Here is a 112578-nt window from a genome sequence, read left to right on the forward strand (position 1 = left end):
TGTACTCGTTCCAGCGCAGGATATAGCGAAAATCGCCGATGCCGGAGGCGGCAAGCGTTTTGATGGGGCCCGCGGAGACGGCGTTGACGCGGATATTGGACCCACCCAGATCGACGGCGAGATAGCGCACGCTGGCCTCGAGCGCCGCCTTGGCCACACCCATGACGTTGTAGTGCGGCATCACCTTCTCGGCGCCGTAGTAGGTCATGGTGAGAATGGAGCCGCCGTCGGCCATCAAAGGCTCGGCGCGCTTGGCCACCGCCGTCAGCGAATAGACCGAGATATCCATCGTGCGCAGAAAGTTGTCGCGCGTCGTCTCGACATAGCGCCCCGTCAGTTCGTCCTTGTCCGAGAAGGCAACGGCATGGACGAGGAAGTCCAGCTTGCCCCAGCGCTTTTCGACCTCGGCGAACACCGCGTCGACGGTGTCAAGTTCGGTGACGTCGCAGTGACCGACGACGATGGCGCCCAGTTCGGCTGCCAGCGGCTCGACACGCTTCTTCAGCGCTTCGCCCTGATAGGTCAGGGCCAGTTCGGCCCCTTCGCTCGCGCAGGCTTTGGCGATGCCCCAGGCGATCGAGCGATTGTTGGCCACACCGAGCACAAGCCCGCGCTTACCGGCCATCAGGCCGTTACCACCTGCCATAGTGACGATTCTCCGAACTTGTTACGGCGAAAGCCCTATCGCACAGCGGCGGCGAAGCATCAAGTTGGCAGGCGGGGATGCAGGGGAAAAGGAGAACACTGCTACCCTACGGCTCTGTTCCCTATTCCCCGTTTCCGCCTACTCACTCTCCACGTTCTTCTTAAACAACTTCTCCAGCGCCGCATCACCTCCTTCGGGCAGCATGATGCGCACATGCGTATAGAGATCGCCGTTGCCGCCGCTCTTCAAAGGCAGGCCTCTCCCCTTAAGCCTGAGCGTACGGTCGGAACTCGACCAGGCGGGCACGGTGACGGCCACCTTGCCGGTCGGCGTCTCCACCGCCACTTTGGCGCCAAGCACGGCGTCACGCAGGCTCACTGGGAGGTCGGCATGCAGATCACGTCCCTCCACGCGATAGCGCTTGTGCGGGCGCAGTTTCAGCTTCACAAGCGCATCGCCGCGTTCGCCGAAGGGTGTCTCTGCTCCCTGGCCCTTGAGGCGGATCGTCTGTCCGTCCTCGACATAGCGCGGCAGCTTCACGGCAATACGCCGGTCGTCGGGGAAGACCGCCATCACCTTGGCGGCGGTCGCCACCTCCTCAACGCTGACTGAAAGCGTGACGTTCAGGTCGCCCAGCCCTTCGGGACGCGTGGCACGGCGCGCGCCTTGCGAGCCGCCCTGCGAAAAAGCCTGACCGAAGATCTCGCTGAAGATGTCGGCGCCGCTGAAAGGTTCGCTGTCCATGCCGCTCGTACGAAACTCGAAGTGGGTGCGGCCTGGCCCGCCGCCGGCACGCCGGAAGCCGGCGAAAGGATCGCCGTGGGCACCGCCCTCGAAACCGTGGAAGCGCGGCTTGCCGCTGGCGTCGATCTCGCCGTTGTCGAAGGCTTGCCGCGTCTTTTCGTTGCCGAGGATTTCGTAGGCCTGGCCGATTTCGGCAAAACGCTCCTTCGCCTGCGGATCATCCGGCCGCTGGTCGGGATGGTACTTCTTGGCCAGGCGGCGATAGGCCGCCTTGATTTCCTTCGCCGGCGCACCCTTCTGCACGCCCAGCACGTCGTAGGGGTTTTTCATCGTCAGCCTTGCCCAAGGAACGGCGGGAAAGCCGTCAACCGGGTGTTTTGCATAGGTTTTCGGTCGCGCCCGTTATATGCGCATTGGCGGGGCGGAATTCCAGTATCCGGCGGCGGAAACAGCTACAGCATCGCGAAGTCGCGCAAGTGCAGGAAACCCGCCGCATTCTCGCAAGCAAGCCCGCGATAGAGGTTAACGCCATCAAAGCTTTGCCGCGTCGTGGTGAAGGCAACACAGCCGGGCCCATCTGCTTCCTGCCTACTCATGGCTGTGATCCTGCCGCGTGCGCCGCTTTCCGAATTCTCCCATTCCTTGCCCACCGCATTCATCACGTCACGCGCCAGAACGGCGAGAATGAGCTTGGTATCCGCCCCTTCGCCAAACGCGGAAACAGCCGGCACGGAAGCGGTGGTGAAGTTTCGATCGGACCATTGGTCGGCGTCCTGCGCGCTTGCCGCGCAGCCGTGCACCCACGCCGCGAGGGCGAAGAGAGGTATCGCCTTCCTCAGAAGGCGCAGTACCAAACGGGCTTTGCTATCTGCCCCTTGCATCGACCCCCGCAATCGGCATGCTCCTCAAAACAGCATCAGTGAGCAGGACGATGGTTACGATTGCCTTAAACGAGAGCGATTTCACCGAAAGCGGCGACCCCTACCGCCTGTTCGGTGAATGGCTGGCGGATGCCGAGGGTTCGGAACCGAACGACCCCAACGCCACGGCACTGGCGACTGTGGACGCGGACGGCATGCCCAATGTGCGCATGGTGCTGCTCAAGGGTTTCGACGAGCGCGGCTTCGTGTTCTACACGAACTGCGAAAGCATCAAGGGGCGGGAAATTCTCTCCTCGATGAAGGCCGCCATGTGCTTCCATTGGAAAAGCCTGCGCCGACAGGTACGCGTGCGCGGTCCGGTGGAGCAGGTCAGCGCGGAGGAGGCGGACGCCTATTTCGCCTCGCGTCCGCGCGGCAGCCGAATCGGCGCCTGGGCCTCGAAACAGTCGCGGCCGCTGGAAAGCCGCTTTGCACTGGAAAAGGCGGTGGCGGAACACACGGCCAAGTTCGCCATCGGCGCGATCCCTCGCCCGGACTACTGGTCGGGCCTGCGGATAATACCCGACAGCATCGAGTTCTGGCACGACCGGCCTTTCCGGTTGCATGACCGGATCGTCTTCACACGCACGGACAGGGGTTGGACAAAAACTCGGCTCTACCCTTGAGCGCCCGAGCTTATATTCCGCTGCGGGAACACCCGCCGATGCCTCCCGTTGGACGATTGCAGACAACGAGGAGCCCGAGCATGACGCACCATGTTCACTTTCACGGCTTACCGGCAAGGAAAGCATCACTGCGGGCGGTGGCTGTCGGTGGCTTCGCACTCGGCGCGCTTGCCATCGGCGCCCTGGCAATCGGCCGGCTCATCATCGCCAAGGCGCGGATCCGGTCGCTGCGGGTCGACGAATTGACGGTCGGCAAGCTGCATGTCGACCGGCAGACGGACGGGAATGCCGGCCGGAGGAGTGCTGAGGGTCCCTAGCCCGCCTTCTTCTTCTCCAGGAAAGCCACGAAGGCCGCCCTCGCCTCGGCGGACGTCAGCCGCGCGCAGAAATGGTCCGCCTCCTCCCGTATCCGTGCCAGGAGCGGCTCGCGCGGACCGCGCAGGAGATCGCGCGTGATCCGCAGCGCTTCCGGCGGCTTCCGGGCGATCGCTTCGGCGGCAGCGAGAATCGCCTTTTCCAGTTCTTCCTCGCCGACCACCTCGTGGATAAGGCCGGCCGCCTTGGCGCGCTCGGCGGGAAGGCTCTCGCCGAGGGCGAGCAGCGCAAAAGCCTGCTGATGGCCGAGGATGGCGGGCGCAAGCAGGCTGGAGCCTGCTTCGGGAACGAGCCCCAAATCGACGAAGGGCGTGCGGAACTCGGTACGCGGCGTGGCGAAGGTCAGGTCGCAATGTAGGTGGAGCGTTGTGCCGATCCCGACAGCGATGCCATCAGCGCCGGAGACGACGGGCTTTCCGGAGGTGGCAAGCGCGAACAGGAAATCGAACACCTCCGTCCCGCCCTCGCCTCCTTGAGCGACGGCGAGAAAGTCGGCGAGGTCATTGCCGGCGGAGAAGGCGCCGGGCACACCGAGGAAGACATGGCAGCGCACCGCATCGTCCCCGTCGCCCTCGGCAAGGGCGGCCGTCATGGCCGCATACATGGCGCGGGTGATGGCGTTCTTCTTCTCCGGCCGGTTGAGGCGGATGATCTGCACCGCATCGCGGCGCTCAACGAGGATGTGGTCGGTCACGTTCAGCCCTCCTCCAGTTCACCGGCAGCGGCAAGAAGGCTGTCGGCGCCTTCGACCACCGTGCGCTTCAGCGCCGCTGTTTCGGCCAAGTGGTTTTCCGCGAGATAGCGGCTAAGGCGCGCCTGCGCGGCACTCTTTGCCGAGACTGCGCCTCGCGCCACCATGGTAGCACCGGCAGCGAGCGCGAAAAGGCGCAGATAAGGAGTGGCGCCATACAAGGCGGCCTCTGCCTGTTCTTCATCCAGAAGGCGCAGAAGGTGCTCCGTCGCTTCCTCCAGATCGTCCAGCGCTGCACCGAGATATTCGCCGGTATCCCCCAGTTCCGGCATGTTGGCACCACGCACTGTCTCGGCGTCCTGCCGGAGCTCGGCGATGAAGCCGCGCACATGCGCGCCGTTCCCCTGCGGCAGCTTGCGCGCGACAAGATCGATGGCCTGGATGCCGTTTGTACCCTCGTAGATCGGGGCAATGCGCGCGTCGCGCAAAAGTGCGGCCGCGCCGGTCTCCTCGATATAGCCCATGCCGCCATGCACCTGCAGGCCGAGCGAGGCGACCTCGACGCCGACATCGGTCGGGAAGGCTTTGGCGAGCGGTGTGAGCAGGTTCGCGCGCTGCTGCCAATGGACGACTTCCTCCCCGCCGGTGAGACGGGCCATGTCGATCGCATGGGCACAGGAATAGGCGATGGCGCGGGCGGCCTGGGTCATCGCCTTCATCGTCAAAAGCGTGCGCTTGATGTCCGGGTGCTCGACGATTGGACTCATCTCGCTGCCCGTTGTGTTCGGCACCCGTCCCTGCCGCCGCTCGCGCGCATAGGCGAGTGCCTTCTGATAGGCGGCCTCGGCCACCGCCACGCCCTGCATGCCGACGGCAAGGCGGGCGTTGTTCATCATGGTGAACATGCAGGCGAGCCCGCGGTTCTCCTCGCCGACCAGCCAGCCGACTGCGCCCGGCGTGGCGCCAAACTTGCCGTCGCCGTATATCATCGTGCAGGTGGGCGAGCCGTGGATGCCGAGCTTATGCTCGATCGAGGCGCAGAAGACGTCGTTGTGCGGGCCGAGCGAGCCGTCGTCGCCCATAAGAAACTTCGGCACCAGGAAGAGCGAGATGCCCTTGGTACCGGCCGGCGCGTCTGGCAGGCGCGCCAATACGAGGTGGACGATGTTGTCGGTGAAGTCCTGCTCGCCGTAGGTGATGAAGATCTTTTGGCCGAAGATGCGGTAGGTGCCGTCAGCTGCGCGTTCGGCACGCGTCTTGAGGGCGCCGAGGTCGGAGCCTGCCTGTGGCTCCGTGAGGTTCATGGTGCCCATCCACTCGCCCGTGACGAGCTTCTCCATATAAGCCTTCTTCAGATCCTCGCTTGCGTGCTTTTCCAGCGCATCGATGGCGCCCATGGTGAGCGTCGGGCCGATGGCGAAGGCCATGGAGCCGGAATTCCACATCTCCAATGCCGCGACGGCGAGCATCATGGGCAGGCCCTGCCCGCCCCAGTGCTCAGGGGCGGCCAGCGCGTTCCATCCGCCTTGGCGCCACTTGCGGTAAAGCTCCGGCCAGCCGGGAGGCGTGATCACCTTACCGTCTTTCAGTTGCGCACCCTTCTCGTCCCCGACGCGGGCCAGCGGTGCGATCTCCTCGCTCGCGAAACGGCCGGCCTCGGCAAGAATAGCCTCGACGAGATCGGGCGAAAGGTCACCCGTGAGCCCCTCGTCCAGCATCTTCTTGAGCCCGGCGACATGGGTGAGCATGTGGCCGATCTCCTCCACGGGTGCGCGATACATGGCTTGCCTCCTCAATACCCGGCACTTCGGGCGAGCCTAGCCGCGCCCTGCCCGTGCGGCCAGCCCTGCCCTGCATGGATCGATAATTTCTTTTTACGTAAACGTCAAATCAGTCATCTTGAGCCGCCGACAACCAAGCGGTACGACATGCTGAATCGCTGTTCCCGAGGAGGCGCTCATGCTCGCACGGCCTGAAAGATATCAATGCATCGAGTGCGGCAAGGCCATGGGAACGCCGGATTTCGCCTACCACCATGGGCGCATCGAGTACGGCCCCGCCTATTGGTGTGACCGCGGCATCCTCTGCTCGACCCAGTGCTCGCTCGCCCATCACCAAAAACGCCAGGCAGAAGGCACATCGCCGCACCGGCCGGTGCCGAACCCGTTCGAGGAAGAGTAACTGTTTTAGACGCCCGCCGCCTCGCGCTTGACGGCGCGCCAGCCGATGTCGCGGCGGCAGAAGCCTTGCGGCCAGTCGATACGGTCGACGGCGCGGTATGCCGCCTCGCGCGCCGCCGTGACATTTGCGCCCAGCCCCGTAACGTTCAGCACACGCCCGCCATTGGCGACAAACACGCCATCGCGAAGTGCCGTGCCGGCGTGGAATATCTCCACGCCTTCCTCGCCTGCCGCTTCGATACCATTGATCGCGCTGCCCTTCTTGGGGGCGGCGGGATAACCTTCGGCCGCAAGCACCACGGTCAACGCCGCCTCCTCGCGCCAGCGCGCCGACATGTGCGCGAGCTGACCGTCGGCGGCGCCTTTCATGAGTGCCAGGAGATCGTCCTTCAGGCGGGGCATTAGCACCTGGCACTCGGGATCGCCAAAGCGGACATTATATTCGATGAGGCTAGGGCCGTCGGGGGTGATCATCAGCCCCGCGTAGAGTACACCGGTGAACGGAGCGCCCATCTCCGCCATCCCTTTGAGCGTCGGCTCGATGATCTCGCGCATGCAGCGCTCGACCATCGCCTCGGTCATCACGGGTGCCGGCGAATAGGCGCCCATGCCGCCCGTGTTCAGGCCGGTATCGCCTTCGCCCACGCGCTTGTGGTCCTGCGCGGTGCCGAAGGGAAGCGCAATCTTGCCGTCGCACAGGCAGAAGAAGCTCGCCTCCTCCCCTTCCAGGAATTCCTCGATCACCACCTCCGCGCCCGAGGCGCCGAAGAGGCCGGAAAAGCAGTCGTCGATGGCCGCATAGGCCTCGTCCTCGCTCATGGCGATCACCACGCCCTTGCCGGCGGCAAGACCGTCGGCCTTGACGACGATGGGCGCGCCGACGTTGCGCACATAGTCCTTGGCGTGCACGGCGTCGGCAAAGCGGGCATAGGCGGCGGTGGGAATGCCGTAGCGGCTGCACAGGTCCTTAGTGAAGCCCTTGGAGCCCTCCAGGCGTGCTGCTTCCGCCGTCGGCCCGAAGACGGCTATGCCGGCTTCGATCAGTTCGTCGGCCAATCCCGCCACCAGCGGCGCTTCGGGACCCACCACCACAAGATCGATCGCCTGGCCGCGACAGAACTCGACCACCGCCCCATGATCCTTCTCGCTGAGCGCTACGCACTCGGCGTGCCGTGCGATGCCGGGATTTCCAGGGGCCGCATAAAGCTTCTCCAGCATGGGCGAGGTGGCGATCTTCCAGGCCAGCGCGTGTTCGCGACCGCCCGAACCGATGAGGAGAACCTTCATGTCGCCCAAAGCCCTGCTTCAATCCACTCTGCCGGCAACGGGCTATGGCCGAAACGGCCAAAGGTCAAGCGCACGCCGGCCATGTCCAGAAAGAAGTGAATGCTGGCCGGGCTTTATACGCCAATCATCATGCCAATCACTACAGGCACCTTGACGGCGCGCCCGCACCTTGCCACTCCACGAAAACGCAGCGACGAAAGGCAAGGGCATGGACATCATCCAGTCACGGCAGGCTCGGGGTCGGGTGGCCGACGCGCCGTCGGGCCATTGGGCCTACCGGCTGCTGCCTCGCGCGGCATGGCCTTACGCGCAGCTTGCGCGGTGGGACAGGCCGATCGGCTGGAAGCTTCTCCTGTGGCCATGCTGGTGGTCGCTCGCTATGGCGGCGAGTGCGGGGGCCGAGCCGGGAGCACCGCTCCTGAGCGTTCTGCCGTCGCCCTGGTTTCTGGTGCTCTTCCTGGTCGGCGCCGTCGCCATGCGGGGGGCTGGCTGCACGTACAACGATCTGGTTGACCAGGACATCGACGAGGCGGTCGAGCGCACACGTTCGCGGCCTCTCCCCTCCGGCCAGGTGTCGCGGCGCCAGGCCTGGGCCTTCCTCGTCGCGCAGGCGCTTGTCGGCCTTCTCGTGCTCGTGCAGTTCAACGGCTTCGCCATCCTGCTCGGCTGCGCATCACTCCTGGTGGTAGCGATCTACCCGTTCGCAAAAAGATTCACGGACTGGCCGCAACTCTTTCTGGGCCTTGCCTTTTCCTGGGGCGCCCTGCTCGGCTGGGCGACGCATTTCGGCAGCCTGTCTCTGGCGCCTTTCCTGCTCTACTGCGGCTCCATCCTGTGGGTGATCGGCTATGACACGATCTATGCTCACCAGGACAAGGAGGACGATGCGATTGTCGGCGTGCGCTCCACTGCGCGGCTCTTTGGAGAAAAGACGAAACCGTGGCTCGTCGGCCTCTACGGCATGGCGCTTCTCTTCTTTGCCGTCGCCTTCGCCAACGCCGCCGTCCCCATGCCGGCGCTGGCCGGCCTTGTGGCCGCGGGTGCGCATATGGCACGGCAGGTGCGGACGCTCGACATCGACGACCCCGACCAGTGCCTGGCGCTCTTCCATTCCAACTCGGTGGTCGGCTGGCTGATCTTTCTCGGCCTCCTGGGCGGCGGCGTGTGGGCGACGGTCAGTCCGTACTTCTAGTCCCGCGCGATAATCTCGTCGCCATCGACCACCAGACGCAAACCGAGCGCACCCCGTCTGCGGCGGGCGAGGAAGCGCGGACGGCGCTGACGCACGACGCGGCCCTTGCGGCGCTCCTTCGGCGGCTCGGCCTTCACTTGGCCGATGGACTCCTCCAACGTGCGGGCGACGCCGTCGGCCTCCACCAGCAGCATGGGCAGGCGGTAGGCGTCGGCCCAAGCGCGCCAGTCGGCGGCCACGTCGTCGAGATCGCCTGCGACCAGCAGCGGAACCGACAGCATCGGGTCACGGTGGAGGAGCTCCAGGGTCACCGTCACCAGGCCGTCCTCTTCCTCGATTGCCCGCGCGGCAACGCCGCGAAAAGCATTGGGCGGTAGGGCGAAGGTGACGGGAAGCTGGCTCTTGTCGAGCAACCGGCGCATGCGTACGCCGCGCTTCGTGATGGTGAATGTCACCTCCCCGAAATCGTCCTGGGTTGCGTAGCTGACCGCCTGGGGTAGGCGGAACGGGTCGAGCCGCATCTGGCGGCCCGCCCATACCGGCTTGAGACCACTCGCCATTCTTACTTGCCTTCCTGTTACTCCTGAGAGCCCGTTTTCCGGTTCTCTCCGGGCCGCTTTTGCGGCCTCTTATGGAGAAGGAGACTAGCGTGTGGGTCTTACCTACGGCCTTAGAAAGTCGGTTAAATTTTGCTGACTTGCCAGTTGGTTAGCACTTTGCGACCAGGTGAAAGGCGCCGGAAAGGTGTGTCTATGAAGAGTAAATCCAGCGCGCATACCGCTTAAATCACTTTTCCCGGGTTCATGATCCCCGCCGGATCAAACGCTGCCTTCACCCGCCGCATCAGGTCTGTCGCTACCGTGGGCTGGGTGGCGATCAGCTCTTCCCGCTTCATCCGCCCGATACCATGCTCGGCGGAGAACGAGCCATGCAGTTCGCGCACCACGGCATGCACCGCATCGTTCATGGAGCGGTAGTGCGCAAGATATTCCGCGCGGTCCATGCCCACCGGCTGAGACACGTTATAGTGCAGGTTACCGTCGCCCATATGGCCGAAACAGACGACACGGCTTCCCGGCAGCACCTCTTGAACCGCCTCGCCCGCCCTTTGGATGAATTCAGGAATAGCGGCGACGGGTACGGAGATATCGTGCTTGATCGAGCCGCCTTCCGGCCTCTGTGCTTCCGACATCGCTTCGCGCAGGTGGCGAAGAGCGAGCGCCTGCGTCTCGTTCTGGGCGATCACGGCGTCGGCCACATGCCCGGCCTCGAAACCTTCCGCCAGCACCTCTTCCATCAGAGAGCGCGCATCCTCCGCAGAGCGGCCGGAGGATATTTCCAGCATCACATGCCAAGGGTGCTCGCCGGCAAGCGGCGGCTGCACGCCGGGGATGTGCTTCAGCACGAAGTCAAGCGGTGTCCGTTCCATCAGCTCGAAAGCGGTGAGCGCGGTGCCTGCCCTGTCGTTGGCGGCCCCGAAAAGGGCAAGGGCTGCGACTGGCGAGCCGACGCCGGCCCAGGCAAGCTCGCGCCCCTTCGGCTTGGGAAAGAGCTTCAGCACGGCCGCGGTGATGATGCCGAGCGTGCCCTCGGCGCCGATGAACAGGTTTTTCAGGTCGTAGCCGGTATTGTCCTTCTTCAGCTTCCTGAGATCGTCCAGCACCTCGCCCGTCGGCAGCACCACCTCCAGCCCCAGGCACAGGTCGCGCGCTGTGCCGTAGGCGAGCGCGCCGATACCGCCGGCGTTCGACGACAGGTTGCCGCCGACCTGGCAGGAGCCCTGCGAGGCGAGCGACAGCGGAAACAGCCGGTCATTGACATCCGCCGCCTCCTGAAGGGTCTGCAGGACGACACCGGCCTCGACAACGGCCGTGTTGGAGGAAAGGTCGATCTCGCGGATGCGGTTCAGGCGGGAGAGCGAGAGCACCACCTCGCGCCCTGTTGCGTCCGGCATCTGCCCGCCCACCAGCCCGGTGTTGCCGCCCTGCGGAACGATGGGCGTTCCGGTCTCCGTGGCGAGCTTTAAAATGCGGCTTACCTCTTCGGTGCTGCCCGGCTTGAGCACCAGCGACGTCAAGCCCCCGAATAGGCCGCGCGGCTCCTCGATGTGGGGCGCGATATCCTGCGGGGCTGTCAGCGCATGGTGCTTTCCGACGATTGCGACGAAGCGGTCGACAAGGCCGGGATCAAGGCTCGCCGGGGTTTCATCCATTGCAGGCAACGCTAGTGCTCCTCGTCCTGGCTGTCACGCGGGGCGGCCGCCCGCATCAGCCGGTCGTTGATGGCCTCGCCAAGGCCCGTCAAAGGCACTGGCTCGACGGCAATTGTCACCGCGCCCCCCGCATCGAGCCGCGAAAGGTGGGAAAAGAGGTTGGCGGCCGCCTCGCGCAGATCACCGGAAGGAGACAGGTTCATCACCTCAGCAGCCGTCTCCGCCCCCTTCGCCCTTGCCGGGCCGAAAGCCAGCAGCGCCTCGCCGGGCATCACCTCGGCCACGTTGAGCCGCATGCGGGCGTGGGGCGCATAGTGCGAGGCGAGCATCCCAGGCGCCTCGATGCCCTTCGCCCCGCGCGAAAGCGGCACCTGTACCACCCCCTCGATCTCCTCTGCGGCGATCCCCCCGGGGCGCAGCAGCGTCAGGCCCTCGTCCGTCACCTTGAGAATGGTCGATTCCAGACCCACCGGGGTCGGACCGCCGTCGACAATCAAGGGGATGCGGTTGCCGAGGGCGGCGTTTACGGCCTCCGCCGTAGTGCCGCTGACGCGGCCGGAGATGTTGGCGCTGGGGGCGGCGAGCGGGCGGCCGAGACGGGCGATGACATCGCGACCGAAGCCCCTTGGGTAACGCAGCGCAATCGTATCGAGACCGGCCGTCACCAGCGGGTGGATGCCGGATCCCTGCCGATGCGGCAGCACCAGGGTGAGCGGGCCCGGCCAGAAGGCCTCGGCCAAGCGTGCTGCCAGCGGCGGGAAAACCGCAATGCCCTCGGCCATCTGCCGGTCGGCCACATGGGCGATCAGGGGGTTGAAGCGCGGCCGACCCTTGGCCTCGAAGATGCGCGCCACGGCCTCGCCATTGGTCGCATCGGCGGCCAGCCCGTAGACGGTCTCCGTAGGGATCGCCACCAATTCGCCAGCGTCCAGCAGGCGACAGGCAGCTTCCAATGCTTGGTCTTGCCGCAGGATCTCGGCCAAGGCATGCGTCTCCAAATTCTCCGGCTGGTGCCTATCCCTTTGGCGCTTGCGGGACAAGAGTAGCCTGTTGTCGGCACGGCGTCCGTTAGAATGCCACCCATTCGATCACCGGTTTCTTAATCCGCCGATGCTACCTTTCCGTGTGAAAGCGGGCGCAGTGCGAGGGGGATTATCGCAATGAAGTTACTTGCAATCGGGCCGTTCGTGGCCGTTGCCGTTCTGGCGGCCAGTCACGCCGACGCTTCCTCCATTGTCGAGCTCAAGGCGATGGATGTAGAAGCCATGGCCGCTGAGGCGGTACCGGGCGAGGCGCCTGTCGCCCTCAGTGCTTCCGTTTCAGTCATCGGCGAACCGGCGGTGACCTTCGAGAGCACGTCTGCGGTCGAGCAAAGGGACAGTCGCCGTTTCGACCCCGACCCTCTGGTCATCCGCGGCGGCCTTGTGGGTGATCCCTTCGTGCGCGCCACGCCCACGCAACCGACGCCCACCCCACCGCGGCAGGCGAGCGCGCCTGCGGCCGCCGCACCAGCGACGGCCGCTCCCCTGCCACAGACTTTCAGCAGACCTCAATAAGGCGGCTTGACGGCTCTGTCCTTCCGGCGCAACGTCCGCCTGTTCGATCAGTCGAGGGGGCGGGCGATGCTCACATTCATGAAAATCCTGCATCTGTTCGGCCTCATGCTGGGCGCCGGCGGCGGCCTGGGAAGCATGATGGTGGGCATCCAGGCAAAGCGCGCAGGGGGACCACCTCCGCCCGCGCTCCTTGCGCTCAGAAAGAATTTCGCGCTGGCCGCCCTGATCGGCGTCCTGCTCCTGTGGGCGACGGGCCTGTGGATGTGGCTGGTCGACTATGGCGGCGCCTGGCTCGGCACCGCCTTCGCGGTGAAGATCGCCGCCGCCGTCCTCATCCTCGCCATCCTGGTCGCCGCCCGTATCGCCATGGCGCGTACAGCACCGGGCAGCCCGCCGCCGGCCTTCATCCAGCGGCTGGGGCCAGTCTCCGGCCTCTTGTCCTATATCGCCGTGGCGCTGGCGGTGATCGTCTTTACCTGACCTTAACCGGCGATCTTTGAGAAGTCGGCCACTTGGGCTGTCGTCTGGCGGATACGGTTCAGAAGTGCCAGGCGATTGGCGCGAACTGAATCATTCTCGACATTTACGAGAATCTCTTCAAAAAATGAGTCAACCGGTCCGCGAAGCGCGGCCAGCGCCTTCATGGCGGCGGAAAAGTCTTGTTTCTGAATCGCTTCGCCGGCTTTCTTCTCAGCCTGATTCACGGCGTCGAAAAGTCGAATCTCGGCGCCTTCTTTTAGGAGCGCGGGATCGACGGCCTCGGCAATCCGCGTCCCCTTCTTCTCCTCGATGTCGACAATGCTCGCCGCCCGGTTGGTGCCGGCGAGGAGGTTCTTGCCGTCCTCGGTGTCGAGGAGTTCGGACAGCGCCTCGACGCGGCGGACTATGAGGAGGAGGTCATCGTTGTGCGCCTCGCCGGCGTCGCCGCCGCTTGCCAGCACGGCGTCGATGAGGTCATAGCGGGCGCCCTGATCGCGGAGGTAGACTTTCAGGCGGTCGTGGAAGAAGGAGAGGAGCGAGAATGCGATTGCGCGCGCGGGATTATAGGCAAACGTGCTCTCATCGAAATCCGTAGCAGCCAATAGGCTCGCCTCCGCATCGGCGGAAGCACCGCCTGATCGAACGATCTCCTCAGGTAGCGTCACTATTGGCTGCTCTACCGCCGCTATGAGAGAGAGGCTTATTTCATTCTCCACCAAAATCCGGATCACCCCCAGCGCCGCCCTTCTCAGCGCGTAAGGATCCTTGCTCCCCGTCGGCTTCTCATCAATCGCCCAGAAACCCACCAGCATGTCGAGCTTGTCGGCCAGCGCCGCGGCCACCGACACCGGGTCGGTCGGCACGACATCACTCGGCCCCAGCGGCTTGTAGTGCTCCTCCAGCGCCGCCGCCACGGAAGCATGCTCCTCCTGCAGCTCGGCGTATTTCCGCCCCATCGCCCCCTGCAGCTCGGGAAACTCCCCCACCACCTCCGTCGTGAGATCGGCCTTGGCGAGCACCGCCGCGCGATCCGCCAGATCGGGGTCGGCGCCGACCACTGGCGCTAGTTCGCGCGCCAGCCGCCGGATGCGCTCCACGCGCTCACCCTGCGTGCCGAGCTTGGCGTGGAAGGTGACGTTCAGGTGGTCGAGCCGCGCCATGCGCTGGTCGAGCGGCTTGTCGAGGTCGAGGCCGAACTTTTCCGCCGACTCGTTCAGGGCGGCGAGGTCCGGCAGGTCGGCCTGGTCCGTCTTCCAGAAATAGAACGCGTCGGAGAGCCGGGCGCGCACCACCTTGCCGTTGCCGTAGGCGATCTCCCTGCCGCCGTCCCTTGCCTCGATATTGGCGGTGATGACGAAGCGGTTGGAAAGCGTCCCCGCCTCCCCTTGAGGCCGGGTGACGAAGCACTTCTGGTTGGCGCGGATCGTCAGGCGGACGACCTCGGGCGGGATCGCCAGATAGTCCTCCTCGAACGAGCCCATCAGCACCACCGGCCATTCGACGAGGCCGGCCACCTCCTCCAGTAGGCCCTCGTCCTCCACCAGATCCAGCCCGTTGGCAAAGGCCAGGTTCCTGGCGTCGTCGAGGATCATGCGCTTGCGGCGTTCGGGGTCGAGCACGACCTTGGCCTTCTCCAGGCTCGCCACATAGTCGTCGAAGCGGCGCACAGTGATCGCCTCGGGCGCATGGAAGCGGTGGCCGTAGGTGACGTTGCTAGAGCGGATGCCGTCGACCTCGAAATCGACCACCACCGGCTCCTCCGTCTCCGGGCCAAAGGTGCACAGGATCGATTGCAGGGGGCGCACCCAGCGAAGCGAGCCGGGATTCTTCGAGGCAGTTCCCCAGCGCATGGATTTCGGCCACGGGAAGTCGCGGATGATGCCCGGCATCATCTCGGCGACGATCTCTTCGGCAGCCCTTCCCTTCTTCTCGATCACGGCGACATAGAAATCGCCCTTCTTCGGGTCCGACTGCACCTTGGCCTGTTCGACCGAAGAAAGACCGGCCGCCCGGAAAAAGCCCTCGATCGCCTTTTCCGGCGCATCGACGCGCGGCCCCTTGCGCTCCTCGCGCACATCCTTGGAGCGGACGGTGACGCCGCGAATGTCGAGCGTGAGCCGCCGGGGCGTCCAATACTCCTGGCAACCCTCATAGGTCAGCCCCGCCTCGACGAGACCGTCGGTGACCAGCTTCCTCAGGTCGCCCGCCGCCTTGCGCTGCATGCGGGCGGGGATTTCTTCCGAGCGAAGTTCAAGAAGCAGGTCGGGCATGGATCAATTCTTTCGTGAGGGTCCGGCGCGGCAATAGCAACTCCTCTCCGCCCTGTCACCTTTTTGGATCGCAATCCGATACGTGACAACGCAAACGGCTGCGTCCGCGAGGGGATGCGATTGGGGGCTGGTCATCCCAACCCCCGTCATCCCGGCCGAGCGAAGTGAGGGCCGGGTCCCATTCCGTGACGTTGACGTTCCGGAATGGGTCCCGGACAGCCTCCGCTGTCGCTCCGGCTTCCGGGATGACGGCGGTTTGGACGACCAGCCCCCAATCGCATCCCGCTCCAGACATAAAAAATTTCACCGCCATGTCGGAGCGGCGGGTACATGCCCGTCCTCGGGACGAAATCCCCGATGAACCAAGTAAGCGCGCTGAAGCGGCGGTCGCTTCAGACAAGGGAGTCTTGCGCGCCGAACCGCGGCTTAACGGTAGCTTAACGGCGCCGCCACGCCCGGTTCAGCCGCCATGTGCACAATGGGGAAAGGATGAACGTTCCGGTCGGCCAGGAGGAAGACGAGGCCGGGGGTTCGGGAGAAGGAAAGGGACGATGAAAGCCGCTTCGACGCTCATTCAGGTCTTCGCACTCAGCGCCTGCCTCGCCGTGCAGGCCTCGTCGAGCGGCGAACTCAAAATGGCCGGCGTGCGCCGCGCGATCCAGACCATCGCGGCAACCGGAGCTTCCGTACAGCTCATGCTGCCGGCCGAAGCGATGGCCGCCGACGACAGCGCCGCCTTCGCCGGCTGACCCTCAGGCCGCGTCCGCCAATCCGCCCGCTTGCGTCTTCAGGAATGCCTCGCCGCAGGCCTTCGCCAGGTCGCGCACGCGCAGGATGTAGCTCTGCCGCTCGGTCACCGAGATGACACCGCGCGCGTCCATGAGATTGAAGACATGGGAGGCCTTGATGCACTGGTCGTAGGCGGGGAAGACCATCCTGTGCAGCGCGGAATTGTCGGTGGAGGACGGCGCGCCCGCCGCCAGCAGCGCCCGGCATTCCTTCTCCGCATCCTCGAAATGGCGGAAGAGCATGGAGGTGTCGGCGTATTCGAAATTATGCCGCGAGTATTCCTGCTCGGCCTGCAGGAAGACCTCGCCATACGTCACCTTGTCCGGGCCTTCCAGCCCGTTGAAGTTGAGGTCGTAGACGTTGTCGACACCCTGCACATACATGGCGAGCCGCTCCAGTCCATAGGTAAGCTCGCCCGACACCGGCGCGCACTCGATGCCGCACACCTGCTGGAAATAGGTGAACTGCGAGACCTCCATGCCGTCGCACCAGCATTCCCAACCGAGCCCCCAGGAGCCGGTCGTCGGGTTCTCCCAGTCGTCCTCCACGAAGCGGATGTCGTGGGTGAGCGGGTCGAGGCCGATGGCGGCAAGCGAGCCGAGATAAAGCTCCTGGAGATTGGGCGGGTTGGGCTTCAGGATCACCTGGTACTGGTAGTAGTGCTGCAGTCGGTTGGGATTCTCGCCGTAGCGACCGTCCTTGGGCCGGCGCGAGGGCTGCACATAGGCGGCGTTCCACGGCCGCGGTCCCAACGCACGCAGCGTAGTGGCCGGATGCAGCGTGCCCGCACCCACCTCCATGTCATAGGGCTGCAGGATAATGCAGCCGCGCTCCGCCCAATAGTTGTGAAGCGTCAGGATCAGCCCCTGGAACGAGCGGGCGGGATGCATGTGCGGCAAGGGGTGGGCGGTCACGCGGTCGTCTCCGGAGGCTCGGGCGCGCTTCGTCCTATTGCGCGTGGGTGTGGGCGTCAAGCGGGGGTGGAGTGGCGCCTGGCGCTGTCTTCCACGCCACTGCGCCACGATGACTGCCTTTCGTCCTATTCCCCCGTCGGCAGTTTCAGCTCTTGACCTGCGCCGACACGGTCTGGGTCGCCTCGCAGGAAGGGGTTCAATTCGAGGATATCGTGATAGCGGTTCCCGTCGCCCAGTTCGTCCACGGCGATGGACCATAGCGTCTGTCCCGGCTTCACCGTGTAGGTCCGCGTTGCGGCCGCATCCGTCTGCGCCTCCAGTTCTCCGGCAGCACCGTCATTCACCACGTTGCGCGCCGTGCCGGCGGCATCGGCGAGCTTCTCGCCCTCCTCGGGCGGGAGGCCTTCGGACAGCTTCTTTTCAACCTCGGCCACAAGTTCGGGCTCGGGATCGAGGTTGAGCGCATGCGACCACTGATAACGCGCCTCCAGCCTGCGGCCGACGCGCCAGTATGCGTCGCCCAGATGGTCGTTGAGCACCGCATCGTCCGGACGCAGGGAAACGGCACGCTCCAGCTGTTCAACCGCCTTGTCGTACTCGCCCAGCCGGTAATGCGCCCAGCCAAGCGAATCGACGATGTAGCCGTCGCTCGGGCGCAGCTCGACGGCGCGGCGGATAAGGTCCATCGCCTCCTCCAGGTGCATGTTCATATCGACCCAGGAATAGCCGAGATAGTTCATGACCTGAGGATGGTCCGGGTAAAGCTCCAGCGCCGTTTTGAAGTTTGGCTCGGCCTTGGACCACTCCTTGAGCCGCTCATTGGCGATGCCGCGCTGGTAGAAGATGTTCCAATGCTGGCGCTCCGGCTCCTCGATCTGCGCCACGGCGCGGTCGTAAAGATCGGCGGCGGAGCGGTAGTCCTTCTGCGCGGCATAGACCCCGCCGAGCGCGAGATAGGCGCGCATATCGGAAGGATCGGCGCCCAGAACCTTCTTTAGATGATCGATGGCCTCGTCGTTGCGATCGAGATCGGCGAGGTTCAGGCCGATCTGGAACTCGGCGGTGCGCGCCCACGGCGAGCTTTCGTCGATTTGCTCATAGAAGGCGATGGCCCGCTCTGGCTCCTGCTGCCTTTCGGCAACCTGCGCGAGCTGCAGGAGGATGGCGTCGTTTCCAGGCCGCAGCGCCTGCGCGAAACGAAGATAGAGCCGAACAAAGGCATCGCCGCCGCCGCTGGAAAGCTCGGTGGCGATGTTGAGCAGGATTTCCGAGGCTCCCTCGGCGGGTGCCGCCACCGGCGGGACGAGTTTTTCGCCGACCGTCAGCCGCTCGCGCAGCACGGGAACGGAGGCGACGGCGCCGCCCAGTTCCTCCGTCCGGCCGAGCACCTCTCTCGCTTTCTCGGCCTCGCCGAGTTGCGACAGATGGGCAGCATAGGCCTCGCCCAGGCGGCCAAGCGTCTCGGGCGCCACGGAGCGCGGCGCTATCCCAGCGAACAGCTCCTCGAAGGCCTCCGTGGCTTGCGTTTCCCGGCCGCCCTGGCTCAACATCAGCGCCCGCTGGTAGTTCTTGAACAAACCGTACCAGCTCGGCCCTTCGAGACCATCCAGATGGTCGAGCGCGCCGTCCAGGTTACCCTGCCCTGCAATGGCCCAAGCGGTCATGATACCGGTGATCAGCCGATCGAGGTCGGACTCAACCACGATCTTCAACCAACGCTCGGCCGCGCCGAAATCGCCTTTGCGAAGAGCGTCCACGGCAAGCGTCAGCCGCGAGAAGCGCTCCACCTCCGGTTCGGACTGCAGTCTCTCGGCGTGAGGCAGCGCCTCGTCCAGCCGGCCCTGCGAGACGAGCGCCAGGAGCAGGCTCTGTTGCAGCGATACATTGTCCGGGTCGTAGGAGAGCGCGCGTTCGTAGTATGTGGCAGCGCTTTCCAGGTCGTCGTCGGCTTCCGCCGCCCTGCCGGCGAGATAGGCGCCGGAGAAGGAATGCGTGGGCACGGTCTCGACCGAATTCGCCGTCTCCTTGGCGAATCCCGCATCGAGCGAGAACGCCATGAACGCCGCCAGTGCCGCGGTCGCTTTCAATCCTGTTTTCATTCGCCGCATTTGTCCCTTATGTCCGGCCGTATGCGTTGCAGCGCCCGCAACGCTGGAAAGGCTGTGCCCTATGGCAAGAGCATGGCCTTTTTGCGATGACGCTTCAACGTATAATGGTCATTTTTCGGCCGGTCGCTGATCACGTCACCCGGCTGATGCAGAAATCGATGACGTCGAAGAGCGCCGCTTTCTGCGGCGTTGCCTTCAAGGGCGCCAGCGCGTCGCGGGCGATCTCGCCGAAATGACGGGCCCGGCCGATCGTATCGCCGATGGCACCGTGCTTGTTCATCAGCCCGATGGCCTTTTCGAGCGCAGCGTCGTCGCACTCGTTCTCCTCGATGGCGCATTTCCAGAAGCCGCGCTCCTCTTCGGAGCCGCGGCGGTAACTCAGGATCACCGGCAGGGTCACCTTGCCCTCACGGAAATCATCGCCGATGTTCTTGCCGAGGTCGCTGCTGTTGCCGCCGTAGTCTAGCGCGTCGTCGACGAGCTGGAAGGCGAGCCCCAGATTGGCACCGAAGGAGCGGAGCGCTGCGCGGTCGTTGCGCGATGCCTCGGCGATGACAGGGCCAACCTCGGCGGCGGCGGAAAAGAGCGCGGCGGTCTTGGCCTTGATGACGGCCAGATACTCGTCTTCCGTCGTCTCCAGGTTTTTGGCCACGCCAAGCTGCATAACTTCGCCTTCGGCGATGACGGAGGCAGCGGCGGAAAGAATGTCGAGCGCGTCCAGCGAGCCGACGTCGACCATCATGCGGAAGGCCTGGCCGAGCAGGAAGTCGCCGACCAGAACGCTCGCCTGGTTGCCCCAGATCATGCGCGCCGTCTTGCGGCCGCGCCGCATATCGCTCTCGTCCACGACGTCATCGTGGAGCAGCGTGGCCGTATGCATGAACTCCACACTGGTGGCGAGCTTCACGTGGCCCTCGCCCGCGTAACCGAACATCTGCGCTGCGGCCAGCGTCACCATGGGGCGGAGGCGCTTTCCTCCGGAGGAGATCAAGTGGCGGGCAAGCTCAGGGATCAATTCCACGTCCGAACCCGCCTTGGAGAGGATGAGTTCGTTGACGCGCCCCATATCGTCCTTAGTCAGGTCGATCAGACCATCGATCGAAGCCGCACTGCGCTTGCCGCCTTCGAGATTCACTACGACGCCCACCGGGAGTTCCTCCATTCCATGATTTCCGGGCAGCCGCCCGGTCCGGACTTTATGGCCGCAATCGCCCTTGCCGCAAGCGGCGAATTGGCACGCAAGGCGGGTTAGGACAACCGCTCGGCATTTACAAGCGCCGGTTGACCTGCCAACGTCGCTGCCATGATCGAGCTCATCCGCACCAACGACGCCGTCACCATCTCCTTCGTCGAGAGCCTGCTGCGTGACGCCGGTATTGACTATCTGGTCGCCGACCAGAACATGAGCATCATGGAAGGCTCCCTCGGAGTGCTACCGCGCCGTGTGCTCGTCGACACGGAAGAGGCGGAAGCAGCGCGGCGACTTCTGGCCGATGCCGGCGTGATGGACGGCGACGCCGGCTGAGCCGATGCCCGAAGCGATGGCCTTCACCACCGACGCCTTCCACCGCGGCCGCTTCCATCTCGTTCAACCCGCGGGCAAGGGGCACCGCGCCGGCCTCGACGCCATGCTTCTCGCCGGTGCGGTGCCGGAAGGCTTCAGCGGGCTCCTCGCCGATCTCGGCGCCGGCGCCGGGGCGGCGGGCTTTGCCGTCGCCGCGCGTTGCCCGCAGGCGCGCGTCGTGCTGGTGGAGCGTGCGGCGGAGATGGCTGCCTGCGCCCGCGAGAGCCTCGCGTTGCCTGAGAACGAAGCGCTGGCGTCCCGGATTACCATTGTTGAGGCCGATGTGGAGTTGTCTGGCCGGGAGCGGCAGAGCGTAGGGCTCACCGATCGATCCTTCGACTTCGTCGTCATGAACCCGCCCTTCAACGCGGCGCACGACAGGGCGACGCCGGATACGCTCAAACGGCAGGCCCATGTGATGGAGGACGGCCTATTCGAGCGCTGGCTGAGGACGGCAGCCGCCATCGCGAAACCCGGCGCGGGGCTGGCGATCATCGCCCGTCCTGGTTCGATCGCCGAAATCCTCTCCGCCCTCGCCGGCCGCTTCGGCAGCGCAGAAGTTCTGCCCATCCACCCGCGCCCGCAGGTCGAGGCGATCCGCATCGTCGTCAGGGCGCGCAAGGGCGCGCGGGGAGGCCTGCGCCTTCAGCCGCCGCTCATCCTCCATGGAGAGGGCAATGGCTTTACGCGACGCGCCGAGATGGTGATCAACGGCCGGGCAACCCTTTTGGGCGTTTGACGTTCATTCAGGCGGGCGCCATTGCGCAGCGCCGGCAAATGCCTACATGACAACGGACCCGAGGCACTGGAGACCCTGCCATTGAAACAGCCGCTGTCGCGCCTTCTGCCGAAATCGCTTCGTTCCGACATCACCACCATCCCCGTCGTCAGGCTGCAAGGCACCATAATGGCCAGCGGCAGCCCGTTGCGGCAGCACCTCTCTCTCTCGTCCACCGCCGGTATTATCGAGAAGGCGTTTTCCTACTCGGCGCCGGCGGTAGCGATCGCGATTAACTCCCCCGGCGGCTCGCCGGTGCAGTCGCGCCTCATCTACAAGCGCATCCGCGATCTGGCCGAGGAGAAGAAGCGGAAGGTATTCGTCTTCGTCGAGGACGTGGCGGCCTCCGGCGGCTATATGATCGCGCTCGCCGGCGACGAAATCATCGCCGACCCTTCGTCCATCGTCGGCTCCATCGGCGTGGTGTCGGCCGGCTTCGGGTTCCAGGAGATGATCGGCAAGATCGGCATTGAGCGGCGCATGCACACATCTGGCCGCAACAAGGCCATCCTCGACCCCTTCCAGCCGGAAAAGAAGCAGGACGTGGAGCACCTCAAAACGATCCAGGAAGAGCTGCACCAGGCATTCATCGCAATGGTGAAGGAGCGGCGTGGCGCCAGGCTAGCAGACGACGAGGATCTTTTTACCGGCCTGTTCTGGAGCGGGGAACGCGGGAAGGCGCTCGGCCTCGTGGATGTGCTGGGCGACATGCGTTCCTATCTGAGGAGCCGCTATGGCGACAAGACCCGGCTCAAGCTGGTGAGCCACCCGCGCGGCCTGTTCGGGCGCCGGCTGACACTTTTCGGCACTGCAACGCGCGGCATCGACATCGCCGCTGCGGCCACGGATGGGCTCCTGCAAGCGGCCGAGGAGCAGGCGCTGTGGCGCCGCTACGGGCTTTAAGCCCTTCCTTTTGCACCTTTCGGCAAACGGGCCTATCATGGAATGACCGCCAGGGAGGCAACACACATGCCGCAACTGATCTTCTTCTCCCTCATCGCCCTCGTGGCCTACTACGGCTACCGGGCCTTCGTCCGCGAGACCGAGCGGGTGACACAACGGGCGGAACGCGCCCGCAGGGAAGCCGCAACGGGGAGCATGGGCACGCTCGTCAAGGACCCGGAGACGGGCGAATACCGGCTGGCGAAAGACTGAGACCCACCTTCATGCCGACAAGACTGGAGCGCGCGGCACCGGCGAAGGTCAATCTGGCGCTCCATGTCACCGGACGCCGCGCCGACGGCTATCATCTCCTGGAAAGCCTCGTCGTCTTCACCCGCTACGGCGACCAGTTGCACGCCGCGCCGGCGGAGCATGATACCTTCTCCCTCGCAGGCCCCTATGGTGCGCAGGTGCCGCGCGACGCGGACAACCTCGTGCTGCGCGCCCGCGACCTGCTGCGCCGGCATTTCGGGGTGGATAAACCCGTGGCGCTGACGCTGGAGAAGAACCTGCCGGTCGCTTCGGGCATCGGCGGCGGATCGAGTGATGCGGCCGCCACGCTTCATCTGCTCGCCCGCCACTGGCACGTTAAGGCCGGACACCGTGACCTCGCAAAGATCGCCCTAGCGCTCGGTGCTGATGTGCCCATGTGCCTGGCGGCCCGGCCGCTGCTGGCGCACGGCATCGGGGAGGCGCTGGAGCCTGTCCGCCGCCTGCCGGCTCTGCCGCTCCTCCTCGTCAATCCCGGGCAGATGCTCGCCACGCCGGATGTCTTCGCCGCGCTCGAAAGGCGCGAAAATCCTCCCCTTCCGCCCTTCCAAGGTGGCGGCGGTGTTGCCGAGATCGTGCGCTGGCTCAATTCTGCACGTAACGACCTGGAGGCCCCGGCGCTAATGCTCATGCCGGAGATCGGCATTGCATTGAAGGCACTTCGGTCGGAGGGTGCGCTTATTGTCCGCATGTCCGGCTCGGGTGCCACCTGCTTCGGCATCTTCGAGACCGAGGGACAGGCGCAGGCGGCCGAAAAGGCCATTGGCAGCCGCCGCCCCGAATGGTTCGTTCAGGCGACGATCACCACCGCGTCCGTGGAGGCAATCCACAATGGCTGACCGCAGCTTCATCCCAGTACGTTTCGCCGTGCTCACGGTCTCCGACAGCCGGACACTCGACGACGATAAATCCGGCGATACACTCGCCGAGCGCATTGAGGCCGCTGGCCATCAGCTTATCGACCGCGCCATCGCCCCTGACGAGATCAAGCGCATCCGCGACATCGTTAGCGCCTGGTGCGCCGACAGCGGCATAGACGCCGTTATTAGCACCGGCGGCACGGGCTTCACCGGCCGTGACGTGACGCCGGAGGCGCTGGAGCCACTGTTCGACAAGCGCATGGACGGATTCTCGCACCTCTTCCACCGCGCCTCCTTCGATAAAATCGGCACCTCCACTATACAATCGCGCGCCACGGCAGGCCTCGTCGATCAGACCTTCGTCTTCGTGCTGCCCGGCTCGCCCGGCGCCTGCCGCGACGCCTGGGACCATATCCTGAAGGACCAGTTCGACTACCGGCACATGCCCTGCAACTTCGTCGAGATCATGCCGCGCCTCGACGAGCACTTGCAGCGTGGCGGCGGCCGACCTCCAGGCTTCTCCACGGATCCGTAGAAAGTTCTTGATTTGTTCTCTTTCCTTGAATAGGAATAGATTCATCGAGAATGATCGCCGAATCGTGGAGGTACAGAGCCATGGACCAGATTGCACGGGCAGATCTTGCCGCCTCGAAGGGCGGCGGCGTGGCGATGGCCAATGCGATGATCGAGGAAGCAGGCCTGCGCATCGGCGAGGACCGCCGCCGCGGACGCGCTGCCGGCATCAATCCCACCGGCCGCTTCGAACCGCTCACGCGGCACGTCTTTGATGACGGGTGGGAGACCCTGGAGGACCTGCCGCCTTTCAAGACGGAAGTGCAGGTAGAGAAGCCGCGCACCATCATCACCCGCAACACCTCGCCCGACATATCCTTCGACCGTTCAATCAATCCCTATCGCGGCTGCGAGCACGGTTGCGTCTACTGCTTCGCACGGCCGACGCACAGCTACATGGGCATGTCGCCGGGGCTCGATTTCGAATCACGGCTGTTCGCTAAGCCGGATGCCGCGAGATTGCTGGAAAGGGAGCTTTCAAAGCCCGGCTACGAGCCGCGTACCATCGCCATCGGCACCAATACCGACCCCTACCAGCCGGTCGAGAAGAAGTGGCGCATCATGCGCGAGATTCTCGAGGTCCTGGAGGCGCATGGGCACCCCGTGGGCATCGTCACCAAGTCGGCGTTGGTCACCCGCGATATAGACATCCTGTCGCGCATGGCCGAGCGCGGACTTGCCAAGGTGGCGCTTTCGGTGACGACGCTTGACCGCAAGCTCGCGCGCACCATGGAGCCGAGAGCGGCTACGCCGCCGCGCCGGCTGGAAGCGATGCGCAGCTTGAGCGATGCCGGCATTCCCGTTTCGGTGATGATCGGCCCGGTGATCCCCGGCATGAACGATAGCGAGATGGAGCGCATTCTGGAATCGGCCTACGCGGCCGGTGCGCGCGAGGCAGGCTACATAATCCTGCGCCTGCCGCTCGAGGTGAGCCCGATATTCAAGGACTGGCTGCTGCGCCACTACCCGGACCGCTATCGCCATGTCATGTCGCTCGTCCGTTCGATGCGCGGCGGCAAGGATTATGATGCCGAATGGGGCAAACGCATGAAGGGAACCGGGCCCTATGCCTGGCAGATCGGTCGCCGCTTCGAGATCGCGGCCAAGCGCATCGGTCTCAACGTCCAGCGGCGCAAGCTGCGTACGGATTTATTCAAACCGCTCAACGGCCAGGGGGAACAACTCGTGCTTCTTTGAGTTTGCGTGCAGACGGCTCGTAGCCCCTGCGCCTTTCACGTCTTTCCGTCGCGAGCCCGTCCCCCGGCCCGACGGTGCCTTCCCGGTTTTCTCCGCCCCCTGACCGGGAAAGGCTTGCGGAGAATCGGAAGCGATGCGAGCATCGCCGACAATGGCTCCTTCGCATTCCGATTCTCCGCTTCTCTTCGATATCCCGGTGCGCCCCGACTTCGTGCTGGAGGCAGGCATCATGCGCGACGGTCATGCGCCGGTGGCGGGTCTCGACGAGGCAGGGCGCGGGCCGCTGGCCGGTCCAGTGGTAGCGGCGGCCGTGGTGCTTGACCCCGAGCGCATCCCGGACGGTCTCGACGATTCCAAGCGCCTTTTGCCGGAAGCGCGCGAAGGCCTGTTCCTCGACATCTTCGAGGCAGCGCTTTCCGTTTCCGTCGCCTCGCTGTGCGCCAACTCCATCGACGGATCGAATATCCTCAAGGCGAGCCTCGAGGCCATGCGCCGTGCGCTGGACGGCCTGTGCGTGCGCCCGGCCTATGCGCTTGCCGACGGGCGCGACGTGCCGCCGGGTCTCGCCTGCCCCTGTCGCGCCGTCGTCAAGGGCGACCAGCGTTCGCAGTCCATCGCCGCGGCATCCATCGTCGCCAAGGTCGTCCGCGACCGCATGATGGTGCGCACGGGCGCGCTGGTGCCGCACTACGGATTCGACAGCCACGTCGGTTACGCCACGCCGCACCACCGCTCAGCCATCGCGGAGCATGGGCCCATCGCGCGCCTTCACCGCATGAGCTTCTCGCCCTTCAAACCGGTCGCGGCCTGAAGCCTCTCAGAGAGGCGATACGCCGAAGAGCACCCGGTGCAGCCAGCCGACGAAGACGACATAGACAATCAGTCCGCCGACCACCGCAATCACGTCATTCCTCAATGAAGGTGCCTTGGACGATGCGGGTCCTCGCGGTCGCTGCGTCACCGAAGCCCAGTCGGCACCCGCCCAAAGGGCAATGCCTCCGAAAAGAAACAGGTCGGCCAGCGTGCCATTGGCGAGAAGATGCGCTGCTCCCCAGAGCATGGTCGCTATGAGCATGGGATGCCCGATCGTGGTCTTGATGTGACCCGGAGCATAGGCCGCGATGAGGAGCGGAAAGACCGGCAACATCAAGAGTAGCGTAACGTGCCGCAGCGCTGGAGGCGTCGCGTAGAGAACGGTCGGGTCCTGTCGCGCCAGGCCATACCCCCAAACGATCAGCGCCAGGCCGAGAATGGAGGCCACAGTGTAAGGCAGCATCCAGGCGCCCTTGCCGCGGGTCGCCAGAACATTCTCTCGCAGATGCGGAGCCACTATGAGAAGCGAGTGAGTGCCCAGGAACAGCAGAAGACCGAGGATAAGGACCAGCATGCGAACTTCCTTTTGCCATTGCGCTCGGCCCAGTTTCCCACTTGCGCAGATGCAGGCGGGACCCGGTGCCTCACTTGCACCACTTACATTTGTTATATAGTCTAACTAACGTTATTAGCATTTTCCTGTCAACACGCCCCATGAACAGACAAACCGACACCGCAAAACCCACGATGAGCCGGAGGAAAAAGCTCCGCGAGGCCACGCTGGTGGAAATCCGGACAATTGCGCGCAAGCTGCTCGTCAACAAGGGGAGCACTGCAGTCACCGTCAACGCCGTCGCCCGCAGGATGGGGATGAGCGGTCCGGCCCTTTACCGCTATTACTCCAGCCAGGCCGAACTGATTGAGGCGCTCAGGGCGGACTTCTATCGCGAACTGATCGCCAAGATGCGCTCCGCCGGTGAAAGCCGCGCCGGCACGGCCGGTTGCCGCCTTTTGGCCATCTGCCGTGCCTTGCGCGGCTGGGCGGTTGCGCATCCGGCCGAGTTTCGCTGGCTGTTCGCCAGCCCTGCGCCCCCGATGGGCGAGCGGCGGTGCGATCCATCCGCGAGCGGGACCGGCCAAGCCTTCGGGCTGGTATTCCTGGAGCAGGTGGTGGAAATATGGGAGACGCAGCGCTTCCCCATCCCCAGCCTGGAGGACATGGACCCCGCGATCGCCGACCAGCTTCGCGCCTATTCGGAAAGGATCGACGGGCGCCTGCCGCCCGAGGCGGCCTATGTCTTCCTCGCCTGCTGGATGCGGCTCTACGGCCTTCTGTGCATGGAGGTGCTCAACCAGATCAGCTTCGCCTATAGCGATATGGAGCCGGTCTTCGAGGAATGCTTGCAGGAACTGTGCGGGCTCCTGGATATTGCTTATGAGGGACCAAGGTCCTGACGAGATGGTGACGGGGGTCGGTGCCGCCCCTATCAACAAACAAAAATGCCGCCAGAGGCCGGCGGCATTCGGTGATCCTTGAGGACGGGCAGCCGTTAATTCAGCTTCGACTTCACTTCCTTCAGTGAATTATCGAACAGCGCCCCGCTCACCTTGCCGTCCACCTTGTCGGCCAGGATGCTGCTCGCCGCAGCGACCGCCACATCGACAGCGCGAGCACGCACCTCGTTCACAGCATCCTGCTCGGCCTGAGCGATCTTCTGCTCGGCCAGCGCTGTGCGACGGGTGACGTACTCCTCCGTCTTCGTCTTCGCCTCGGCGACGATGATCTTCGCCTCGCGCTTGGCGGCGGCGACCATCTCCTCCGCCTCCTGCTCGGCTTCCTTGCGCTTGCGCTGATACTCGGCCAGAAGCTGCTGGGCCTCCTCACGCAGGGCGCGCGCGCCGTCGAGTTCGTTCTTGATGCGCTCGGCCCGCTTGTCGAGCGTGCCGTTCAGCATCGCCGGCACCTTCAGATAGGCGAGAAGGGCGAGGAAGATGATGAGGGCGATCAGTGCCCAGAATGTCGCGTCCATGGCCTTCTCCTACTACCGTGCGGCCTTGACGGCGGCGGCAAGCGCCTTTTTGTCCACCTTGCCGCCGACAAGCTCGCCGACGATAGCGCCGGCGGTCTCTTCGGCAATAACGCCGACATCGGCAAGGGCTGTGGCCTTGATGTCGGCGATGCGGCCTTCGGCCTCCTTCAGCTTGGCGTCGAGCACTTCTTCCACCTTGCGACGTTCGGCCTCGGCTTCCGCTTTGGCACTATCGCGCGCTTCCTGGGCGATGCCGCCCGCCTTCTTGCGGGCCTCCGCCAGTTCCTGCTCGTAGGCAGCCACTGCCTCATCCGCCTCGTCCTTCATGCGCGCTGCTTCATCAAGATCCTGGGCGATGCGGTCACGCCGCACCTCCAAGATGCCGGCGATGCGCGGCAGTGCCACCCGCTTCAGGAACAGGTAGAACAGGCCGAAGGTGATCGCCAGCCACAGAAGCTGCGAAGGATAGGTCTCAGTGTTGAACGGCGGGAAGTCCCCGCCGCCTTGGGCAGCGCCTTCCACGGTGTGGGCTTCGTCCAATGCAGGCGGTGCCTCCTGCGCGAATCCCGGTGTCACAAACATACGCTTCCCCTGTTCACATCAGCCGGCCACGCATCCCGCGGCCGGCATTGTCCGTGATGCCGCGCTCTTAGGTGAAGAGCAGGAGGAGGGCGACAAGCAGCGAGAAGATGCCGAGAGCCTCGGTCACGGCGAAGCCGAAGATGAGGCGGCCGAACTGGCCGTCGGCGGCCGACGGGTTGCGCAGGGCGCCCGCCAGGTAGTTACCGAAAATGTGACCGAGGCCGATGCCGGCGCCGCCCATGCCGAGGCAGGCGATGCCCGCGCCGATTGCCTTCGCTGCTTCTACTTCCATCTTGCAACTCCTTGTGGATCGTAGCTTTTTTTCAAATTGCCTGGATTGTGGCGGAGAGACCCGCCGATGAGGCTTCCTAGTGGCCGGGGTGCAGTGCGTCGTTCAAGTACATGCAGGTCAGGACCGCAAAGACATATGCCTGCAGGAACGCCACCAGAAACTCGAGACCGGTCAAGGCCACCGTCATGGCGAGCGGCAGCACGGCGCCCGCGGCACCTGCAACACCGAGCGCCCCAAGCGAGGTGACGAAACCGGCAAAGACCTTGAGCGTGATGTGGCCGGCCAACATATTGGCGAACAGACGCACGGACAGGCTGACAGGCCGGGAAAGGAAAGACACCACCTCGATCGCCACCACCAGCGGCATCAGCACACCGGGCACGCCGTCGGGCACGAACAGCTTCAGGAAGCCGAGCCCGTGTTTCCAGAACCCATAGACCAGCACAGTGCCTATGACGAGGATAGCCAGCGCGAAGGTGACGATGATGTGACTGGTGACGGTGAAGAAGTAGGGGAACATGCCCAACAGGTTGGCCACCAGCACGAACATGAACAGCGAGAAGACGAAGGGGAAGAACCGCATCCCGTGGCTGCCCGCCGCATCACGCAGCATCGACGCGATGAACTCGTAAGCCATCTCGGAGATGGACTGCAGCCGGCCGGGAACCAGGCCGCGGCTCGACGTCGTCAGGAAGAGAAAGGCGCCGGCGCCGGCCACCGTGGCGACCATGAAGGCGGAGGCGTTGGTGAAGGAAAAGTCGAGCCCGCCGATTTCGATCGGAATCCATTTCGAGATCTGAAACTGATGGATCGGGTCTGTGGCCACTGTGAGCCCCTCGCTTTCACGCAGCGGCCAAGCGCCGCTTTCCTTCCTTAAAGATCGTCGTTGCCCTTCTTCGGCGCCTTCGATCCAAACTCGGCAATTTGCCCCGCGGAACGCAGGACATTGAGAATGCCTGCTCCGAACCCTAGGAGCAGGAAAACGATCAACCCCCAAGGCGACGTGCCGGCCATCCGGTCGATGAACCAGCCCAGCGCCGCACCGACCAAGACGCCGGCAATGAACTCGCTGGAGAGTTTCAGCGCATTCGCGAAATCGCTCTTACCGCCCCTCTCCGCGCCTTCGCCACCATCCGGCTTTCCCGGTCGTCTGGCTGCCAGCGCCGCCTCAAGGTCGCGCCGGCGTCCATCCAGATCGCCCGGCTTTTCCCGTTTGGCCACCGCAACCTCCGCACCGGCTACCGGTCAGCTTCCGTCGCCTCAAAGTCGCGCGCAACATAGAGAGCGGCCCGGCGCCCGTCAAGCCGCGCGACATCGACTCCAACAGGGCATTTTCTATAGAAATAACAATGAATTAGTTGGGTGCGACAAAGCGCCTTCGGCGGTGCACACTCTTCGCCCGGCGGAATCGGGCGCTTTTGCGCCTCGAGCCCGGTCCACGGGCAGGCTCAGTTCCAGCCGCCACCATAGGTGCGGTAGAAGATGTGCTGGCCGATCTTCTTCATGCGCTCCATGGCTGAGGCCCAGCGCGGGCGCACATAAGTGGCGTGGTAGTGGGTGGAGGATCCCACCTCGTCCAACCAGATCTTGCCGGCGGTGACGGCCATCCCCACCTGCTCGGCGGTCTCGAAATGGCCGGGGCTTTTCACGCGATCGCGGATACCGTCGCAAGCGAAAGAGAACTGGCAGCGGTTGCGCCACTTCTCGTTTTGGTAGACCACGCCGCAGATGGAGTGCGGATAGGCGGGATTGCGCACGCGATTGAGGATAACCTGCGCAACCGCCGCCTGCCCCTCCACCGGCTCGCCGCGCGCCTCGAAATAGATGCCGGCGGCAAGGCACTGCTGCTCGCGCTCGGAAAAGACGGTGGCGGGAAGCGTCTGGCGCGCCCACGGATGATCGCTCGGCGGCACCGGCGGGACGAAGCGCCCATCGTTCTCGTCGCGCAAGATACTGGCAAATGGCGAAGCCTTCGCATAGTCGGGCTCGGGCGGGGCATAGGCGGTGGCCAGGATGTCCGCCTTGTCGTTGTTCACGAGGCTGGCGATCATGGGCGGCAGCGCGGGTTCGGCCGGCTTGCCGTGCTTTAGGTGAAAGGCGGTGGCGATCCGCTCCTCCTGGCCCTCAATCTCCGGCATTACGAAAGCCATCAAGATGTCGCTCGCCTGCGGGGGAGCCATAAGCACGGCGCTCGTTTTCTTGAAGATGGAGCCGGCGTTGAAGAGCTTGGGCGGGGCCATGGGCAGAGTCTTGACCACACGCCCTTCTTTGCCGGCGCGGTTGATACGCTCTTCATCCGGCGTGGCTGCAGTCTTGCCTTTGGTGCGGAAGGCGACCTCGCCGATACCGGGAGCGGCAAGCCCGGCGCCGGAGATCGCGCCAAGCTTGGCATCGGCGCTGGCAAACGGCATCTCCGCCTCGTGCACGGAACCGGCCACCGAACGCTCGATGACGGCAGCCCAGCGGCTAGCGCCTTCCTGGTTGGTGATCAGGCTCGTCATATCCTGATAGGCGGCAACGGTCGGAAAGCCGATCCATAGGCCGAAGCCCATCAGCAAGGGAGAAAGAAGAGAACGATTCCGGCCGAAAAACCCATGCAGCCGCTCTACACCCGAAGCAAGCACCCGACCCCTCACTGAAAACGCATACAACGCCAACTGCGGGGCAAGCTAGTTCATTAACCTTGACCACCCGTTAACGATCGAAACGAAATTGTATCCACCCACCTAGGCACAGGCGGTGGAGCCACCGAGATCCGAGGCGGCGGCGGGGCCCCGAAACCGCGGCGCCTCGATAACTTGATACCACGACCGTATCGTGTGGGGTATGTTGGCGCTGTCCGCGGAAACGGGAGGAGAAAGATGATGGATGCCAGCACGCTGCGCGCCCTTCAGGCACCGATCAAAGAGCGCTACAAGTCCGATCCGCAGGCCGCCCGCATCACGCTGCGCGCGAGCGGCACGCTTGATGAGCAGAATGTTGCCTGCAAGGTGGAGACCGGACGGGCACTCGCCGTTGCCGGCCTGCACCCGGCGACCGGTGGAACAGGCCTTGAATTGTGCTCCGGCGACATGCTTCTAGAGGCGCTGGTGGCGTGCGCGGGCGTGACCATAAAAGCGGTGGCGACCGCACTAGAAATCCCGCTTCACTCCGCCGCCGTGTCGGCGGAAGGCGATCTGGACTTCCGCGGCACACTTGGTGTTGCCAAGGATGCGCCCGTAGGCTTTGCGCAGATACGCCTCAGCTTCGACGTCGAAACCGATGCGCCGCAGGAGAAGCTCGATCAGCTCCTCAAGCTCACCGAGCGCTATTGCGTGGTCTACCAGACCATCCGAAGCGGCCCGCCGGTGGAGGTGAGGCTGCAGCGTGCAAACAACGCCAGCGCTTAACCCCGCCGGCGCTTGGCGCGCCCCGCATAGGGATTCTCCGACGTGCGGAGCGCAATGCGGATGGGCACGCCGAAGATGTCGAAGGTCTCGCGCAGGCCGTTGACGAGGTAGCGCACATAGGCTTGCGGCATGGCTTCCGGCCGCGAGCAGGACAGCGCGAAGCCAGGCGGCCGTGTCTTGATCTGCGACATATACTTCACCTTCAGCCGGCGCCCGGCGACGGCAGGAGGCGGGTGCCGCGCGGTGGCCGCTTCCAGCCAGCGGTTGAGCGGACCGGTGGGCACACGCCGGTTCCACACCGCGTGGGTGGCGAGGGCGGCCTCCATCATCTTGTCGAGGCCGCGGCCGGTCTCCGCGGACACAGGTATCGCCCTCAGCCCACGCGCCTGCGGCAACAAGCGTTCCGTCTTCTCGCGCAGCTCGGCCAGCGTCTGCTCGCGATCTTCGATCAGGTCCCACTTATTGAAGACGACGACGGGCGCACGGCCCTCGCGGATGACGAGGTCGGCAATCTGCAGGTCCTGCTTGTCGAAGGGCATGGTCGCATCGAAAACGATAATCACCACTTCGGCAAAGCGGATAGCGCGCAGCGTCTCGGCCACCGACAGCTTTTCAAGCTTTGCCTGCACGCGCGCCTTGCGCCGCATGCCGGCGGTGTCGAACAGCTTGATGCTGCGTCCGCGCCAGCGCCATTCGACGGAGATGGAATCGCGCGTGATCCCCGCCTCCGGCCCGGTCAGCATGCGCTCCTCACCGATCAGCGCATTGATCAGAGTCGACTTGCCGGCATTGGGCCTGCCGATCACGGCGATGCGGACGGGCTTGTCGGGATCGTAGGCAGGCTCCTCCGCATCCGCATCGACGTCATCGCCTGCCAGCGCCCCTTCGGCAGGGACTTCCTTCGTCTCCGTCTCTTCCGCCATCTCACCGGCCACAGCAGCAATGGCGTCGCGCAGCTCCACCATGCCGTTCCCATGTTCGGAGGAGACGGCGACGGGTTCCCCCAGCCCCAGGCTCCATGCGTCGAACACACCGGCCTCGGCACCGCGTACGTCCGTCTTGTTGGCAACCAGCACAACCGGCTTGCCCTTGCGACGCACGATCTCGGCGAAGGTCTGGTCGTCGGGCACCAGCCCGGCCTTTGCATCGATCATGAAGATGACGAGATCGGCCTCGTCGATGGCAATCTCCGTCTGCGTGCGCATGCGCGCTTCCAACGTGGGAGCGGCGGCATCTTCCAGCCCCGCCGTGTCGATGACGTCGAAACGAAGATTCTGCAGGCGGGCCGGATGCACGCGCCGATCTCGCGTCACGCCGGGCGTGTCGTCGACGAGCGCAATCCTGCGTCCCACCAGCCTGTTGAAGAGGGTCGACTTGCCGACATTCGGCCGGCCGACAATGGCGACCTTGAATGCCATCGCTATTAACCGGGCTTGCCGGAGCCGGCGATCAGATCGGACATCATCTCCGCCCGCTGGCGCGCACCGGCCGGAGCCTGCGGATCGTCGATTATCTGCCCGTACAGGGCAAGCGCATTTTCCCGGTCGCCCTCTTTCCATGCGGCAAGGGCAAGGGTCTCGCGGGCGGTGTGGCGCATGGCATTACCCTCGGCCGTCAGAGGTTCTACGCGGGTGGCGACATCGGTATAGCTGCCGTGGTCGACAAGCAGGAGGGCGGCGCGCAGGCGCGCCATATCACGGATGGCGGCGGGCACCGAATTGTCGCCGGCGACGGCATCGTATTTGGCGACCGCCTCTTCCGGCTTGCCATCGTCGGCCAGCGTCGCCGCCGCGCGCAGGCGCGCCAGCACCGGATATGAGCCGTAGCCAGAGGTCTCGATCTCCTCCAGGGCGGCGAGCGCCTCGTCCGTTTTGCCCTCGTCGGCCAACTCCAGCGCGCGAGCGAAAGCGTCGCCCGCTTGGTTGGCGCGCGACGTCGACCAGTATTCGTAGCCCACATAGGCGGCCGTCGCGAGAATAATGAGGCCCACGGCGGCGATCGCCATTGTCCCATAGCGCCGCCATAGCGCCTTGAGCTGGTCTTGGCGAAGCTCTTCGTTGACCTCGCGGATGAAGCTGTCGTCTGACATAAAAAACCTGTTCACGGCCGAGCGGAGCCCGGATTACTTTTCTGCCCGCGTTTTAGCGGAAATTCGCGCGCATGGAAGGGGGTTGGCAGAAAGAGACGATTGCGGCCAAAAAGCCGCATGCCTAAGATGACGCGATGACGATCGAACCCAACATGGCGCGGCGGCGGCTTGCCGAAAAACGCACCGAACTCGAAGAGCTTTCCCGCCTCTCCGAAGAGACCCGCAAGCCCGTGGAACTCGACCAGCAGTGGAGAGGAAATCCCAGACCGGCGGCTGCAGATCGACCCGATGGCCGAGCGCTGCGTAGGGTGCGCAGGCGGCCGGTAGACGCTTGCGCCCTTCCCGTTCTTCAAACCTGTGCATACCTCATCGCGCGTCTACACCGCGCCATAATTTCTCCCTACCCGGCACACGGGGTTGTTCTTTCATGGCTGTTGCATGTCGTTCCTGTTGCGTCTTGGTGCATTCGCACTTCTCTTGCTTCCCTTCCCTGTCCATGCCGGCCCGCGGCCGCAGTATGTGATCGTCTCCTTCGACGGCGCGTCCTTCATCGAACAATGGGAGCGCAGCCGCCAACTGGGGGAGCGGACAGGCGCGCGCTTCACTTACTTCTTATCCTGCGTCTATCTTCTCTCGCCCGAGACGCGCGACGTCTATCAGGGGCCTGGCATGGCGGCGGGCACGTCCAATGTCGGTAACGGCGCATCGAAAGAGGACGTGCGCCGGCGGCTTATGCAGATCTGGCAAGCACACGGGGAAGGCCACGAGATCGCCAGCCATGGCTGCGGCCATTTCGACGGCGGCAAATGGAGCGCTTCCGATTGGAAACAGGAGTTCGGCCAGTTCCGCACCGTCCTGCGCGAGGCCTGGGAAATCAACGGCCTCGAAGGCAAGCCGATAGGCTGGCACCACTTCGCGGACCGCGAGATTGTCGGCTTCCGCGCGCCCTATCTGGCGACCGGTCCCGGCCTTTTCAAGGCGCTGGCCGAGGAGGGCTTCCGCTACGATGCCAGCACCGTATCGCGCGGCCCGGTGGCACCGGCGGCCAAGGGTGGGGTGACGCACTTCTCTTTACCGCTGATACCCGAAGGCCCGGCCGAAAAGCGCATCATCGCCATGGACTACAATCTCTATGTGCGCCATTCCGGCGGGCTGGAGCGGCCGAGCCAGGCACAGGCTTTCGAGGAGCGCGCCTATCGCGCCTTTAAGGCCGCGTTCGAAAAGGAATATGCAGGGGAGCGCACGCCGCTGCAGATCGGCTTCCACTTCACTCTGATGAACGACGGCGCCTATTGGCGCGCACTGGAGCGCTTCGCCGAGGCCGTCTGCGCCAAACCGTCGGTGCGCTGCGTCAGCTATCGCCAATATCTCGACGAGACCGCGCCGGCCTCGGCCGCGCTGCGCCGCAGCATCGACGGCTGAGGCGGCCGGCGGCCTCACGCCGCCGGCTGGTCCTCCGGCGTCACGCCGGCCTGCTCGCGCTCCATGTAGTGCCGGTCGATGTCGGGCAGCGGCTCGCCCCTGAGTGTGGCCTCGAAGGCCTTTAGGCGCTTGTAGATCGACATCAGCTCGACGATCGTGGTCCAGGAATTCACTAGATATTGGAAGGAGCCCTCGACGCGGCTGAAGGCGCGGATGATCTGCTGCATGACGCCCAGTGTTATGGCGCCGCCGACGATGGAAGGGCCGAGTGCGATATAAGGCACCAGATTGCCGATCTGCAGATAGAAGATGCGCACCAGGTTGAAATACATGTAGTTGAGGTAGAGGCGGAAATAGTTCCGGCGCACGTTGTCGAACAGTTCGCGCACGGTGGGCGGGTCGGCACGGTCGGCATGGTCTTCGCCGTAAACAAGCTCCTTACGGTAGGCAGCCTCCACCCGCTGGTTGCGAAACTCCAGGCCCGGCAGGCGGAGGCCCGCCACCGCCACCAACGCTGTGCCCAACACCGACCATAGGATCGCTACGAAGACGAGCCCCTGGCTGACCTCGCCGATGATCGGCAGTTCCGTCACATGCGCCGACAATCCCCACAGAAGCGGCAGGAACGCGATCAGCGTCATCAGCGAGTCGACCAGACTGATGCCCAGGCTCTCGGTGATCGAGGCAAAGCGCATGGTGTCTTCCTGCACGCGCTGAGCTGCGCCCTCGATATGGCGCAGCTTCTGCCACTGCGCCATGTAGTAGGCGTTCATCGCCGTGCGCCAGCGGAAGATGAAGTGGCTGACGAAGAAGCGGAACAGCGTGCCGAAGAACACGTAGACCAACGCGATGCGCAGAAAGGCCGCGATCTGCCAGTAAAATTCGCTTGCTTCCACCTCGCCGGGCGAGCCGAGCGCGAGCTGCACCATATCGTAGAACGTGCCGAACCACTCATTGATCATCACGTCGAGCTGGACGAGAAACCAGTTGACGAAGAGGATGAGGGCAGAACCGGCGACCGACCAACGCGCCCAGGTGTGCGGGGAGAACCACATCCAGCCGCCGACGAAGATGCCGATGACGGCAACGAAATATTGATAGAACCAGAATTCCGTGGCCGACGACGCCGCTTCGGCGGCAGCGGCACGCGCCGCCTCCGCCTCGGGCCCCAGCGCCTCGGGATAACCGAAACCGAAAAAGTCACCGAGGCTCAGCGACGGTCCAAGCCCCTTTGCCAGCCCGTACCATAGGAGAATGCAAAAGAGGCTCCAAAGAATGAAGCTGGCGAAGAACAGACGTGGTCGGGGGAAGAAGGAGACGAACATGATGCATTCCTGGGTGCGGGCCCTTCGTGCAGGCCCTGAAAGCGGGGCATAGAACAAGCCCGGGCCCCGCAAGCCTTATCTATCGCGCCGCATCTGAAGCAATCCGGCGCGCCGCACATTACGAGTGCGCACAACACACCACAACATACGATTCTGTAACGTTATGGGGACGAACCATATCCCAATATGAGAAGGGCCCGCCGGTTGCGGCGGGCCCTTCGTCTACCGGATGACCGGTCCTGTCGGATTTTCCCTCAGCGCTCTTCCGTCGCCAGTGCTCGCCAAGTGGCGTAAAGCATGAGCACCAGCAGGATGGCGAAGGGGAAGCCGGTGGCGATGGCACCGGCCTGCAGTGCCGCCAGCCCTCCGCCGAGAAGCAAGACGATCGCCACCAGCCCTTCGAAGGTGGCCCAGAAGACGCGCTGCGCCACCGGTGCGTCGATCTTGCCGCCGGCGGTGATGGTGTCGATCACCAGCGAACCGGAATCAGATGAGGTGACGAAGAAGACGATCACCAGGATGATGCCGATCAGCGAGGAGATGGCAGCCAACGGCAGGTCGGCCAGCATGGCGAACAGCGAAAGCTCCGGCACATAATCAACCACCGTCTGCTGCACGCCTGTGTAGCCCTCTGTCAGGAACTGGTTCATCGCCGTGCCGCCGAAAGTCGTCATCCACAGAATGGACACCAGCGTCGGGATGATGAGCACGCAGGTAATGAACTCGCGCACCGTGCGGCCCTTGGAGACGCGGGCAATGAACATGCCGACGAAGGGCGACCAGGATATCCACCAGGCCCAGTAGAAAGTGGTCCAGCCGTGCACGAAATCCGTATCGTCGCGGCCGATCCAGTTGGAAAGCGCGGGCAGGTTCTTCACATAGATCCAGGTGTTGTTGAAGAAGCCGGTGATGATCGCCAACGTCGGCCCGAGCAGGATAACGAAGAACAGGAGCGTGATGGCCAGCACCATGTTGATTTCCGACAGCCGCTTGACGCCTGCATCGAGCCCCGCCACGACCGACACCAGCGCTACCGCCGTTATCCCCATGATCAGGAGTACCGTATTGGTATCGCTCACCTCCACGCCATAAAGCTCGTTGAGACCGGCCATGGCCTGCGATGCGCCCAGGCCCAGCGAGGTTGCGAGGCCGAACAGGGTGGCGAACACCGCCATGGTGTCGATGACATGGCCTATCCAGCCGCGCACGCTCTCGCCGAAGATGGGATAGAAGGCGGAGCGGATGGAAAGGGGCAGGCCCTTGTTATAGGCGGCCAGCGACAGCGACAGCGCCAGCACGGCATAGATCGCCCAGGGATGCAGGCCCCAGTGGAAGATAGTGGCCGCCATGGCCATCTCGCGCGCTTGCTCCACGGCGCCCGGCACCACCTCGCCGTCGACAATCGGCGGTGCCACGCCAAGTGGCGGGTTGTTGAAGTGATACATCGGCTCCAGCACGCCGAAGAACATCAACCCGATGCCCATGCCGGCGGCGAAAAGCATGGCGAACCAGCCGGCATAAGAATATTCGGCCACGGCGTCCTTGCCACCCAGGCGCACCTTGCCGAACGGCGTGAACACCACCACGAGGCAGAAAATGACGAACAGGTTGGCCGAGATCATGAAGACCCAGTCAAAGGTCGAGGTGAGCCAGGTGCGCAGCCCCCCGAGTATCGGGCCGGCGCTCTCGCGGAAAATCAACGTGACGATGACGAACGCGACGATGACGACGGCAGAAACGAAGAAGACGGGATTGTGGACATCCAAGCCCATGATCCGGACATTGTCCTGCCCCGGCGCAAGACCGGGTTCCTCCTGGACGGGCGTATCAGCCATTTTTAGCTCCATTTTTGTCCGGCGCAGGCAAGAAAAGGCCCCCATGGCCCACGCGCCGGAACATTCCTCCGCACAACGAGCCTGTAGAAAAACAGCCGTGCAAAATGGTCTCTTTGCGACCCCAACCGTGCGGAATGAGACGAAAGTCCAACAATTCAGGCGGAAAATGAACCCCCCGGCGGCGAAAATGTGACGAAATCGGCGCGTTTCCAGAAGATTCTCGCCCCGTAGGCGCATGACGCTTGACGTGTGGAGTGCGACAGGAAAGCATCTACAACGTTCATAGCCGGAACATTTTGCCGCAGGGCGCATTATGTCCGGTGCAACGTTATGTTGGAGAGTCGTATGAGAAAGCTCATTCTTTTGGTGCCGTTCTTGGTCGCCGCCGCAGCGTGTACGCCCACTGAGCAGGGTGCGGCGATCGGCGGTCTGGGCGGCGCAGCAGTTGGCGCGGCGGTAGCCGGTAACGAGGTCGAAGGGGCGGTCGTCGGCGGTGCGGCCGGCGCTATTGCCGGCGCGCTCATCGGACGGGCAGCCGAAGGCCGCAACCAGTGCATCTACCGCGACGAGTACGGCCGTCGCTATACCGCAGCGTGCCCGAGGGGCTACTGAGCCTTCTGCGGTCGCGGTGAGCGATCGACGAGACCAAGCGAATGGGCCGAAGCATTGCTTCGGCCCATTCCTGTTTGCGCCATCGGATGGAGCGCTGGCGCGGGGAGGAACTCTTTCGCTTATGCCACCTGCCGTTTCGCCTCTCCGCGTGCCCATTCGGGCAGCATGTCGCCATGGGCGGCGATCAGGTCGTCGGTGAGACTCCATATCTGTTCAAGATCGAGTTCGGCAGCCGCGTGCGGGTCCATCATCGCCGCGTGATAGATATGTTCGCGGCTCTCCTTCATGAGCGCGGCCACCGTCAGTTCCTGCACGTTGATGTTGGTGCGCATCAGCGCCGTGAGTTGGGGCGGCAGGGAGCCGACCGCCGTCGGCTGGATCCCGTTGGCATCCACCAGACATGGCACCTCCACCGCACAGCCCTCAGGCAGTGACGTGATATAGCCCTTATTGGCAACGTTGCCGTAGATGACGGAAGGCTCGCCGGTCCACACCGAGTTCATGATCGAGGAGGCATATTCGTGGCTCTCCTCCACCTCGATGCGCTCGGCCTTGCGGTATGCGTCGGCCTGCTTCTTCCAGCGCTCGATCTGCTCCACGCAGCGCTTTGGATACTCGTCGAGGGGGATGCCGAATTTCTCGATGAGGTCCGGCCGGTCGCGCTTGATGAACCAGGGCACATACTCAGCGAAGTGCTCGGAGCTCTCGGTGACGAAGTAGCCGAGCCTGGTCATCATCTCGTAGCGCACCTTGTTGGGGCAGCGCGGATTCCAGTGGCTGGGCTTCGGGAAACGCCCCTCACGATAGCCCTTGAGAAGCTCGGGATAGAGGTCCTTGTAGCTCCCGTCCGGCTGCCTGTGCTCGAAGTTGAGATAGAAGGCCATGTGGTTGATGCCGGCGGCGCGGTAGCGGATCTCCTCCACCGGGATGCCGAGATCGCGGGCAAGCTCCCATGCCGTACCCTGCACGGAGTGGCACAGCCCCACCTGCCGTATCTGCGGGTATTTTTCGGCAATCGCCCAGGTGTTGATGGCCATCGGGTTCACATACTGCAGGAGGATCGCCTCCGGGCACACCTCCATCATGTCCGCGCAGACGTTCCATAGGTGTGGTACGGTCCTGATGGCCCGCATGATGCCGCCCACGCCCAGCGTGTCGGCGATGGTCTGGCGCAGGCCATATTTCTTCGGCACCTCGAAGTCGATCACCGTCGAGGGCTCGTAGCCGCCCACCTGGAAGGCGACGATGACGAAGTCCGCGCCATCGAGCGCAGCGCGCCGGTCCGTATAGGTCTCCACCGTCGCCGGGACGCCGAGCGTCGCCACCAGCTTGCCCGCGACGACCGCGCTTTCCTCAAGCCGCTCGGGATTGACGTCCATCAGCGCGACCGTGGCGCCGGCAAGCGCCGGACGCTGCAGCACGTCGCCGATGATGTTCTTCATGAACACTGTCGATCCGGCGCCGATGAAGGCAATTCTTGGCTCTGCCATTCTGCTTCTCCGAAGTTCAAGCGGCAATTTCGAACGCGGCACGGACGAGCCGCTCCGTATAGTCGGTCTTGGGGTTGGATAGCACCTCCTCCACCGGGCCTTCTTCGACGATCCTGCCGAACTGCATCACCATCACCCGATGACACAGCGCACGCACCACCTTCAGGTCGTGCGAGATGAAGAGATAGGAGAGGCCCTTCTCGTCCTGCAGCTTGCGCAACAGGTCGATGATCTGCGCCTGCACCGACAAATCGAGCGCCGAGGTCGGTTCGTCGAGCAGGATGAATTCCGGTTCCAGAGCGATAGCCCGGGCGATGGCGATACGCTGGCGCTGACCGCCGGAGAACTCGTGCGGAAAACGGTTGAGGATGGTATCCGGCAGCCCGGCGTCGACGAGCGCCTGGCGCACGCGGTCCACCCGCTCGCGCGTATTGGCGCCGATGCCGTTGACGATCAGCCCCTCTTCAATGATCTGCCTGACCGACATGCGCGGGTTGAGCGAGGCGAAGGGGTCCTGGAACACCACCTGCATGCGCGAGCGCAGCGGCTGCATGCCCTTGCGGTCCCTGCCGTGGATCGCATCGCCATTGAAAAAGATCTCGCCGCCCTGGTTGTCGATCAGCCGGATGAGGGCTTGGCCGAAGGTGGTCTTGCCCGAGCCGCTTTCGCCGACGAGGCCGAGCGTCTCATGGCGCTTCAAGCCCAGGTCGAGGTTATCGACGGCCACCAGGTCGAAATAGTCGGGCTTGAACATGCCGCCGCGCCTGAGCTTGAACGTGACGTTGACCTCCCGGCCCTCCAGCACGATGGGCTCACCTCCGCCGAGTGGCTTTGCCGAGCCCTTGGGTTCGGCGCCCATGAGACGTTGGGTGTAGGGGTGCTGCGGTTTGCGGAACAGCGCCTCGGTCTCGTTGTGCTCCTGAACGACGCCGTTCTGCATCACATAGACATATTCGGAGAACTGGCGGACGATGGTCAGGTCGTGGGTGATCAAAATCACCGCCATCCCGTATTTGTCCTTCAGCTCTTTGATGAGATTCAGGATCTGCGCCTGCACCGTCACGTCGAGCGCGGTCGTCGGCTCATCGGCGATGAGGATGTCCGGCCGGTTGGCGAGCGCCATGGCGATCATCACGCGCTGCCGCTGTCCTCCGGAAAGCTGGTGCGGATACTGCCTCAGCCGCGCCTCGGGCTCGGGGATGTGCACCTCCTCCAGAAGCTGCCGCGCCCTTTCCATGGCTTCCTTGCCGCTGATGCGATTGTGCAAATGCAGGATTTCGCAAATCTGGCGGCCGATCGTATAGACCGGGTTGAGCGAGGACATAGGCTCCTGAAAGATCATGGAGACCTTTTTGCCGCGCAAGCGCCGCATCCCCCGCTCGCTCATGGACACGATGTCCATTCCCGAAAGCATGATATTCGTGCCCGGCTTGATCGTCGCCCGCCGCGACAAAAGCCGCATCACCGTGCGTGCCGTCACTGACTTGCCGGAGCCGCTCTCGCCCACCAGCGCAATGGTTTCGCCCTGGTGCAGCTGAAACGAGACGTCGCGCACCGCATTCACCACCCCGCCCTCGACCTTGAAGTCGACGGCGACGTTGCGCGCATCGAGGATCAGCTCGCGGCCGTGCTGGCCGAGGTCGTGCCGCTCGGGCGGGGCGAAGGGATTGCTTCTGTCGAGCATCTTATTCCCTCAATACGGATCGATGGCATCGCGCAGACCGTCGCCCAGCGCGTTAAAGGCGAAGACGGTGATCAGCACGAACACCACTGGCGAAAGGATCCACGGATAGGAGCCGATCACGGAGAAGTTGGACGTGTCCTGCAACATCAGTCCCCAGGAGATAAGCGGCGGCTTCACCGCAAAGCCGAGGAAGCCGAGGAAGCTTTCGAGCAGCACCACCGTCGGGATCGCCAGCGTGACGGCGACGATCACGTGGGAGAGCACATTGGGCAGGATGTGGCGCAGGATGATGCGCCCGTCCCCTGCCCCTACCGCCATCGCTGCACGCACGTAGTCGATGCGCGCCAGAGCCAGTGTCTTGCCGCGCACCTCGCGGGACAGCTGCGCCCAGCCCAGCGCGGCGAGCACGACGATGACGAAGGCCAGGAAGACGTTGGACGACGTGGTGGCTGGGATCAACGATGCAAGCGCGAGGTATAGCGGCAACTGCGGGAATGCCAGCACCAGCTCCACGAAACGCTGAAGCCAGGTGTCCGCACGCCCGCCGAGATAGCCGGAGGTGATGCCGACCAGGGTGCCGACGGTCGTCGTGATGGTGACGACGATAAGGGCGATGGCGAGCGAGATGCGCGCGCCGACGATGCCGCGCGAAAAAATATCTCGGCCGAACTTGTCGGTACCCAGGAAATGCACCGGCTGGCCATCGCGCGCGCCGAAGAAACGCACCCTGGCGGGAATCAGGCCGAAGAGGCGGTATGGACTGCCCTCGACGAAGAAACCGAGCGCGATCGGGTTCTCCAGGTCCGGCCCGGTAATCGGCTGAAAGGTCACCGGGTCAAGCTCTCCGGTCTCGCCGATCGGATAGGCGTAGGGCATGAGTGAGAAGCTGCCGTCGGGCGCGAAGAAGCTGATATGGTCCGGCGGTGCGAAAGCGATGCCAGGCTCCTTCGGGTTCATCGGCGCGAAGAAGTCGCCGAAGATCGTCACGATCACCAGGAGCGACACCAGAATCAGGCCGACCATGCCGCTGACGGAACGGCGGAGGCGCCGCCAGACGAGCCGCGAGTAGCTCTCCTCGCCCTGGACCGGCTTGGTCGTCGGTGCCTCCGGTGGGATTCCGGGCGAGGCTTCTTCATGCTCGGTCGGGGTGGGAAGAATGGTCGTGCTCATTCGGCTGCTCCTCCCAGTCGCACACGCGGGTCAAGCAAGGCCAGCAGGAAGTCGGCGATGATGTTGCCAATGATCAGCGTCGCCGCCAGCACCAGCATGAACGTGGCCGTCACATAGACGTCGCCGCGGTTCATGGAGCCGACGATGGCCGGCCCGACGGTGGCGAGCGAGAAGACGATTGCGACCTCGATCTCGCCGGTCAGCATATAGGGCAACACCACGCCCTGATAGGCGACGAGCGGATGCAGCGCGTTGGGCACCGCGTGCTTGAGCACCACCGCGCCTTCCGATAGGCCCTTGGCGCGCGCCGTCTCCACATATTGCGCGTTCAGCGTATCGAGCAGGTTCGACCGCATGACGCGCATGTTGTAGGCAAGCCCGCCGAAGGTGGCGATGGCGATCACCGGCCAGACATGCTTCACGAGATCGACGAATTTCGCCCACGACCACGGCGCTCCGCCATAACGCGGCGAAAAGAAGCTGCCGAGCTCCTGCACGTTGAGCTTGAAAGCGAGGATGTAGAGGATGATCAGCGCCAGCAGGAAGCGCGGGATCGTCATCCCGAGGAACGAGATGAACGAGAACAGCGTGTCGACCCAGCTATATTGCCGCGTCGCCGCGATGATGCCGAGCGTGATGCCGAAGATCGACGCCAGGATGTGACAGGTGAGCGCCAGCAGGATCGTGCGCGGCAATCGTTCCGCCACCACGTCGCCCACCGGCTTGTTGTAGAAGAAACTGTGCCCGAAATCGCCGCGCGTCACGATGCCGGTGAGCCAGCGCGCATATTGCACCGGGATCGGATCGTTGAACCCGCGCGCTTCGCGCCAGGCCTCGGCCTGCGCCTCTGCCTGCTCGATTGAGGCGCCGCCCTGGTTGATGAGCTGGGAGCGGATGTAGTCGCCATAGTCGCCCGGCGGCGCCTGGATGATGGCGAACGTCACCACGCTCAAGACGAACAGGACGGGCAGCGCCGACAAAACGCGTATGGTTACGAAGCGCAGCATGATTCAACTCTTCCTGGCGGACGAGGGGACGGACCCCCTCGCCGCCGTTGTCGCCTCAGTTCACCGGACCGTCCGCGCCCGGCTCGCCGGGCAGCGTTTCGGCAAACAGCTCGTAGTCCTGCTGCTTGTCCTTCGGCACATACACCCGCTCGCGGATAATGTTGTCCTCGGCCCAGTTGAACATGAAGATGGGCGCGCCTGCAGGGATGTTGGCAAAGCGCTTGTTGATGATGAGGGCACCCGGATACTGCGTCACGCCGATCGCCCACAGGTTCTCGGTGTAGAGCTTCTGGTACTTCTTCATCAGCTCAAGCCGCTCCTGGTTGTCCCGGCTCGATGTAAAGGCGTTGACGACCTCGACCATCTCCTCCTCGAAGGGCAAGAGGTCGAGCGTGCCATCGGTGCCCGCGCGCCGCGTCCAGGTCGAGCGCGGCCCCACCGGCGCCAGCCGCTCGGTAAACTTGAGCGCCGTCGCCAGTTCCTCCGAGTTGCGGAAGAGGGCCCAGTCGAACTTGCCGCCCTGCAGCAGATCCTGCTCCGTGTTGGAGTTCTGGATGTTCAGGACCACGCGCAGGCCTATGCGCTCCATCATGGCGATAATGCCTTCGGCAAGGCTTCTGTTGGTCTGATAGTCGCCATTGATGAGCATGACGATCTCGACGTCCTGACCGCCGACGCCTTCCGCGTCTTCGGGGAAGTTGACGATGCCGTTACCGTCCGTGTCGGTCAGGCCGGCCTTTTCCAGTTGGGCCTGCGCGGTTTCCACCGAGTAAGGGTAATAGACCGTGGACTCCTTGTCGTAGAACGACGTCCCGGAATAGAGACCGCCCGGATAGATGGCCGTGAAGGGCCCTTTCACCAGCGCCTCGCCCAGCCGCTGCCGGTCAAGCGCGTGGGTGATGGCCTTGCGGAAGTCGAGATTGCGATTCAGTTCCCGGATCGCCTGGCCGCGCGCATCGGGGCTGCCCCAACCATTGGCCGAAAGGTTCGGATAGACCGTGTAGCCGATGGTGCGGGCGCCGAAGGCAAGACGCGCCGGCGCATTGTCGTCCGCCGCCTTCCTCAGCGACTCCACATAGTTCTCGGGCTGTTCGAGGTTTGAGAAGTCGCCAGTGCCGGCCACCGCCTGCACATCGCGGTCGGCCCAGGTGGACAGCTTGTAGTGCACCTCGTCGAGATAGGGGAGTTGGTTGCCCTCCTCATCGACCTTCCAATAGTAGGGATTGCGGCGCAGCACGACGATATCGTCCGACCGGTATTCCACCGGGACCCATGCCCCCATCACCGGCCAGTTCATGAATTCCGGCGGGAAGGCGTTTTGATACTGGTCGTAGGTGTTGTCCGAGTATTTCGGATGCTCGGGCTTCAGGATGTGCGACGGTCCGGGACAGAAGGTGCCGTAGGCCATCTGGTAGAGATACTGCTCGGGAAAGGCTTCCTCGAAGGTCCAGCGGATCGTGTAGTCGTCGAGCGCTTCGAGCTTCGTCCCCTTGCCGCCGAATGTGTCGGCCGTCGCGCCGTTGAGCGGCGAGACATTGGGGTCGAGCACATGGTCTTCCCAATAGAACATCACGTCGTCGGCATCGAACGGATCGCCGTCGGACCATTTCGCGCCCTCGATCAACTGCATCGTGAGCTGATGGCCGTCCTCCGACCACTCCCAGCTCTTGGCGAGGTTCGGCATCGGCTCGACCTCGTCCGCCTTGACGGTGAAGAGCGGCCCGACGCGCGTCAGGCATTCCATCATGCCGATATCGATACCTCCCCAGCCCTGGCTCTGGCCGGCGATGTAGTTCCAGCCCTCGGGCCGGCCACCGATGACGTGGCGCATCACGTCGCCATAGGTGCCGATGCCGTCGGGCATGTTTCCGGCCTTGTAGACCAACGGCTCCTTCGGCAGGCGCTCTTCCACCGGCGGCAGCTTGCCCGTGTCGACGAAATTCTCCTTGACCCACTCGGGCTCGTGGTACGCATCAAGCGCGCGATACTCCATGATGTCGGAAATGCCGACAAAGACCGGCTCGCTCTGCGCCGGAAACACCGGCGGATCCGGCGGCGTGGTCGGCTCCACTATCTGGGCATGCACCGCCAGCGCCGATGCGCTCAACAGCATACCCGCCCCACTCAGGGCCATCAGCTTCCTGTACATCTTTCCTCCCTTTCGTCACTTTACGCGTCTTGCCGGAACTCCCATCCGGACACAGTTGCGTATCCCATGACGGTACCCCTTGCGCAGCGTCATGCAATCCGGTTCTCTAAGCACTTATTCCGGTTTTTAAAGATTGGGGAGGAAGCATGTCGGATGTGATCGAAAGGCGTGAGACACGGAAGGAAAAGGCGAAGGCGCCCAAACCCGTGCCACGCCCCGACCGCCGGTTCTATGCCACCACGAAAGCCTTCGGTCGCTTCGGCATCCGCTGGTTCGATCCACAACTGATGCCGACCGAGCATTGGCACGGCCATATCGAGTTCAACTGGCTGACCGAGGGAGGGATGGGTTATCTTTTCGACGGCCGGGCCGTGGAAATCCCCGCGCAACGGCTGGTGATGTTCTGGGCGGGCATCCCGCACCAGACCGTACGCATCGATCGGGGAAGGAGCGGCGAGGCCCGCCAGTGCAACATCTACCTGCCGCTCGACACCTTTCTCTATATGCCCAATCTTGGCAGGCTAAACGAAACGATGATCGGCGGCGGCGTGATCGGGTTGCCCGGTGACGCCGTCGACAACGCGCTCCTGGAGCGCTGGTACCAGGACTACCGCAGCGGCGATGCCGAGCGCGCGGACATCCTGAAATCCGAGATCGCCAACATGCTGCGGCGCACGACGCTCGTCGGCTGGGAGGAACTTCTGCCGCCATGGATCGAGACGCTGGAGCCGGTCGTCCGCACCGCCTCTCCGCTGCGCTACGTGGTGGCGATGGTGCGCTATATCCATGAGAACCTGGCCGAGCCGATCTCGTCCCGCGATGTCGCGCGCGTGGTGGGCCTGCATCCAAACTACGCGCTCAACCTCTTCACGCGCGTCATGCGCATCCCGGTGCGCCGCTTCGTCATCCGCATGCGGCTTATCCGCGCCCGCGCGCTGCTCTTCGAGGGCAATCTTTCGATCGCCAACGCCGCCTTCCAGTCCGGCTTCACCTCGCTCAGCCAGTTTTACACCCACTTCCGCGCCGCCTATGGCATGACGCCGCTCGAGATGCGTCGCAATCTGGTGGCGAGTGGAAAACTTCCTGGCAAGCCGGTGAAGGATGCCTGGACCGACTGCCAGCGCGATGCCGTGTAAACAGCTCGCTCAAGCCGCCTGCCGCACTTCCTCCACCTTTTTCGCCAGCGTCACATGCACCAGCGCAGACAGAAGCCGCGGCAGGTCACGCCTTGAGACCAGTTGCGAAAGTCCGTCGGCACTTGCCGGCAGACCGACCTTCTTCGCCGCGTCCAGCGCCTTCTTATCGGCGAACGGATAGAGCTCGTCCCAAGCACTTTGCACCTCGCGGAAGAAGATGTCCGCGCCGACGTCACCGATGCCCTTGAACTCCTTCAAGAGCTCCCGCTCGCGCTCGACGTCGCGCTCCGCGGCCTCGCGCAATTTCCTGAGATCACCGCCGTAGCACTCCTGGATAAGGTCGGTGGAAAAGCCGATATAGCGCGAGGTGCTCTCGTCGTAGCGGGCATAGCCGGAGCGGTTGAGCACCTTCACCCGCTCGGCCCAGGTCGTCTCCGCCATCTTCTGCGGCGTGCGCCAGCCCTGATCGAACAAGGCGCGCGCCGCGTTCTGCGCCGCGTCCGCCGAGATGCGCGTGCTGAACAGCAGCGAGGCGATCAGCCACTGATAGAGGGGCGCCGGCGTGTTCTTCGCCACGTCGATGCGCAGCATGTCGGCATAGGTTTTGGGATAGCGATCGAGCGCTGCCCGGGCGAGATTTCGGTCGCTTGCCTTCGCCATCGTTACACCTTTCACGCTTTCGCCTACCAGACGTGCGAGAGCCGCGAATGTTCCGATGGCGGGCCGTCAGGCCGCTGCCTTCGCCCGCTCCGGAAACAGCTTCGCCAAACCCTCCGCCGAAGCCTCGGCGATCCCGCGCTCGGTGATCAGCCCGGTCACGAGCCGAGACGGCGTCACGTCAAAGGCCGGATTGCCGGCTGGCGTGGCGTCGGGCGAAATGCGGACCTGCCGCGTCTTGCCGCCCTCGTCGCGTCCCCACACCAGCGACACCTCGTCGCCCGAGCGCTCCTCGATAGGTATCTCCTTCACCCCGTCGCGCACCGTCCAGTCGATTGTCGGCGAAGGCAGGGCGACGTAGAAGGGCACGCCGTTGTCCTTTGCCGCGAGCGCCTTCAGATAGGTGCCGATCTTGTTGCACACGTCGCCATGGGCGGTGGTGCGGTCGGTGCCGACGATCACCATGTCCACCATCCCGCGCTGCATCAGGTGCCCGCCGGCGTTGTCGACGATCAGCGTGTGCGGCACGCCGTGGCCTGCCATCTCCCAGGAGGTCAGATGCGCGCCCTGATTGCGTGGCCGCGTCTCGTCCACATAGACGTGGACAGGAATCTGCTCCTCCGTCGCCAGATAGATGGGAGAGGTGGCCGTTCCATAGTCCACAGTCGCCAGCCAGCCGGCATTGCAGTGTGTGAGAATGTTCACCGGCTCGCCCGGCTTCTTGCTCCTGGCGATCTCCTTGATGATCTCCAGCCCGTGCTTGCCGATCGAGCGGTTCAATTCCACGTCTTCATGAGCGATCTCCGCCGCTCGGGCGTACGCGGCCTCCGAGCGCTCGGCCTCCGGCAGCGGGCTCAACAGATTGCGCATCTCGTCGAGCGCCCAGCGCAGGTTGATGGCCGTCGGGCGCGTGGCGTGTAGTTCCTCCCACACCGCGTCTAGTGCCGCGTCGGACGGGTCCTCGCGCATCCTGATCGCTACGCCATAGGCCGCGGTCACGCCGATCAGCGGCGCCCCGCGCACCCACATGTCGCGGATGGCGGTGGCAATGCCTTCAACGTCGCGCACATTCTCCACCCGGAACTCATGCGGCAGCCAGCGCTGGTCGATAAGGTCGACGGACCAGCCATCCTCATTGAGCCAGATGGTGCGGAAGTGCTTGCCTGCGACTTTCATGACTGCCTCCCCGTCTGGGCGCTGGCGCACCCTTCATCAAGCAGTTGCGCCAAGTGATTGATCTCGGTGAGCGAGGCGATGTGGTGCCGGTTCACGGCGATGTGGCGCCCGAACCGCAGCGCCGCCGCCTCGCACGTCGCCCTCAGCCCCGTGTCCTCGATGTCCTCGAAATCGGCGTTGTGGGCGAGACCGAGGATGCGTCGGTGAATTTCCACTCCGGCAAAGCCCAGCATGTCCGTCCAGATCTCGTGCAGCACATGGCCGAGCGCCTGTTCGGCCCCCAGCTCGTCACCCTGATCCTCGTAGAGGCTGCGATGATACAGCATGCCCGCGCGCTCCGTCCGCCATAGCCGGGAAAACTCCGCCCGGAAGACGGCCCACGTCTCCTCGATCACCTTCAGTAGATAGGTGCGCATCGAAGCACGGGAACCCCCGGCCGCGTGGCCTTTTTGCGAGAAGAAGGCCATCCAGTAGTTGGCGGTGAGCATGCCGACGTCGAACGCGATGGGGCCGTAGAAGGCGAACTCGGGGTCGATGACCCTCGTGTCCTCCGCCGTCACCATCACCGAGCCGGTGTGCAGGTCCCCATGCACCAGCGTCTCTGCCTTGGCGGCGAAAAGATGCTTCATCTTCTGCGCCTCGACCTTGAGGTCGCGGTCGACCCTGAACTCAGCCACCAGCGCGTCGAGTTCCGGCGTGTGCCGGTTCATGGGGGCATCGAAATAGGGATCGGTGAAGACGAGGTTCTCGGTGATATCGCAAAGTTCAGTGTTGTCGGAAAACAGCGCCAGGTCCGCCTTGCGCTCGCGCGTCTCCATGTGGAGGTCGGAGCCGCGGAAAAGCGTGCGCGCCATGAAGAGCCCGAGGTCCTCGGCGATCCGTGGCAGCTCCTGCCCCTGAATAAGCGCGCGGCGCAGGATGATGTGCGGCGAGAGATACTCCATCACCGTGAGCGCCTGGCTCTCGTCGAAATAGTAGACGGTCGGCACCAGGCCTGGCGCCCTTCTCTCCTGCCGCGTGAGGGCGTGATATTCGAAGAAGGCGCGTTTCAACGGCAGCGGCCAGCTCTCGCCCACCAGCCGCACATAGGGAAGCGCCTGCTTGACGACGACGCTGCCCGCCTCCCCCTCGACGATGAAGACGAGGTTGAGATTGCCGTCGCCCACCTCACGCACCTTCCAGCGCTCTGCCACCCCGCCGACCCGCTCTGCCACGGCGGGAACTGTGCTCAGCCGCGCGGCCAGTGTCTCCACCGTCAACGCCTGAAACGCGTCTTCCTTCATTCCTTTGCCTCCTCCCGTCTCTCCCAGATTGTGGAGCCGCAACAGCTTGCCGTTCATCCGGCCTTGCGCCTTCCTGCCGCCCAACGAGCGCCTATCACCACTGCGCCCATCCTCCATAATCTCAGCACACGCTAGCAAGGCTCTGTCATTTGTCAATGATGTTGACAAATGCTTGGCCTATGCATAGCGTCATGCTGGGAGGAAGTCATGGTAGAGGACGCCACTTTCCGCATTGCGGGTCTCGGCAAGTCGTTTGGCCCGAACGAGGTGCTGCGCGGCATCTCACTGGAATTGCGCGCCGGCGAGGTGACTGTCCTGATGGGCGCGAATGGCGCCGGCAAGTCCACCCTCGTCAAGATCATGAGCGGCATCCACCGCGCCGACAGCGGCTCCATGAGTTTGGGTGCCCTCCCCTTCGCGCCGGCCACACCCGCCGAAGCCATGCGCGCCGGCGTCGTCACCGTACACCAGAACATCGACGATGGCGTGGTCGGCATGCTGGACGTCGCCACCAACCTGATCCTCGACCGGCTCAACGGCGCCGGCCGTGGCACCTTCTTCAACCCCCGCCGCATACGCCGCGAGGCACGGGAGGTTGCAAGCCGCATGGGGCTTGCGATCGACCTTTCCGCCGATGTCACAGAACTTTCGCTGGCCGACCGGCAGATGGTGGCCATCGCCCGTGCCATGGCGCACGAGCCGAAGGTGATGATCCTCGACGAACCCACCTCGTCTCTGTCGAGCAGCGAGGCCGAGCGGCTCTTCGCCCTTGTCGAACGGCTGCGCGCCCGCGGCGTCGCCATCCTCTATATATCACACCGCATGTCCGACATCCGCCGCGTGGCAGACCGCATCATCAGCCTGCGCGACGGCCGCATCGCCGGCCTCTTCGAGGACAAGCCGCTGGATTACGAAGGCGCGGTCAACGCCATGCTGGGCCAGAATCTGGGTGTAAGCGGTATCGCCTCGCAGACGGCGACGCGGCCGATCTTCGCCGCGAGCGGCCTCAAGCTCGCCGAAGGCGCGCAACCGTTCTCGCTCGAACTCGGCGCCGGCGAGGTGGTGGCCGTGACCGGCCTCGTCGGCGTCGGCAAGACGCGGCTGGCAGAAACCCTCTTCGGTATCCACTCTCCGCTTACCGGAGAAATGCACCTCGACGGTCAGGCTTACGCACCTGCGACCCCGGCCGAAGCCATCCGCCGTGGCGTCTTCCTGGTCGCCAAGGACCGCGCCAAGACGGGCATCGTGCCCGACTTCAACATCTACGAGAACATGAGCCTGCCATTCCTGCCGCGCTTCTCGCATTTCGGCGTGGCCAGGCGCCAGGCCGAGCGCGCCGCCGCGCGCCGTCAGATCGCCGACCTCAAGGTGGTCTGCCGCTCCGAGCGCGACGATCTTGCCACCCTTTCGGGCGGCAACCAGCAGAAGGTGACGGTGGCGCGCTGGCTTTCACAGTCCTCGCGCATGCTCATCCTCGACGAGCCCTTCCAGGGCGTCGACATCGCCGCCCGCCACGACATCGCTACCAAGCTGCGCGAAAGCGCCGCCGAACGGGCGACGCTCCTTTTCCTGACGGAGCTCGACGAGGCGCTGGAAACAGCCGACCGCATCCTCGTCATGTCCGAACACACGATCGTCGGCGAGCACCTGAACCGGGACGTGGACATGGACCGCCTGCTGGCGGAGGTGGCAGGCGGGAGGGCTGAATATGCCGCCTAGGAATGTCGTGGGAAACCTCCCAGAGAGGGGGGCGGATCTCTCCCGCAGTCGCCATGCCGAGGCGAAGAAACGGAGCGTATTGACCGATGAACAGCGATCTCGCCGGAAAGTCCGTCACGGAAGCCCCGCGATCCGAGGACGTGGGTGTGCGCTTTTCCGCGCGTAATCTGGCGATCCGCTATGGCTTCCTGGCGCTGCTCGCCGGGCTCATCGTCTTTTTCTCACTCGCCACACGCGGCTTCGCCTCTCCGCAGGCCGCCGTCTTCATTCTGCAGTCGGTCTCCATCACCGGCATTCTGGCGCTCGGGGTGACCGCCACGCTGGTCGTCGGCGGCTTCGACCTTTCCATCGGCTCAATCGCCACCTCCGCGATGATGGCGGCGGCCTATGTCATGGTGATCCTGGAGCAGAACGCCTTCGTTGCCGTCGTCGCCTGCCTCGCCATCGGTGCGCTTGTCGGCCTCATCAACGGCCTCATCATCTGCTACATGCGCGTGCCGGACCTGCTCGCCACGCTTGGCATGATGTTCCTGCTCATCGGCCTGCAGCGCATCCCGACCGAGGGACGATCCATCGCCGCCGGCATGACCCTGCCCGACGGCTCGACCGCAGAAGGCACCTTCAGCGCCGCCTTCCTGGCACTCGGCCGCCACCGCTTCGACTTCTTCATCGAAAATCTCGTGCCGGCGGCGGTGGTGGTGCTCATCGTGCTTGCCGTCCTCATCTGGTTCTTCCTGGAATACACCCGCTTCGGCCGCATGATGTATGCCGTCGGCTCGAACGAGCGGGCGGCCGAGTTCGCCGGCGCGCCGGTCAAGGCCTACAAGATCTGGGCCTATGTCATCTCCGGCGTCTTCGCGTCCATCGGCGGCATTCTCTTGGCGGCGCGCCTCGGCCGCGGCGACATCGCATCCGGCAACAATCTCCTGCTCGACGCGGTCGCCGCCGCCCTCATCGGTTTCGCCGTGCTGGGCGCGGCAAAGCCCAACGCCTTCGGCACGGCCATCGGTGCACTGTTCGTCGGCGTGCTCTTACAGGGCCTCACCATGATGAACGTTCCCTACTACACGCAGGATTTCGTCAAGGGCGCAGTGCTGGTCGTCGCGCTCGTATTCACCTTCGCACTGCTTGGCCGCAACGGCCGGTAGGCGGGATATCGGGAGGAAGCAAGTGGAGGAAAACATGAAAGTCTCACGCAGACATCTGGGCAGGCTCGCCGCCGGCCTTCTCGGGGCAAGCATGCTGTGGCCGGCGGCTGCCGGCGCGCAGGACATGCCTGCCCCCTTCGACAATCCGGGCGATGTGGAGATCGCGCTAGTGCGTTATCTGTCGACCGGCGACTTCTTCCAGGCGTATCTCTCCGGCGTCGAAGCCCAGGCCAAGGCGCTGGGCGTCAACCTGCGCGTCTTCGACAGCCGCCAGGACGCCGCCCTTCAGGCCGACATGGTGGACCAGGCAATCGCGCTCGGCGTCGACGGGATCGTCATCCAGCACGGGCTGACGGAATCGATGAAGGAAGCCGCCCAGCGCGCGGTGGATGCGGGTATCAAAGTCGTCGCCTTCGACGTGAACGTGGAGAACGAGGCGATCCCGCAGATCGAGCAGTCCGACCGCGATCTCGCCCGCCTGGCGCTCGAACAGGCGATCAAGGACAACGGCGAGGAATGGCAGGCCGGCTATGTCTACGTCGCCGGCATCGCCCCGCTCGACCGGCGCAACGAGACCTGGCTTGAGTTCAAGGAGAAATATCCGGGCATCGAGGAGGTCGCCCAATTCGGCACGCTCGACAACCCGATCGCCAACTCGGTGGCCAACCAGGCGCGCTCCGTCGTCACGGCCAATCCGGGTATCCAGGTCATGTTCGCCCCCTATGACGAGTTCGCCAAGGGCGTGAAGATCGCCGTCGATGAGGCGGGGCTTTCCGAGGGTGTCAAGATTTACTCCGCCGACATCTCGACCGCCGATATCTCCGCCATGCGCGAGCCCGGCAGCGCCTGGGTGGCGACGGCGGCCACCAACCCGGCCGTCGTCGGCGAGGTCTCGGTGCGCGCGCTCGCCATGCTGCTCGCCGGTGAGGATCCGGGCCGGAACGTCATCGTCCCGCCGACGCTGATCACGCAACAACAGCTCAACGATGAGGACATCAAGAACATGGAAGAACTGTCGCAGAAGCTGCCGCAGTTCGCCCATGCTGATGTCGCGGTGCCCGGCTGGATGCCGCTGCCGCCGCGGGATTGAGGAATTCGCTTGGTATGGAACGAGAGGGCGGCTCTAGGGCCGCCCTTCTTGCATTCAAAATCAAGTTGAGATCAGCGACGGCATCCCGCCCTCGTGGTTCGACAAGCTCACCATGAGGGCTGTGTTTGCGCCATCCCCTCAAAACCGAGCGGCGAGTGCGCCGCCCTGCAATTACCTCGCAGGTAAAACGACTGAACTACCGCAACGCCGCCGCGATGTTCCCGCCATCCACCGTGGTCACGTCCGCCGTCGTCCGCTCGGCCAGCGCCTGATGCAGGAAGGCTTGCGCCACGTCCTCGGCACGCACCTCCAGCCCCAAGAGGTTGCCGCCCATATAATCCTTCTCCGACACGCCGCGCGCCTTGGCGCGGCTGGCGATCATCTCGTCGGTGAGGAGCCCCGAGCGGATGCGGTCGGCGTTGACAGCGTTGGAGCGGATGCCTTCGGCGCCGTAATCGAGAGCGTATTGGCGGGAGAGGAACAGCGTGGCGGCCTTGGGCAGACCGTAGGCCCCGAAGTTGGCGCCGGGGTTTATGGCCTGCTTGGAGGTGTTGAAGAGGAGCACGCCGCCGGTCTTCTGCATCCGGAAAATGCGTACCGCATTTCTCGCCACGCTCTGGTGGGCGAAGAAGTTGAGCTCGAAGCTCTTACGCAGCGTGGCGTCGTCAAGCTCGCCGATCCTGCCCTGCCAGGCCGCCCCGGCATTGGAGATGGCAATGTCGACGCCGCCATAGACCTCCACCGCCTTCTCGAAGGCGGCGCGCACAGAGGTGGAGTCCGTCACGTCGGCGCCCACCCCGATCGAGGCATTGCCGGCCTCCTTGGCGACCGCCTCGGCCTTCTCAGCGTCGAGGTCCACCACCACCGCATGTGCGCCCTGGGCGGCGAAGAGCTTCGCCGTCGCTGCCCCGATAGCGCCGGCGCCGCCGGTGATCAACATCACCTGCCCTGACAACGCTTTCGGCTTGTTGGCAGCGAGCTTGGCCTGCTCCAGCGACCAGTATTCAAGCTCGAACAGGTCCGACAGCGCGAGCGGTTGGAAGGAGCCGACGGTCTCCGCCCCCGTCACCGCCTCGATCAGCATCTCGCCGCAATCGGCCGCGACCTTCGCCTCCTTCAGGCTGCGCCCGTGGCCGAAGAGGCCGAGGCCGCGCACCAGGGTGAGCCGCGGCATGGGGTCGAGCATGGTACGCTTGACGTCGTCGCGCGCATCGTTGCTCTCGAAATAGGCGCGGTAGCGGGCGGAGAATGCCGCCACCTTGTCGCGCACCGTCTCTCCGTATTCCTCGAGCTTCCCCGCCTCCGGCGCCGGCAGCACCATGGGACCGGTCTTGATGCGGATGGAAAGGTCGGGCGTGGAGACGCCGCGCACGGCAAGTTCCTCGGCCGTCTCGGCATTCACATAGTCGAGGATCTTCGGCGATGTACGGAAATCCGAGACCATGCGGCCAAAGCGTCCCTCGCCTTCCGGGATGGCGAGGGCGCCCCGCAGATAGGGGCTGATCTCGGCGGGATTTGCGAGAGCCGCCGGCAGCACTACAGAGGCAAAAGGCTTCCCGCCCTTCCGCGCCACATAATTCTCGGCCATGGTCACGAACTCGATCATCAGATCGTAGGCCCCCTTCGCGTCTTCGGCGAAGGTGAAGATGCCGTGCTTGTCGAGGATGAGGCCCTCCACAGATGGATCGGCGTCGTAGATGTCGGCGGCCGCCTTGGCCAAGTCGAAACCGGGCTTGATGTAGGGCACGAAGCCCATCCGCTTGCCGAAGACCTCACGGCAGAGCGGCTCGCTATCCACCTGGTCGACGAGCGCCAGAATGGCGGTGGAGTGCGTATGGTCGACGAATTTGTGCGGCAGAAAGGCGTGCAGCAGCGTCTCGATGGAGGGGTTGGGGGCGTAGGCGTCGATGAGGTTGGCGCGCTGCATGGCCACCATGTCCTCGTCGGAAAGTGCGCCGAGTTTGCGGGCGGCGAGCAGCGCATCCATTTTCACCGCCGGCAGGCCGGCCGGCTCGATGACGCCCATATCCCAGCCGCTGCCCTTCACGCACAAAACGTCCCATTCCCGGCCGAGAATGTCCGTCGCCCTGGTCTTCAGCGAGGTGTTGCCGCCGCCGTGCAGCACCAGCCGCGGCTCGCCGCCGAGGAGCCGGGTCGTGTAGACCCTGAGCGCCAAGTCGCGGCCGACACCCTTTGCGGCATAGTCCTCGACCAGCTTTTCGGCATGACTGTCGTTCCAGAGATTCTGCATCGTCTTCCCGTCTGTCGTTTGTCAGGTTGCAGCGGACGGCGGGGCCGTCACGCGGTGGCTTTGGCCGGTTGATGCTTGTCGGCAATCGCGCCGGTGTGCTCGAGCAGGCGCTCGGCCATGCGCGACGTCAGCACCAGATGGGTGAAGAAGCGCCCGTTGATCGCCGCCAGGAGCGGCTCGAACTTCTCATCCTCCTGCACCACCATGAGCCGGCGAGGGATTGCGCGGATGGCATCGAAATCGGCCGAGATCATGCGGCGGTTGTAATCACAGTCGAGCCACGCCCCCTCGGCATCGATGATCTGCCCGGCGATGACGCCGGTCGCCCCTTGCTTCTTGAGCTGGTGAAGCTCCTCAAGTCCGAGCGCACCGCATTTGATGACGTGGCTGTCCTCGTCCAGCGTGCCGACGGTGAACAGTGCCAGATCACAGGAGCTGATGCCGTCGAGCTGCTCGCGGACGACCGGCTCCTCGCGCAAGGCGCGCGCCAGCTCTTCCGTGCTCAGCACCAGCGGGGCATAGAAATTGAGGCCGCGCGCGTTGAGCCGGCGGGCGATCTCCATGGTGCACTGGTCGGGGCGGTAGGAATATGGCGAGCCGAGATTGCCACACAGCTCCACCACCGTCACGCCCTGACGGTCGGCATAGGACATGGCGTCGGCGATGGCATAGACCGTGCGCCCCCAGGCAACGCCCACGCGGTCGCCATTCTTCACCATCTCCAGGAACACGCTTGCCGCCAGCGTTGGGATCTCGGCGGCGGGGTCCGGCGTCAGCCCCTCCTCGCCCACCAGCCATACCGTCTCCAGGTCCAGAGCGTCCTCGAGGCGCCGCGCCATCATGTCCTCGCGGAAAAGCTGGGTGGAGGTGGAGATGTTGACGATGCCGGCTTCGCGCGCTCGGCGCAAATAGAGCGCCACGGAAGCACGCGAGATATTCAGCCGCTGCGCCACTTCGTCCTGGCGCAGGCCGTGCGTATAATAGAGCCAGGCGGCCTTGTGGACGATCTGATCTGCCGGACGATATGCCATAGGTCTCCTCCGGCTAGACATTATTCATGAGCATTGACAAAAGTCAATGCGATGCCCTCTTCCCTCCTCCCATTCAGGCACCCTTCGCGCCCCACCTCAGCACTTACCGGTTGACCGGCGGTCCCTCGAAGACATGGCGCTCATATTGCGGCAGGTCGTCGTTGATCGTGTACCACGGCGCCTTGGAGCCGACGAAGATGTGCTCGTTCGGCCGGATGGTCGGCGCATCGGTGAGCGTGCCCATGGAGATGTGCACGAACTCGCCCTCGCGCACGACCGAATAGAGAAAAGAGCCGCAGGTCTTGCAGCGCGCGTCATGATTGTCTTCATCACCGAAGATCATGAGATGGTCCCCGCCCTCGGTGACCGTCATCCTCTCCCGCTCGATGCCGGCGAAGGGCTTGAAGGCGGCGCCGGTCATGCGCCGGCAGTCGGCGCAATGGCAGTTGGCTGCGTAGCCGAATGCGTCGTCGACGGCGTAGTGGACTGCGCCGCACATGCATCTTCCGGCGAGCCTGCGCGCACCACCCGGTTTGGCATTCTTCATCGCTTCCCTCCTGGCGTTCCAACAGCAAACGCACCGGCTGTTGCCTGAGGGAAGACGAATACCGTAGCCGCCCAGCGACAAAACACGTCTGGTCTCGAACAGGCCGCCCGCCTCTACCGATGCGCGCCCGCCATCTGCCTGAGTTCCTCGACCGTCCGCACCCGCTTGCGCGCCGCCCCCTGCCAGTCGCGGGTGGCGACCGTCGATTTGACCAGCCGTTCCTTCGCCGCCGGCACGGCGTCAGCATATTGCGGCAGCCACTTTTCCTGCGCGACCACCATCTCGTCCACCATCGCCCACACCTCATCGGGCGTGCAGACCGCTCCCACCAGCGGGTCGTGCAGCATGGCGAGCTTCAAGAGCTCGATGTCGCCAGTCATCGCCGCCTCGACGGCCATGCGCTGCACTGAGCTGGAGGCCGTGCAGGTGGCGGCGCAGGCGAGTGGCAGCGTGATGCCCTCGACCATGTTGATGCCGAAGCGGTCGACGAAGCCGGGGCTTTCGACAATGGCATCCTCCGGCAGGTTGTTGATGATGCCGCCGTTCCTCACGTTGAAATGGCCTCGATAGACGCGTCCTGTTTCCAGCGCCTCGATGATGTGGCTGGCGTGCTCGGTGGTGCGTTTGTGCTCCGCGAGCGGCTTGGCGGCTTCGTCCAGAAATTTCGGAAAGTCGGTCTCGAACCAGTTACGGCGCTCCGTGCAGTAGCGCAGATAGCCGCCGGTCTCGCCGTGGATCCACTCGCTCGTGTCGATCCAGTTGCCGATCTCGTCCGGCCGCTTGCGGTACCAAGGCAGATACTCCGAAAGATGGCCGTTGCTCTCGGTGGAATAGACGCCGAAGCGCTTCAGAACGTCGATCCTGAGCTTCTCCTGCTTCGAATAGACGGGGTGGCGCTCGAAGGCGGTGACGAGTTCGTCCTTCTCAATCTTGCGGCCGTTGACACGCAGGTCGATGTACCAGGTCTGGTGGTTGATGCCGCTGCAGACATAGTCGAGTTCCTCGTCCGCGACGCCGAGAACCTTGGCGATCTGGTGCGCCCCGTGCTGCACGCCGTGGCACAGGCCAACCGTGTTGACGCCGCCGTACTTCAGCGCCGCCCAGGTGTTCATGGCCATCGGATTTGCGTAGTTGAGGAACAGCGCACCCGGCTCCGCCACTTCCCGTATATCCCTGCAGAAATCGAGGATGACGGGGATGTTGCGCTGGCCGTACATGATGCCGCCGGCGCACAGGGTGTCGCCCACGCACTGGTCGACGCCATATTTCAGCGGAATGTCGACATCCGTGGCGAAGGCTTCGAGCCCGCCGACGCGCACGCAGCTCATGATGTAGCGCGCTCCCTCCACGGCTTTCCTGCGGTCAGTGGTGGCCGTCACCCTGGCCGGCAGCTCGTTCACCGCGACGATCTTCTCGATGATCTGGCGGATCATGTCGAGATTGTGCTCGTTGATGTCCGTGAGAACGATCTCGATGTCGCTGAATTCGGAGACCTTGAAGAGGTCCGAAACAAGAGTTTTAGTGAAGCCGACCGAGCCGGCACCGATGATAGCCACCTTGAATGACATGCGCTCACCCTCCTCAAGGGGATAGTAACGAAACCTCGCCGAAGCACTAGCCCGTCGCGGCACGGCGGTGTAGAGAAAGCTTGTGCTGAGAAGGGTAATTTTGTGCTTTCAAAGCTGATTGAGCATGGCCACGGGATGCGCCGGGTCGAGCCGCCCAAGGGCGGTGTCGGGCTTTTCTGCATGGCAAGCGGTGCCGGCTACGAGCTCAGGGGCAACGAAGTCTACTCGTGGGACGGCTTGCGGCGCGGCGAGGCGCCGTTCGTGCTGATCCAGCACACGATCGCCGGCGAAGGCCGGCTCGACTACGAGGACGTGCGGCACGTTCTGTCGCCAGGCGAGACGATGCTGCTCACCTTTCCCCATGCCAACCGCTACTGGCTGGAGCGGGGGAAAAGCTGGGAGTATTTCTGGATCATTTTGAGTGGGCGTGAGGCGCTGCGGCTCGCCGGCGCCATCCTGGCGGCGAAGGGGCCGGTGCTGAAGCCTTTGCCGCCAGCGGTAGACCGGCTTGCGGGCGCCTGCCTGGCGCTTCTCTCCGGCGCGGCGGATGTGCCCGGTGCCGTGTCGGCCGCCGCATACGGAGCCATCGCAGCACTCTACGACGAAGCCTTCGAGGCGACGGAGGAGGAGGCCGATTTGCCGGCGCCGGTGCTCAGAGCGCAGCGTTTTGTCGACGACAATCTGGCACGGCTGATGGACGTGGGCATGCTGGCGCGGGCGGTGGGCTTAAGCCGGGCGCACTTCGTGCGGCTGTTCACCGCCGAGGTAGGGCAGCCGCCGTCGGAGTATGTATTCGAGAAGCGGATGGAGCGGGCGGTACGCATGCTGCTTGCCACCGATGCACCCATCGGTGCTATAGCGAGGGCGTGCGGCTTCGCCGATGCCAACTACTTTTCCAAGGCCTTCCGACGCGCCAGAGGCTGCTCCCCCGGCACGTATCGCAATGCCGGCCGCACGGGGCTGCTGACCACCATCGACCGCGAGTGGTAGGGTCGACAAATCGAACAGGGAGAATGCGAGATGATCATCGTAACGGGAGGAAGCGGCCAGGCAGGGCGTGCATGTGTTCGGGACCTGATGGAGCACGGCTACGAGGTCACTTCCATCGACCTCACGCCGCCGACCGACAAGACGGTGCGCTTCAGCCGCGCCGACCTCACCGATTTCGGCCAGGCCATGGCCGCGCTGTCGATGATCGACGAGCGGGTGTCGAAGGTGACGGGCGTGGTGCACCTTGCGGCGATCCGCGCGCCGGGGCTGGCTACCAATCACGTGACCTTCGCCACCAACACGATCTCGACCTACAACATCTTCGAGGCGGCAAGGCAGTTGGGCATCAAGAACGTGGTGTGGGCCTCCAGCGAGACCGTCTTCGGCATCCCCTACCCACAAGGCCCCGCCTACGCGCCGGTGGACGAGGAGATCGAGCGGCCGGAGACGTCCTACTCGCTGTCGAAGCTCATGGGCGAGAAGATGGCTGAGCAATTCTGCCGCTGGGATCCGGAACTTAAGATCGTGGGTCTAAGGCTCTCCAACGTCATGGACCCGGAGGACTACGAACGTTTTCCCGCCTTCGAGAAGGATGCGCATGCGCGCAAGTTCAACCTGTGGACCTACATCGACGCACGCGACGCCGCGCAGGCGGCGCGGCTGGCGCTGGAGTCGGATCTCAAGGGCGCGCATGTGTTCGGTATCGCCAACGCGGATTCGGTGATGAGCCGCTCCAACGAGGAGTTGCTCGACGAGGTCTATCCCGGCACGATGCGCAAGCGGCCGATCGAAGCCAACGAATCGCTCATCTCCATCGACAAGGCGCATAAGGTGCTGGGCTACGAGCCGAAATACTCCTGGCGCGACCACGTGAAGGCGCGCTGACAGCAACGTCAGGGAGCCATACCGGTACGGGGACAAAAATAGCGCGGCTCAATTTTCCGCGTAAATTAAAAGCGCGAAAGATCAAGCGGATGGGCAAACGAACCACCCATCCGTCCCCGATTTTTCCGGCAATATATCCCCGCCGGCCGGCGCGGCCGTATGATTCTCGCGAGTATGAAACCACTTGCGAGGCCGCAATGATCGATCCCGAGAACACCGCCCGGCTGAAACTTCCCTACATCATGCCCAGCCAGGCGCAGAAACACGTCACCCACAACGAAGCGATCCGACTGATCGACGCCCTGGTGCAACCCGGCATTCTGGACCGCGATCTCGCTGCGCCCCCGGCCGGGCCGGCCGAAGGCGACCAGTATATCGTCGGCGGGGATGCCTCCGGCGAATGGGCGGGCAAGGAGGATCACCTCGCCGCTTTCATGGACGGGGCATGGTTCCTGCTGCCGCCGGTCACCGGCATGGTCGCCTATGTGGCTGACGAGGCGCGGCTAACCGTGTGGGACGGGAACGCCTGGACGGAGGCTGTGCCGCAGGACTTCCAGAACCTGGCGCTGCTCGGCATTGGCACGACGGCGGATGCCGCCAACCCCTTCGCCGCCAAGCTTGAAAATGCGCTTTGGACGGCGAAGACCACCGGTGAAGGCGGCTCCGGGGACCTGCGCTACAAGCTGAACAAGGAGGCGGCGGGCAACACGGTCTCGCTTCTCTTCCAGACCAACTGGTCCGGCCGCGCCGAATTTGGCCTTGGAGGCAGCGACGATTTCGCCATCAAGGTCTCGGCCGATGGGGCGGCGTGGAAGGAAGCCTTGAAGGTGGACAGAGCGAGCGGCACCGTCTCGATGCCCGCGACGCCGGCGGATGGGTTTTCCAACTGGATCCTCAACGGCGATTTCTCCGTCAATCAACGCGGGGGCACGCGCACACCCGGCATTGGGGTCTACGGATACGATCGCTGGAAGGGACATGCGAACGGTCTGGAGCAGGTGGTGGAGGGGCTGCCCGCCGGGGAGTATACGCTCTCCTGGCAGGGTGGCGGCAACGGCACCTTCGCGGGCGTGACGGCGCCCTCGCCCATAAAGGCGTTCACGTCCGGTGGCGATGCCTCTGCGGTGGTGCCGGATGACGCGAGGCGCGTGTGCCTCCTCGCCGGCGACAAGACCGGGGTGTCCGATCCCTTCGTCCCGCGCCCTGCGGCAAGCGAGCTCCAGCTTTGTCAGCGCTACTATGAGAAAAGCTACGACCTTGGCACAACGCCGGGGGCAGCAACGGCCTCGGGGCAGATGCTCCATGCCAACGCAGCGCAAGGTACACAGATATGCACGCTGCACTATCAGCGCAAGCGTACTGCGCCGACGGTCACTATCCACGAGCCCAACACTGGAACCGCCGGTAAGGTAGCGCTCAGCAGCGGAACGCTTGTGAATGCCGCTATCTCAGGCGTCGGCGAGACGGCCTGTCAGGTAGCTTTTACAACGAGTGGCGGCGCGTATGGTGCATTCCACTTATACACTGGAGGCGGAGTTTTAGGCCAATAGGTGGGCAGCGGGGACTACAGCAAGCTGTTTCCCCGCCGTTGTTATAAGCCTGCGGAAGGCGAGTTGGCGGCAAAGTGCTGCTCGCCTCTCTGTTCAACAGAAGAATGGAGATTCAACCCGCGCCAGCTATCTCGGGGACTTGAGTTTTCAACACGCTTCGGGCAATGTCCCGCCATCCAAAGCGCTTTGGATAGTGGAACCAAGCATCAACCCCATATCAGAGAAGAGTGCCATGACTGGCAGCAATGAGTGGTGGCGCGGCGCCGTCACCTATCAGATCTATCCGCGTTCCTTTCAGGACAGCAACGGCGACGGTATCGGTGACCTGAAAGGCATCACCCGCCGGCTGGACCATGTGGCCGAGCTGGGCGTGGATGCCGTATGGCTGTCGCCAATCTTCACCTCGCCGATGGCCGACATGGGTTATGACGTGTCGAACTACACCGATATCGACCCGATATTCGGCACGCTTGCCGATTTCGACGCTATGGTGGCCCGCGCGCACGAACTGGGGCTGAAGGTCATCATCGATCAGGTGTTGTCGCATTCCTCGAACCAGCACCCGTTCTTTAAGGAAAGCCGCAGCTCGCGCGACAATCCCAAGGCCGACTGGTACGTATGGGCCGCTCCCAAGCCAGATGGCTCCCCACCCAACAATTGGCTGGCCATCTTCGGCGGCGTCGCATGGCAGTGGGAGCCGCGGCGGCGGCAGTACTACCTGCATAATTTCCTGAAGGAGCAGCCGGACTTCAACTTTCACAATCCGGAGGTCCAGGAGTGGCTGCTCGGCACCATGCGCTTTTGGCTGGAGCGCGGCGTCGACGGCTTCCGTCTCGACACGGCCAACTTCTATTTTCACGACAAGAAGCTGCGCGACAATCCGCCTTTCGACAACGGCACCGGCGTGCCGCCCGTCAATCCGGCGGCCATGCAGATTCACAATTTCCAGAAGAACCAGCCGGAAAACATCCCCTTCATCGAGAAGCTCCGTGCGCTTCTCGACGAATACGACGACCGCGCGGCGGTGGGCGAGATCGGCGAGCAGCATTTCGCGATCCAGCTCATGAGCGAGTACACCACCGCCAAGCGGCTCAACATGGCCTATTCCTTCGAAATGCTGAGCCCGCGTTTCTCGCCGACGCATTTCCGTGGCCAGATCGAGGAGTTCTTCAGGCTCGCCCCGGGCGGCTGGCCGTGCTGGGCCTTCTCTAACCACGACGTGATCCGCCACGTGACGCGCTGGGCCCAGCATGGGCACGATCAGGACAGCCTCGCCAAGCTCGCTGCCGCGCTGCTTCTGTCGCTGGAAGGCTCAATCTGCGTCTACCAGGGCGAAGAGCTGGGCCAGACCGAAACGGAGCTGAAATTCGAGGAACTGACCGACCCGCAAGGCATCACCTTCTGGCCCGACGACAAGGGGCGCGACGGGTGTCGCACGCCGATGGTCTGGAGCGCTGCAGAGCCGTATGCGGGGTTCTCGGACGCAGAGCATACGTGGCTTCCGGTGCGTGCGCCGCAGCGTGCCCGTGCCGTGAACACGCAGGCGGGCGATCCGAACTCGGTGCTTTCCTTCTACAAGAAGATGCTGGCGCTGCGCCGCGGCCGCGAAGATCTGAAAACCGGAAAGACCCGGTTCCTGAACGTCGCCGACCCGATGCTGGCCTTCGTGCGGGGCGAGCGCCTCCTCTGCCTCTTCAACCTCTCCCGCGAAGAGCAGACGACCGAGGTGCCGGCAACGGACGAGGTGCTGGTCTCTTCGGCCGCTCGGGTGGACGCGGGGACGGTCAAGCTGGGGCCCAATGGGTTCCTTTTGGCCGAGCTCGCCGGATAGCATTGCATGTGAACGTCGTTCACAATAAGCTTGTCCCTTCACCGGGACCCTGCTGCCATGCCCAGAAAGATGAAAGTCAACCGGGAGGATTTGCCGGAGATCGTACTGGACGTGGCCGGGCGCTTTGCCGCCCGCGAGGGACTGCGCGGGGTCGCCATGCGGCGCATTGCGCAGGAGGTGGGCGTCGTTCCCGGCTCCATCTACAACGTCGTCGGTGACATCGACGAGATCGTACTGAGGCTGAACGCACGCACCCTGCGTCGGCTGCAGGAGCACCTGCGCAGGGCCGCCGACCCTCAGGGCAAGGCAGCGGCGAACACGCTTGCCTTCGCGGAGGCCTACCTCGATTTCGTGGCCGCCAACCCGCGGCTGTGGGGCGTCATCCTCGAGCACACCATGCCAGGCGGCGAGCCGATACCCGGCTGGTATGCGGCCGAGCTTGACCAGACCACCGGCCTCGTGGACCGGGTTCTCGAGCCGCTGTTTCCCGACGAGGCGGAGCGCACGCGCACCGTCACTGCCCTTTGGGCGGCACTGCACGGGCTGGCCTCGCTCGCGACCTCGGGCAAGCTGTCGGTCCTCAACGACGATGACCCGCGCGATCTTGCCCGGCTTATGGTGACACGCTTTCTGAAGCTGGACGATCCCGCCGCATGAGGCGGCCGAGAGAAGCCCTCAGCGCGGGATAGTCGACCTTCGAGCCGTGCCGCCGGTCGAGCGGGATCGCCCTGAGAGGGACGACGCGGACACCCCCCATCGCACGCGCCTTTTCCTGCCATGTGTCGCGCAATGCGGCATCTCCCTCGATTGCCAGCACTGGTCTGTCGTCGAGCAAGACCAGCGCGGCACGCACGACGCCCGGCCAAAAGCGTGCCGCCGCCTCCACGCCGAAAGGAAACAGCCCGCCGGCCCGTCCGTCCTGCCGGCCGAGCAGCCACAGGCGGCCATCGGCATCGAGACGCCCGGAATCACCCGTGCGATGCCAGATCTCGCCGCCGAGCTCCATCTTTGTGGTCCGGTCGTCCCGTTCGTCCAGATAGCCCTTATTGACATGCTCGCCGGTGACGACGATCTCGTCCTCCAGGATCTTCACACGGATTTCAGGGATGGGCGGGCCGGCCAGAAGGCCACCGCCCTCACGCATGGCCCGCCAATCCTCCGCCGATATATCCGATAGGCGCTGGTGGGCGATTGGTTCTGCCTCCGTTGAGCCGTAGACGGAGACGATGTCCGCACCCGGCAGCTTCGATGACAGACGGTTGAGCAGATCGGGGAAGACGGGGCCGCCGCCGGTGAAGATTGTGTCCAGCGCTACATCGGGACCGTCCACCAGTCCCGCGCAGATCGAAGGCGGGATCAGCGCCCTGTTGACGCCATTGTCCGCGATATGGCGGGCGATGCCGCCTGTATCGGCCGTCTCCTGCCGGCTAAGGGGCCAGTTGGGCAGGACCGATGTCACGCCGAGGCTGAGATTGGCAAGCACGAAGACGGGGAAGCCGACGAGGTCGACGCAGCCGTCGCGCTCCGGTGCCAGCAATTCTGCGACGCGTGCGTTCTGCAATGCAAGGAAGCGGTGGCTGCGCACGATCGCCTTCGGCCGGCCGGTCGAGCCGCTGGTGAAGGAGATCAGGGCCGGGTGCTCGGCAGCGACCGGCTCGACATCGTCCGCCGGCGGACGCCCGGCCGCCAGGTCACTGGCCGAGAGCGTGAGGGGCACCGGCCACAGCGCGGGCAACGCATAGCGCAGGAACCGAAACCAGCCGGCGGAAAGAAACGCCTTTGGCCTCGTCGCCTCTAACGCATGGCGCAGGCCCCGCAGCCCCAGCGCGGGTTCAGGGAAAACGGCAACGGCACCCAGGCGCCATAATGCCACGAGGCTCGCAAAGAGCCCGACGCCGACCGGCATGGCGATCAATACGCGATCCCCCGGTACGATGCCGGCACGCTTCCACCCCGCCGCCAGAGCCGCGGAACGCTCGACCAGATCGCCATAGGTGGCGCGCGCGCCATCGGCGGCGATGATGGCGGCCCTCCCGCTTCGCACCGTCAGTTCATCGAGGATGGGTTCGAGCAGGTTCATGCCGGCCTTCCCTAAAGCCGCTTTCCCATCAGCGCGTAACGGCGGAAGACATGCGCAGCATGCCTTTGGCTGCGGTCGCGCGAAACATTCTTCTCATGCATCAGCGCATGGATGACCTCTGAAAAGCTGAGATCGCGTGCCGTCCTGTGGAACGTGTCGAGGAGCAGGTGTCCGACGCCCCGGCGGCGGCTGGCATAGGTTTTCACGATGGCCGTTTTGGGCGCCCTTCCCTCCGCTAGATTGGGAAAGCCGAAGAGAAAGCCCACGAGCCCCTCCGCATCCCTTGCAAAGAGGACGAGCCGCGGATTGATTGCCGGCAGAACCGGTTCGTAGAGAGCCTGAAAGGCTTCGCGTGAGATCGGCTTGAAGAAGGGGTTCGCGGCAAAGCTCCCGGCCGACATGTCGAAGAGATGGACGAGCAGTCCCTGCGCGTCTTCCCCGTCCCACGGACGCACGGTAACGCCGTCCATCACTGGCGGAGCTGCCGGGCCGATAGCCTCGTCGAGCGACGCGCGGGCGGAGATGTAGGAGGAGACGGGCGCGAAACCGCTCGCCTTGAACGCTTCCCTGTCATGCGGCTCGCTCACTGGCTCCAGGGAAAAGGGCGGCGAATTGTCGCTTTCTGTGACCAGCCGATAGCTGTGCCAAGTGTCGCCGTCCATGGGCCCGAGAATGGCCTTGAAGCCCTCGGCGCGCAGTTCCTCCTCCGCTCTGGCCAGCACCTCGGCACCCGCCGCAGCGCTTTCGCAGCGAAAGCCGCCGACAGCCGCCGTCCGCAATCCGTCCCAGGCAGGCGCATCCCGGTAGATGCGGCAGGTTGCGCCCTTTGTCTCGATCTGCTGTGGAGCCGTGCTCATAGGATCAATGCCTTTGCCATGAAGAAGGTGACGGGGACCGGCAGCGCCAGCGCCAGCGTACGCGGGCCGCGGTAGCGGTCGAGGAGTTGAGGCCGAAGGACCGGGATCACCATGCACAGGACGAAGCTCGCGACGATCCACGGCCATAGCGAGCCGTGCCACTGGATCGCCTCCACATTCCGTCCGGCGACCAGAATGGTGACGGCAAGGAGGACGGCCGCGCCCACTGCCGTCAGCGCCAGCCGGCGACCGGCAGCCAGCGCAACGAAGACAAGAGCCGCGCCGGCGAAGGAGAGGTTGTACATGTTGATCGCATCGTGGCCCGCATAGCGGCCGAGAAACAGCCAAAACACGGCGACCACGACGACGAGCGCCAGGACGTCGAGGTCCGGGTAGTGGCTCTTGCACGGACGTACATGCCGCGCCGCCAGATGGGCGAGGATCACCAGCACCGGCAGAGCCGCGTTGTGCACCTCCGTCACCGCGCAGATCATGAAAATGGCGATGGTGTAGGCGCGCGCGGCGTGGCTAGACAGGCCGACCCTCGGCGCCAGCGAGAGGGCGACAACCAGCGTCGCCAGGAAGAAGAGCGTCAACCCCAGAAGCGGCAGCGGCGGCGTTTCCAGATGGCTCGAGAGGAAGAGATGAAGGCCGACGGGGAGGAACAGATTGTCGAAGCCGTGCCAGGAATCGGCCTCCACGAGCGTGCCGAAAGCGGCGATCACGAGCGACAGAAGAACGACATTAGCGCGCGAGATGTCCGTCATAAGGAGCAGCAGGATCATGGCGACGATCCATGTCACCAGGAAGAACATTGCCGAGCCTTCGAGGCTCTTCGTCCCCGTCTCCACCGAGAGGAACCTGCTGCCGTAGCGCACTCCCGTCATCGCCGCCGCGGCATCCGACAGCGTCACCACGGCGATGGGCAGGACGTAGAGGACGGGATTGCCGTGCGAGAAGAAGAAGACGATGCCGACGGCAAGGGCGAGCAGGATATCGCCATAGGAATGGCGCTCGACGCTGTGCAGCGTCGAGCCGAGACCGCTGCGCGCAAGGCCAGGCATGCGCAGGATCAGGAGAACGACAGCCGCGCTGCCGGCGATAGCGAGGACGGGCCAGCGGCTCGTGAAGAGCCAAGGCAGCGTCAGTGCATAGATGCCTGTCGCCACGTGGACGCTCTTGCGCTGCAACTCGGCCGACCATTCGAAGTGCCGCGCAAGCCATTTCACCGCCGTCATGATGGCGAGCAGCAGCATGAGCGAAAGGACGATGAGGCCGAGTTGCTGAGCGATGATCATCTCACCTCCTCGACCACGAAATCCGAATAGAAGAAGGCCTTGTCCATGGCGCGCCCCCGCGCCTCCACATCTTCTACCGTGCGCATGCGGTCGGCAAACTCCAGCGGCATGCGGCGCGGCGCCATCATGTTCCAGTAGACGAAGCGGGCGCCGGGATTGGCCGCATCGATCAGGCTTCTATAGACTGCGCGGAAGGCGCCGTCGCCCATGTACTCGAAGATGTCGGAGAGGTTGAAGCCATCCGCCCTCTCGCCGGTCGCCACGAAAGTTTCGAGCGAGCCGTGTCGTATGTCGAGCCGGTCGAGGCGGTCGCGGATGGTCTCGAAATGCTCGCGCCTGAGTGCCAGAGGCAGGGCCTGGCCGTGGGTACCCTTGAGAATCCAGTGGAGATAAGAGTTGTCGCCAGGATCCAGATTGGCGACCGCATGCACGATGCGGCGCGCGACATGGTCGGCGACGCTGCCGTCCACGTGATCGAAAAATGCCGGATCGCGGCCAAGCCGCCCCATGGTGAAGCGCGAGAAGAAAAACTTGAGAAGCAGGCGCCAGCGCCAGGTATCCCATTCCTCCCGTAGAAACCGTTCGCGCTCGGCCCGCGGGCGCGAGTGGAGAAGCGCATCGACCGTGGCGCGGTTATGGACGAGCGGTAAGACGTTGCGCCGGAAGATGCGGAAATAGCGCTCGAAACGGCCGGCGCCGCCGAGCCCATGCTCGACCACCTCGTCACGAAGCGCCGCCCAGAAAGCCTGTGACGTATCCGAAAGCCCGGCCGCGACCTCATCGAGAAGTGCACCGCGGCGGGCCGAAGGGCGGGAGCCCATCAGTTCCAGAAGGGCAGCGTGGTCGAGCGTGCGATAGGTGGCGATGCGGATCTTCAGGCATTCGATCTGGGCCGCCGACAGGTCGACGGCGACAACGCGCGCGGGATTAAGGGTGAGCATGGCGAGCGCATTGTCGCCCGCAGAGCAGATCGAGACGAGGGTGGAGCCGGAAAGCGTCTCGCGACCCTCGGCAAGACCGGCCAACAGGCAATCCGCATCCTCCCAGATCTGGGCGTAGCGGATCTTCTCGAAACTGGCCTTGGCGGCGATCTCGGAGTCAGACATTGAGCTTCCTCACTGCCCCGGTGGCCCCGTCCACCTCGACGCGCTCGCCGGAGACCAGCCATTCCGTCGCTCCCCTGAGGCCGACGACGCAGGGCAGCCCCAGCTCGCGGGCGACAATTGCGGAGTGGGAAAGCAGGCTGCCCCGCTCCACGACGATGGCCGAGGCGTTGGCGAAGAGCGCGATCCACCCCGGGTCGGTGAAACGCGCCACCAGCACCTCGCCCTGCTTCACGGATTCCGTGCGCGGATCGCGCACCACACGCACGGGTGCCTGTACGATGCCGGCGCAGCAAGCCGTACCCAACCGCACCTGCTCGCCGTCGTCGCCGCTTCGGGCTGAAGGCGACGGCAAGTCCGCCGCGTTTATGGCCGCGCCGGTAACGGTGAGCCGCTCGGGCGGGTCGGGTCGCTTCTCGGCACGCGCCATCTCCACCTTCCTGGCGGCGGCGAGCGGCGCGAGGTCCGTGCTCGTGCCGAACCCCTCTATGGCGCCAAGCACTTCCGGCACCGTGAGGTAGAAGACGTCGCGGGCCTCCTCCAGAACGCCGTGAGCATGGAGTTGCCGCCCCATGGCGAGAAAGAGACGGCGCGCATGGCCGAAGACGCGCGTGCGCTCGAAGCGCAGGTTCTCCCGGTCGCGCACCCGCGCCTTGGCCATGGCCAACACGCGGCGGGCGATGAAGCGTCTGACCGGACGGCCGGCGAAGAGTGTGGCGGCGGGATCCTTCTCCCGCTCCGCGTGGTGGACGGGCTTGCGTCCGCCGCGTGCGGCGGCGGCGATGGCGGCGAGCAGCGGGCGCGGGTCCTCCTCGAGCGTGATGCTTTCAAGCTTGAGCTCCTGCGTGCAACGGTCGCCGAATTTGGCAATGTAGTCCGTGGCTTCCCGTTCGAGCTTCGGGTGCTGCGAGAGGACGGCGAAATCTCCGGCCTCCAGAGCCTCGATAAGTCCTTCCTCGCCTGCCGCGAACGTTCCCATGCGGGCGATGCGCCGGGCGGGCTCGGCGGAGATGATGTCGCCCTGGCCGATCATGACCTCGTTGTGGAGTGCCAGCCCCACCTCGCCGGCCCAGCGCTCCATGAGCTTGCGCGAGGCGCCGAAGGCCATCATGCAAAGGAGATCGTTGATGAGCGGCGCGTCCCAGCGGCCGAGCAACTGGCTCTCCACGCGGCGATATTCCGCCGCCAACGCGGTGAGCGGCATGGCGTCGATTTCGGCGGGCTTCACTTCAAGCGCCCGATCGAGCCGCTCATGAAAAGCGCGGATCGTGCGCGGCAGGCGGATCGCCTCGCGGATGAGCCCGAGGCCAGTCCTGCTGATGCGGGCGTATTCCCTGACCGCCGCCCAGCCTTTCGCCGGCTTCGGCGCCAGCCGGTCGGCAATCTCGACCGGCAGCGGCTCGCTCACCCCCATCATGGTTTCCATAGGCGCGCGGTTGATCGCAAAGCAGGGCAGAAGTGCGATCAGCCGGTACCAGTTGATGAGGTTGTAGTAGACCCGGCAGTCGATGCGCCCCAGAAGGTTTTCAAAGGCTGTAGTCTGGGCGCGGATGACATCCGCGCGCACGCCCAGCAATTTCATCAAAACCGGATAGACGCGCGCATAGACATATTGCGCGAAGCTGTAGGTAAGCGGGGAAACGAGGCCCGGATAGCTCTCGATGATGTTGGAATTGTCGAAGATGGTGAGCTGCGGATCGTCGATGGGTTCAGCACGCAGCGGCGTGGTGATGGGCCTTGCCTGGAGGAGGAACAGCCGCTTGCCCTCGAAAGCCCATTCGACGTCCTGCGGAACACCCCGCACCGCCTCGATTCGGGCGACCATTGCAGACAACGCTTCCAGATCGGCCGGAGACAGAACGCCATCCTCAGGCCCTTCCAGAAGTGCGCCGGTGCGGCGGTCGATAAGATAATCGTCGCCGTCCGTCTCGCCGCCGACGAGCCGGTCGCCTAGGCCGGCGACGGCGGAGGCGACTATGCGGTCGCGCCGGCCAGAGACGGGATCGGCCGAGAAGGCGACGCCGGCGGCCCGCGCCCTGACCAGCCGCTGGACGAGGACAGCGGGCGCATGATCGCCCGATCCAAGGCCACGCCTGGCGCGATAGGCGCGCAGCGTGTCCGTGCCGCCGGACTTCCACACGCGATGCGCTGCCTTGGGTACATCGGCGGCCGCGATATTGAGAAGCGACAGAAACTGGCCGGCATGGGAATGCTCGGCGCCATCCTCTTCGCGCGCGGAAGAGCGGACAGCGAAGGGGCCGGGGCCAATCTCCTCCAGATGGCCGATAAGCCCTTTCCGCGCCTCGGCGCGCAAGCCGGTGCCGGTGAAGGCCGCGGGCGTGATGGTGAAGAAGGGCGGCACCTCGAAGCCGTCCTTCACCAGGGCGGCAAGGGTGGCAGCCTTGCCGCCGATCTTCGCTGCTTCCGCCGCGGCCGATCCGTTGACGATCATGCTCTTCCCCTCATACAAACAGCGGCACAAAGCCGGCCGCGCCGTAGCAGATCAGAACCCACAAGCCCGCCATTGCATCAACCAGGCGCTCGGCGCCCTCAGTGGGAGCGCGAACGTAGAGCAATGCGCTTACAAGACAGACTGCGAGCCCCAACAGACCGACGATGGCAACGGCGTAGAAAGCCCCCACCGCGCTGCCCACCGCCAGCAACAGGCCGAAGCCGGCGAGGAGCAGCGCGCACCACAGAACGGCTGCCCTTCGCGGGCCGAGCAGGGCCGAATAGGTATCCACCCCCTCCCGCTCGTTTTCCGGAGCCCGCATCTTGCGGCCGATTTCGATCACGCAGCCGTTGACGAAGCTCAGGACGAGGAACAGCCAGAGCTTCTCGGGCGGAGCGCCGCTCGCCGTCAGCCACTCGCAGCCCGTCACGAAGAGGTCGAGCAACGGCATGATCATCATGTGCGAGACGAGGTAGAGGAACGGCCGCGCGCGCAGCCACTCCGGCGCGAAGAACTCCACCGTCATCAGACCGAGCCACAGCCAAGCGAGGGCCAGAAGCCATAGCAATGCGGGCGCGAGGACTGCCGCCGCCACGGCGGCCAGCGGCACGGCGGCCAGCCCGATACCGACGATCACCCGCAGGTCGACGAGGCCGCGCGGCACCGGAAGCTCCGGCCGGTAGCGGCGGTCGAGGTCGGCGTCCTTGACCTCGTCGCAGGCGCGCAGCTGCAGGAAAATGGTGAAGGCCACAATGAAGGCCACGGCGTAGACCGGCAGGGACGGCAGTGGCCGGCCTGCGAGAAAGGCGGAAACGTTGACGCTGGCGACCGAGAATACGGCAACGAGCAGCGCCGTCTTGGCGACCGGAAAGCGCTCGCGCTGGTAGATCCACAGACGCTGTGCCAGCGGCAGGGTCACTTCGCTCAGGGCTGACATCAGCGCTCCCTCGCGAGCTTCCGATGGGCGCTGGCGAATTCGCCGGCGGCGAGCGCGCCGATGATGGAAATCTCGCCGCACAGGCATAGCGAGGCAACGACCTCGGCGAGCGCAGCCGCCTTTCCCGGCCCCTGCAGCCCCAGGAGGCGCAGGGCCGCGGCCTGGCTCGGCAGGCCAGTGCCGCCGCCGACGGAGCCGACGAGAATGTTCGGCAGTGTCACCGATATGAAAAGATCGCCGTTGCGGCTTTCTACCCGCGTGAAGCCGATGGCAGATTCGGAGACGCATGCCGCGTCCTGCCCGGTGGCGATGTAGAAGGCGGCAAGCCCGTTCGCATAGTGTCCCTGGGCGCCCAATTGCCCGCTCAGCATGGCGCCGAGATTGGCCATCTGCGCGTAGTCGAGAAAACGCTCGACGCTGACATGCAGATACTTTTCGACCAGCGCGCGCGGCAGCGTCACCGATGCCGTCACCTTGCGGCCGCGACCCGAGGTGAGGCCGAGATAGGTGCTCTTCTTGTCGCCGGAGTAGTTCGCCTCGATGAACCAGTGCAGCGGGCGGATCGGACAATGCGTCTCGATGTGCCGGCACAGCGCCTCAGTGGCAATGGTGACCATGTTCTGGCCGGAAGCGTCACCGGTGGTGTAGCGGCACAAAAGGAAGACGATTTCGTTGTCCATCAAAGGCTCGATGGAGACGAGCCGGCCATAACGCGTAGTCGCCTCCGCCGCGGCCCTCAGATCCTCGCTCGCATGCACCACCCACTCCAGGAACAGGCCGGCATCCAGCACATTGGCGAATTTGAAGCCCGGGCTGCGCAGGACGCCCTCGGTCAGCATGACGGCGGCGATGCCGCCGGCGCGGGAGGCAAGCTCGGCGCCGCGCGCGTAGGAGGCGACAAGGGCGGCCTCGGTGGTGGCCAGCGGCACGATGAAATCGCCATTGGCGTTGAGCCCGTTGATGCGCACGGGGCCGACCACACCCACCGGCACTTTCACCGCGCCGATCATGTTCTCGATATTGGCCGCGTAGCGCTCCGCCGTCTCGCGCGTCTCGCCGTCAGCCAGGACGCCTTCCACTTCCGCCGCCTCGGGTCGGGTGGCACGAATCGCCTCCCACAATCTCCCGATGGAAGCGGCGGAAACGCGCCGGGCGCTACGCAAGGCGCGGGAGAGCGGCTCCTCGACCCGCCCATCTAGGCGACTGCGCACCTGCTGTTCGGTGAAGGTCGCCCGCAGATGCGCAAGGCGCTGGACGATGCTGTGAGAGATGATCGACATTCCCCCTCCCCCCGTTGGTGCGGTAGGTATCCGGCAAAGCCGATCCTGCGCAGCAAGCGAAGCTATAGAACAACTATATTCTCAGACCAGTACCTAATCCGTTCGATTTCCCGGAAGCGGCTCCGACTGGAGCATCTTTTTTGAACGCCGTTCACATACACCCAGCGCGCCGCATGTTCAAGCGCTTTTTTGAACAACGTTCATTATTGATTATGACCAGTGTTCACATTAGGTTGGCTCGAAAGCCGCAGGAGACACTCTATGCCGGAGAGAACGATGGACCACTGTGACAATGAACTGGGCCTGGCGCGGGAGAGCAGCCGGCCACCGGGCATCGGAGCAGCGCTCCGGGCGGGAGGCGCATGACATGCTGTCAATCGCTCTGGGATCGGCGGCCGCCGCCTACGCATGCTATATCGGCGGGGCGTATTGCCTGCGTAGCCGCGTCATCTATCCCCTCGCCGGTACGCCATACGGCGCGTTCAGGGAGTGGCCCGGCGAGGCGGCCAGCCGCCTGACCCGGGAGATTCCAGGCGGGCGCGTCCATGCCTTCCACCTCGAGACCGCGAGGCCGCGCGGGCGCGTCGTCCTTCTGCACGGCAATATGATGGTGGCCTCGGACGTGGCGTTTCTCGCCGGCGTCTGGCTGAAGCAAGGTTTCGATGTGCTGGTGCCCGAGTATCGCGGCTATGCCTCCGCAACCGGCCGCCCCGACACTGATGGAATTGTCGAAGACACGCTGCATTTCCTTGATCGGATGCGGCCTGCGCCGGACAAGCTCATCGTTCACGGGATCTCGCTCGGCGGGGGAATCGCGGCCGAGCTCACCCGGTCCCGTCCCATCGACGCCCTCGTGATGCAATCGACGTTTCTGTCGATTTCGGTCGCCGCGGCACGCTACGGCCTGCCCGGCGTCCTGGTGCGCAACCTCTACCCGACCGAACGGACGCTGCAGACATTTGAAGGCCGCGCCCTCGTGGTCCACGGCGATGCCGACCCGAGATTTCCACCGCGGCACGGCAGGCGCCTTGCGACACTGCTGCCCCGGCATCGCTCGCGCTATGTCGAGGTGCCGGGGGCCGTTCACATGATCGACGACCGCATTGTCGCGAAGCTGATCGCCGATCACGCCGACTGGCTGGCGGACGGCGAAGGCGGTCGGGAAGACGTCCGCGCGGAAACGGACGGCTCACCCTCGGGCCTCTCTTCACAGCAAACGCCGCCCATCTCCGGTCCCTGATCGCACCTGCCAGCCCCGTTCCGGTTGTGGATATCCACCAGCGCACCGGTGTGGCGCGTCTGTGCGATTGACCTTTTGGCGCCGATGCGCAATGAAGCGAGTAATATTATAACATTTACATACGAGGTTAGGGATGCGCTTTGCACTTTTTCTTGCCGCAGCCGCCACGGCGATCGGACTTTCGTCAGCCGCGGGCTCGGCCGAAGAGCGGCCGCTCAAGGTTGTCGGGCCATGGGAGATCGGTGGTATCGATCCGGCGCAGTCGGGCTATGTTTTCAGCCGGTTGCAGGTGGCCGAGACCCTTGTCAGCGCGGACCCGACGGGCAAGCTCGTCCCGGCGCTCGCCGAGCAATGGTCCGTCAGCGAGGACGGGCTTACCTGGCGTTTCAGGATCCGCGCCGGGGCGACCTTCCACGACGGAAAGCCGGTGACGGCTGAGGCCGCGGCGGCGAGCCTGCGGCAAGCGCAGGCCGGCGTAGGCGTTCTCACCCAGGTGCCGATTTCCGATATCGCGGCCGAAGGCCAGGATGTTGTCTTGCGCCTGGGAAAACCCTTCGCCGCCCTGCCCGCCTATCTCGTCAATTTCGGCAATATCATCCTCGCCCCCGCGTCCTATGATGCTTCCGGAAAGGTCACACGGATCATCGGTTCCGGCCCCTACAAGGTGAAAAGCCTGACGCCGCCCCTGAAACTGGAGCTCGAGGCGTCGGGGAACTGGTGGGGCGGTGCGCCCGAGATCGGCGTAGTCAGCTATCTGGCCGTGGGTCAGGGCGAGACGCGGGCTATCATGGCCGAAAGCGGCGAAGCCGATCTGGTCTTTTCCATGCTGCCGGTCTCCGTAGAGCGGCTGAAGCGCGATCCGCAGCTCGAGGTGAAGATCGCCACCATTCCGCGCACGCGCATCCTGAAGGTGAACGCGGGCTCTCCCTTCTTCGACGACGTGGAGGAAAGGCAGGCGATCAGCTACGCCATCGATCGGGCGGGCATTACGAAGGCGATCCTGCGCAATCCAGACCTCGAAGCCACGCAGCTCTTTCCACCGGCGTTGGTGGGCTGGCACGTCTCCGACCTACCACCCCTGGAGCACGATCCCGATGCGGCAAGGCGGCTTCTCGCAGAAGCGGGCTGGGAGCTAGGCAGCGACGGCATTCTGGAACAGGACGGCAGGCGTTTCAGCGTCACGCTCCTCACCTATTCGAACTGGCCGGAACTGCCGCCCATCGCCACGGTCCTGCAGGCGCAGTTGAGGGAGGTCGGGATCGACGTCAAAGTCTCGGTCGGCAACAGCTCGGAGATTCCCAGCCGGCATCGCGACGGCACGCTGGAGATGGGGCTGATCTCCCGCCTCTATTCGATTGTTCCCGATCCCACGGGAACATTGCTCCAGGACTACGGCCCCGGGGGCAGCGATTGGGGCGCCATGGGCTGGTCCAACGAGGAGCTTCAGGCTCTGGTCGACAAGCTCGTGGCGACAAGCGACCTAGAGGAGCGGGCGCCGCTCCAGAGGCGTGCCGTGGAGATCCTTCAGGAAGAGTTGCCCGGCATCCCGATCACCTGGTCGGAACTGGCAATCATCGCCAACGAGCGCATCACCGGCGTTCAGGTCGATCCGTTGGAGGTGAATTACGGCCTTGCCTCGATCCGCTGGGCCGAATGAAGGGCATTCCAATGAGACGCTTTCTCCTTGCGCGCCTCGCCCAGGCCGGCGTCGTCGCCGTCGTGGTCGGAACGCTGTGCTTCGTCCTCATGCGGGTTCTGCCGGGCGATGCGGCGATGCGCATCGCCGCAGGCCGCTACGGCCCGGATGCCGCGATTGCCGAGGCCGCCGAAAAGGTGCGGCAGGAACTCGGTCTCGACCAGCCGTGGCCCGTGCAGTTCCTGGAATGGCTGGGGAACCTCCTCCGGTTCGACCTCGGCCATTCCCTCGTCACCGGCGCTCCGGTCATTGAAGAACTGAAAGTCCAACTCGGCGCGTCGCTCTGGCTTGCCGCCGCAGCACTCCTCCTCTCCCTGCTGATCGGCCCCGCCGTCGGCATCGTCTCCGGCCTCCGACCGAATGGCTGGGCGGATCGGCTGGGGCTCGCCGGTTCGGTGACGTTGCGCGCACTGCCGCCCTTCGTGCTCGGGCTCATCCTGATGCTGGTCTTTTCCATATGGCTCGGCTGGCTTCCGCCCGCGGGCTTCGGATCATGGAGGGAACTCATCCTGCCGTCCCTGACGCTGGCGCTGGGGCTCGCCGCCGTATCGAGCCGGGTGACGCGCGAGGCAATCGCGACCGTCGCCAAGGCCCCCTATTTCGCCTTTGCCAGGCACAAGGGGCTGCCCGAAGCGGTGGTCGTGCGGCGCCACGGGCTGCGCAACGCCGCCATCCCGGTCGTCTCCTATCTCGGCCTGCAGGCCATCTACCTTGTCGAAGGCGTGGTCGTCGTGGAGACGATTTTCGCTTATCCGGGGATTGGACACGCGCTCGTCCATGCGATTGTCGAACGGGACATTCCAATGGTCCAGGGAACGGCGCTCGCCATGGGGCTGATCTTTGTCGCCGTCACCGCCGGTGTGGATGCCGCCTCGGCATGGCTTGACCCACGGCTGAGGAGGGCGCAATGAGCGTGGAAACCGCCTCCCCTTCAATCTCGCGTCCCCGCCATCTTTCCGCCCGCGCGATCGGTGCGGCGCTGCTTCTGGCGCTTGCCGCCTTCGCAATCCTCGGCCCATGGCTGATCGAGGCCGACCCCGCCCGACAGAACCTCAGCGCAAGCCTCGCCCCGATCGGCGGCGAGTATCTTCTGGGGGCGGACCATTACGGGCGGAGCCTCCTGGCGCGGCTCGCCCACGGCGCCCGGCTGTCCTTCGGTATGGCCTTCCTCACCATGATCACCGCCGCCCTCCCCGGCATCCTCTTCGGCCTCGTCGCGGCCTGGCGTGGCGGCTGGATCGAGCGCATGTTCGAGCTTCTCGCGAACATCGTTCTGGCGCTCCCCGGCCTGATGCTCGTCCTCCTGCTTCTCGCCTTCGCACCGGGGAATTTCGGGCCGCTCTATCTGGGACTGGCGCTGACGCTGTGGGTGGAGTTCTACCGGGTCACACGCGCCACGACGGCGACGATCCTTAAGCAACCGCATATCGAAGCGGCCAAACTCCTCGGCTTCGGACCTGGCTATATCCTGCGCAACCACGTTGGTCCCGTCATCGCTCCGCTGATCGCCACCCTGGCGGCTTTCGCCATGGCCACGGCCATCGTCGCCATCTCCACGCTGAGCGCAATCAGTGTCGGGCTGCAGCCGCCCACGCCGGAGCTTGGAAGCATGATCGTCGAGCTTCTCCCCTATTACGCCGAAGCGCCGGTGCACGTCCTGCTTCCCGCAGTGCTGATCTTCCTGCTCGTGCTCGCCCTGCAACTCGTCGCGCAAAGAGAAACCCGATGAACGCTCCAGCACGCATCCACGAACTGTCCATCGCGGGGCTGAGCATACATTCGCGCACGGGCCCCATCGTCAGGGACATTTCCCTCTCACTTCGGCCCGGACAACCGCTCACGCTCCTCGGCGAAAGCGGCTCGGGGAAATCCCTCGTGGCACAGGCGGTGATGGGGACCCTGCCACCGGAGCTTACGGCATCGGGAGCGATCCGCCTGGACGGCGTCGATCTCATCTCCAGCTCCCCCGACGAGCGGCGCGAACGCTGGGGCCGTGCCATCTCGCTTCTCCCACAGGAACCGTGGTTGGCCCTCGATCCGACCATGCGCATCGGCCCGCAGGTTGCCGAGGTGCACCGCTTCGTCCGGCGGCAGGCGGCACCGCAGAGCAGTGCCCTCGCCCGGACAAACCTGACCGAGGTCGGCCTCGGCCACGCCGGCGCCCTCTATCCCTTTCAGATGTCCGGCGGCATGTGCCAGCGCGCGGCGATCGCTATTGCCCATGCCGGCGGCAGCGGGCTCCTGATCGCCGACGAGCCCACCAAGGGGCTCGACGCCGACCTGCGCGACCGCATCGTCGCGCGACTGAAACAGGAGGTCGACGCTGGCCGGCTCCTGCTCACGATCACGCACGATATCAGTGTAGCCCGCGCGCTCGGAGGCACGGTCGGGGTCATGCTGGAAGGCCGTCTCGTGGACTATGGCTCGGCGGAGCAGGTGCTGACGGCGCCATCCCATCCCTACAGCCAGGCGCTGCTGAATGCCGACCCGCAGACATGGGTTGGCAGCGCACCCGCACCCTCCGGAGACGTCGTGCTAGGGGGACGCGGCCTCGCCAAGAGGTTCGACAATTACGCCCTTTTCGAAGATATCGACATCGAGGTGCGCGCCGGCGAGATCCTCTCCGTCGTCGGCCCCAGCGGATGCGGCAAGACCACGCTCGGCAACATCCTCCTTGGGCTTGTCGAGCCGGACGCGGGAACGGTCGAGCGGCGCAAGGGCATCTCCCGGCTGCGCTTCCAGAAGCTCTATCAGGATCCGCCCGCCGCCTTCCCGCCCCACCAGGCAATCCGCAAGGGCTTGCGGGACTTGGTGAAGCTGCACCGGGGCCGATGGGAGGAGGTGGAGGCGCTGCTTGAACGCCTTCGGCTTCAGAACGGGCTGCTCGACCGCTTACCCGGCCAGATTTCGGGAGGCGAGTTGCAGCGCTTTGCGATCCTGCGCGCCCTGCTGCTCGATCCAGTCTTCCTGTTCGCCGACGAGGCCACATCCCGCCTCGATCCCGTCAGTCAGAAGGAGGTGGTCGACGTTCTGCTCGAGGTGGTCGGTGAGACCGGCCTTGGCGTCCTCCTCGTCACGCACGATCATGCCCTTGCAGAGAAAATCTCAACGCGGACGGTACGGCTGGCGCGCCGTGACACATAGGGCGCGCTCACCGCCGCCGGCCGCACATTACAGAATACTTGTGATCATGCGCACGCTGGTGATGGCCAGGAACACGGCAAAGCAGTAGCGCAACGCCGTGGGCGGTATGGCGTGCGCAATCCTTGCGCCCAGAGGCGCCGTCAGCATCGACAGAGGAACGATGGCCAGCAGGCCGGCAAGGTTGACGTAGCCCAGCGACAGGGGTGGCAGGTCCGACAGCCCCCAGCCGAAATAGGCGTAGCCCAGCGTGCCGGGAATCGCGATGATCAGCCCGATGGCCGAAGCCGTTCCCACGGCCAGCCGGATCGGGTAGCTGAAGAAGGACAGGATCGGCACCGACAGCGTGCCGCCGCCGATGCCCATCATCACCGAGAAAACGCCGATGATCGTACCCAGGATTTCCTTGAGCGGTGTCCTCGGCATGCGCCTTTTCGCGGCCCGCTCCGCGGGCTTGAAGGCCATGTTGACCGCAACGAGGGCGGCGACAACGGCGAAGACAAGGGTGAGCACCTCGCCCGCGACGTTGCCCCCGAGGATCGTTCCCGCGACGACGCCGAAGGCGACCGCCGGTCCCCAGCTCTTGAGGAGTGCTGTGTCCACGCTCTTCTTCTTCCAGTGCGCGCGCGCCGAAATGAAACCAGTGAAGATGATAGTCGCTAGCGAAGTGCCCACGGCGACATGCATCCTCACGTCCTCCTCTATGTCGAGCCCGATAAAGACGAAGAACAGCACCGGTACAATGACGATGCCGCCGCCGACGCCGAGCAGCCCCGATATCACGCCGGCTATGGCGCCGGTTGCGGCGAGGATTGCGATCAGCGTGAGGGCTTCGGCAAGATCGATTTCGAGCATGATCGAAAATTCTCAAAAAAGGCCCGAGCAGGGGCAGGATGAAGGTAAGCCGCCCTTCCCCAGCGGAACCGCTTGACAAGAGAGACGAAGGTGACGTTATAGAGGGGGAACCATTATAAGAAAAGGTCTCCCTTTGAGAGGTGATCCTTGAGCCTCGACAACGTCCGTTCCAACTCCTCCATCGCCCTGGAAAAGCTGCGCCAGATCGTGCGCGAGCACCGCGACGATGTGGAATGGCAGCTCCCGCCCGAGCGAGAACTGGCGCTTTCCATGGGGCTCGGCCGGCGTGCCGTCCGTCGCGCCATGGAGGTTCTGGAGGCCGAGGGGCTCGTATGGCGCCAGCAAGGAAAGGGGACCTTTGTCGGGCGTCGTCCCGCCCTGCAGCCGCAGTTCTTCGGCAATCTTGCCGAGCGGACCAATCCTTCCGAGGTGATGGAGGCGCGGCTGCAGATGGAGCCGGCGCTTGCCCGCATGGCCGCACTGCGCTGCTCGAACGAGGATATCGCCGCCCTCGAGCGGCTGGCCAGGAAGACCATAGCCGCCTCCGACGACGACGGCTGGGAACTGTGGGACAGCGCCTTCCACCGCCGCATTGCCGAATGCGCCGGCAACGGGCTGATGCTGGCGCTGTTCGACATCGTGCAGCGCATCCGCCAGGAACCAGACTGGCGGCAATTGAGGGCGATGGCCAGGACCTCGGAGCGGCGCGCCCGTTCTCATCGGGACCACGAGGAGATCGTGGCGGCGATCGCCAGCCGCGACGGCGCGGCGGCCGAGCGCGCAATGCGGAGGCACCTGAGCGCCATCAATGCCGACCTCCAGTCGATCGTGTTGGGCAGTGAAGCGGCGGAGCCGGCGAGCGCACCTGCGGCTCGAAAGAGCTCCGTTGCGTGAGCAAACCCATCGCGTCTTCCCCGGCGGCGGCGCCTTCCTCGTCATGCTCGACTTCGACCGTCGGTGCGACGCGCTCGAGCCGCGCGACAACTGACTATTCAAAGAGACGGAGCGACTGATCCATATTCACCACAAGGCCAGAGCGGCAGCCGCCACCGCGGCGTGATCACCGCCGAGGACATGGCCGGCTGGCAGGCGACCTACGAGGCGCCGCTCACCTACGACTATCACGGCTACACGCTCAACAAGATCGGCCCGTGGGGCCAGGGGCCGGTCTTCCTGCAGACCCTGGCGCTGCTCAAGGGTTTCGACATTGCGGCGATGGACACGCGCGGGCCTGATCTCGTGCACACGCTGACGGAGGCCATGAAGCTCGCCTTCGCCGACCGCGAAGCCTATTTCGGCGCACACCACCCACTTCCCCAGCTCCTTCTATCCGCGTGACAGGAAGCCCGGCCATCTGGCCGTCGAGGAAAGCTTTGGCGCGGAGACCATCGCTGCGCTCAAGGCGCGCGTCACCGGCTGGAGGTGGCACCGGAATGGACGATCGGGCGCATGGTCGCCGCCGCGCGCGGCGAGGACGGCCTGCTGCGTGCGGCCGCCGGCCCACGCCTGATCAGGCTTATGCGGTCGGCCGGTGAAGACGGGGCTGTCAGCGCGCGCGGCGGCCCACCGCTTTAGAAGTCTCTGCGGCGAATATCTGAACGAGAGCCTCGTTCGTCAGCACGTGCCTGACGACCCGCATGGATTCCGCCCGGACTAGCGCCTCGGCCACCGCCGCGCAGGCGACAGGCGCGGCCTCTTCCACCGGATAGCTGAAAGCGCCCGTGGAGAGCGCCGGAAAGGCGAGCGATCCGATGCCCCTCGTGTCCGCCAGCGCGATGGCCGATGCATAGCACCGCGCCAGCAGTTCGGCTTCCGGCTTGTCCACACCGTAAATCGGGCCGAGGCAGTGGATGACATGAGTGTTGGGGAGCCGGAAAGAGCCAGTGATCACCGCCTCTCCGGGCCGGATCGGAGCCAACGGACGGCAGGCCTGCGCCAGTTCCGGTCCTGCCTTGCGGTGGATGGCACCGGCCACCCCGCCGCCGGACATCAACTCGGCGTTCGCTGCATTGACGATGGCATCCATATCCCTCTGCTCGGTAATGTCGCCGACGACGATCTCGATCGCTGCATTTTCCAGTTCGATACGCATCCGTCTTTCCTTTCTGCCATGCTGCGGAAAGCGCGCTTCTGCCCATAGTTTTCCGTCGACAAAGGCCGTTTGCAACCGCTACTACTGCCGACGGCCCGAGGCGGCTGGCAGCCTGCGCTCCAACAAGGGAGCATGGCGAATGCCTCGATGACGCTTCCTGACCGTTTCAACGTCGGGCGAAGACGTCGGCAATGCGGGCACTGACGAAGACTTCGCCGCGACGAAAGGAACGGAAATGCGCGACTATCGCGATGCGAAGGCCATGGCAAAGGCTCTCCGGGAGGCGCTTGCCGCCCGCGAACTGACCATCACCCACAGTCAGGCGCTGGAGATCGTTGCCCATCAATTCGGGCTGGCGAACTGGAATGTCCTGTCCACGAAGATAGAAACGTCTACAGAAGGCGATGCCGTCGCCTTCGAGCGGGCGGTTCCAATTGTGCGGATTTTCGATGTATCGAAGGCCCACGAGTTCTATCTCGGGTTCCTCGGCTTCTCGGTGGACTGGGAACACCGCTACGGAGACGGCTTCCCGCTGTATACGCAAGTCTCGCGCGACGGCTTGAAGCTTCACCTCTCCGAGCACGCGGGCGATGCCACGCCAGGCGTCAACATGGTCGTTTACATGAAGGGTGTCCGCAGCTTCCATCGGGAGCTCACGGAGAAAAACTACCGTTACATGAAACCCGGGCTTAGGGACGAGGGAACGCGGCTTGAGGTCGAAGTCATCGACCCCTTCAACAACCGCATCCGCTTCATGGAACTCAAGGAAGGTTGACCGGGGCAGCCAGCGTCTACCCCGCCAGCATGTCCACCAATATCTGCACCCGGCCCGAGGCGAAGCGGGTCTGGCCGAACTCGACGGGCGTGCCGTTGCCGTCGACATTAACGGCGTCCAGGCACAGCACGGGGGTCATGCGGGCGATCCGCAGGTGGCGCATCTCGTGCGTGTCGGGCAGGCGGGCGGTGATCCTGGTGGATTTGCGCAGGTAATCCTCGACGCCGAGGCGCCGGAACATCGGCGTCACCCCACGTTCGGCCTCGAAGGCTTCGAAAAGGTGGGGGAAGCGTTCGAGCGGGAAATGGTGGGCGGCAAGGCTCACGGGCTGGCCGTCCACCATACCCACTGTCTCGATGAGTGCCACCGGGGCGCCGGGACGAACGGCGAGCGCGTCGGCCACCGTCTGGTCAGCCGGCACGCTGGCCGCGCGCAGGCAGGTGCCCGATGGGGTCTTGGCCTGGCGGCGGACGATCTCGGAAAAGCGGGTGCGCTTGCTCAAGGGATAGTCGACGATATCTTCCTGCACGAAGGTGCCACGCCCCTGCTCGATGCGGATGAGGCCGAGATCCTGCAGCGAGGCGACGGCGCGGCGCACCGTGTGGCGGTTGACACCGAAGCGTTGCGCCAGTTCCGCCTCGGTGGGCAGCCGGTCGCCCGGCGCGTGGACGTTCTCGTGAATTTCGCGGGCGATGGAGTCGGCGATGTACTGCCAGAGGGGCGACCCCGAGGGGCGTGTTGTCATTTCGGCGTCTCCGGTTAAAATCGTCTGTCCTGTCATGTCGCCGTAACGAAGCGGGGGCATAAGGGAGGCGTTCGGGAAATCGATCATAACTTCTGTGATCATAAAGGTATAGACGTTTATATGAATAGGTCTGCGCGATGAATGCACAAGCGAAAGCGGCGCCCGATCCGCAACCGACGCGGGCGCGGTGGATGAGCACGCTCGCCCGTGCCACGAGCACGGAGCTCGAAGCGGCGTGGGAGAAGATCGAGGAGCACCCACGCTATGCCCTGCTGCGCCAACCGGAGACCGGGCTGGTGATGGTGCGCGGACTGGCCGGTGGCACCGGCAGTCCGTTCAACCTTGGAGAGATGACGGTGACCCGCTGCGCCGTGCGGCTCGCCGACGGTACGGTCGGCCACTGCTATGCCGCCGGGCGCGACAAGCGCAAGGCGGAGCTGGCAGCGGTTTTCGACGCGCTGATGCAAGGCGCGGAGGCCGGAAGGGTCGAAGAGACGGTGATTACGCCGTTGGCGCGCCGGCAGGCGGCGGAGCGGGAACGCGTAAGCCGCAAGGCGGCGGCGACCAAGGTCGACTTTTTCACCATGGTGCGGGGAGACAATCCGGGATGAGTGACGGAAATCCAATGTTGACGGCCCCCGATATGGAAGGGCTGAAGCCGGGCTTCAGTGAGCCCGTATTCGAGGCGCAGGTGGCCTTCCGCACAGTGCTCAACGCCATGTCCTACGCGGGACGCGTGCACGCGCTGGAAACGAAGCTCGACCCGCCGGCGCCGCTCGATCCGGCGATGGCGGCACTGGCGCTGACGCTGTTCGATTTCGATACGCCCGTGTGGCTCGATGCAGCCGCCGCGGATGGTGGTACGCCCGACTTCCTGCGCTTCCATTGCGGAGCACCGCTAGTCGCTGCCCTAGGCGAGGCGCGCTTTGCGGTGGTCGCGGATCCTTCAAAGATGCCGCCGTTCGACCGCTTCGCCATCGGAGAAGACCGGTATCCCGACCGATCCGCAACACTCCTCATCCAGGTGCCGTCGCTGACGGGCGGCCCCGCCATGGCCTGGCGCGGCCCAGGCATCGACGGGGCAACCACTGTCGCCATTGCAGGCCTGCCGGCGGATTTCTGGGCGCAGTGGGCGGACAATCACGCGCTCTATCCGCTGGGGGTCGACGTCGTCTTCGCCGCTGGCCGAGCGCTCGTCGGCCTGCCGCGCGGCATTCAGGTGGAGGGCTGAGGCCATGTATGTTGCAGTCAAAGGCGGCGAGCGGGCCATCCTTAATTCGCACAAGCTCATCGCCGAGACCCGACGCGGCGACGGCCAAGTGCCGGAACTTTCGGTGCGGCAGATCGGCGAGCAGTTGGGGCTTGCCGTCGACCGGGTGATGACGGAAGGCTCCGTCTACGACAGGGAACTCGCCGCGCTCGCTATCAAGCAAGCGCAGGGCGACCTTGTGGAGGCGATCTTCCTCCTGCGGGCCTACCGCACGACACTGCCGCGCTTCGCCGTCTCCGAACCGATAGACACTGCCACGATGCTGGTGCAGCGGCGCGTCTCGGCGGCCTACAAGGATATTCCCGGCGGGCAGGTGCTTGGCCCCACCTACGACTACACGCACCGCCTGCTCGACTTCGCGCTGGCGGCGGAGGAAGGGGTCGGCCTACCCGAGGCGCCGGAGGCCGAGGCGCCGCTGGACGAAGGCATGCCGCATGTGGCCGACATCCTCGATCATGAAGGGCTGATCGAGGAGGAGCGGCCGGACAGCGAGGGCGCCGAGGTGTTCGACCTCACCCGCGAGCCCATGTCCTTCCCCGCCGGGCGCGATCAGCGGCTGCAGAACCTGGCGCGCGGCGACGAGGGTTTTGTCCTCGCCCTCGGCTATTCCACCCAACGCGGCTACGGCGGCAACCACCCCTTCGCCGGCGAAATCCGCATGGGCGAGGTGAGCGTCGAGATCGTACCGGAGGAACTGGGCTTTGCCATCGACATCGGCGACGTCGTCGTGTCCGAGTGCCAGATGATCAACCAGTTCGAGGGTTCGAAGGAGAAGCCGCCGCAGTTCACCCGTGGCTATGGCCTCTCCTTCGGCCACAACGAGCGCAAGGTGATGGCCATGGCGCTCGTCGACCGCGCACTCCGGGCGCGCGAGATGGGCGAGACGGCGATGTACCCGGCGCAGGACGAGGAGTTCGTCCTCTACCACGCCGACAACGTCGAGGCTGCGGGCTTCGTCTCGCATCTCAAGCTGCCGCACTATGTCGACTTCCAGGCCGAGCTGAACCTCATCCGCAAGCTCCGCCAGGAACACCAGGACCGCCTCGAGAAGGAAGCCGCCGAATGAACGCCGTCGCCAAGAAGGCCTCCTGGGACGAGGCTTACAACTTCGCCTATCTCGATGAGCAGACCAAGCGGATGATCCGCCGCGCCCTCCTGAAGGCGGTGGCCATTCCCGGCTACCAGGTGCCCTTCGGCGGCCGCGAGATGCCGCTCGCCTATGGCTGGGGCACCGGCGGCATGCAGGTGACGGCGAGCGTCATCGGCCCCTCCGATACGCTGAAGGTGATCGACCAAGGTGCCGACGACACCACCAACGCCGTCTCCATCCGCCGCTTCTTCAAGCGCGTGGCGGGTGTGGCGACGACGGAGGCGACCGAGGAGGCGAGTGTTATCCAGACGCGCCACCGCATTCCCGAGAAGCCGCTGAAGGAGGGTCAGGTGCTGGTCTATCAGGTGCCGCAGCCCGAGCCGCTGCGCAAGCTGGAGCCGCGCGAGACGGAGACGCGCAAGATGCACGGCTATGCCGAATACGGGCTGATGCACGTGCGGCTCTACGAGGACATCTCCCGCTTCGGCCACATCGCCACCACCTACAGCTATCCGGTGATGGTCAACGGGCGCTACGTCATGTCGCCCTCGCCGATCCCGAAATTCGACAATCCGAAGATGGAGAACAACAAGGCGATCCAGCTCTTCGGCGCGGGACGCGAAAAGCGTATCTACGCCATCCCGCCCTATACGCGGGTCAAGAGCCTCGATTTCGACGACCATCCCTTCGAGGTGCAGCGCTGGCCGCAGGCCTGCGCGCTGTGCGGAGCGCGGAACAGCTATCTGGACGAGGTGGTGCTCGACGACAAGGGCGGGCGAATGTTCGTATGCTCGGACACGCACTTCTGCGCCGACCGGCAGGAAAAGGGGCATCGCGGCCCCATGGCCGCCGATCCCGCAGCCCGCGCCTTCGCCCGGTCCTCCGAGACGAGCGAACAGAAGGAGGATGACGGACGATGAGCGCGCTGGTCCTTTCCGAATCCCTTGGCACCACCGTGCGGCAGCCGCTGATGCGGGCCACCGGCGTCAGCAAGTCCTACGGCGATACGATCGGCTGCTTGGACGTTTCCTTCACGCTGCATCCGGGCGAAGTGATCGGCGTCGTCGGCGAGTCGGGCTCAGGCAAATCCACCCTCCTCAACGTGCTCTCCGCGCAGCTTCCGCCGGACGCCGGCACGGTGGAATACGACCTGCGCCACAGAGGCATGAGCGACATCTTCCGGCTCTCCGAGCCCGACCGCCGACGGCTGATGCGCACGGACTGGGGCATCGTCCACCAGAACCCGCGCGACGGCCTCAGGATGGACGTCTCGGCCGGCGGCAACGTGGGCGAGCGGCTGATGGCGATCGGCGCCCGCCACTACGGCGAGATCCGCGCCGAGGGGCTCGACTGGCTCGCCAAGGTGGAGCTGGATGCCTCCCGCGTCGATGACAAACCAAAAACCTTCTCCGGCGGCATGCAGCAGCGCCTGCAGATCGCCCGCAACTTGGTGACGCGCCCGCGGTTGATTTTCATGGACGAGCCGACGGGCGGCCTCGACGTCTCGGTGCAGGCGCGCCTGCTCGACCTGCTGCGCGGGCTGGTGCGAGAGCTTGGCATCGCCGCCATCGTCGTCACCCACGATCTTGCCGTAGTCCGGCTCCTGGCCGACCGCCTGATGGTGATGCGGCACGGTCGGGTGGTCGAGGAAGGGCTTACCGACCAGGTGCTCGACGACCCGCACCACCCCTACACCCAGCTCCTCGTTTCCTCCGTTCTACAGGTTTAGGAGGTGGATCGCACGGATTGGATATGGCACGGCCCCGTCGCGCCTAGTGAATGGGCGCCATCATCTCCAATTCGCCAAACCACCTCAAAGCCGAGGGACCAAGACATGGCACCAATGATTTCAGTCTCCGCTCTTTCCAAGGAATTCACGCTGCATACTCAGGGCGGTGCGCGTATTCCAGTCTTCGACCGGCTCGACCTCGAGGTGATGGCCGGCGAATGCGTGTGCCTGCACGGGCCGTCCGGCACCGGCAAATCGACGCTCCTGCGCTCGCTCTACGCCAACTACAAGCCGTCCTCCGGCCACGTGCGGGTGCTGCACGGGAAGGACATCGTGGAACTTGGCAGCGCCGAGCCCTGGCAAATCATCGAGGTGCGCCGCCGCACCGTCGGCTACGTTAGCCAGTTCCTGCGCGTCATCCCGCGCGTGCCGGCGCTGGAGGTGGTGGCCGAGCCCGCGCGGCTTGCCGGCGTCCCGGAGGCGGAGGCGCAGAACCGGGCGCGCACCCTTCTTAAGCGCCTCAACATCCCCGAGCGCCTCTGGAGCTTGGCGCCGACCACGTTCTCCGGTGGCGAGCAGCAGCGCGTCAACGTCGCCCGCGGCTTCGCGCTGGACTATCCCATCCTGCTGCTCGACGAGCCGACCGCCTCCCTCGACGCGGCAAACCGGCAGGTGGTGGTCGAACTCATAAAGGAGGCGAAGGCACGAGGGGCGGCCATCGTCGGCATCTTCCACGACATGGAAGTGCGCGAGGCCGTGGCGGACCGGCTGTTCGAGGTCACGGCCTATCGGAGGGATGCGGCGTGAGCGGCGAGTTGATCCTGACCGGCGGGCGCATCGTGCTCGATGACGCGGTGATCGCCGGCACGGTGCAGATCGTCGACGGCCGCATCAAGAGCGTCGACATGGGCGGCACGAGCTTGCCCGGCGCGATCGATCTCGCGGGAGATTATCTCCTGCCCGGCCTCGTGGACGTTCACACGGACCACTTGGAAAAGCATGTCTTCCCGCGCGCCCATGTGCGCTGGAACATGATGCGCGCGGTGATGTCTCACGATGCGCAGATTGTCGGCGGCGGCGTGACGACGGTCTTCGATTCGCTGTGCGTCGGCGCCACCGAATGGAACTCGGAGCGGCGCGAGATCCTCGGTCCCATGATCGACGCTCTGGAGTTCGCCGGCACCAACGGCATGCTGCGGGCCGAACACTTGGTGCATCTGCGCTGCGAGATCACCGACGAGGAGACGCCGGCGCTCGCCGAAGCCAATATCGACCGCGAGATCGTGCGGGTGGTTTCGGTGATGGAGCATGTGCCGGGCAAGCGCCAGAGCCGCGACATCAGCGGTTATGTAGAACGCCGCATGGCCGAGAGCGGCAAGTCGCGCGCCGTCGTGGAGCGCGAAATACGTGCGTTTCTTGAAGAGATGGAGGCCAATTCGGCCGAGGTGCGTGCCACCGTCGTCGCGCTGGCGAAGGACCGCGCCCTGCCGCTCTTCAGCCATGACGACGCCACGCTGGAGCACATCCATATGGCTCTCGACGAGGGCATCAGGGTGGCCGAGTTCCCGGTGAGCCTGGAAGCGGCGCGCGAGGCGCGCTCCAAGGGCATGCTGACGGTGGCCGGCGCTCCCAACATGCTGCGTGGCGGCTCGCAGTCGGGCAACGTGGCGGTCCACGACCTTCTGGCGGAGCGGCTGGTGGATATCCTCGCCTCCGACTATGTGCCCCGCTCCATGCTCGACTGCGCCTTCATGGTGGCAACCGAGCGGGAACTCGACGTCGACCTGCCCATGGCGGTGCGCATGGTGACCAGCGCGCCGGCGCGCGCCTGCGGGCTGGACGATCGCGGCGAGATCCTGCCGGGCTTGCGCGCCGATCTCATCCGCGTTCATCTTGTCGACGATTTTCCCGTGATACGGTCCGTCTGGCGCAACGGGCGCCACGTCAACTGATTCAGGTCGAAAATGTCAAACCTTGCTGTCGGTAACGCCGCCCTCGTCCTGCGCGACGAGATCATTCAGGGCTCGCTAGAGGTGCGGGACGGCCTGTTCGCCGAGGTCGACGGCGGCTCCGGCCTGCCTTCGGCGGCGGTCGATTTCGAGGGCGACTATCTGTTGCCGGGCTTCATCGAAGTGCATACGGACAACCTGGAAAAGCACCTGCAGCCGCGGCCGGCCGTCATGTGGCCGTCGAGCGCCGCGGCCGTCCTGGCGCATGACGTACAGATCGCCGGTGCCGGCATCACCACCGTCTTCGACGCGGTCGCCGTCGGGGAATATTCGGCCGCCAGCGCCCGCCGTCAGATGATCGCCAGCACAGTCGAGACCGTCGGCAATCCGGCCATGCGTACGGTGCTCAAGGCCGAGCACCTGCTGCACCTGCGCTGTGAATTGGCCGATCCCGCCGTACTGGACATCTACGAACCGCTGGCCGACAACCCGCTCGTCCGGCTGGTCTCGCTGATGGACCACACGCCGGGCCAGCGTCAGTGGGCCGACCTTTCCAAATGGCGCCAGTTCAACCGCGACAAGAAATGGACCGACAAGGAGTTCGAGGAGACGGTGGAGCGGCGGCGGGCCGAGCAGGAAAGGCATGTCGGCCGTCACCGCAGGGCCGTGGTCTCGCTCGCCCGCGAACACGGCACCGTGCTCGCCAGCCACGACGACACCACGCCGGAGCATGTCGAGGAGGCGGCGGCCGACGGCATCTCGATTTCGGAATTCCCCACCACGCTTCAGGCCGCCGATCACGCCCGCGAGCACGGCATGAAGGTGGTGATGGGCGCGCCCAACATCGTGCGCGGCGGCTCCCATTCCGGCAACGTCTCGGCGGTCGAGCTCGCCAAGCGCGGGCTGCTCGACGGCATGTCTTCGGACTACGTGCCGTCGAGCCTCATGCAGGCGGTCTTCCAGCTCAGCCGCGAAGAAGAGATCACCCTGCCGGAGGCAGTGGCCATGGTCTCGTCCAGTCCCGCCGGCATGCTCGGCCTCACCGACCGAGGCAGCATCGAGACCGGCAAGCGTGCCGACTTCTCCCGCGTGCGGCTCGTCGATGGTGTGCCCGTGGTGCTCGGTGTCTGGCGGCAGGGACAGCGCGTGGCGTGATGAAGCGCATCATGATCGTCGGCGGGCCGGGCTCGGGCAAGTCGACGCTCGCCCGCAGGCTGGGCGAAGCGCTCGACCTCCCGGTCTTCCACTTCGACCACATCCACTGGAAGCCAGGGTGGACGCCGCGTCCGGACGAGGAGAAACAAGCGCTGGTCGAGGAGATTATCGCCGGTGAAACCTGGGTCCTGGAGGGCAACCATTCCCGCTCCTATGTACTCAGGATGGCACGCGCGGAGATGCTCGTCTTCCTCGACCTGCCGCGCCGGCTGAGGATGACACGGCTCCTGCGCCGCTGGCTCAAATACCGCGGCCGCACCCGGCCGGACCTGCCGGAGGGTTGCCCCGAACATCTGTCGCTTGAGTTCTTACGCTGGAGCTGGAACTGGGACCGCGCGAAGCGGCCGACCGTGCTGCGGCTCGCCGAGGAGAGCGCGGACAGGTTGGTGATCCATATCCTGCGCTCGCCGGCGGAGGTGCAACAGTTCGTGGAAGATGCGGGCTCCCGCAGCGCCAGGCTCAGGACTCGTTGATCGGCGCCAGAAGATAACGGTCGCAGCGACGCAGATCGCCAAGATGAAGGTGTGGACGCATGGTCATAATGCCGTTGCCATGCAGCTTCGTCTCACGCTATGCGCTCCTCCGGTTCCGGCGGATTAGCGGACGCCCGCGTCAGCAAACGCTGATACAACAGCCCGATGCCGATCAGGACGATGCCGAGCCCGATGAAGGAAAGTGCCCGCCACACCCCGTCGAGCCCCGCCATGTCGAAGAGGAACACCTTGGCGACGGCAGCCAGTACGAAGACCGCCGAGGCGAGCCTGATCATGCGGGACTGCCACCTGAGGCCTACCAGCAAGAGGGCGATGCCGAACAGAAGCCAGGCGGCCGAATAACTGTAGAGTTCCGCGTCCGTGGACACGCCCCTGTCGAGGTGGGGCCTGTGGAAATACGCCCGGACTTCGAGCGAGATCCAGACGAAGATCAGGGCGCCGCCGAGCCAGCCCGCGGCCAGCCGGTACCATTGGGGACGTTCCGCACCGGTCCATAGCGCGATGGCCGCACACAGACAGGCCGGCAGCAGGTAAGCGACAAAGAGCAGGTTGAAGACCAGCCCGCGCCCTATGGGCTCACCGGTGAAGAGCGGATTGAGCGTGAAGAGGTGAAATTGCGCGATGGTGGCGAAGCTGACGATACCGAATGCGAGGCTGGCAAAACTCAGTACAGGGCTGTGGGAGATCCGGTCGAGCCTTTGCGCGGCCAGCGCGCCCGCAAGCAGCACCAGCGTATGAAGGCTCCACTCCCTCAGCGTATCGGCCGGCGCGTAAAAGTCGCCGCCATTCATGGCATGGTGAATGAGAACGGCTATTGCCACGAGTGCCGCGAAGATCGCCAGTGCCTCGAAAGCCTGCTGAACCCAGTCCTGGACAGTCCGGCCGAGCGACCAGGCGCAGTAGCCGAAGGCAAGCGTCGGGACGCCATAGCCGTAGAGGAGGGCATTGAAGACCGGCGTTCGGCCAAGGCGATCAACGCCGACAATGGTCGGCTCGTAGGCGATGACCAGGCAGGTCAACACAGAGACCCCAAGGCTCACCCAGGACAGGGCGGGAAGCGGCCACTTTTCGCGGACCCACATCGTACCGGCGGCAAGAAGCGCCAGTCCGACAGGCAGCCAGCCCTGCTCCAGAAGGATCGCCATGCCGGCGGCGATCGCGCCGACGGTTCCGACCGTATAGGCGGCAAGTGCAGCCTCGCGGCCGGGGCCATCGGCCGGTAGACGCCGATCCAGGAATACAAGGGCCGCGAGAAAGGCCGCGGCCAGGATCAGTGACAGTGCGCCGAAGAATACGCTCGTCTCAAACGGTGCCACGCGCAGATAGGCGATCGCGAGCAGGGCGAGCGGCGTGGCGGCGCCTGCGGCCGCAAGCGCCCAGCGCCCCGACGATCGCAGTGTGCCCCAGAGGCCCATGCAGCCGCTCAATGCGGCGAGCAGAAGCCCGACGCTGGTAAAATTCTCCGCCGAGGGATTGGCCAGCGCGGCCGCGATCCGCGACGCGGCGGCGACATGCTGCTGAAGATCGACGGGCGACAACGGCACCTGCCAGGAAAGATAGGCAAACGTCATGAGCACAGCCGCGCCGATGGCCGCCGCCGCGGCGGCCGGCCACTCGGTGGCAATCACCAGCAAGGCCGCCGCAACCACCACCAACGCGGAAAGGGAAACCGATCCGAACCCGTCGATCTGCAGCAGATAGATGATCAGGAACGCATGCAGGAAGAGCACGAGGGCTGCCGCCCAATCCTGCCGCTCGATCTCGTCACCGGCATTCCTGGGGTAGAGGCTGATGACGAAGACGAAGGCTGCCATTGCGAAGACCGCAAGGCTGTAAACCGCAAGCGCCCCGGCGTCCCAGGGGCCCCCGCTCGCGAAGGCGAGCACGTGCCCCCAGAACAAGGCTCCCCCTGCCGCGGCGAAAGCCAGCCAGAGCCACAGACGGACGCGCGCGACGCCATAGGCGGCAAGGCTGACGAAGATGCCGTAAAGCGCCAGCGGCCATACCGCCGGCTGGTCGGAGTGGACCAGGAACGGGATGATATAGCTGGCAATGAGACCATAGGATGCTACCGCCCGGCCATGCAGAACGGCAGCCACCAACGTCATGAGGGCGACAGCCGCGAAAAGCAGGAAGGCGGGGCCGGGCCCAACCATGCCGTAGAGCGCGTGGGCGGCGAAGACGGTCGCAAAAGCTGTGGTCGTACCGGCAAGCGTGAGGACGCCGGGAATATAGGGTGCCCCCTCCGCCACCTCGGCAGCGCCGGATAAGCTCCTCCGCCGCAGCCACTCCCCCGCACCCACTAGCACCAGGGCAAGCAACGCGCCCGAAGATATTCGCGCCGCCGGTGTCATAAGTCCGGCTTCGATCGAATAGCGGACGAGAAAAATCCCGCCTAGGACCAGTGCGAGGCCACCGACCCAGACGGCCCAGCGCGTGCCGATCCGCTCCTCGAGGGACTGCGGCTGCGGCCGGGGTACTTCCGGCTCGTCCTCGCGCACGCCGTCTGCCGGTGGTTCCGCCGCGACGGAGGCTGCCTTCTGGACGGACGGGACGGATCCCTTTCCCGGGTGCTTTTTCCTTTCCTCGAGAACGGTCTCGTCGACCACATCGTCACTTGGTTCCCAAGGCATCTCCTCGGGCTTCGCCGGCGCAGATGGACGATCGCCCCCGCCGCGGATCAGCTCCTGCAGTTCCCCCTCGACCGATTGCAGCCGCAACTCCAGACGTCTCGTCCTCGCAGATGCACGAACGCCCATGACTGCTCCGACGAACAGGAAGCAGAGAAAGATCGCAAACAGAAGGATTAGTGTTTCCAGAATCGAATCCAAGGACGACAACCTGCTATTTCAAATTAAAAGCAGGACCTTACAGAGTGGGCGAGCTACAGTCCACGGATATGCGCCGCGACATGGCAATGCGGTGCCCGTTCCCATGGCTAGGCGTATTTCTCGATAAACGCCTCCACGCCCAACGCCCGGATGTCCGGCAGCGCCGCCTTGAGCTTTTCGCGCGGCCAATCCCAGTAGGCGATCTTCAGGAGCGCTTCTTCCTGGGTTTCGGTGAAGCGGCGACGAAGGGGCTTGGCTGGTACGCCGCCGACGATGGTGTAGTTCGGCACGTCCTTTGAAACGACGGCGCCGGCGCCAACCACCGCACCCGTGCCGATCGCAACGCCGGGCAGGATGGTGACGCCGTGGCCTATCCAAACGTCGTGGCCGATAGTCACCCAATGGTCGCGGCGCCACTCGAAGAATTCCGCGTCGTCCTCGCCAAGGCCGTATGCGGCGGCGCGGTAGGTCCAGTGATGCTGGCTGACGCGCCAGGTGGGGTGGTTGCCCGGATTGATCCGTGCGCCGCGGGCGATGGAGCAGAACTTGCCGATGGTGGTCCAGACGATGTGACAGTCCTCTACCGCATAGGAATAGTCGCCCATCGAAGACTGCATCATGGTGGTGCCGGCGCCCACCTCCGTCCAGGCGCCGAGATCGCAGTCGATGACCCGGGCGGTCGGGTGGACCGTGGGCGCTTCACTGAGTCCCTGCTTCCCGGTCGGGCCTTTCAAGAGCGCTTCACTCAATGCACATTCTCCGTCTTGCCGATGATCCGCGCCCTGAGGCGGGCGGAGATGGCGTCGATGATATAGACGGTGAGAATGATGAGGAAGATGATCGTCCAGGCTTCCGGCCAGCGATAGGCGCTGATGCGGTCCGCCAGAAGGAAGCCGATGCCGCCGGCGCCGACGATGCCGAGGATCGTGCCGCTGCGGGTGTTGGATTCGAGATTGTAGAGGGTGATGGAGAGGATCACCGGCATGGCCTGCGGCAGGACCGCATAGCGGATCGTCTGTAGGGGACCGCCGCCGGAAGCCCTGACGCCATCGACCGGCTTCTTCGATGTGTTCTCAATGGCTTCGGAGAAGAGCTTGGCGCAGGTGCCGATCTCGGAGACGGCGATCGCCAGGATGCCGGCGAGCGGGCCGAGGCCGAAAGCGCGGATGAAAATCAGCGCCAGGATGATTTGCTCCACCGCGCGCAGCGCGTCGAAGCCGCGTCTGGCGGTAAGGCGCAGGAAGCCGAAGGGCATGATGTTCTTGGCGCCCAAGAGCGCCAACGGGAATGCGACGACAGCGCCGATGACGGTGCCCAGGAAGGCCATGGAGACGGTCTCGCCGAGACCCTGCAGGACCTCCGCCCATTCCCGCCAACTCTGCCAGATGTGCGGCGGGAACATGAAGGAGAAGATGCGGCCAAGGCGGCCGAGCCCTTCCAGGACGCGCATGGGCGAGAAGTCGAAGGCGTAGAGGCACCAGCCGGTGAGCGCGGCAAAAAGCACGACAAGCCCCGCACGCAAGAGCCGGACGCGAAGCGGCTTGGCGAAGGCTGCCGGCGCCAGCGCCTTCGCTTCGGCAATTGTCGCGATGTCCATATTGGCCATGATCAAACGCCCTTGCCGGTAATGCCGATGATGCGGTGGCGCAGCTTCTCGCTCAGGAAGTCGATCAGGATCACCGTGGCGAAGATGATGACGAAGAGCGCGGAGAGGTCCGTGTATTCCTGCAACGACATGGCGGTCCTGATCTCCTGCCCCAGCCCGCCGGCGCCGACAAAGCCGATGATAGAGGAGGCACGCACGTTGATCTCGAAGCGCAGCAGTGTGTAGCTGATGATGTTCGGGATCACCTGCGGCACCACACCGTAGCGGATCTGCTGGAACCAGTTGCCGCCGGCAGCCTTCACGCCCTCTACCGGCCGCATGTCGATGTTCTCGTTGGCCTCCGAATAGAGCTTGCCGAGCGACCCCGTGGCGTGCAGTCCGATGGCGAGCACGCCGGCCATCGGCCCGACGCCGAAGCAGAAGACGAAGATCAGCGCCCAGACCAGTTCCGGCACCGTGCGGATGATCTCCAGATAGCGGCGCGTGAGGTTGAGGACGAAGCGGTTTGGCGAGAGGTTGCGCGAGGCGGGAAAGCTCAAGACGAAGGCACCGACGACGCCGAAAAGGGTTGCCATATAGGCGATGAGGACGGTCTCCAGGAGGAGGCGCAGCCACGTCTGCCAGCGCCAGAACCACTCGGCGAGGTCTGCGCCGAGGCTCTCCCAGCGCAGGACGGGCAGCGTCTTTTCGAGATATTCGCCGAGGCGCGGAACCCCGGCCCAGATCTTCCACATACTGACGCGCTCGCCAGAGGCGAGCGTCACATCAGTCATGTCGAAGAAACCGCCCATGCGCGCGGTGAGGAAGAAGACGATCGCGAAGACCAATGTCGAGACGATCTGCACCCGTCGGGCGCGGGTGCGCAGTTGGGCATAGTCGAGCTCGAACCGGCGGATCGTAGGCGAAGCCTCAATGGCGGCCATCTAGAAACCCGTAGCTGATGGGGCGCCGGAAGAAGCCACCAGCGCCCAGTCCGTTTTCAGGAAAGGAGCCTCAGCCCGAGCGACGCTGCTCTTTCAGCCACTCGCGCATCTCGATGATCCACTCGTAACGCGGATGATCGACGGTAACGAACCCCTTGCCCGTCGACGTCTCGCCGCCGTCCATCTCGCGGAAGGCTTCCGGATCCTTCTCGGGCACGGCCAGCACGGCCTTCTGCATTGCCTCGATCAGGTCCTGCGGCAGGTTGGCGCGCGCCGTGAAGGGGCCGGAGGTGATCTCGGGCGACTCCCAGATGGGGCACACGACATCCTCGTCGATCATGCCCTTGGCGACCATGCGCTGCGGAATGCCGTTGATCTCGTTGTTCTGGTAAGTGGCAGCGGCGTCATACTGGCCGTTGACCACGCCCTGCACACCCGTCTCGTGCGCACCGGAGAAGGGAACGGCGCTGAAGAACGTCTCGGGCTCGTAACCCTGCTTGACCATGTTGAAATAAGGCACGGCATAGCCGGAAGTGGAGTCGGGATCGGCGAAGGCCAGCACCTTTCCCTCAAGATCGTCGAGCGACGTGTAGCCGGAATCGCAGCGCACGACGACGATGGAGTAATAGCCGGTGGAGCCGTCTTCCTGCTGCTTGGTGGTCAGCGGAATAACACCGCCACCGGTTTCCGTATAGGCAGCCGCGTAGGCGGAGGAGCCGAGGAAGGCAAACTCGATCTGGTCGGCGGCAAGCGCCTGGATGACGCCGTCATAGGAACCGGCCGTGAATATCTCGACCTCGACGCCCAATTCCTTCTCCAGATAGTTCTCGAAGGCGGTATAGCGGGCGATGCGGTCCTTCTCGTTCTCGCTCGACAAGACACCGAAACGCAACGTCTTGTACTGATCCTTCCACCCTTCCGCCGCCGCATTGGCGGGAAGGAAGCCAGCGATGAGACCGGCAGTGATGACTATATGCTTCATCGGGTGCTCTCCTGTTGTCGATAGGGGCCGTGTCCACGACAGGCCGGCCCGGCCTTCAATTTCACTGCGGGTGAAAGGGATCAGGCGGCTTCCGTCTCCAGCGCCGCATGCTTGCGCGCGGCGGGGATCGCGGTAGAGGTAACGAGCTCGTCGATATCCGCCTCCAGGCCGGCTTCCCCGTAGATCCCGCGCACCCGGGCCTGCGTCAGTTCACGAGCGGCGCCGTCGAAATGGACCCTGCCGGCACGCATGGCGACGATGCGGTCGCAATAGCTGCGAGCGGTATCGAGGGTGTGCAGGTTGACGAGCACGGTGATGCCGTCCTCGCGGTTGATCACCTTCAGCGCATCCATCACCCGCGTCGCGTTGGCCGGGTCGAGCGAGGCGATCGGCTCGTCGGCCAGAAGGATCTTCGGGTTCTGCACCAGCGCCTTGGCGATCGCCACCCGCTGCTGCTGGCCGCCCGAAAGCGTGCCGGCCCGCTGCAGGGCCTGGGGCACGAGGTCCACCCGATCGAGCGCCCGGATGGCAGCGGCGCGGTCCGCCTCGCTGAAATGAACCGCCATGGAGGACAGGAAGCCCTGGTGCGCGAGGCGCCCGATCAGGACGTTGGTCAAGACGTCCATACGCTCCACCAGATTGAACTGCTGGAAGATCATGCCGCAGGAGGCGCGCCACAGGCGCAGCTCGCGGCCCCCGAGGCCGGTAATATCGCGACCACAAAAGGCGATCCTGCCCTGCGTCGGGTCGATCAGGCGGTTGATGAGGCGCAGCAGCGTCGACTTGCCTGCGCCGGAACGGCCGATGACACCCACCATCTGGCCCGGCGTGATTTCCAAGGAGACTTCATCGACAGCCGAAATATCTCCGAACTTCTTCGTGATTCCATCAATCTCAAGCATCTCAACGCCTCCCACTGCGTCGATATGGTCATAATTGGATTATTACTAATAGTAAGTACTTACGTTATTTCGCTCTGTGATCTGAATAGACCATACAGGCGCAATATGACAGTGGTATTTCAGGTGATCCGGATCAGTGGATAAGTAAAACTTATACAAATACCGGATTGGTATAGATGGAGGCGTGATGGGCTGAGGCGCTCGACGGCCGATGCGAGGCGGCCGCCGCAACAGGCCCGCGGTTCGTCCTTATGGTTAAAGTTAGGATTTAGTTTTTCTTGGTAATTTCCCGTTAGCAATGCACGCAAGGGGCCGGCTTTGTCGCCGGTCCGTTTTGTTCTGCGTACAGGTGCTCATGCGTTTCCCAGGCTTGCCAGCAGTCTTCTCCGCCTGCATCGCCGTTATCGGCTGCACCTCCAACGGCCCGAGCGTGGACGATCTTCTTGCGCGGCCGTCGCAGGAGACAACGAGTTCCGTCACAAGGCAGGACAATGTGGTACCACCGGCAGCGATCGGCTCAGCATCCTCGGACGGAAGAGAGCCGCAACAGATGCTGGCGATGGCGCCGTCCGATCCCGCACCGGAAGTCATGACGGCCGCGTTTGCAATGCCGACGCCGTCGGTAAAGCCTTCCATGCGCGGGCAGATCTACAAGCAACGTTTCCGCGATGCCAAGCCCATCAACTTCGGCTCCACATCGCCGGATTCGCTGGCCGTACACGGCGTCGACGTCTCGCGCTGGCAAGGCGAGATCGACTGGGCCACGCTGCGCGCGCACGGCGCAAACTTCGCCTATATCAAGGCGACGGATGGCGGCGACCACCTCGACCCGATGTTCAAGAAGAACTGGCGTGCCGCCGCGGAGGCAGGCTTGAGGCGCGGCGCCTACCACTTCTTCTATTGGTGCCGGACAGCCAGCGAACAGGCCGACTGGTTCATCCGCAACGTGCCGAAGGTGCAGGGAGCACTGCCGCCCGTTCTCGATGTCGAATGGAACGGTACCTCCCGCTGCAAGAAGCGTCCGTCGCGTAGCCAGGTCCTGGAAAAGATGCAGGTCTTCATGGACAAGCTGGAGAGGCACTACGGCCAGCGCCCGATCATCTACACCGCACCGGACTTCTACCGCGACAACCTGCGCGGCGAGTTCTCGGACTACCCGTTCTGGCTTCGCTCGGTGGCCGCGCACCCCTCCAAGGTTTACCCGGATCGGAAGTGGCTATTCTGGCAATATTCCGGCTCCGGCCTCTCGAACGGCGTCGACGGCAAGATCGATCTCAACGCCTTCCACGGCGGCGAAGACGAATGGCACCGTTGGATCGCCGCGCATGCGGGCTGACCGGCACCGTCCAGCGTTTCCGCCCGCGTTTCACGACGGATTTCCGTCGCCCCTTCGCCACTGATACATCCAGGTCTCGGAGAGGCGGCGGTCTTCACTGTTCAGGAAGGCGCTGATCTCGACGGGATCACCACCGTTCGGCCGGACGTCGACTGCAAGCCGCCATGTATCGTCCAGGACCGGCGAGACGGTGGAGTGCTCTATTTTGCCGTTGCCGACACTGATGCTCGCCGAGATGCCGGGGTCGTCGGAAAACTTGCGCAGGATATCCCCCTCGAAGTCTATGACGAATTTGCGCACCGCCTTGTCGACCTTGTCCTCCTCGAGACCGGAGACGCCGCCGATCCCGGTCCTCAGGCCGAGGACGCGAGCCATGCCATCCCCCCGCTCTCCGATCGCGCCCCAGGTCAGCCGGTAGCTGAACTCCAGTGTGCGGCCGGGCGTGAACTCACCTTCCGGAACCCAATAGGCGACGATGTTGTCGTTGATCTCGAGGCTGGTCGGAATCTCGATGAGATGCACGAAGCCCTTGCCCCACTCGCCGAGCGGCTCCACCAGCAATGAGGGGCGCCGGTGATAGGCGGCTCCACCGTCCTGATAATCCTCGAAATTCCTGTCCCTCTGGAAAAGCCCGAAGGCTTCCGGGTTCTCCTCCTCGAAAAAGGAATTGGCGAGCACGGAGGGGTTGTTGAGGCTGCGCCAGATCTCCTCCCCGCCGGCGCGCACGATCTTCAATCCGTCGCTGTCATGGACTTCCGCACGATAGTCGTCGAAAGCTCGGCTGTTGTTTTCGCCAAAGAAGAACATGGAGGTCATCGGGGCGATCCCGAGCCGTTCGACCTTGCGGCGCATATAAAGCCGCGTCGTCACCTCCATCTGCGTGTTGTCGCCGGGCATGATGCGGAATGCATAGGCGCCCGTCACGCTGGGCCCGTCAAGCGCCGCGTAGAGCGTGACGTCTTTGTCGCGGTGGCCTGGAAGCTCGATATAGAAATCCGTGAAGCGCGGAAACTCCTCGCCTTTCGTCGTCGCGGTATCGACCGCTATCCCCCGCGCCGACAGTCCGTAGACGTTGCCGCGTCCGAGCGCGCGAAAATAGCTCGCCCCCAGAAAGGCAACGAGCTCGTCCATGATCTCGGGGTCGTTGAGCGGATGGTGCAGCCGGAAACCGGCGACGCCGGGCATGGAGAGGCCCTTGAAACGGTCTGCCTTGAGCGGCGGCCGGTACTCAAAATCATCTCCACTGAATACAAGAGGTCTGGCAGCGCCGCCTTCCACTACATGGAGGTTCACCGGCTCCTTGAACAGCCAGCCCAAATGAAATGCCTGCAGCCCGAACGGCGCCTCACCTTTCCATAAGGCGCGCTCCGGCCGATAGCGGATGGCGCGATGCTGATCGTAGGTGAGGTCGGCCAATATCTTGGGCAGATCGGCACTCGGCGCCTCGTAAGGCTCGGTCGCCCGCGCCTCCATCGCCTCGCTCAGTATATCGAACGAAAAAGGTACGGCCTCATCACGGGTCTTGGGTGCCCCTTCGGAAGCCAGCGCCCGGGAGGTCTTCAGCGAAGCGGAAGAGCTCGACAGCACGCCGAATACGGCGCTCAACAACAGGGTCCTCCGGTGCATCACCTACCCCTCACCCAGTTTGGCTGCTTTTCAGCAATGAAATAGCTGAGAGGTTCCGGCAGTTCTCATAAACTTGCAATAAGGCCGTTAACAAGCCGACTGAAGCCGGGGGGCCGCGCATGCTCATTTCCCCAAGAAAGTGCATTTCCGAGCATAAAATTGATATCAACATTCGGATTTTCACAATTGATTTTCAAGTGTAACTCTTCAATTCCTCTATGGACTTGTTAGGTTTTGCGATTTTTGAAGAATACATTTTTTGGTAAATGCAACCACTTCATGGAGATCATGACAACACAATAATACCCCCTTGATCCATAACTGTTACCGTCTGAATAAATGTTTGAATTCAGATCGTTTCACCATCGAACTGAAGCCACATTCAGGTGGGATTGATTTCCATGCGTCGCCTCAGCCGAGGGCTCGGCGCGAAGCTAACGTCGCGCCAGGGCAACCATGCGGTGTCCCTACGCAGTCATTCTGGGAGTCCACGGTCACACGATGAACATCCACAATGCGAAACAAAAGCATGTTGATGTCGGCGGCACGCAGACGCGCTCCGACAAGCTGTTCTATGCCGCCTTCATCGCCGGCCTCGCCATCCTGATCTTCCTCTTCGGATCATTCCTGACCATAGCCGGATACTTCCCCGGGCCGCAGATCTCGCGTGCCTATGAAGGGGGCAAGGCGCTTTACGCCAGATACAACGAGACCAAGAACGTCTACGGCACCGACCTATGGTATCCCGAGCGCCGCAAGGACAAGGGAGTCACCGTCAAGCGCGAACAACTGATGCAAGCAGGGCCAACCGTTTACATGTCGGGGAGTGAGCCCACGGTCTACCTGATCGACGCGGACGGAAACGTGCTGCATTCCTGGACGAAGCAGTTCAGCGAGATTTGGTCGGCGGATCCGGACGCCGGCTGGATGCCGGAGCCGCAGCCCGACTCGCACGTCTATATCCGCCGGGCCCATGTCTTTCCCAACGGCGACGTCGTCGCCATCTACGAAGGCGCCGGCGATACACCCTATGGCTATGGCGTCGTGAAGCTCGACCGGAATTCAGAGGTGATTTGGAGCTATCCCGGCCGCGCCCATCATCAGTTCGACATCGGGCCGGACGGCCGAATTTACGTGCTTACGCACGAATTCGTCGAGGACGACGTCGGCGGATTTGCGCATCTCGACAAGCCACGTCTGGAGGATTTTCTGGTCGTCCTCTCGCCGGACGGCGAGGAGTTGAAGAAGATCAGGCTCTTTACCGCGTTGGCCGACTCGGAGTTCCGCCAGACCCTCTACACCATTTCCAGCTGGGGGCTCGGCGACCCCACCCACACCAACACCGTCGAATATATCAGCGACGAAGCGGCGGCCAATTTCCCCTTCGGCGAGGCCGGGCAGATCATGCTTTCGTTCCGTGGCATCAACACTATCGCCGTGCTCGACACCGAAACTGAGCAGATCAAGTGGGCGGCCATAGGGCCATGGCTCGGGCAGCACGATCCCGACGTCCTTCCCAACGGCAACATCCTCTTGTTCGACAACTTCGGGAACTTCAACCGCCCGAACGGCATTTCCCGCGTGATCGAGTTTGATCCGAAGACCATGGAAATCGTGTGGCAATACGCCGGCACGCCGCAGTCCCCGCTCGCCAGCACCATTCGCTCCGATCAGCAGCGGTTGGCGAATGGCAACACGCTGATCACAGAATCGGACGGCGGGCGTATCGTCGAGGTGACGCCGGATGGCGAGATCGCATGGGAGTTCGTGAACCCCGTCCGCGGCGGACCGGATGGCGACAGGATTCCCATAATGGCTTGGACGGAGCGGCTGGACCCCGACAGCCTGGATCCCTCGCTGCTGCAACCCCGGCAGCAGTTGACGCAATAACAAACGGAGACCCCTCCATGAAGAAAATTGCGGCATTGATTTCCTTCGCACTCGCCGCCCTCGTGCCGACGGCAGCCTTCGCCTATGTCGGCCCCGGCGCCGGGCTGAGCCTGTTGGGCGCGCTTTGGGCGCTGATCGCAGCGGTCGGCACCGTCCTGATCTTCATCGTCGCCTGGCCGGTGCGCAGGATGCTGCGCCGGCGCCGCGCGGCCAACAACGCGGACGCCCGGCAAATGGAAGCGGCACCCCAAGCCCAGGCGGATAAACAGAGCCGCTGAGGCTAGTCCATGGGCCTACTGAATCTGCCTTCGCCAACCCTTTCGGCGATCGATGGGTGGCTGAGCCCGTTCCTCCCGCCGGCGGCAAGGCTGCTCGTGTGGGCGGCCTTGGGCGCCGTCCTGTCCATGGAGATCTACCGTCTCCTGTCGCCGCAGTCACGCATCGTGCAGATCAAGCGTTCCTTCGAGGAGATGAGGCGGCGTGTCGCCGATTTCGACGGCGAATTCGAGGACGTATGGCCGGACATGCGAAGAATGATATCATTGGCCCTGCGCCGCATCATGCTGGTCTTTCCCGCCACTATCGCTGCGTCCCTGCCCCTGCTCGTCGTCATCGTCTGGATTTCCACCCAATACGGCGCCACCTATCCGCCGGCGAATGCGCCGGTCGCGGTGTCCGTGCCTGGCGGTTTCGAGGGGCGTTGGGTCGGTGCCGACGCTGGCACGCCGCACGCCCGGGTGATGGACCGCGACGGCCGTTCCGTGGCCGATATCGCCGTCCTTGAGCCGGTGCCGATAATCCACAAGCGGCTGTGGTGGAATGCGCTCATCGGCAATCCAGCCGGCTACCTCGACGACGCCCTTCCCTTCGACCAGATCGACATCGCGCTGCCGCGCCGGCAGATCCTCTCCTTCGGGCCAATGTGGCTGCGTGGATGGGAGGTAACCTTCTTTGCCGCGATGATCGCTTTCGCCCTAATATACAAATCTGCCCGGCGGATCACATGACGGCGGTGGCGCACGCAACGAAACCGCAGGGCAAGTCCCCTCCCCCGGAAATCGACCCATGGACGCACAGGGTCGGCGGTCTTATCGAGCGCTATCCCCGTTTCTGGATCGGGCTGGGGGATCGAGAGACGCGCCTCATGGAGGAGCGGATCGAGAAGGTGTCGGTCGACCGGCCGATCTATATCGCCGGCCTCGCCCGTTCGGGCAGCACGATCCTGCTCGAACTGCTCGCCCGCCACCCCGATACGGCGAGCCACCGCTACCGTGATTTTCCGCTCGTCCTCACGCCCTGGCTGTGGAACTGGTTCGTCGACCGCGCCGGCAACCAGCAGCGGGAGGCGGCCGAGCGCGCGCATCGCGACCGGATCAAGGTAACACCGGAAAGCCCCGAGGCCTTCGAGGAGGTCATCTGGATGGCCTTCTTCCAAGATCTGCATGACGCCTCGACAGGCATCGCTTTCGATAAAAACGCGCACCACCCACGCTTCGAAACCTTCTATCGCGACCATATCCGCAAGCTCCTCGCCCTGCGGGGCGCCTCGCGCTATCTCTCCAAGGGAAACTACAACGTCACCCGCCTGGGCTACCTGAAAAAACTCTTTCCCGACGCACGCTTCGTCGTCCCCATCCGCGATCCCGTCTGGCACGTCGCCTCGCTGATGAAGCAGCACCGGCTCTTCGCCTCGTGGGAAAGCGAGGATCAGCGGGTGCGCGCTCACATGCGCCGCAGCGGACATTTCGAGTTCGGGCTCGACCGCAGACCTGCCAATGTCGGCGACGGCCAGGCGGCAGCCGAGATTGCGCAACTGTGGGACGACGGCGATGAGGTCGCGGGCTGGGCCGCCCACTGGGCCTCGGTCTACGGCTATGTCGCAAGCCAGCTTGAGGACCCGGAACTGGCCGCGGCCACGCTTGTCGTTCGCTACGAAGACCTGTGCAACAACCCCGCCGCCACGCTTGCCGCCATCCTGGACCACTGCGCATTGGCGGATGACGGCCTGACTGAGGCCGCCCGCGCAATGATCAGCGCCCCGACCTATTACGAGCCGTCATTCACCGAGGCCGACCGGCAGGCAATCAGCGACCGCACCGGCGCAGTGGCCCGGTTGTTCGGGTATGACTAAGCGGCTTCGCCCGGCTTGCGCATCAGCGCCACGTCCTTCGCCGGCACCTCGCAACTCCATCCCCGGCTCCCAGCGATAAAGCCCATCGTCGCCTCCCGATAAAAGACGACATGTGTTGGGTCCCTCCGGTAATGCCAGCCGGCAAACCGCGCATCCTCGGTCTGGAAGCAGGTCATGATCGCCAGCCAGCCCCCCGGCCGAAGCAGCTTGCTAAGCCGGTCGAACTCCTCCGCCGGATAGTGAAAGTGTTCGGCAGTCTCCGTGCAGGTCACGAAGTCATACACCTGGTCCAGCGCCGCAGGATCGGGATGAAAGAACGGATCGTAGAGCGCCATGGGATGTCCAGCTTCCTCCAGCATCGCCGCCAATGCCGGACCGGGACCGCAGCCGTAATCAAGCCCCTTCGCCCCTGGTTCCAGCCGCTCCATCAGCGGAACGGCGGCCTTTGAAAGAAAACGGCGGTACGCTGGATCGTCGGCGCGGTTCTCGTGGTTCAGATAATATGCTCGTTCCGCTTCAGGCTGGGGCCGCTGGCGCGGGTCGAGAAAGCTGGCCTCGCAGGTCGCGCACCGCCAATAGTCTCGGCCGTCCACCGACAGGAACGGTTTTGGTGCGGGCGCGCGGCACACTGGACAGGCGTCTGGAGCTCGGGCTGCCACTCCGCTCGCCGCTGCTGTCGTCATGCCGCCTCGTTGGACCCGACACCGGTGCGGGCAAGATAGACCGTTTGCGTAAAGGGGCGGTCCTGCAACGGGTTATAAAAGGTCACCGGCTCCGCCCACGCTTCAGCAAAGACGCTTCCCAGCCGGTCGACGAATGACTGGTCCGGCCTATCGTTCGACCAGAGCCCGAAAACACCTCCAGGCTTGATATGAGCGGACAGCGCACGGAGCCCTTGCGGCCGATAGAAGCCGGTGCTGCGGTCATCGAGCAGCGCATTGGGCGAATGGTCGATATCGACGAGGACTCCATCGAAGCGGCGCCCCGGCCTATCCGGATCGAACCCGCCCTCGCCGCCGGCCATGGCGAAGAAATCGCCCTGGACCAGACGGCAGCGCTCGTCTGCAACAAGCTCGGGACCAAGCGGCAGCAATCCCGTCCGATGCCAGTCGATTACCGCGTCTAGCATCTCCACCACGATCAGCGAGCCAACCGTGTCGTGCTCCAGTACGGCCTGCGCCGTATAGCCGAGACCAAGCCCGCCGACGACTATATCCAGATCGGCGCCTTCAAGCGCCCCAAGACCAAGCCGAGCCAGCGCGATCTCCGACGCGGTGAACAGGCTGGACATGAGATGTTCTTCGCCGAGCTTGATCTCGAATACATCGACGCCAAGCGACAGCTCGCGCCGACGCCGAAGGCTCAACGCCCCGATCGGCGTGGGGCGATAGTCCAGTTCCTCGAACAAAAAGCTCATGGTTCGCTCCGTGTCCCCCGGCGGCCGACAGTGAATGGGAACGGCCGGCTTGTCGATCCTTCATTCGAACTCAAGAACCAACGGGCAATGGTCCGACACCTCCGGTTCCCTGACCACATCGAAGAACGCAACGTTCACCGCTGCATTGACCAGCATGTAGTCCGCGTACCGCCCGGATTTCCTGTAGTGAGACGTCCTCGTGCCTGCGAAGCCACGTGTCGTCACCAGGTCGGCGAGGCCGATTGCGCGCAATATGTCAAAGGTCCTGCTTTCGGGAAGCACATTGAAATCGCCGCAGACGATCACACCATCGCCCTGCCCAGCAACGGACTGGACGAGGTCTGCCAGTCTTTGAGCCTGGATCAGGCGAGCCTCGGTGTCATGCTTGCCATCGACGTCCCTTAGCCCATGCATGTGCGCGATCACGACCGAGTGCCCTTTGCCGAAGTCGTAAAGCCTGACTGCGTGCGCGCTACGCGGGCGCGGGTGGTTGCCGTATCCGTCCGCTGAGAATTCACCGTGCACGAATCCCTGCTTCTGGCCGATGATCGGAATCGATCTGCGCACGAACGTCGCGAGGCCCCATTGGGAATCATAGCGCCTTTCGGCGTCCCAAAGGTCTCCCCGTGCGGCGGGGCAGAAGACAGCGACATGATCAGGAAGAGCGCGACATACTTCGCTAAAGAAATTCGCCCGCTGCGGAAGCTCAACTCCGTCATGCCAATAGGTCAGCCAAGCTTGGTCGGCGGTCGGAGTATGGATGACCTCCTGGAGGCACAAGACATCCGGGTCCGACACTTTCAGGTAGGGGATCAACAAATCGTGGAGCTTGCCGCCCCACCCGTTCAGACACATCAGGCGCAAATAAAACCCCTCGCAACCGACGAGACGAAGAGCGCGGACGATAGCCTCCACAAGAGCAGAATCAAAGGCATGCGGTCAGATAACCAGGCTCAGTTATCACCGCTAGGCCCGAACCGCCGCGCCAGGTAGTATGGCGGGAGAAGCCTCGGGCGCGCATCCTATCGTTTCCGGCGTAGGCAGACCCGAAACAACAGAGGCCGCGCCGTCAAAGCGACGCGGCCCCAGCCGCTGCTCAGCCCCTCCTTCAGACGGCTTTCGGCACGGCGCGGGTCTCGACCCTGACCAGGATCATTGCCGTGGCGATGACGAGCACCACACCGCTCGTCAGGAAAACGGTCTCGACACCGCTAACGTCGAAGATGAGACCGCCCGCCGCCGCCCCGGTAGCGATGGCGAAGTTGATTGCCGCGACGAAGAGGCCGCCCGCACTCTCAGCCTCGTCGGGCACGGCGCGCGTGATCCAGGTGGACCAGGCGACAGGAACCGCACCGAAGGCGAGGCCCCAGAGCGCCACCATCGCCGCGTCGGCGGCCACATTGCCGCCAAGCGTGGAAAGCGACAGCGCCAGCGTGCCCATGGTCAGCGGCATAATGGCGAGCGTCAGCCGCATCGAGCGCTCCAGCAGGAAAGCGCCGACGTAGTTGCCGAGCAAGTTGGCGATGCCGAAGGCCAGGAGGATAGCGGAGATACCCGCCACGCCAACGCCGGTCACCGTCTCCAAGAACGGCCGTATATAGGTGAAGAATGCGAAGTGGCCGACGAAGACCAGCAGGATTGCCGCCATGGCAAGACCGACCGTCCGTCGTGAAAGCACCTCGATCAGCGTGCCGAAGCGCGACTGCCCGCGCGACGGCAAATCCGGCAGGGTGGCGAACTGCACGGCGAATGCCAGCACGCCCAGACCCGCCGCCGCCACGAAGACGATGCGCCATCCGGCGACGGCGCCGAGATAGCTGCCCATCGGCGCGGCAAAAATCGTCGCCGCCGACACACCGGAAAACAATATCGAAAGGGCGCGCGGCACATACCGCTCCGGCACCAACCGCATAATGGTCGCAGCCGAGAGCGTCCAGAACCCGCCGAGCGCGATGCCGAGCAGGATACGGCCGGCGAGCAGCAAGGGCAGGTTGGGAGCGATCGCCACCAAAAGGTTCGATAGGATAAGCAGGAGTGAGAAGCCGAGGAGGACAAGGCGACGGTTGAGCTTCCGCGTCACCGCCGTGATCGACAGGCTGGTGATGAGCGCCACCGCCGCGGTCGCCGTCACCGCCTGTCCGGCCATTCCCTCCGTCACGCCGAGTTCCCCGGCTATTGGTGTCAGCAGGCTGGCGGGCAGGAACTCAGCCCCCACCAGTCCGAATACGCCGAGGCTCATGGAAACCACGGCCCCCCACGCCGGCTGGGACTCGGCGTCTTCCCCCCTCTCCGCAATCGTCGCGTCGTGCATCTGCAGGATCCTCTGGTTGATAAAGTCGATCGCTTGCAGATGGGTGGCGGTTTCGGACGATCCATGCCATAATCTCCGGAATGCTTGACCGAAACTCCGAAATACACACTGAAGCGGCCCACGCCGATCCGATCAGCGATCTGCTTATGGGCATGCGCCTTCGCGGCGCCAGCTATGGCAAGCTGCGGCTTGCACCGCCCTTCGGCATCCACTTCCCCGCCGCTCGCGAAGCGCGTTTTCAGTTTATCGCCGCCGGAAAAGTCTACCTCCAGTCGGAAGGGCTTGAACCGAGGCCGCTCGCCTGCGGCGATGCGATCCTGCTGCCGCGTGGCGACGGCCATTCCCTCGTCTCCGCGCCGGGCGTCGCGGTTCGCCCCGTCGACAGCTTCGAGAGGACGCC

The 112578-nt window shown here is 64.5% G+C and carries 108 protein-coding genes and 1 pseudogene (2 of these 109 cut by a window edge); 52 read left to right on the forward strand and 57 right to left on the reverse strand.

Annotation, left to right across the window (positions count from 1 at the left end; translation table 11 throughout):
* From fabI to N5A92_RS00845, 3 genes are all read right to left on the reverse strand, one after another.
* Nucleotides 1–646, reverse strand: the 5' portion of a protein-coding gene (gene fabI / locus N5A92_RS00835; protein WP_260899916.1) for an enoyl-ACP reductase FabI. Its footprint begins 173 nt before the window's first position; 646 of the gene's 819 nt are visible here — the first part of the coding sequence; it begins with the start codon at nt 644–646; the stop codon falls past the left edge of the window.
* 138 nt (nt 647–784) lie between these two features.
* Nucleotides 785–1720 (reverse strand): DnaJ C-terminal domain-containing protein, encoded by a 936-nt coding sequence (locus N5A92_RS00840; protein WP_260899917.1) that lies wholly within the window; start codon nt 1718–1720, stop codon nt 785–787.
* A gap of 122 nt (nt 1721–1842) precedes the next feature.
* Nucleotides 1843–2244: an RT0821/Lpp0805 family surface protein gene (locus tag N5A92_RS00845; protein WP_260899919.1), complete on the reverse strand. Its 402-nt coding sequence runs from the start codon at nt 2242–2244 to the stop codon at nt 1843–1845.
* Between the two features lie 77 nt (nt 2245–2321).
* Here N5A92_RS00845 and pdxH point away from each other — a divergent pair, with 77 nt between their 5' ends.
* Together pdxH and N5A92_RS00855 are read left to right on the forward strand one after the other, a co-directional pair.
* Entirely contained in the window at nt 2322–2936 is a 615-nt protein-coding gene (gene pdxH, locus N5A92_RS00850; protein WP_260899921.1) for a pyridoxamine 5'-phosphate oxidase, read from the forward strand.
* Nucleotides 2937–3016: 80 nt separating this feature from the next.
* Entirely contained in the window at nt 3017–3253 is a 237-nt protein-coding gene (locus tag N5A92_RS00855) for a hypothetical protein (protein ID WP_260899923.1), read from the forward strand.
* Here N5A92_RS00855 and N5A92_RS00860 read toward each other — a convergent pair.
* Entirely contained in the window at nt 3250–4005 is a 756-nt protein-coding gene (locus tag N5A92_RS00860; protein ID WP_260899925.1) for a crotonase/enoyl-CoA hydratase family protein, read from the reverse strand. The genes N5A92_RS00855 and N5A92_RS00860 overlap by 4 nt on opposite strands.
* A 2-nt stretch (nt 4006–4007) precedes the next feature.
* Nucleotides 4008–5783, reverse strand: coding sequence for an acyl-CoA dehydrogenase family protein (locus N5A92_RS00865; RefSeq protein WP_260899926.1), 1776 nt, complete (start codon nt 5781–5783; stop codon nt 4008–4010).
* 178 nt (nt 5784–5961) lie between these two features.
* Here N5A92_RS00865 and N5A92_RS00870 point away from each other — a divergent pair, with 178 nt between their 5' ends.
* Nucleotides 5962–6183 (forward strand): hypothetical protein, encoded by a 222-nt coding sequence (locus tag N5A92_RS00870; RefSeq protein WP_260899927.1) that lies wholly within the window; start codon nt 5962–5964, stop codon nt 6181–6183.
* A 5-nt stretch (nt 6184–6188) separates the two neighbouring features.
* Here the strand turns inward: N5A92_RS00870 and purD are convergent, their stop codons facing one another.
* On the reverse strand, nt 6189–7469 hold the full coding sequence (gene purD / locus N5A92_RS00875; protein ID WP_260899928.1) for a phosphoribosylamine--glycine ligase: 1281 nt from the start codon (nt 7467–7469) through the stop codon (nt 6189–6191).
* Between the two features lie 208 nt (nt 7470–7677).
* Here purD and ubiA point away from each other — a divergent pair, with 208 nt between their 5' ends.
* Entirely contained in the window at nt 7678–8661 is a 984-nt protein-coding gene (ubiA, locus tag N5A92_RS00880; protein ID WP_260899929.1) for a 4-hydroxybenzoate octaprenyltransferase, read from the forward strand.
* Here ubiA and N5A92_RS00885 read toward each other — a convergent pair.
* From N5A92_RS00885 to N5A92_RS00895, 3 genes are all read right to left on the reverse strand, one after another.
* A complete protein-coding gene (locus N5A92_RS00885) occupies nt 8658–9221 on the reverse strand; it encodes a DUF6101 family protein (protein ID WP_260899930.1) in 564 nt (187 codons plus the stop codon). The two genes, ubiA and N5A92_RS00885, sit on opposite strands and share 4 nt — an antisense overlap.
* Nucleotides 9222–9442: 221 nt before the next feature.
* Nucleotides 9443–10873: an FAD-binding oxidoreductase gene (locus N5A92_RS00890; protein WP_260900959.1), complete on the reverse strand. Its 1431-nt coding sequence runs from the start codon at nt 10871–10873 to the stop codon at nt 9443–9445.
* Nucleotides 10874–10884: 11 nt separating this feature from the next.
* Nucleotides 10885–11856: an L-threonylcarbamoyladenylate synthase gene (locus N5A92_RS00895; RefSeq protein ID WP_260899931.1), complete on the reverse strand. Its 972-nt coding sequence runs from the start codon at nt 11854–11856 to the stop codon at nt 10885–10887.
* A 177-nt stretch (nt 11857–12033) separates the two neighbouring features.
* On the opposite strand from N5A92_RS00895, the gene N5A92_RS00900 reads away from it, so the two are divergent.
* Nucleotides 12034–12429 carry a hypothetical protein gene (locus tag N5A92_RS00900; RefSeq protein ID WP_260899932.1) on the forward strand — a complete coding sequence of 132 codons (396 nt, stop codon included), beginning with the start codon at nt 12034–12036 and terminating at the stop codon, nt 12427–12429.
* A 66-nt stretch (nt 12430–12495) separates the two neighbouring features.
* On the forward strand, nt 12496–12909 hold the full coding sequence (locus tag N5A92_RS00905; protein ID WP_260899933.1) for a hypothetical protein: 414 nt from the start codon (nt 12496–12498) through the stop codon (nt 12907–12909).
* Between the two features lie 2 nt (nt 12910–12911).
* On the opposite strand, the gene glyS is transcribed toward N5A92_RS00905, so the two are convergent.
* Complete coding sequence (gene glyS, locus N5A92_RS00910; protein ID WP_260899934.1) at nt 12912–15179, reverse strand: glycine--tRNA ligase subunit beta; 2268 nt, start codon at nt 15177–15179, stop codon at nt 12912–12914.
* A gap of 551 nt (nt 15180–15730) precedes the next feature.
* On the opposite strand from glyS, the gene N5A92_RS00915 reads away from it, so the two are divergent.
* Nucleotides 15731–15928 (forward strand): hypothetical protein, encoded by a 198-nt coding sequence (locus N5A92_RS00915; RefSeq protein ID WP_260899935.1) that lies wholly within the window; start codon nt 15731–15733, stop codon nt 15926–15928.
* Between the two features lie 3 nt (nt 15929–15931).
* On the opposite strand, the gene N5A92_RS00920 is transcribed toward N5A92_RS00915, so the two are convergent.
* The 3 genes from N5A92_RS00920 to N5A92_RS00930 all read right to left on the reverse strand — a co-directional run bounded on the left by N5A92_RS00920 (nt 15932) and on the right by N5A92_RS00930 (nt 20137).
* Nucleotides 15932–16858: a glycine--tRNA ligase subunit alpha gene (locus N5A92_RS00920; RefSeq protein WP_260900960.1), complete on the reverse strand. Its 927-nt coding sequence runs from the start codon at nt 16856–16858 to the stop codon at nt 15932–15934.
* Nucleotides 16859–17007: 149 nt separating this feature from the next.
* Nucleotides 17008–18969: a tetratricopeptide repeat protein gene (locus N5A92_RS00925; protein ID WP_260899938.1), complete on the reverse strand. Its 1962-nt coding sequence runs from the start codon at nt 18967–18969 to the stop codon at nt 17008–17010.
* 151 nt (nt 18970–19120) lie between these two features.
* Nucleotides 19121–20137, reverse strand: a complete 1017-nt coding sequence (locus N5A92_RS00930; RefSeq protein WP_260900961.1) for a polyprenyl synthetase family protein — start codon at nt 20135–20137, stop codon at nt 19121–19123.
* A gap of 156 nt (nt 20138–20293) precedes the next feature.
* On the opposite strand from N5A92_RS00930, the gene N5A92_RS00935 reads away from it, so the two are divergent.
* The 8 genes from N5A92_RS00935 (at nt 20294) to N5A92_RS00970 (ending at nt 25985) form a co-directional block, all read left to right on the forward strand.
* The gene (locus N5A92_RS00935; RefSeq protein ID WP_260899939.1) at nt 20294–20515 is read left to right on the forward strand and encodes a putative signal transducing protein; all 222 of its coding nucleotides are present in this window, start codon (nt 20294–20296) and stop codon (nt 20513–20515) included.
* A 4-nt stretch (nt 20516–20519) separates the two neighbouring features.
* Nucleotides 20520–21293: a tRNA1(Val) (adenine(37)-N6)-methyltransferase gene (locus tag N5A92_RS00940; protein WP_260899940.1), complete on the forward strand. Its 774-nt coding sequence runs from the start codon at nt 20520–20522 to the stop codon at nt 21291–21293.
* Between the two features lie 81 nt (nt 21294–21374).
* Nucleotides 21375–22235 carry a S49 family peptidase gene (locus N5A92_RS00945; RefSeq protein ID WP_260899941.1) on the forward strand — a complete coding sequence of 287 codons (861 nt, stop codon included), beginning with the start codon at nt 21375–21377 and terminating at the stop codon, nt 22233–22235.
* Nucleotides 22236–22301: 66 nt separating this feature from the next.
* Nucleotides 22302–22487, forward strand: a complete 186-nt coding sequence (locus N5A92_RS00950) for a hypothetical protein (protein WP_260899942.1) — start codon at nt 22302–22304, stop codon at nt 22485–22487.
* Nucleotides 22488–22498: 11 nt separating this feature from the next.
* On the forward strand, nt 22499–23383 hold the full coding sequence (locus N5A92_RS00955; protein WP_260899943.1) for a 4-(cytidine 5'-diphospho)-2-C-methyl-D-erythritol kinase: 885 nt from the start codon (nt 22499–22501) through the stop codon (nt 23381–23383).
* On the forward strand, nt 23376–23939 hold the full coding sequence (gene moaB / locus N5A92_RS00960) for a molybdenum cofactor biosynthesis protein B (RefSeq protein WP_260899944.1): 564 nt from the start codon (nt 23376–23378) through the stop codon (nt 23937–23939). Before N5A92_RS00955 ends, moaB begins: the two co-directional genes overlap by 8 nt.
* Before the next feature lie 80 nt (nt 23940–24019).
* Nucleotides 24020–25174: a PA0069 family radical SAM protein gene (locus N5A92_RS00965; protein WP_260899945.1), complete on the forward strand. Its 1155-nt coding sequence runs from the start codon at nt 24020–24022 to the stop codon at nt 25172–25174.
* 151 nt (nt 25175–25325) lie between these two features.
* Nucleotides 25326–25985: a ribonuclease HII gene (locus N5A92_RS00970; RefSeq protein WP_260899946.1), complete on the forward strand. Its 660-nt coding sequence runs from the start codon at nt 25326–25328 to the stop codon at nt 25983–25985.
* Between the two features lie 6 nt (nt 25986–25991).
* On the opposite strand, the gene N5A92_RS00975 is transcribed toward N5A92_RS00970, so the two are convergent.
* Nucleotides 25992–26561, reverse strand: coding sequence for an NnrU family protein (locus N5A92_RS00975; RefSeq protein WP_260899947.1), 570 nt, complete (start codon nt 26559–26561; stop codon nt 25992–25994).
* 173 nt (nt 26562–26734) lie between these two features.
* Between N5A92_RS00975 and N5A92_RS00980 the strand changes: the two genes are divergently transcribed.
* Nucleotides 26735–27442 carry a TetR/AcrR family transcriptional regulator gene (locus N5A92_RS00980; protein ID WP_260899948.1) on the forward strand — a complete coding sequence of 236 codons (708 nt, stop codon included), beginning with the start codon at nt 26735–26737 and terminating at the stop codon, nt 27440–27442.
* A gap of 95 nt (nt 27443–27537) precedes the next feature.
* On the opposite strand, the gene N5A92_RS00985 is transcribed toward N5A92_RS00980, so the two are convergent.
* The 6 genes from N5A92_RS00985 to N5A92_RS01010 form a co-directional block, all read right to left on the reverse strand.
* The gene (locus N5A92_RS00985; RefSeq protein ID WP_260899951.1) at nt 27538–28017 is read right to left on the reverse strand and encodes a F0F1 ATP synthase subunit B; all 480 of its coding nucleotides are present in this window, start codon (nt 28015–28017) and stop codon (nt 27538–27540) included.
* A gap of 12 nt (nt 28018–28029) precedes the next feature.
* Nucleotides 28030–28599: a F0F1 ATP synthase subunit B gene (locus N5A92_RS00990; RefSeq protein WP_260899952.1), complete on the reverse strand. Its 570-nt coding sequence runs from the start codon at nt 28597–28599 to the stop codon at nt 28030–28032.
* Nucleotides 28600–28666: 67 nt separating this feature from the next.
* Nucleotides 28667–28891, reverse strand: a complete 225-nt coding sequence (locus N5A92_RS00995) for a F0F1 ATP synthase subunit C (protein ID WP_008595464.1) — start codon at nt 28889–28891, stop codon at nt 28667–28669.
* Nucleotides 28892–28967: 76 nt separating this feature from the next.
* Nucleotides 28968–29717: a F0F1 ATP synthase subunit A gene (locus N5A92_RS01000; protein WP_260899953.1), complete on the reverse strand. Its 750-nt coding sequence runs from the start codon at nt 29715–29717 to the stop codon at nt 28968–28970.
* Between the two features lie 47 nt (nt 29718–29764).
* A complete protein-coding gene (locus N5A92_RS01005) occupies nt 29765–30112 on the reverse strand; it encodes an AtpZ/AtpI family protein (RefSeq protein ID WP_260899954.1) in 348 nt (115 codons plus the stop codon).
* Between the two features lie 227 nt (nt 30113–30339).
* Nucleotides 30340–31443: a cell wall hydrolase gene (locus N5A92_RS01010; RefSeq protein WP_260900962.1), complete on the reverse strand. Its 1104-nt coding sequence runs from the start codon at nt 31441–31443 to the stop codon at nt 30340–30342.
* A gap of 312 nt (nt 31444–31755) precedes the next feature.
* On the opposite strand from N5A92_RS01010, the gene N5A92_RS01015 reads away from it, so the two are divergent.
* Entirely contained in the window at nt 31756–32280 is a 525-nt protein-coding gene (locus tag N5A92_RS01015) for an OsmC family protein (RefSeq protein ID WP_260900963.1), read from the forward strand.
* Here N5A92_RS01015 and der read toward each other — a convergent pair.
* Complete coding sequence (der, locus tag N5A92_RS01020) at nt 32277–33698, reverse strand: ribosome biogenesis GTPase Der (protein WP_260899955.1); 1422 nt, start codon at nt 33696–33698, stop codon at nt 32277–32279. The genes N5A92_RS01015 and der overlap by 4 nt on opposite strands.
* Before the next feature lie 5 nt (nt 33699–33703).
* The gene (locus N5A92_RS01025) at nt 33704–34369 is read right to left on the reverse strand and encodes a tetratricopeptide repeat protein (RefSeq protein WP_260899956.1); all 666 of its coding nucleotides are present in this window, start codon (nt 34367–34369) and stop codon (nt 33704–33706) included.
* A gap of 168 nt (nt 34370–34537) precedes the next feature.
* Here N5A92_RS01025 and N5A92_RS27370 point away from each other — a divergent pair, with 168 nt between their 5' ends.
* Both N5A92_RS27370 and N5A92_RS01030 read left to right on the forward strand, forming a co-directional pair.
* Nucleotides 34538–34696: a TraR/DksA C4-type zinc finger protein gene (locus tag N5A92_RS27370; RefSeq protein ID WP_425248513.1), complete on the forward strand. Its 159-nt coding sequence runs from the start codon at nt 34538–34540 to the stop codon at nt 34694–34696.
* A gap of 111 nt (nt 34697–34807) precedes the next feature.
* The gene (locus N5A92_RS01030) at nt 34808–35791 is read left to right on the forward strand and encodes a polysaccharide deacetylase family protein (RefSeq protein ID WP_260899957.1); all 984 of its coding nucleotides are present in this window, start codon (nt 34808–34810) and stop codon (nt 35789–35791) included.
* A 14-nt stretch (nt 35792–35805) separates the two neighbouring features.
* On the opposite strand, the gene sbmA is transcribed toward N5A92_RS01030, so the two are convergent.
* Together sbmA and N5A92_RS01040 are read right to left on the reverse strand one after the other, a co-directional pair.
* Nucleotides 35806–37116: a peptide antibiotic transporter SbmA gene (gene sbmA, locus N5A92_RS01035; RefSeq protein WP_260899958.1), complete on the reverse strand. Its 1311-nt coding sequence runs from the start codon at nt 37114–37116 to the stop codon at nt 35806–35808.
* Nucleotides 37117–37370: 254 nt separating this feature from the next.
* Nucleotides 37371–38951, reverse strand: coding sequence for a BCCT family transporter (locus N5A92_RS01040; protein ID WP_260899959.1), 1581 nt, complete (start codon nt 38949–38951; stop codon nt 37371–37373).
* A 345-nt stretch (nt 38952–39296) separates the two neighbouring features.
* Between N5A92_RS01040 and N5A92_RS01045 the strand changes: the two genes are divergently transcribed.
* Entirely contained in the window at nt 39297–39563 is a 267-nt protein-coding gene (locus N5A92_RS01045) for a YMGG-like glycine zipper-containing protein (protein WP_260899960.1), read from the forward strand.
* A gap of 119 nt (nt 39564–39682) precedes the next feature.
* Here the strand turns inward: N5A92_RS01045 and melA (N5A92_RS01050) are convergent, their stop codons facing one another.
* Genes melA (N5A92_RS01050) through N5A92_RS01070 form a run of 5 tightly spaced genes read right to left on the reverse strand, consistent with a single transcriptional unit; the run spans nt 39683 to nt 47063 of the window.
* Nucleotides 39683–41053 (reverse strand): alpha-glucosidase/alpha-galactosidase, encoded by a 1371-nt coding sequence (melA, locus tag N5A92_RS01050; RefSeq protein ID WP_260899961.1) that lies wholly within the window; start codon nt 41051–41053, stop codon nt 39683–39685.
* 16 nt (nt 41054–41069) lie between these two features.
* A complete protein-coding gene (locus N5A92_RS01055; RefSeq protein WP_260899962.1) occupies nt 41070–42737 on the reverse strand; it encodes an ABC transporter ATP-binding protein in 1668 nt (555 codons plus the stop codon).
* A 9-nt stretch (nt 42738–42746) separates the two neighbouring features.
* Complete coding sequence (locus tag N5A92_RS01060) at nt 42747–43907, reverse strand: ABC transporter permease (RefSeq protein WP_260899964.1); 1161 nt, start codon at nt 43905–43907, stop codon at nt 42747–42749.
* Complete coding sequence (locus N5A92_RS01065) at nt 43904–44914, reverse strand: ABC transporter permease (RefSeq protein ID WP_260899965.1); 1011 nt, start codon at nt 44912–44914, stop codon at nt 43904–43906. Before N5A92_RS01065 ends, N5A92_RS01060 begins: the two co-directional genes overlap by 4 nt.
* 55 nt (nt 44915–44969) lie before the next feature.
* Nucleotides 44970–47063 (reverse strand): ABC transporter substrate-binding protein, encoded by a 2094-nt coding sequence (locus N5A92_RS01070; protein ID WP_260899966.1) that lies wholly within the window; start codon nt 47061–47063, stop codon nt 44970–44972.
* A gap of 146 nt (nt 47064–47209) precedes the next feature.
* Between N5A92_RS01070 and N5A92_RS01075 the strand changes: the two genes are divergently transcribed.
* On the forward strand, nt 47210–48199 hold the full coding sequence (locus N5A92_RS01075) for a helix-turn-helix domain-containing protein (protein ID WP_260899967.1): 990 nt from the start codon (nt 47210–47212) through the stop codon (nt 48197–48199).
* Between the two features lie 9 nt (nt 48200–48208).
* On the opposite strand, the gene N5A92_RS01080 is transcribed toward N5A92_RS01075, so the two are convergent.
* The 3 genes from N5A92_RS01080 to mtnK all read right to left on the reverse strand — a co-directional run bounded on the left by N5A92_RS01080 (nt 48209) and on the right by mtnK (nt 51315).
* The gene (locus N5A92_RS01080; RefSeq protein WP_260899968.1) at nt 48209–48859 is read right to left on the reverse strand and encodes a hypothetical protein; all 651 of its coding nucleotides are present in this window, start codon (nt 48857–48859) and stop codon (nt 48209–48211) included.
* A gap of 66 nt (nt 48860–48925) precedes the next feature.
* A complete protein-coding gene (gene mtnA / locus N5A92_RS01085; protein ID WP_260899970.1) occupies nt 48926–50032 on the reverse strand; it encodes an S-methyl-5-thioribose-1-phosphate isomerase in 1107 nt (368 codons plus the stop codon).
* A complete protein-coding gene (gene mtnK / locus N5A92_RS01090; protein ID WP_260899971.1) occupies nt 50029–51315 on the reverse strand; it encodes an S-methyl-5-thioribose kinase in 1287 nt (428 codons plus the stop codon). The genes mtnA and mtnK overlap by 4 nt, the downstream gene beginning before the upstream one ends.
* A gap of 207 nt (nt 51316–51522) precedes the next feature.
* Here mtnK and N5A92_RS01095 point away from each other — a divergent pair, with 207 nt between their 5' ends.
* From N5A92_RS01095 to N5A92_RS01105, 3 genes are all read left to right on the forward strand, one after another.
* Nucleotides 51523–53034, forward strand: a complete 1512-nt coding sequence (locus N5A92_RS01095) for a sugar ABC transporter ATP-binding protein (protein WP_260899973.1) — start codon at nt 51523–51525, stop codon at nt 53032–53034.
* Nucleotides 53035–53120: 86 nt separating this feature from the next.
* Complete coding sequence (locus N5A92_RS01100) at nt 53121–54182, forward strand: ABC transporter permease (protein ID WP_260899974.1); 1062 nt, start codon at nt 53121–53123, stop codon at nt 54180–54182.
* A 34-nt stretch (nt 54183–54216) separates the two neighbouring features.
* Nucleotides 54217–55272: a substrate-binding domain-containing protein gene (locus tag N5A92_RS01105; RefSeq protein WP_260899975.1), complete on the forward strand. Its 1056-nt coding sequence runs from the start codon at nt 54217–54219 to the stop codon at nt 55270–55272.
* 196 nt (nt 55273–55468) lie between these two features.
* Here the strand turns inward: N5A92_RS01105 and N5A92_RS01110 are convergent, their stop codons facing one another.
* The 4 genes from N5A92_RS01110 to melA (N5A92_RS01125) form a co-directional block, all read right to left on the reverse strand.
* Nucleotides 55469–57523, reverse strand: coding sequence for a bifunctional aldolase/short-chain dehydrogenase (locus N5A92_RS01110; RefSeq protein ID WP_260899976.1), 2055 nt, complete (start codon nt 57521–57523; stop codon nt 55469–55471).
* Nucleotides 57524–57570: 47 nt separating this feature from the next.
* Nucleotides 57571–58554, reverse strand: coding sequence for a sugar-binding transcriptional regulator (locus N5A92_RS01115; protein ID WP_260899977.1), 984 nt, complete (start codon nt 58552–58554; stop codon nt 57571–57573).
* A 103-nt stretch (nt 58555–58657) separates the two neighbouring features.
* Nucleotides 58658–59101 (reverse strand): GFA family protein, encoded by a 444-nt coding sequence (locus N5A92_RS01120; protein WP_260899978.1) that lies wholly within the window; start codon nt 59099–59101, stop codon nt 58658–58660.
* 113 nt (nt 59102–59214) lie between these two features.
* Nucleotides 59215–60669 carry an alpha-glucosidase/alpha-galactosidase gene (gene melA / locus N5A92_RS01125; protein ID WP_260899979.1) on the reverse strand — a complete coding sequence of 485 codons (1455 nt, stop codon included), beginning with the start codon at nt 60667–60669 and terminating at the stop codon, nt 59215–59217.
* A gap of 102 nt (nt 60670–60771) precedes the next feature.
* Here melA (N5A92_RS01125) and N5A92_RS01130 point away from each other — a divergent pair, with 102 nt between their 5' ends.
* From N5A92_RS01130 to N5A92_RS01150, 5 genes are all read left to right on the forward strand, one after another.
* Complete coding sequence (locus N5A92_RS01130) at nt 60772–61659, forward strand: helix-turn-helix transcriptional regulator (protein WP_260899980.1); 888 nt, start codon at nt 60772–60774, stop codon at nt 61657–61659.
* 30 nt (nt 61660–61689) lie between these two features.
* Complete coding sequence (locus tag N5A92_RS01135) at nt 61690–62544, forward strand: NAD-dependent epimerase/dehydratase family protein (protein WP_260899981.1); 855 nt, start codon at nt 61690–61692, stop codon at nt 62542–62544.
* A gap of 197 nt (nt 62545–62741) precedes the next feature.
* Entirely contained in the window at nt 62742–64094 is a 1353-nt protein-coding gene (locus tag N5A92_RS01140; protein WP_260899982.1) for a DUF2793 domain-containing protein, read from the forward strand.
* Nucleotides 64095–64326: 232 nt separating this feature from the next.
* Entirely contained in the window at nt 64327–65925 is a 1599-nt protein-coding gene (locus tag N5A92_RS01145) for an alpha-glucosidase (RefSeq protein WP_260899983.1), read from the forward strand.
* A gap of 57 nt (nt 65926–65982) precedes the next feature.
* On the forward strand, nt 65983–66582 hold the full coding sequence (locus N5A92_RS01150) for a TetR/AcrR family transcriptional regulator (RefSeq protein WP_260899984.1): 600 nt from the start codon (nt 65983–65985) through the stop codon (nt 66580–66582).
* Here N5A92_RS01150 and N5A92_RS01155 read toward each other — a convergent pair.
* From N5A92_RS01155 to N5A92_RS01185, 7 genes are read right to left on the reverse strand one after another with little or no spacing between them, the layout of a single operon-like run.
* Nucleotides 66539–68005: an AMP-binding protein gene (locus N5A92_RS01155; protein ID WP_260899985.1), complete on the reverse strand. Its 1467-nt coding sequence runs from the start codon at nt 68003–68005 to the stop codon at nt 66539–66541. The two genes, N5A92_RS01150 and N5A92_RS01155, sit on opposite strands and share 44 nt — an antisense overlap.
* An 11-nt stretch (nt 68006–68016) precedes the next feature.
* The gene (locus N5A92_RS01160; protein WP_260899986.1) at nt 68017–68862 is read right to left on the reverse strand and encodes a GNAT family N-acetyltransferase; all 846 of its coding nucleotides are present in this window, start codon (nt 68860–68862) and stop codon (nt 68017–68019) included.
* Nucleotides 68859–70160 carry a diacylglycerol/polyprenol kinase family protein gene (locus tag N5A92_RS01165; protein WP_260899987.1) on the reverse strand — a complete coding sequence of 434 codons (1302 nt, stop codon included), beginning with the start codon at nt 70158–70160 and terminating at the stop codon, nt 68859–68861. The genes N5A92_RS01160 and N5A92_RS01165 overlap by 4 nt, the downstream gene beginning before the upstream one ends.
* Complete coding sequence (locus N5A92_RS01170; RefSeq protein ID WP_260899988.1) at nt 70157–71266, reverse strand: BtaA family protein; 1110 nt, start codon at nt 71264–71266, stop codon at nt 70157–70159. Before N5A92_RS01170 ends, N5A92_RS01165 begins: the two co-directional genes overlap by 4 nt.
* Complete coding sequence (locus tag N5A92_RS01175) at nt 71259–73715, reverse strand: PEP/pyruvate-binding domain-containing protein (protein ID WP_260899989.1); 2457 nt, start codon at nt 73713–73715, stop codon at nt 71259–71261. Before N5A92_RS01175 ends, N5A92_RS01170 begins: the two co-directional genes overlap by 8 nt.
* Nucleotides 73716–73725: 10 nt before the next feature.
* Nucleotides 73726–74652 (reverse strand): UbiA family prenyltransferase, encoded by a 927-nt coding sequence (locus N5A92_RS01180; RefSeq protein ID WP_260899990.1) that lies wholly within the window; start codon nt 74650–74652, stop codon nt 73726–73728.
* Complete coding sequence (locus N5A92_RS01185; protein WP_260899991.1) at nt 74652–75932, reverse strand: hydroxymethylglutaryl-CoA reductase; 1281 nt, start codon at nt 75930–75932, stop codon at nt 74652–74654. Before N5A92_RS01185 ends, N5A92_RS01180 begins: the two co-directional genes overlap by 1 nt.
* Nucleotides 75933–76299: 367 nt before the next feature.
* Between N5A92_RS01185 and N5A92_RS01190 the strand changes: the two genes are divergently transcribed.
* The 5 genes from N5A92_RS01190 to N5A92_RS01210 all read left to right on the forward strand — a co-directional run bounded on the left by N5A92_RS01190 (nt 76300) and on the right by N5A92_RS01210 (nt 82012).
* The gene (locus N5A92_RS01190) at nt 76300–77172 is read left to right on the forward strand and encodes an alpha/beta hydrolase (protein WP_260899992.1); all 873 of its coding nucleotides are present in this window, start codon (nt 76300–76302) and stop codon (nt 77170–77172) included.
* 133 nt (nt 77173–77305) lie between these two features.
* Nucleotides 77306–78829 carry an ABC transporter substrate-binding protein gene (locus N5A92_RS01195; RefSeq protein WP_260899993.1) on the forward strand — a complete coding sequence of 508 codons (1524 nt, stop codon included), beginning with the start codon at nt 77306–77308 and terminating at the stop codon, nt 78827–78829.
* Nucleotides 78830–78840: 11 nt separating this feature from the next.
* Complete coding sequence (locus tag N5A92_RS01200; protein ID WP_260899994.1) at nt 78841–79779, forward strand: ABC transporter permease; 939 nt, start codon at nt 78841–78843, stop codon at nt 79777–79779.
* A complete protein-coding gene (locus N5A92_RS01205) occupies nt 79776–80597 on the forward strand; it encodes an ABC transporter permease (protein ID WP_260899995.1) in 822 nt (273 codons plus the stop codon). Before N5A92_RS01200 ends, N5A92_RS01205 begins: the two co-directional genes overlap by 4 nt.
* A complete protein-coding gene (locus tag N5A92_RS01210; protein ID WP_260899996.1) occupies nt 80594–82012 on the forward strand; it encodes an ABC transporter ATP-binding protein in 1419 nt (472 codons plus the stop codon). The genes N5A92_RS01205 and N5A92_RS01210 overlap by 4 nt, the downstream gene beginning before the upstream one ends.
* A 27-nt stretch (nt 82013–82039) precedes the next feature.
* On the opposite strand, the gene N5A92_RS01215 is transcribed toward N5A92_RS01210, so the two are convergent.
* A complete protein-coding gene (locus N5A92_RS01215) occupies nt 82040–82864 on the reverse strand; it encodes a sulfite exporter TauE/SafE family protein (protein ID WP_260899997.1) in 825 nt (274 codons plus the stop codon).
* Nucleotides 82865–83011: 147 nt separating this feature from the next.
* Between N5A92_RS01215 and N5A92_RS01220 the strand changes: the two genes are divergently transcribed.
* Nucleotides 83012–83758, forward strand: a complete 747-nt coding sequence (locus tag N5A92_RS01220) for a FadR/GntR family transcriptional regulator (RefSeq protein WP_260899998.1) — start codon at nt 83012–83014, stop codon at nt 83756–83758.
* A gap of 141 nt (nt 83759–83899) precedes the next feature.
* A pseudogene (locus tag N5A92_RS27375) lies at nt 83900–84163 on the forward strand (gamma-glutamyltransferase); the annotation flags it as partial.
* Nucleotides 84164–84410: 247 nt separating this feature from the next.
* Here N5A92_RS27375 and N5A92_RS01230 read toward each other — a convergent pair.
* Nucleotides 84411–84956 (reverse strand): macro domain-containing protein, encoded by a 546-nt coding sequence (locus N5A92_RS01230; RefSeq protein WP_260899999.1) that lies wholly within the window; start codon nt 84954–84956, stop codon nt 84411–84413.
* 235 nt (nt 84957–85191) lie between these two features.
* On the opposite strand from N5A92_RS01230, the gene N5A92_RS01235 reads away from it, so the two are divergent.
* On the forward strand, nt 85192–85731 hold the full coding sequence (locus tag N5A92_RS01235) for a glyoxalase superfamily protein (RefSeq protein WP_260900000.1): 540 nt from the start codon (nt 85192–85194) through the stop codon (nt 85729–85731).
* A gap of 16 nt (nt 85732–85747) precedes the next feature.
* Here N5A92_RS01235 and phnF read toward each other — a convergent pair whose 3' ends face one another.
* Entirely contained in the window at nt 85748–86476 is a 729-nt protein-coding gene (phnF, locus tag N5A92_RS01240; protein ID WP_260900001.1) for a phosphonate metabolism transcriptional regulator PhnF, read from the reverse strand.
* A 137-nt stretch (nt 86477–86613) separates the two neighbouring features.
* Between phnF and phnG the strand changes: the two genes are divergently transcribed.
* From phnG to N5A92_RS01285, 9 genes are all read left to right on the forward strand, one after another.
* Nucleotides 86614–87087: a phosphonate C-P lyase system protein PhnG gene (gene phnG, locus N5A92_RS01245; protein ID WP_260900002.1), complete on the forward strand. Its 474-nt coding sequence runs from the start codon at nt 86614–86616 to the stop codon at nt 87085–87087.
* A 14-nt stretch (nt 87088–87101) separates the two neighbouring features.
* Nucleotides 87102–87707 carry a phosphonate C-P lyase system protein PhnH gene (gene phnH / locus N5A92_RS01250; protein WP_260900003.1) on the forward strand — a complete coding sequence of 202 codons (606 nt, stop codon included), beginning with the start codon at nt 87102–87104 and terminating at the stop codon, nt 87705–87707.
* 4 nt (nt 87708–87711) lie between these two features.
* Nucleotides 87712–88812, forward strand: a complete 1101-nt coding sequence (locus tag N5A92_RS01255; RefSeq protein ID WP_260900004.1) for a carbon-phosphorus lyase complex subunit — start codon at nt 87712–87714, stop codon at nt 88810–88812.
* Nucleotides 88809–89756, forward strand: coding sequence for an alpha-D-ribose 1-methylphosphonate 5-phosphate C-P-lyase PhnJ (locus N5A92_RS01260; RefSeq protein WP_260900005.1), 948 nt, complete (start codon nt 88809–88811; stop codon nt 89754–89756). The genes N5A92_RS01255 and N5A92_RS01260 overlap by 4 nt, the downstream gene beginning before the upstream one ends.
* A gap of 50 nt (nt 89757–89806) precedes the next feature.
* A complete protein-coding gene (phnK, locus tag N5A92_RS01265; RefSeq protein WP_425248533.1) occupies nt 89807–90565 on the forward strand; it encodes a phosphonate C-P lyase system protein PhnK in 759 nt (252 codons plus the stop codon).
* A 105-nt stretch (nt 90566–90670) separates the two neighbouring features.
* Nucleotides 90671–91372, forward strand: a complete 702-nt coding sequence (phnL, locus tag N5A92_RS01270; RefSeq protein WP_260900007.1) for a phosphonate C-P lyase system protein PhnL — start codon at nt 90671–90673, stop codon at nt 91370–91372.
* Nucleotides 91369–92517: an alpha-D-ribose 1-methylphosphonate 5-triphosphate diphosphatase gene (locus N5A92_RS01275; RefSeq protein ID WP_260900008.1), complete on the forward strand. Its 1149-nt coding sequence runs from the start codon at nt 91369–91371 to the stop codon at nt 92515–92517. The genes phnL and N5A92_RS01275 overlap by 4 nt, the downstream gene beginning before the upstream one ends.
* A 12-nt stretch (nt 92518–92529) precedes the next feature.
* Nucleotides 92530–93669 (forward strand): alpha-D-ribose 1-methylphosphonate 5-triphosphate diphosphatase, encoded by a 1140-nt coding sequence (locus N5A92_RS01280; protein WP_260900009.1) that lies wholly within the window; start codon nt 92530–92532, stop codon nt 93667–93669.
* On the forward strand, nt 93669–94202 hold the full coding sequence (locus N5A92_RS01285) for an AAA family ATPase (RefSeq protein WP_260900964.1): 534 nt from the start codon (nt 93669–93671) through the stop codon (nt 94200–94202). The genes N5A92_RS01280 and N5A92_RS01285 overlap by 1 nt, the downstream gene beginning before the upstream one ends.
* A gap of 92 nt (nt 94203–94294) precedes the next feature.
* Here the strand turns inward: N5A92_RS01285 and N5A92_RS01290 are convergent, their stop codons facing one another.
* The 6 genes from N5A92_RS01290 to phnC all read right to left on the reverse strand — a co-directional run bounded on the left by N5A92_RS01290 (nt 94295) and on the right by phnC (nt 101467).
* A complete protein-coding gene (locus N5A92_RS01290; RefSeq protein ID WP_260900010.1) occupies nt 94295–96982 on the reverse strand; it encodes a DUF2339 domain-containing protein in 2688 nt (895 codons plus the stop codon).
* Nucleotides 96983–97161: 179 nt separating this feature from the next.
* The gene (locus N5A92_RS01295) at nt 97162–97803 is read right to left on the reverse strand and encodes a DapH/DapD/GlmU-related protein (protein WP_260900011.1); all 642 of its coding nucleotides are present in this window, start codon (nt 97801–97803) and stop codon (nt 97162–97164) included.
* Nucleotides 97800–98660 (reverse strand): phosphonate ABC transporter, permease protein PhnE, encoded by an 861-nt coding sequence (phnE, locus tag N5A92_RS01300; RefSeq protein ID WP_260900012.1) that lies wholly within the window; start codon nt 98658–98660, stop codon nt 97800–97802. Before phnE (N5A92_RS01300) ends, N5A92_RS01295 begins: the two co-directional genes overlap by 4 nt.
* 2 nt (nt 98661–98662) lie before the next feature.
* Entirely contained in the window at nt 98663–99583 is a 921-nt protein-coding gene (gene phnE, locus N5A92_RS01305) for a phosphonate ABC transporter, permease protein PhnE (RefSeq protein WP_260900013.1), read from the reverse strand.
* A gap of 70 nt (nt 99584–99653) precedes the next feature.
* Nucleotides 99654–100565: a phosphonate ABC transporter substrate-binding protein gene (phnD, locus tag N5A92_RS01310; RefSeq protein ID WP_260900014.1), complete on the reverse strand. Its 912-nt coding sequence runs from the start codon at nt 100563–100565 to the stop codon at nt 99654–99656.
* 80 nt (nt 100566–100645) lie between these two features.
* Entirely contained in the window at nt 100646–101467 is an 822-nt protein-coding gene (gene phnC / locus N5A92_RS01315; RefSeq protein ID WP_260900015.1) for a phosphonate ABC transporter ATP-binding protein, read from the reverse strand.
* 355 nt (nt 101468–101822) lie between these two features.
* Between phnC and N5A92_RS01320 the strand changes: the two genes are divergently transcribed.
* A complete protein-coding gene (locus N5A92_RS01320; protein ID WP_260900016.1) occupies nt 101823–102803 on the forward strand; it encodes a glycoside hydrolase family 25 protein in 981 nt (326 codons plus the stop codon).
* A 30-nt stretch (nt 102804–102833) separates the two neighbouring features.
* Here the strand turns inward: N5A92_RS01320 and N5A92_RS01325 are convergent, their stop codons facing one another.
* The gene (locus N5A92_RS01325; RefSeq protein WP_260900017.1) at nt 102834–104408 is read right to left on the reverse strand and encodes an OpgD/OpgG family glucan biosynthesis protein; all 1575 of its coding nucleotides are present in this window, start codon (nt 104406–104408) and stop codon (nt 102834–102836) included.
* A gap of 522 nt (nt 104409–104930) precedes the next feature.
* Here N5A92_RS01325 and N5A92_RS01330 point away from each other — a divergent pair.
* The 4 genes from N5A92_RS01330 to N5A92_RS01345 are packed head-to-tail and all read left to right on the forward strand — an operon-like array spanning nt 104931 to nt 108450.
* On the forward strand, nt 104931–106319 hold the full coding sequence (locus N5A92_RS01330; RefSeq protein WP_260900018.1) for an arylsulfotransferase family protein: 1389 nt from the start codon (nt 104931–104933) through the stop codon (nt 106317–106319).
* 17 nt (nt 106320–106336) lie between these two features.
* Entirely contained in the window at nt 106337–106597 is a 261-nt protein-coding gene (locus N5A92_RS01335) for a hypothetical protein (RefSeq protein ID WP_260900019.1), read from the forward strand.
* A 9-nt stretch (nt 106598–106606) separates the two neighbouring features.
* On the forward strand, nt 106607–107326 hold the full coding sequence (locus N5A92_RS01340; protein WP_260900020.1) for a hypothetical protein: 720 nt from the start codon (nt 106607–106609) through the stop codon (nt 107324–107326).
* Entirely contained in the window at nt 107323–108450 is a 1128-nt protein-coding gene (locus tag N5A92_RS01345; protein ID WP_260900021.1) for a sulfotransferase family protein, read from the forward strand. The genes N5A92_RS01340 and N5A92_RS01345 overlap by 4 nt, the downstream gene beginning before the upstream one ends.
* Here the strand turns inward: N5A92_RS01345 and N5A92_RS01350 are convergent.
* The 4 genes from N5A92_RS01350 to N5A92_RS01365 form a co-directional block, all read right to left on the reverse strand.
* Entirely contained in the window at nt 108447–109133 is a 687-nt protein-coding gene (locus tag N5A92_RS01350; protein WP_260900022.1) for a class I SAM-dependent methyltransferase, read from the reverse strand. The two genes, N5A92_RS01345 and N5A92_RS01350, sit on opposite strands and share 4 nt — an antisense overlap.
* Nucleotides 109130–109867 carry a polyamine aminopropyltransferase gene (locus N5A92_RS01355; protein WP_260900023.1) on the reverse strand — a complete coding sequence of 246 codons (738 nt, stop codon included), beginning with the start codon at nt 109865–109867 and terminating at the stop codon, nt 109130–109132. The genes N5A92_RS01350 and N5A92_RS01355 overlap by 4 nt, the downstream gene beginning before the upstream one ends.
* A 60-nt stretch (nt 109868–109927) precedes the next feature.
* Nucleotides 109928–110731: an endonuclease/exonuclease/phosphatase family protein gene (locus N5A92_RS01360; protein ID WP_260900965.1), complete on the reverse strand. Its 804-nt coding sequence runs from the start codon at nt 110729–110731 to the stop codon at nt 109928–109930.
* A 244-nt stretch (nt 110732–110975) separates the two neighbouring features.
* The gene (locus N5A92_RS01365; RefSeq protein WP_260900024.1) at nt 110976–112178 is read right to left on the reverse strand and encodes an MFS transporter; all 1203 of its coding nucleotides are present in this window, start codon (nt 112176–112178) and stop codon (nt 110976–110978) included.
* A gap of 80 nt (nt 112179–112258) precedes the next feature.
* Between N5A92_RS01365 and N5A92_RS01370 the strand changes: the two genes are divergently transcribed.
* Nucleotides 112259–112578, forward strand: partial view of an AraC family transcriptional regulator gene (locus N5A92_RS01370; protein ID WP_260900025.1) — the 5' portion only. The gene runs 688 nt beyond the window's last position; 320 of the gene's 1008 nt are visible here — the first part of the coding sequence; the start codon lies at nt 112259–112261; its stop codon lies off the right edge, out of view.

This window comes from Chelativorans salis (assembly GCF_025336525.1).
GTDB lineage: Bacteria > Pseudomonadota > Alphaproteobacteria > Rhizobiales > Rhizobiaceae > Chelativorans > Chelativorans salis.

Coding starts and splice junctions, on each gene's coding strand:
- N5A92_RS01290 (WP_260900010.1), bottom strand. CDS start 96,982: ATGGGCGTTCGTGCATCTGCGAGGACGAGACGTCTGGAGTTGCGGCTG.
- N5A92_RS00870 (WP_260899927.1), top strand. CDS start 5,962: ATGCTCGCACGGCCTGAAAGATATCAATGCATCGAGTGCGGCAAGGCC.
- phnE (WP_260900012.1), bottom strand. CDS start 98,660: ATGGCCAATATGGACATCGCGACAATTGCCGAAGCGAAGGCGCTGGCG.
- melA (WP_260899979.1), bottom strand. CDS start 60,669: ATGTCATTCAAGGTGGCTATCATCGGTGCCGGCTCGGTCGGCTTCACT.
- N5A92_RS01160 (WP_260899986.1), bottom strand. CDS start 68,862: ATGAGCACGGCTCCACAGCAGATCGAGACAAAGGGCGCAACCTGCCGC.
- N5A92_RS01185 (WP_260899991.1), bottom strand. CDS start 75,932: ATGTCGATCATCTCTCACAGCATCGTCCAGCGCCTTGCGCATCTGCGG.
- N5A92_RS01095 (WP_260899973.1), top strand. CDS start 51,523: ATGGTAGAGGACGCCACTTTCCGCATTGCGGGTCTCGGCAAGTCGTTT.
- phnE (WP_260900013.1), bottom strand. CDS start 99,583: ATGGCCGCCATTGAGGCTTCGCCTACGATCCGCCGGTTCGAGCTCGAC.
- der (WP_260899955.1), bottom strand. CDS start 33,698: ATGGCATTCAAGGTCGCCATTGTCGGCCGGCCGAATGTCGGCAAGTCG.
- N5A92_RS01025 (WP_260899956.1), bottom strand. CDS start 34,369: ATGTCAGACGACAGCTTCATCCGCGAGGTCAACGAAGAGCTTCGCCAA.
- N5A92_RS01060 (WP_260899964.1), bottom strand. CDS start 43,907: ATGAGCACGACCATTCTTCCCACCCCGACCGAGCATGAAGAAGCCTCG.
- N5A92_RS01070 (WP_260899966.1), bottom strand. CDS start 47,063: ATGTACAGGAAGCTGATGGCCCTGAGTGGGGCGGGTATGCTGTTGAGC.
- N5A92_RS00985 (WP_260899951.1), bottom strand. CDS start 28,017: ATGGACGCGACATTCTGGGCACTGATCGCCCTCATCATCTTCCTCGCC.
- phnH (WP_260900003.1), top strand. CDS start 87,102: ATGTTGACGGCCCCCGATATGGAAGGGCTGAAGCCGGGCTTCAGTGAG.
- N5A92_RS01230 (WP_260899999.1), bottom strand. CDS start 84,956: ATGCGTATCGAACTGGAAAATGCAGCGATCGAGATCGTCGTCGGCGAC.
- N5A92_RS01255 (WP_260900004.1), top strand. CDS start 87,712: ATGTATGTTGCAGTCAAAGGCGGCGAGCGGGCCATCCTTAATTCGCAC.
- sbmA (WP_260899958.1), bottom strand. CDS start 37,116: ATGTTCGTCTCCTTCTTCCCCCGACCACGTCTGTTCTTCGCCAGCTTC.
- N5A92_RS00840 (WP_260899917.1), bottom strand. CDS start 1,720: ATGAAAAACCCCTACGACGTGCTGGGCGTGCAGAAGGGTGCGCCGGCG.
- phnG (WP_260900002.1), top strand. CDS start 86,614: ATGAATGCACAAGCGAAAGCGGCGCCCGATCCGCAACCGACGCGGGCG.
- melA (WP_260899961.1), bottom strand. CDS start 41,053: ATGGCAGAGCCAAGAATTGCCTTCATCGGCGCCGGATCGACAGTGTTC.
- N5A92_RS01045 (WP_260899960.1), top strand. CDS start 39,297: ATGAGAAAGCTCATTCTTTTGGTGCCGTTCTTGGTCGCCGCCGCAGCG.
- N5A92_RS01075 (WP_260899967.1), top strand. CDS start 47,210: ATGTCGGATGTGATCGAAAGGCGTGAGACACGGAAGGAAAAGGCGAAG.
- N5A92_RS01335 (WP_260900019.1), top strand. CDS start 106,337: ATGAAGAAAATTGCGGCATTGATTTCCTTCGCACTCGCCGCCCTCGTG.
- N5A92_RS01175 (WP_260899989.1), bottom strand. CDS start 73,715: ATGATCGTCAACGGATCGGCCGCGGCGGAAGCAGCGAAGATCGGCGGC.
- pdxH (WP_260899921.1), top strand. CDS start 2,322: ATGGTTACGATTGCCTTAAACGAGAGCGATTTCACCGAAAGCGGCGAC.
- N5A92_RS01200 (WP_260899994.1), top strand. CDS start 78,841: ATGAGACGCTTTCTCCTTGCGCGCCTCGCCCAGGCCGGCGTCGTCGCC.
- N5A92_RS00940 (WP_260899940.1), top strand. CDS start 20,520: ATGCCCGAAGCGATGGCCTTCACCACCGACGCCTTCCACCGCGGCCGC.
- N5A92_RS01205 (WP_260899995.1), top strand. CDS start 79,776: ATGAGCGTGGAAACCGCCTCCCCTTCAATCTCGCGTCCCCGCCATCTT.
- mtnA (WP_260899970.1), bottom strand. CDS start 50,032: ATGAAAGTCGCAGGCAAGCACTTCCGCACCATCTGGCTCAATGAGGAT.
- N5A92_RS01195 (WP_260899993.1), top strand. CDS start 77,306: ATGCGCTTTGCACTTTTTCTTGCCGCAGCCGCCACGGCGATCGGACTT.
- N5A92_RS01260 (WP_260900005.1), top strand. CDS start 88,809: ATGAACGCCGTCGCCAAGAAGGCCTCCTGGGACGAGGCTTACAACTTC.
- N5A92_RS01145 (WP_260899983.1), top strand. CDS start 64,327: ATGACTGGCAGCAATGAGTGGTGGCGCGGCGCCGTCACCTATCAGATC.
- N5A92_RS00935 (WP_260899939.1), top strand. CDS start 20,294: ATGATCGAGCTCATCCGCACCAACGACGCCGTCACCATCTCCTTCGTC.
- phnD (WP_260900014.1), bottom strand. CDS start 100,565: ATGAAGCATATAGTCATCACTGCCGGTCTCATCGCTGGCTTCCTTCCC.
- glyS (WP_260899934.1), bottom strand. CDS start 15,179: ATGCCCGACCTGCTTCTTGAACTTCGCTCGGAAGAAATCCCCGCCCGC.
- N5A92_RS01015 (WP_260900963.1), top strand. CDS start 31,756: ATGGATGCCAGCACGCTGCGCGCCCTTCAGGCACCGATCAAAGAGCGC.
- moaB (WP_260899944.1), top strand. CDS start 23,376: ATGGCTGACCGCAGCTTCATCCCAGTACGTTTCGCCGTGCTCACGGTC.
- N5A92_RS01120 (WP_260899978.1), bottom strand. CDS start 59,101: ATGAAGAATGCCAAACCGGGTGGTGCGCGCAGGCTCGCCGGAAGATGC.
- phnF (WP_260900001.1), bottom strand. CDS start 86,476: ATGACAACACGCCCCTCGGGGTCGCCCCTCTGGCAGTACATCGCCGAC.
- N5A92_RS01010 (WP_260900962.1), bottom strand. CDS start 31,443: ATGGGCTTCGGCCTATGGATCGGCTTTCCGACCGTTGCCGCCTATCAG.
- phnL (WP_260900007.1), top strand. CDS start 90,671: ATGGCACCAATGATTTCAGTCTCCGCTCTTTCCAAGGAATTCACGCTG.
- N5A92_RS01105 (WP_260899975.1), top strand. CDS start 54,217: ATGAAAGTCTCACGCAGACATCTGGGCAGGCTCGCCGCCGGCCTTCTC.
- N5A92_RS01150 (WP_260899984.1), top strand. CDS start 65,983: ATGCCCAGAAAGATGAAAGTCAACCGGGAGGATTTGCCGGAGATCGTA.
- N5A92_RS00890 (WP_260900959.1), bottom strand. CDS start 10,873: ATGGATGAAACCCCGGCGAGCCTTGATCCCGGCCTTGTCGACCGCTTC.
- N5A92_RS01235 (WP_260900000.1), top strand. CDS start 85,192: ATGCGCGACTATCGCGATGCGAAGGCCATGGCAAAGGCTCTCCGGGAG.
- N5A92_RS01080 (WP_260899968.1), bottom strand. CDS start 48,859: ATGGCGAAGGCAAGCGACCGAAATCTCGCCCGGGCAGCGCTCGATCGC.
- N5A92_RS00885 (WP_260899930.1), bottom strand. CDS start 9,221: ATGGCGAGTGGTCTCAAGCCGGTATGGGCGGGCCGCCAGATGCGGCTC.
- N5A92_RS00915 (WP_260899935.1), top strand. CDS start 15,731: ATGAAAGCCGCTTCGACGCTCATTCAGGTCTTCGCACTCAGCGCCTGC.
- N5A92_RS01110 (WP_260899976.1), bottom strand. CDS start 57,523: ATGCAGAATCTCTGGAACGACAGTCATGCCGAAAAGCTGGTCGAGGAC.
- N5A92_RS01140 (WP_260899982.1), top strand. CDS start 62,742: ATGATCGATCCCGAGAACACCGCCCGGCTGAAACTTCCCTACATCATG.
- N5A92_RS00980 (WP_260899948.1), top strand. CDS start 26,735: ATGAGCCGGAGGAAAAAGCTCCGCGAGGCCACGCTGGTGGAAATCCGG.
- N5A92_RS01065 (WP_260899965.1), bottom strand. CDS start 44,914: ATGCTGCGCTTCGTAACCATACGCGTTTTGTCGGCGCTGCCCGTCCTG.
- N5A92_RS00995 (WP_008595464.1), bottom strand. CDS start 28,891: ATGGAAGTAGAAGCAGCGAAGGCAATCGGCGCGGGCATCGCCTGCCTC.
- N5A92_RS01170 (WP_260899988.1), bottom strand. CDS start 71,266: ATGTCTGACTCCGAGATCGCCGCCAAGGCCAGTTTCGAGAAGATCCGC.
- phnK (WP_425248533.1), top strand. CDS start 89,807: ATGCGGGCCACCGGCGTCAGCAAGTCCTACGGCGATACGATCGGCTGC.
- N5A92_RS01365 (WP_260900024.1), bottom strand. CDS start 112,178: ATGCACGACGCGACGATTGCGGAGAGGGGGGAAGACGCCGAGTCCCAG.
- N5A92_RS00855 (WP_260899923.1), top strand. CDS start 3,017: ATGACGCACCATGTTCACTTTCACGGCTTACCGGCAAGGAAAGCATCA.
- purD (WP_260899928.1), bottom strand. CDS start 7,469: ATGAAGGTTCTCCTCATCGGTTCGGGCGGTCGCGAACACGCGCTGGCC.
- N5A92_RS00905 (WP_260899933.1), top strand. CDS start 12,496: ATGCTCACATTCATGAAAATCCTGCATCTGTTCGGCCTCATGCTGGGC.
- N5A92_RS01215 (WP_260899997.1), bottom strand. CDS start 82,864: ATGCTCGAAATCGATCTTGCCGAAGCCCTCACGCTGATCGCAATCCTC.
- N5A92_RS01340 (WP_260900020.1), top strand. CDS start 106,607: ATGGGCCTACTGAATCTGCCTTCGCCAACCCTTTCGGCGATCGATGGG.
- N5A92_RS01190 (WP_260899992.1), top strand. CDS start 76,300: ATGCTGTCAATCGCTCTGGGATCGGCGGCCGCCGCCTACGCATGCTAT.
- N5A92_RS00920 (WP_260900960.1), bottom strand. CDS start 16,858: ATGCATCCCGCCCGCTCGTTCCAGGGGCTGATCCTGACGCTTCACAAC.
- N5A92_RS00865 (WP_260899926.1), bottom strand. CDS start 5,783: ATGTATCGCGCACCCGTGGAGGAGATCGGCCACATGCTCACCCATGTC.
- N5A92_RS01355 (WP_260900023.1), bottom strand. CDS start 109,867: ATGAGCTTTTTGTTCGAGGAACTGGACTATCGCCCCACGCCGATCGGG.
- N5A92_RS01055 (WP_260899962.1), bottom strand. CDS start 42,737: ATGCTCGACAGAAGCAATCCCTTCGCCCCGCCCGAGCGGCACGACCTC.
- ubiA (WP_260899929.1), top strand. CDS start 7,678: ATGGACATCATCCAGTCACGGCAGGCTCGGGGTCGGGTGGCCGACGCG.
- N5A92_RS00950 (WP_260899942.1), top strand. CDS start 22,302: ATGCCGCAACTGATCTTCTTCTCCCTCATCGCCCTCGTGGCCTACTAC.
- phnC (WP_260900015.1), bottom strand. CDS start 101,467: ATGCTTGAGATTGATGGAATCACGAAGAAGTTCGGAGATATTTCGGCT.
- N5A92_RS00975 (WP_260899947.1), bottom strand. CDS start 26,561: ATGCTGGTCCTTATCCTCGGTCTTCTGCTGTTCCTGGGCACTCACTCG.
- N5A92_RS01040 (WP_260899959.1), bottom strand. CDS start 38,951: ATGGCTGATACGCCCGTCCAGGAGGAACCCGGTCTTGCGCCGGGGCAG.
- N5A92_RS01285 (WP_260900964.1), top strand. CDS start 93,669: ATGAAGCGCATCATGATCGTCGGCGGGCCGGGCTCGGGCAAGTCGACG.
- N5A92_RS01100 (WP_260899974.1), top strand. CDS start 53,121: ATGAACAGCGATCTCGCCGGAAAGTCCGTCACGGAAGCCCCGCGATCC.
- N5A92_RS00955 (WP_260899943.1), top strand. CDS start 22,499: ATGCCGACAAGACTGGAGCGCGCGGCACCGGCGAAGGTCAATCTGGCG.
- N5A92_RS01330 (WP_260900018.1), top strand. CDS start 104,931: ATGAACATCCACAATGCGAAACAAAAGCATGTTGATGTCGGCGGCACG.
- N5A92_RS01155 (WP_260899985.1), bottom strand. CDS start 68,005: ATGAACCTGCTCGAACCCATCCTCGATGAACTGACGGTGCGAAGCGGG.
- N5A92_RS01030 (WP_260899957.1), top strand. CDS start 34,808: ATGTCGTTCCTGTTGCGTCTTGGTGCATTCGCACTTCTCTTGCTTCCC.
- N5A92_RS01350 (WP_260900022.1), bottom strand. CDS start 109,133: ATGACGACAGCAGCGGCGAGCGGAGTGGCAGCCCGAGCTCCAGACGCC.
- N5A92_RS00900 (WP_260899932.1), top strand. CDS start 12,034: ATGAAGTTACTTGCAATCGGGCCGTTCGTGGCCGTTGCCGTTCTGGCG.
- N5A92_RS00970 (WP_260899946.1), top strand. CDS start 25,326: ATGGCTCCTTCGCATTCCGATTCTCCGCTTCTCTTCGATATCCCGGTG.
- N5A92_RS01180 (WP_260899990.1), bottom strand. CDS start 74,652: ATGTCAGCCCTGAGCGAAGTGACCCTGCCGCTGGCACAGCGTCTGTGG.
- N5A92_RS01280 (WP_260900009.1), top strand. CDS start 92,530: ATGTCAAACCTTGCTGTCGGTAACGCCGCCCTCGTCCTGCGCGACGAG.
- N5A92_RS01165 (WP_260899987.1), bottom strand. CDS start 70,160: ATGATCATCGCTCAGCAACTCGGCCTCATCGTCCTTTCGCTCATGCTG.
- mtnK (WP_260899971.1), bottom strand. CDS start 51,315: ATGAAGGAAGACGCGTTTCAGGCGTTGACGGTGGAGACACTGGCCGCG.
- N5A92_RS01345 (WP_260900021.1), top strand. CDS start 107,323: ATGACGGCGGTGGCGCACGCAACGAAACCGCAGGGCAAGTCCCCTCCC.
- N5A92_RS00965 (WP_260899945.1), top strand. CDS start 24,020: ATGGACCAGATTGCACGGGCAGATCTTGCCGCCTCGAAGGGCGGCGGC.
- N5A92_RS01115 (WP_260899977.1), bottom strand. CDS start 58,554: ATGGCATATCGTCCGGCAGATCAGATCGTCCACAAGGCCGCCTGGCTC.
- N5A92_RS01135 (WP_260899981.1), top strand. CDS start 61,690: ATGATCATCGTAACGGGAGGAAGCGGCCAGGCAGGGCGTGCATGTGTT.
- N5A92_RS01320 (WP_260900016.1), top strand. CDS start 101,823: ATGCGTTTCCCAGGCTTGCCAGCAGTCTTCTCCGCCTGCATCGCCGTT.
- N5A92_RS01210 (WP_260899996.1), top strand. CDS start 80,594: ATGAACGCTCCAGCACGCATCCACGAACTGTCCATCGCGGGGCTGAGC.
- N5A92_RS00990 (WP_260899952.1), bottom strand. CDS start 28,599: ATGTTTGTGACACCGGGATTCGCGCAGGAGGCACCGCCTGCATTGGAC.